Genomic DNA, 112,880 nt, shown 5'->3' with positions numbered 1-112,880 from the left:
CGTCCAGAAGATCAAGGATTTCGATCTCATCATCTTCGACCGCTACGCCAACCAGAGCGTGCTGCCCTCGGCCTATTTCGACAACATCGTCCGCTACGTCCGCGATGGCGGTGCGCTGCTCATCGCGGCGGGACCGGAATTCGCCTCGTCGGCGAGCCTCGCCCGCACGCGGCTCGCGCAGATCCTGCCGGGCGAGCCCAACGGGCGGGTGGTCGAGCAGCCTTACAAGGCGACGCTGACCGGCACCGGAACGCGCCATCCCGTCACCCGCGCGCTGCCGGGTTCGGACGCATCGCCCCCCGCCTGGGGCGACTGGCTGCGGATCGTCTCGGCGCAGACCAAGGCCGGAATCCAGCCGATCCTCCAGGGGCCGAACGCGCTGCCGCTCCTCGCTTTGTCGCGGGAGGAGAAGGGCCGCGTCGCCCTGCTTCTGTCGGACCATGCCTGGCTCTGGGCGCGCGGCTATCAAGAAGGCGGCCCGTATCTCGACCTGCTCCGTCGCCTCGGTCATTGGCTGATGAAGGAGCCGGCTCTCGAAGAGGAGGCCCTGCGGGCACAGACGACGGGGCATGGCCGCGAGGTCCGCGTCGAGCGCCAGACCATGGCCGAGACCGCCGAGCCCGTCACCGTGAAGGGGCCGACCGGACCGGAGCGGACGCTGACTCTCACTCAGGGCGAGCCCGGCCTGTTCTCCACCACCTTCGAGGCGACCGAACTGGGGCTGCACACCCTGCGCTCCGGCTCGCTCATCGCCTTCGTCAGCGTGGGGCCGCCCAATCCGCGCGAGCTGACCGACGTCTTCAGCGATACCGAGCGCCTGAAGGCCCTGGCCGAAGGCACGGGCGGGTCGATCCGCCGGATCGCCGATGCGGGCGGAAGCAATGTGGTGCCGCGCCTGCAATCCGTGCGCAGCGGGCGCCTCGCCGGTGCCGACTGGATCGGCTTCCGCCCTAGCGACAGCGCCGTCATCCGTGGCGTCGAGGTCTATCCCCTGGCCCTCGGCCTGTGGGCTCTGGTGGCCCTGGCCGGAGCGGTTCTGGCGATGTGGCTGGTCGAGGGACGGAGCGGGCGGGCGGCGTAGATCCTCGACCCTCCCCCCTCTGCGGGGGAGGGTGGTCGCGGAGCGACCGGGAGAGGGGCAGCGCGACATTCGGCACCGTGGCTTCCCTCATCCGACTTGGCTGCGAGCCACCTTCTTCCGCAGATGGGAAACGGATCGCGTCGCAGAAACGGCACTGGGTTCGGTCATGCCACCAACCGACCGCAGACCGCCTGCCTCTCCTCCTCGCAGAGAGAGGTCTGGAGGGCGTAGCTCCGATGCCCTCTCTCTCTGAGGATCATCCAACCGCCTTCGGCTCTTCCGCACGAGGGAGAAGGGTCAGCCTCGCGCCTCGCCGCCAAGGGTGGCGAGCGAACGGTCGGCGCTCACGATCCCCGACACCGTCCCGATGGCCCCCGGATGGAGTTCGAGCCAGAGGAAGCGCGACGGGTCCACCGGTCCGGGCGGGATCAGCCGGCCGGGCGGCACCGGGGTGAAGCCGAAACGGCGGTAATACGGCGCGTCGCCCACCAGCACGACGAGGCCATGGCCGCCGGCCCGCGCCGCATCGAGGCTCGCCCGCATCAGCGATCCGCCGATGCCGCGCTTCTCGAAGCTCGGATCGACGGTGAGCGGTCCCAGCACGAGAAGCGGACCGCCGGCTTGCGCCGGGCCGATCCGGAGGGATCCGACGAGGTAGGTGCCGACGAGCGCGGTGAAACAGAGATCGACCAGCGGCAGGGTGCCCTCGCGCAGGCGATAGGCGGTGCGGGCGAAGCGCCCCGGCCCGAAGGCGCGGGCATGCAGCCGATCGATGGCGTCGACATCTCCCGGCCGTTCGGGCCGGATGACCAGGGGAAGGCTGGTCATGTCGCGCGAGCGGAGAAATCGATGCGCGGATCGATCCAGGTGTAGATCAGGTCGGAGAGCAGGTTCATCGCCAGTCCCATCAGCGAGAAGATGTAGAGCGTGGCGAACACGATCGGGTAGTCGCGCCCGACGATGGAGGTGAAGGACAGGAGCCCCAGACCGTCGAGGGAGAAGATCGTCTCGATCAGCAGCGAGCCCGCGAAGAAGGCCGAGATGAAGGCGCCGGGAAAGCCCGCCACCACGATCAGCATGGCGTTGCGGAAGACGTGCCCGTAGAGGACGCGTCGCTCGGTGAGGCCCTTCATCCGCGCAGTCAGCACGTATTGCTTGCGGATCTCGTCGAGGAACGAGTTCTTGGTGAGCAGCGTCGAGGTGGCGAAGGCACCGAGCACCAGGGCGGTGAGCGGCAACGTCATGTGCCAGGCGTAATCGACGATCTTGCCCCAGAGGGTGAAGCTGTCGAAGCCTTCGCTGGTGAGCCCCCGGATCGGGAAGATCTGCAGGAACGAGCCGCCCGCGAACAGGATGATGAGGGCGATGCCGAACAGGAAGCTCGGGATGGCGTAGCCGATGATGACGATGCTCGAGGTCCACAGGTCGAAGCGCGATCCGTCCTTCACCGCCTTGCGGATGCCGAGCGGAATCGAGATCGCATAGGACAGGAGCGTCATCCACAGGCCGAGCGAGATCGAGACCGGCAGCCGCTCGCGGATCAGCTGCAGCACCGAGACATCGCGGAAGTAGCTCTTGCCGAAATCGAAGGTCGCGTAATCCCAGAGCATCTTGGCGAAGCGCTCGGGCGCCGGCTTGTCGAAGCCGAATTGCTGTTCCAGCTTCTTGATGAAGGCCGGGTCGAGCCCCTGCGCGCCACGATAGCGGGAACTCGCCTCCGAACCGCCGCCGGCGCTGCGCCCGCCTCCGCCGAGATCGCCGGCACCTCCCGTGACCCGCGACAGGCTGCCCTCGCCCTGTCCCTGCAGCTGCGCCAGCACGCGCTCCACCGGGCCGCCGGGCGCGAATTGCACGATCACGAAGGTGATGAGCATGATCCCGAAGATCGTCGGGACCATGAGGGCGATGCGGCGCAGGATGTAGGCGAGCACGTCTGGTCCTCAATTCCTGCCGATGCGCCGGGCCTTGTCGGCATCGTGCCACCAGATCGACGGCGCGCCGAGATCGTAGGCCGGCCCCGGCACGGGATGGTCGTAGACGTCCCACAGGGCGAGCCGGTGATCCGCCTTGTACCACATCGGAATCCAGTAGCGGCCCGACCGTAGCACACGGTCGAGGGCACGCGCGGCGGTGGTGAGATCGGTCCGCGAGGTCGCGTCGAGCACTTTGCCGATCAGCGCGTCCACCGTCGCGTTCGACACCCCGGCGAGATTGTCCGAGCCCGGCGTCGCGGCACTTGCCGATCCGTAGACCTGCCGCAGTTCCGGGCCGGGGGTCGGCCCGCTGCCGTAGCGGCGCGAGGTGACGTCGAAATCGAAATCCTTGAGCCGCGCCTGATACTGGGACGCGTCGACGCGACGGATGCCGGCCTTGATCCCGATCAGGCCGAGATTGCGGATGAAGGACTGGGTGTGTGGCTCAAGGCCGGGGTCCGCATCGAGGAACTCGATCTCCAGCGGCTTGCCGTTCGGCAGCTTGATGGTGCCGCCGTCGCGGGTGCAGCCCGCCTCGCGCAGGAGCGCCACGGCCCGGCTGAGCAGCGCCCGGTCCTGGCCGGACCCGTCGGAATGGGCCGGCTGCCACGCCTCCGCGAAGACCTCGTCGGGGAGGTCGGCGCGCATCGGGTCGAGGAGGGCGAGCTCGTCCGGCGAGGGTTTGCCGGTGGCCTTGAGGTCGGAATTCTCGAAGAACGAGGCGGTGCGGATATAGGCGCCGAACATCAGGTTCTTGTTCGCCCAGGGAAAATCGAAACACAGGCCGATCGCCTCGCGCACGCGGCGGTCGGCGAAGGCCTCGCGCCTCGTATTGATCCACCAGCCCTGCGTGCCCGAGGGGCGCGCATCCGGCACCACCTCCTTGCGCACCCGGCCCTCGCGGAAGGCTGGGAAGTCGTAGCCCGTCGCCCAGACGCGGGCGGTGAACTCCTCGCGGAAGGTGAAGATGCCGCTCTTGAACGCCTCGAAGGCCACCTGACGATCGCGGAAATACTCGTAACGGATCTGATCGAAATTGTTGTGGCCGATCATCACCGGCAAGTCGGCGGCCCAGTAATCCGCGACCCGTTCGAGCTCGATGAAACGGCCGGCCTCCAGGCGCCCGACCTTGTAGGGACCGGACCCCATCGGCGGCTCCAGGGTGGAGGCCTCGAAGTCGCGGCCGGCCTGATAGGCCTTCGAGAAGATCGGCAGCGTCGCGACGAACAGGGGCAGGTCGCGGCTGCGGCCCTTGTCGAAGCGCACGACCACGGTCTCGTCACCCTCGGCGACGGCCTCCGCCATGTCCCGGATGACCTGCGAGATCTCGGGATGCCCCTTCTCCTTCAGGAGCATCAGCGAGAAGGCGACATCGGCGGCGGTGAGGCGCGAGCCGTCGTGGAACCGCGCCTGGGGTCGAAGCGCAAAGCGGTAGGTGAGGCCGTCCTCGCTCGCTTCCACGTTGCGGGCGACGAGGCCGTAGAGCGCATCCGGCTCGTCCAGCGCCCGCACCATCAGCGAATCGAAAGTGAGGTTCATGCCGGCGGCGCCGTCGCCACGCAGGACGTAGATGTTGAGGGTGTTGAACGTGTCGTTGGCCTGGTTGCCGAGCGTCGATGAGAGCTGCGCGGTAAACCGGCCGCCGCGTGGGGCCGCCGGATCGACATAGTCGAAATGCCGGAGATCGACCGGGTATTTCAGCTCGCCGAAACTCGACATGCCGTGGCTTGGCCCGGCCGGGGCTGCGCGTGCCGGCCCTGGCAGGACGGTGGCGACACCGAGAACGCCGGCACCGACGACGAAGTCCCGGCGCGTCGGCGCGCCACTCACCGCGGCGCCCCGGTCTTGGCCGCGAGCGCCTCATCGTACCACCACGTGGTCGGGAAGCCGGAACTGCCGTAGAGCGGCAGGGTCGCCGGATGCGAGAACCGGTTCCAGCGCAGCGTCCTCGACACGTTCGAGGCCCATTGCGGCACCACGAAATTGTGGGACAGCAACACCCGGTCGAGGGCATGGGTCGCGGCGAGTACGCCGGGGCGGTCACGCGCGTAGATCACCTTCTCGACCAGCGTGTCGATGGCCGGGTCCTTGATCCCGATCAGGTTGCGCGACCCGGGCTTGTCGGCGGAGGCCGAGCCCCAATATTCGCGCTGCTCGTTGCCGGGCGAGAGCGACTGGCCCCAGGAGCTCGTGGTCACGTCGAAATCGAAGGCACGCAGCCGGTTCTGGTACTGCGCCTGATCGATGACGCGCAAAGTAGTTTGAATTCCGATGAGCTTGAGCTGGGCCGAGAACGGCAGGATCACCCGCTCGAACACGCTCTGGAATTCGAGGAACTCGACGGTGAGCGGCTCGCCGGTCTTCACGTTGGTCATCCGGCCGTCGCGCAGCTCGTAGCCGGCCTCCTTGAGCAGGCGCACCGCCTCGCGCAGGTTGCCGCGCACCGCATCCGGCGTGCCGTTCACCGGGTTGGTGTAGGGCGTCGTGAAGACGGAGGGCGGGACCTTGTCCTTCACGCCCTCCAGGATCGCCAGCTCCTCCCCTTGCGGCAGGCCGGAGGAGGCGAGTTCCGAGCCGAAATAATAGGAATCGATGCGCTTGTAGAGGCCGAAGAACAGCGAGCGGTTCATCTCCTCGAAATTCATGGCGAGGTTGAACGCGCGCCTCACCCGCTCGTCGGCGAACTTCGCCTTGCGGGTGTTGAAGACGAAGGCCTGCATGTTGCCGTTGCCGCGATCGGGGAATTCCTCCTTGACGAGGCGGCCCTCCTTCACGGCGGGGAAGTCGTCGTAGGCGGTCGCCCAGTTGCGGGCGATGTTCTCCGCGCGGAAATCGAACAGGTCGCCCTTCAGGGCCTCGATCAGCACCGTGGAATCGCGAAAATACTCGTTCCGCATCGTGCCGAAATTGTTGCGGCCGACATTCACCGGGAGGTTGGCGCCCCAATAATCGGCGACGCGCTCGTAGGTTGCGCTGCGACCCGGCTCGAACTTGGCGAGGCGATAGGGGCCGGAGCCGAGGGGGATCTCGAGCGTGGTCTGGGTGACGTCGCGCGGGCGGCCCTCGGCATCCTTGGCCGTCCACCAATGCTTGGGCAGCACGCGGAGCTGACCGAGCACCTGCGGCAATTCCCGATTGCCCTTCTCGGCGAAGGTGAAGGTGACATCGCGCGGGCCGGAAATCTCGCCCTTCGTCACGGTCTGATAATAGGCCGAATAGAACGGGCTGTTGGCCTTCAGCGTCTCGAAGGACCAGACCACGTCCTCGGGCGTGATCGGCGTGCCGTCGTGCCAGCGGGCATTCTCACGCAGGCGGTAGGTGACGGAGGAGAGGTCGTCGGCGAGCTTCACCCCCTCGGCGAGGAGTCCGTAGGAGGTGAACGGCTCGTCGGAGGATTCCGTCATGAGCGTATCGTAGATCTGCGCGATCCCGCTCTCGAGATCGCCCTTCAGGCCCGACACGACGAGGTTGAAATTGTCGAAGCCGCCCTGGGCTCCGAGGCGGACGAGGCCGCCCTTCGGCGCCTTCGGGTCCGCGTAATCGAACTGCTTGAAATCGGCCGGATATTTCGGCTCGCCCATCAGGGTCAGGGCATGGGCCCAGCCTTCGTCTTTTGCGGCGGCCCGCGCGTCACCGACGAAGCTGGCCAATGCGAGGGAGGCGGCGAAAAGGCGTCCGATCAGGGCTGTTCGCATCACGAGGCGACGGTCTCCCGTATTCCGTGGCCCATGCCATCGAGGGCGCGGGCGGGAAGTCCTTCTAGGACGTCGGGACAGGCCACGCCAAGCGGGCAAGCCTCCGGCGCGTCGGTTCAACGCGCCGGAGGGATCGGTATCGCGAATGACCTCAGACGGTCTGGACGCACTTCCCGTCGATCTCGGAGATCTTGGTGGCCCCGACCTGACGCATGATGGTCTCGAACTCACGCTGCATCAGGGTGAGAACCATCTCGACGCCCGGCTGGCCGAAGGCGGCCAGACCCCAGATATAGGGACGGCCGACGCAGACGGCGCTGGCGCCCAGCGCCAGGGCCTTCAGCACGTCGGTGCCACGGCGGAAGCCTCCGTCGATGAGGACCGGAATCTTGCCATTCACGGCGGCGACGACTTCCGGCAGGGCGCCGATCGTCGATTGCAGGCTCTCCTCGGCGCGGCCGCCATGGTTGGAGACGATGAGTGCATCGACCCCGTGGGTCAGGGCGATCTTGGCGTCTTCCTGGGTCATGATGCCCTTGAGGACGAGCTTGCCCTTCACGATGCCGCGCAGGCGCTTCACGTAATCCCAGGTCATGCCGGTGCCGTAGAGGTTCGTCACCTTCGACACGTCGATCTCGTCGAACATCGGCTTGCGGCTGACTTCGTTCTTGAAGCCCGGCGTGTGGCAATCGGTGCAGGTGCGGGTGTCGGTGCGACGCTCGCGGAACAGTGTCTCGGTGTTGCGGCCGCCCTGGCGATCGACGGTGAGGACGATGGCCGGAGCCCCGGCGGCCTCGGCGCGCTTCACCAGCTTCTCGGTCACCGACCAATCGTCGGTCGGGTAGAGCATGTACCAGACGGGCGCGCCGCGCTCCTTGATGACGTCCTCGATCGAGGTGCTGCCCACCGTCGACAGGATCATCTGGTGACCCTTCACCTTGCAGGCCCGCGCGGCCGCAGCCTCGGCCTCCGGATGGAAGGCACCGACGCTGCTCACCGGGGCCAGCGCGATCGGGCTCGCCCAGGTCTCGCCGAGGATCTTCACCGTGGTGTCGATCTTGCGCACGTCGATCAGGCGGCGGGCGCGAACGTGGATCTTGTCGAAATCGTCGCGGTTGGCCTTGAGCGTCTTGTCGGCATCGACGCCGCTGGCGAGGTAGCCGTAATGCGCGGGCGGCAGTTCCTTCTTGGCCACCGGTTCGAAATCGAACACGTTCAGGGCCTGGGCGGGGGAGGCGATGAGATCGCCGTTCATGACGGGCGCCTGGCGCAGCACGTCGTAGCTCTGGGCGACCGCCTCGGTCGTGCCGAGAGCCGCGATGCCCGCAAGTGCGCGGGCCGCGCTCGGGGCGAGCAACGGGCTGGCGGAAAAGAACTCCAATAGCTTCCGCCGGTGGATCGAGGTTTGTTCGTCCACTACATGCTTTCCAGCAACGCCGTTCGACATTCGCCCTGCTCTAATTTGCTTTGAAATGACACGACTACCTGCACCATTTCGATTGTGCAGCGCAACAACTGTTATAATTCTAATTCCAGAATCGATATTTGCAAGCGTGAGCATCGCCTCTCGGGAATCTGCAGTATTTCGTTCAAAATGCGACCTCCAGACGCTGCTCAGTCGGTAGAGTTGGTAGCATCAGGTCGCATCCAAGCGTTCACGATGGCGCGATCCGCACCGCTCGTTGCATCGCCGGATGAGGCGAATCGGGCCCTGTGTGGCACCGCAACATCGCCGATGCTGGGTCAATCCGCCCGCCAAAACGCAACAGGCCGGGACATGCCCGGCCTGTTCGACGATTCTGAAAAGAGAATTTCCGGCCGTCTTGGCCGCTACTGCGCGGGCTTCTCCGGCGGTGCGTCAGCCGGCTTCTCGTCGGACGCCTTCTGGTCCGCTGGCTTCTCGTCAGTCGGCTTTGCTTCGGCGGGCTTGGCTTCGGCGGGCTTGGCTTCGGCGGGCTTGGCTTCGGCGGGCTTGGCTTCCGCGGGCTTGGTATCCGCGGGCTTGGTATCCGCGGGCTTGGCTTCGGCAGGCTTGGCGTCCGTAGGCTTGGCTTCCGCGGGCTTGCCATCGGCAGATTTGGCGTCCGCAGGCTTCTCCTCGGCCGCAGCCTTCTCCACTGCCGGGAGGGCAGCGGGCGTGTCCGCGAGCGAGCGCAGATAGGTGATCACGTCGGCGCGCTCCTGCGGCGCCTGAATCCCCGCGAAGGCCATCTTCGTGCCGGGCACGTAGGCTTTCGGATTGGCGAGGAAGTGGTCGAGTTCGTCGTAAGTCCAGGTGCCGCCCTTTTCCTTCAGGGCAGCGGAATACTCGAAGCCGCTCTCATGCGCGCGCTGACGGTCGACGACGCCCCAGAGATGCGGGCCGACCTTGTTCGGTCCGCCCTTCTCGAAGCTGTGGCAGGCGGCGCATTTCTTGGCGGCACTCGTGCCCTTCTCGACGCTGGCACTGGCGAGGCGAACCGGAAGCGGCTCCGCCTTGGCCGCCGCGGGACCCGCGCCGCCGGCCGCCTCGGGCTGAGGCTCGGGCAGCGCGTAGCCGGCACTACCCGCCGGCTTCGGACTGTAGATCAACTCGGCGACGAATCCCGAACCCAGGGCGAGAAGGAGGGTGCCGAGTACGGCGCCCGCGACCTTGTTCAGCTCGAAAGAGTCCATTCTCGACAACTCCGGGGGCGTCCGCCGGTTGCGGCGTCAGGCGAGGCCCGGCGAGCGGATGCCCCGGACTCTGGAAATGTTCGAGGGTGAATAGCGGTACTGGGCCGACCTTGACAATGGCGGAGTGACGAGCCGCGTAGTCGCAGCGCCAAAGCTGTCATCGATCGCGGCATCCGGGTGACGATGACAACCGGGATCGGCCCTGCTAATCCGCCCCCTCGCTGGAGAAATCCGCCGGTCGATGTCAGATCCCCTCGTCCTGATCCCCGCACGCATGGCGGCCACGCGGCTGCCCGACAAGCCGATGGCCGACATCGCCGGCGAGCCGATGATCGTGCATGTCTGGCGCCGCGCCGTGGAGGCCGGCATCGGCCCCGTCATCGTGGCCACCGATTCCTCCGAGATCGTCGATGCGGTGGAGCGGGTCGGCGGCCTCGCCGTCCTCACCCGGGCCGACCACCCCTCGGGATCCGACCGCCTGGCCGAGGCCCTCGAGATCATCGATCCGCAGGGCAATCACGACGTCGTGGTCAACCTGCAGGGCGACCTGCCCACGATCGATCCGGCCGTCATCGGCGCAGCGATCCTGCCGCTCGCCGATCGCGCCGTGGATATCGCCACCCTCTGCGCCGTCATCACCCGCGACGAGGAGCGGCGCGACCCCAACGTGGTGAAACTCGTCGGCCATCATGTCGGGCCGAACCGCCTGCGCGCGCTCTATTTCACCCGGGCTGAGGCGCCCTGGGGCGAGGGGCCGCTGTTCCATCATATCGGGCTCTACGCCTATCGCCGCCGCGCGCTCACGCGCTTCATGGCCATGAAGCCGGGTGAACTCGAGACCCGTGAGAAACTCGAACAGCTCCGGGCGCTGGAAGCCGGTATGCGCATCGACGCCATGATCGTCGACGACCTGCCGCTCGGCGTCGACACCCCCGCCGACCTGGAGCGGGCGCGGGCCGTGCTCCAGGCCCGGCGCCTCAACTGACGAACCGAGTCATCGCGACCATGTCCATCACGCCTGATCCCAGCACCACGATCTCCTACCAGGGTGAGCCCGGCGCGAACTCGCACATCATCTGTGCCCAGGCCTATCCGGACTGGACACCGCTGCCCTGCGCCTCGTTCGAGGAGGCCTTCGCGGCGGTGAATGACGGCCGCGCCGCCCTGGCGATGATCCCGATCGAGAATTCCATCGCCGGCCGTGTCGCCGACATCCATCATCTCATCCCGACATCCGGCCTGCACATCGTGGCCGAGCACTTCCTGCCGATCCATTTTCAGCTGATGGCGCTTCCCGGCACGCCGATCGAAGCGATCAGGACGGTGCACAGCCACGTCCATGCCCTCGGCCAGTGCCGCAAGATCATCCGGCGGCTCGGGCTCAAGGCCGTGGTGGCAGGCGATACGGCGGGCGCGGCGCGCGAGGTCGCGGAGGTGGGCGATCCGAGCCGCGGCGCCCTGGCTCCGGCCATGGCCGCCGGTGTCTACGGGCTCGACATCCTCGCCCGCGACGTCGAGGACGAGAGCCACAACACCACCCGCTTCGTGGTGTTCTCCGAGAAGGAAGCGGTCGTCCCGCAGGATTCCGGCCCCACGGTGACGAGCTTCATCTTCCGCGTCCGCAACATCCCTGCGGCGCTCTACAAGGCGCTCGGGGGCTTTGCCACCAACGGCGTCAACATGTCGAAGCTCGAGAGCTACATGGTCGAGGGCCAGTTCTCGGCGACGCAGTTCTATGCCGAGGTCGACGGCCACCCCGAGGATCCGGGCCTCGCCCGCGCGCTCGAGGAACTCGCTTATTTCTCGCGCGAGCTGCGCATCATCGGCACCTATCCCGCCCATCCCTTCCGCGAGACGACGCGGCTGGCGGCGGAGTAGGGGGCTATTCCCGCTTGATCACCCGATCGACCAAGAGGTCCGACCAGAAACCCGGCCGGAAGTCGCGCTTCAGGGCTTCAGGTTCGTAGACCGTCTCGACCCAGGTCAGGAAATCCATCCCCCTGGCCTCGCCCTCCCGCAGGTAGAGGTCGAAGAACGCGTCGAGGATCCCGGTCTTGGCGAAGCGGAAATGGCCGTAGCGGGCCGAGAGCTGCCCCATCGCCTCGGAGACCGGCACGCGCTCGTGCAGGATGAGGTAGAGCGCGGCGCCCAGGCCGGCGCGGTCGGCCCCCGACTTGCAATGCATCATCGCGGGATACTGGACGCTGTCGAAGAAGGCCTTGGCGCCGAGGATCGTCTCCTTCGACGGTGCCTCGCGTGAGCGCAGCACGAATTCCACCAGTTCCAGCCCCTGCTGCGCGCAGGCTTCGCGCTGGAGCGGCCAGGAACCGTGCTCTCGGCCGCCGCGGAGGGAGATCACCGTACGCACGCCCTGGCGCCGGAACCAGGCCAGCTGGTGCGGCGTCGGCTGGGCCGAGCGCCAGATCTTGCCGGTGCCGATCTTGTGCCGGTTGAGATAGGCGAGACGGAAAACGCCGTGATCCACCAGCAGCATGTTGGCCCAGGCCCGCATGCGCGCGCCCCGGCCGGCGATCGGCTGCTCGAAGCGGGCGATCCGCGCCATGCGCCGGGCATAGCGGATCTCGGGCTTGATGAATCTGTTGAACACGGGTGGCGGCAAGGACCGGTCGAGGGGAGGGAGTTGCGGCTCTAACAGCCGGAGCGGCGTCGGGCAAACCTATGATGCCAAATGGACCCATACCGAGCTTTCGAAACTCCCGTGGCGAAACTCGGCATCCGGCTTGCCTTCATCATGCCTGCATCGTGCATTTCGATGCGAGATCGTTCCCGTTTCCAACGAGCGTAGGGACAGTCATGAGAACGAGCACCACCAGCATCCGCCGCGCCCGTTCGGGAGACGCCGATCGGTTGAGTGACGTCTTCGACGAATCGTGGAGGGAAGCGTATCGCGGCATCATCCCCGGCCTCTCGCTGGAGCGGATGATCTCCCAACGCTCCTCGCAATGGTGGCTCGGCGCGGCCCAGCGCAATCGTCCCCTGGTCGTCGTCGAGACCGGCGAGGAAGTGGTGGGATACGCGATCTACGGGCAGGCTCGGGGAAGCGCGCTCAAGGCCTCCGGCGAGGTCGACGAGCTCTACATCCTTCCCGCCTATCAGGGGCTCGGTCTCGGGCGACGGCTGTTCCGGGCGATCCGCAACGATCTCGCCGATCACGGCCTGACGCGGATCGGTGTCTGGACCCTGGCGGGAAACGAGCGGGCCTGCGACTTCTATGCCGGTCTCGGCGGCAAGCGGGTGGCGGAGGCCGTCGACCGCATGGCCGGCGCTGTCCTTCCCAAGGTGGCCTACCGCTTCGAGTGAGTCATCGCGGGCGAGCGGACCGACATCCGCGCGTCCGGGCTCTCGCTCTTCATGGAACCCCGGCAGCGGGGCAGTTCGTTGATCCGATGGTCGGAGCCGGCCGTTCCCATATGGTGGGACCGCGCCGCCGCTCCCTCCTTCCGGATCAAGGAACACAATGACCGCCAGCCAGCAGGACGCGTCTCGCCAGGATTGCACGGCGCAGGACTGGGACGATCGCGTCACGCGCCTCACCGAGAAGCTCCCCGATAAGTTGCGCCATGCGATCGACTGGTTGCGGGTGCCCTCCCGCCGCTGGGTCCGGATCGGCGCGGCGATCCTGTTCATTCTCGGAGGGATCTTCTCGATCCTGCCGGTGCTCGGTTTGTGGATGCTGCCGGTCGGTCTGGCACTACTCAGCCAGGACGTGCCGGCGCTCAAGATTCCGCTCGAACGATCCGCTCGCTGGTGCGAGGGCGTCTGGAACCGCTGGTTCGGCGCGCGCGACGGGAAATCCTGATGCGGCCCACGGGCCCCCGATCGACCGAACGGTGCGACGGATTCCATGCTTTGCAACCGGGACCATGGCTTTGCAACCGGGACCATGTCGCCCCGGTTACGGTTCCCGCAAAAGCTCGGCGCATCGTACTAAGGTCGATTTCCTTTATGTCGGAAGGGATTTAAGAGACGCCGAAACAGCGCTCAGAGTTGTTGCAGGCCCGGAGAGGACCCCATGATCATCGATTCCGTCTCGATTGGAAAAAACCCGCCGGAAGACGTCAACGTCATCATCGAGGTGCCGATCGGCGGCGATCCGATCAAGTACGAGATGGACAAGGAATCCGGCGCCCTCGTCGTCGACCGCTTCCTCTATACCGCGATGCATTATCCGGGGAATTACGGATTCATCCCCCACACCCTGTCGGGTGACGGCGATCCCTGCGACGTTCTCGTGGCCAATACGCGCGCCATCGCTCCGGGTGCGATCATCAGCGTGCGCCCGGTCGGCGTCCTGGTGATGGAGGACAATGCCGGCGAGGACGAGAAGATCATCGCGGTGCCGTCCCGTCACCTCACCATGCGCTACGACCGGATCGAGAATTACACCGACCTGCCGGACATCACGGTCCAGCAGATCCAACACTTCTTCGAGCACTACAAGGATCTGGAGCCCGGCAAGTGGGTGAAGATCAAGCGCTGGGGCGACAAGGCCGAGGCGCACCGCCTGATCCACGAAGGCATCGAGCGCGCCAAGGCCGAGAAGGCCTGAGACTAAGTTCCGTCACAAGGCCTCGCCCCGCATCAGTCTGGGCGAGGCCCCTCGCGAGGCGGAGGCCTCGCCGATGAAGAGCGACTTCAAGCCGGGCAGCTTGTCGACGAGCCCGAGACCGAGATCGCGCACGAGCCGCACCGGCAGCAGATCGTTCGAGAACAGACGGTTCAATCCGTCGGTCGCGGCCGCCATGGCGAGCGTATCAAAGCGGCGGCTTCGCTCGTAGCGCCGGAGCACATCCTTCGATCCAGGATCGAGACCGAGACGCAGGGCCTCGGTGATCTCTTCCGCCAAAGCGGCGGCATCGGCGAGTCCGAGGTTGAGACCCTGGCCGGCGATGGGATGGATGACGTGCGCCGCATCGCCGAGCAGGGCGAGACGCTCGCCCCGGAAGCTTCGCGCGATGCCGAGGGAGAGCGGATGGGCGCTCGGCCCGTCCTCGATGACGAGGCGGCCGAGATTGAGCCCGAACCGACGCTCGATCTCGCTCAGCGTGTCCTCCCGGCTTCCGCCGATCAGCGCCTCGACATCCGCCTCCCTCTCCGTCCAGACGATGGAGGAGCGGTGCCCCAGGGTGCCGCCATCGACGAGAGGCAGGATCGCGAAGGGGCCGCTCGGCAGGAAGTGCTCATAGGCCCGGCCGCCATGCGGACGTTCATGCCCGATCGTGGCGACGATACCCCTCTGGGGATAGGAGCGACCGACCCATCCGATCCCGGCGGCCTCGCGCAGGCGCGACCGCGCACCATCCGCGGCCACGAGGAGGCTCGCGCTCGTCTCGCGTCCGTCGGAAAGGGACATGGCGATGCTGCCCCCGCTCGCCTGCGCGTGGCGGATGCCGACCGGTTCGAGGGCGACGCCGCAGGCCGTCGATGCCGAAAGCAGGGCGCCCACCAGGAATTCGGCCTCGACCATATGTGCGAAGGGCTCGCCCGACAGAGGCCCGTCGCCTTCGGCCGCCCCATCCTGCCCGAACGTCAGGAAGACGGGACGGACCGGGTCCTTCACCCGGCTGTCGCTGATCGCCATGTCGAGGATCGGCTCCGCCGCATGGGCCACCTCGCTCCAGATCCCGAGGCACGCCAGCATCCGCCGGCCCCCGGCGGCCACGGCGAAGGCTCGCCCGCGATGGCGCATGGCGGCCGTATCGAGTCCCGGATCACAGACGGTCACGTCCAGGGCATCGCCATGGGTCCGGCGCAGAGCCAGCGCCAGGCTGAGACCGGGAATGCCGCCGCCGGCGACGACCACCTTGCGGCGCGCCAATCCTTGCGTCGATCGGCCCATGCTCTTCACCTCGTACCCATCTGCGTCGGCTTCGGTCGCTCGGGAATCGGAGTGGCACCCCGCGCCGCCTGAGGCAACGCATGAGTGGGAAAGTCGGCGTGCGATCGTGACTGCGGATCGTCCGGATTCGGCGCACGAGCCTTGCCTTCCCGAGCGAGCTATGGCGATGCCATTCTCCGTGACTGCATGATGCAGGTTCGCAGCGCCATCCTTGCCCGGCGAAAGGCCCGCATGACCGGATCCGTCGACGAACTCCTCGCCTGCCTCGACCTCGCCCCCCTCGACGACGATCTGTTCCGGGGGCAGAGCATCCAGACCGGCTGGTTCCGGGTCTTCGGCGGCCAGGTTCTCGGGCAGGCCCTGGTCGCCGCGTCGCGGACGGTGGAGGGGAGCCGTCCGCCACACTCCCTCCATGCCTATTTCATCCTCGGCGGCGACCCGGCCGCATCGATCGACTATGCGGTGGAGCGTATCCGCGACGGGCGCAGCTTCGCGACGCGCCGGGTCGTGGCTCATCAGCACGGACGCGCGATCTTCGCCATGTCGGCCTCCTTCCACAGCGAGGAGGAGGGAGTTTCTCATCAGATCGCCATGCCGGACGTCCCGGAGCCGGAGGCGCTGCTGGACGCGCCCGCTCTCGCCGCCCGGGCGGGACCGTCGATCCCGAAGACGATGCGCGCCTATCTCAGTCGCGCCACGCCGATCGAGCTACGGCCGGTCGAGGTGCAGCGGTACATGTCGCGCGCGCCGCGCGAGCCGCGCTTCCATGTCTGGTTCCGGGCCGGGGAGCGCCTGCCGGACGATCCCGCCATCCATCGCGCCGTCCTCGCCTACGCGTCCGACCTCATGCTTCTCGACGCCACGCTGATCCCGCACGGAAGGACCGTGTTCGACCCGACGATCCAATCCGCCAGCCTGGATCACGCCCTCTGGTTCCACCGCCCCTTCCGCGCCGACGACTGGCTTCTCTACGTACAGGAGAGCCCGGTCGCCTCCGGAGCGCGCGGATTCGCGAGGGGATCGATCTTCACGCGGGACGGGAAGCTCGTGGCCTCGGTCGCGCAGGAGGGGCTGATCCGCCCGATCGGCGATGAAACGGCGGGCTCGCCCTGAGCTATGCTTTATGCACCGTCACTTTGATTAGAATATCATCTGAATGATTTATTTTGAGGCAACATTGGCCGGATCTTCGCTCGATCACGCGTCAGTGATCGATCACTTTGTGTGCAGAACGGCAAACCCGGAAAAGTTCCCGTTGGCATAGTCCTTGAATGAGGGGCGCCGATCGCTTGGCCATTCCGGCCGGTGCGAATTGACCGGAATACCGGGCCGCGACGCAGATCGGGCCGGCGACCGGGGCATCCAGAACAAGGGGGCGCCGCCCATGAAAATCGTGATGGCTATCATCAAGCCGTTCAAGCTCGAGGAGGTCAGGGATGCCCTGACCGGCATCGGCGTCCACGGCCTCACGGTCACCGAGGTCAAGGGCTATGGCCGCCAGAAGGGCCACACCGAAATCTACCGCGGCGCCGAATACGCCGTGAGCTTCCTCCCGAAGCTGAAGATCGAAGTCGCGGTCGCGTCCGATCTCACCAGCAGCGTCATCGACGCCATCGCCGCCGCCGCCCGCACCGGCCAGATCGGCGACGGCAAGATCTTCGTCGTGCCCCTCGAGAAGGCCGTCCGCATCCGCACCGGCGAGACCGACATCGACGCGCTCTGACCGCTCCGCCGGGCCGGGCATCCTCGTTCCGGCCAGTCCCTCTGTCCCTCCTTCACGTCACCATCGCACCGCGACCGGGAGTTCCGTTTCCATGAAACTTCGCAATGCCCTTGCGCTCGGGATGGGAGGCGCCGCGCTGGCCCTTCTGTTCATCGAGCCATCCCTCGCACAATCGCCGACCCCGGAAGCCGCGTCCGCACCGGCCGCGGTCGCTGCCGCCGCACCGGTTCCGAACAAGGGCGACACCGCCTGGATGCTGGTCTCCAGCGCCCTCGTGCTGCTGATGACCGTGCCGGGCCTGGCCCTCTTCTACGGTGGCCTCGTCCGCACGAAGAACATGCTCTCGGTGCTGACGCAGGTCTTCGCCATCGCCTCCATCGTCTGCCTGCTCTGGGTCCTGTTCGGCTACAGCATGGCCTTTACCAACGGCGGCGGTCTTAACGACTTCGTCGGCGGCTTCTCCAAGGTCTTCCTGAAGGGTGTCGACGCGAACTCTGTGGCGGCGACCTTCTCCAACGGCGTCGTCATCCCCGAATACGTCTACATCTGCTTCCAGATGACGTTCGCCATGATCACCCCGGCCCTCATCGTCGGCGCCTTCGCCGAGCGGATGAAGTTCTCGGCGCTGATCGTGTTCTCCGTCCTCTGGGTCACGCTCATCTACTTCCCGATGGCGCACATGGTCTGGTACTGGGGCGGACCCGACGTCGTCGGCAACGCGGCGAAGGCCCTGGCCGATGCCACGGACGACGCCTCCAAGGCTGCGGCCCAGGCGGCCCTCGACGCGGTCAATGCCGATGCCGGAATGATCTTCAAGTGGGGCGCCCTCGACTTCGCCGGCGGCACCGTGGTGCACATCAATGCGGGCATCGCCGGCTTCGTCGGCTGCCTGATGCTCGGCAAGCGTATCGGCTACGGCCGTGACCTGCTCGCCCCGCACTCCCTGACCATGACCGCCATCGGCGCCTCGCTGCTCTGGGTCGGCTGGTTCGGCTTCAACGCCGGTTCGAACCTCGAATCGAACGGCACCACCGCCCTCGCCATGATCAACACCTTCGTCGCCACCGCCGCTGCCGCCGTCTCCTGGCTGTTCGTGGAGTGGATGCTGAAGGGCAAGCCGTCGCTCCTCGGCATGCTCTCCGGCGCCGTCGCGGGCCTCGTGGCCGTCACCCCCGCCGCCGGCTTCGCCGGTCCCATGGGCTCCATCGTCCTCGGCCTCGTCGCCGGTGCGGCCTGCTTCATCATGTGCTCGACGGTGAAGAACGCGCTCGGCTACGACGACTCGCTCGACGTGTTCGGCGTGCACTGCATCGGCGGCATCCTCGGCGCCCTCGCGACCGGCATCCTGGTGAGCCCGGATCTCGGCGGCGTCGGCATCCCCGACTACACCACCAAGCCGGGCGAACTCGTCCTCGGCACCTACGACATGGCCACGCAGATGCTGGCCCAGGGCAAGGCCGTCGGCTTCACCCTGCTGTGGTCCGGCATCGGCTCCGCCATCCTGTACAAGCTCGTCGACCTGACCATCGGTCTGCGCGTGACCCAGGACGAAGAGCGCGAAGGCCTCGATATCGCCGATCACGGCGAGCGCGCCTACAACTACTAAGCTCGTCGCCCGTACCCTAATACTGAGATGAAGGCCCCAGTTGCTCGTCAACCGGGGCCTTTTCTCATGAATTAACGCGGGATTAACCATTCGCCGCGAACGAAACGGCGACGTCGATTCGCGTTCAAGACGGCCGACCTCGCCGGAGTGCGGCTAAAATGTGATCAAAAAACAACATCGCCTACCCAAGTCCCCGGCTAGGCTCGATTTGCCTGTTTAGTAGGCAATTGCATCAAAGTTGGTTTTGCGAAGATCAGATGGATTGGGCACGCTGCAACTCACAGAATAACTGGGGCTGCTTAGACATGACACTGAAGTTGACCGCGCTGGGGACCGCCGCTTCCCTCGCTGCTTTCCTGAGCGTCGGCACCGTCAACGCTGCCGACATGCCGGCTCCCAAGGTCATGCCGGTCGAGGCCAAGGCCCCCGATCCGCTCATCGGCTTCTCGTTCGGCTCGCGCTACCAGACGGATTATAACTTCCGCGGTGTGTCGCAGTCGAACCGCGACGGCAGCTACCAGTCCTTCTTCGAGGCTCAGTATTTCGGCGGCTTCGCCTATACCGGCTTTGCCACCTACCAGACCCGGCTGCCCACTAAGCCGGACATGGAATTCGATCTCACCGCCGGTATCCGCCCGACCTACGACAAGTTCGCCCTCGATCTCGGCGTGATCTACTACTTCTACCCCAACGAGCAGCGCCTGTTCGGACCCAACGGCTTCGGCCGGTTCAACGTGCCGCTGACCACCGCGAACACCGACTTCCTCGAATACGCCGCCAAGGGCACCTGGACCGCGACCGATTCGCTGACCCTCGGCCTCAACGTGTTCTACTCGCCGAACTATCTCGGCCAGCACGCCAACGGCACCTACACCTCCGGCACCGCCGCCTACACCCTGCCGGCGACGTGGTTCTCGTTCCTGCCCGAGGCGTATTCCGGCGGCTTCTCGATCTCGTCGGAGCTCGGCTACTACTTCCTCGGGGCCGCCAAGACCTCGGCCACTCTCCAGACCGCCTTCAACCTCCCGAGCTACCTCTACGGGAACGTCGGCCTGTCCTACACCTACAAGAACATCGTCCTCGACGTCCGCTACCACAACACCGACCTGAGCAAGCAGGAATGCTTCGCCCTCACCGGCGACTTCCGCGGCTTCGTCAACGGCGGAACCTCGCGGTGGTGCGGCGATGCCGTCATCGGCTCGATCACCTTCCAGACCTCCACTGCGGCTCCCGGCATCTACGCCGAGCCGGGCGGTCTCATGAACCTCTTCCGCTAAGCGAGAAGCTCGGCGATGGACGACGAAGGCCCCGGAGCGATCCGGGGCCTTTCTTCGTTGGCGCTCCGAATCGGGCTGCGGAGAGCCGAAGAGGAAATCCGCTCCACCATGGTCCTGACTGCCAAGACGCGAACATGTCTGTGGGCGGCGCTAACGATCTCTAAGCCTTAAACGGACGTTAACTCGGTCGACTTAGCGTTACCGGATCGTTTCTCCCTGCGTCTGGTCCCGTATGCGCTCGCTCCGCCGTTCCGCATCGCCTTACGACACCTTCGTCGACAGCTTCCGGCCATTCATGGCGAAGCGGATGACGGAGCTGGGCGGTCTCATCCTGTTCGCCAGCGCGACCGCGCTCACGGTCGCCCTGGCGACCTGGTCCATCGACGATCCGAGCATCAACCACGCCACCGACCACGCCGCACACAACGTGCTCGGCACCGGCGGTGCCGTGGTGTCCGATCTCGCGATGCAGCTCCTCGGGCTGGGGTCACTCGCCTTCGCGCTGCCGCCGGCCTTCTGGGGCGTTCAGCTCATGCGGTCGCGCGAGCTGCCCCGCGGCGGCCTGCGGCTCACCCTCTGGATCATCGGCTTCTTCGCCGCGAGCGCGGTGGCGAGCGCACTTCCGCCCACCGCACGCTGGCCCTTGCCCACGGGGCTCGGCGGCGTCGCCGGCGATGCCCTGATCCATACCGCTCGGCTCATCGTCGGCGCCATCGCGTCGCCGGCCGCGGCCCTCGTCGGTTTCGCCTTCGCGGCGATCGCGATCCTCTGCCTCACCGGCGCCTGCCGCGCGGGGGCGACTTTGGAGGACGAGGCCTATGACCAGCCGGCCCCGTCCGCGTCGCATCAGCGCTCGCCGTCCCCGGCACGGCACGACGGCCGCTACGAGGAGGACGAGCCGAGCCTGGGCATCGTCTCGCTCGGGACCCTGGCCCATCTGCTGATGGGTGGACGCAGCGCGATCGCGGCGAGACTGGCCGAGTGGCGCGCCGGCCGCGCGGCCGCCGCCACCGATCTCGCCTATGCCGGCGCATCGCCGGCATTGGCCGCGCGCCGCGCCTTCTCCGATGGCGACGACATCCCGTGGTCGACCCATGCGCCCCAGGATAGCGGGAGCCATGGCCGCAGCGGAGCCGGTCAAGGGGGCCAGGACGCGCCCTCAACCCGTCGCGAGCCCGTCTTCGACGCGCCGACCGTCGCCGAGCCCCGTCAGACCCCGCGCCGCGCGGCTCCCGAACCGATCCTGCACGACGACGAGCCGGATGACGGGGACGAGGCGTTCCACATGCCCGGCGAGCCGGCCGCCTCGGTGCCTTCGCCGCGCTCCCGCGTCACGCCTCCGGCACCGTCTCCCGCACCGGCGCCGATCCGGCGCGCGCCTCCGGCTCCGGCCTATGGCGCCGAGGGCTATGCCCATCCCGCCCTGGAACTGCTCGCGGACGCGCCGGGACTGTCGCCGGCCAGCCAGGTCTCGACCGAAGCGCTGGAACAGAACGCGACCCTGCTCGAAGCGACGCTCAGCGATTTCGGCGTGCGCGGCGACATCCTCGCCGTGCGCCCCGGCCCGGTGGTGACGCTCTATGAGCTGGAGCCGGCGCCCGGCACCAAGTCGAGCCGTGTGATCTCGCTCTCGGACGATATCGCGCGCTCGATGTCAGCGGTCTCAGCCCGCGTCGCGGTCGTTCCCGGCCGCAACGCCATCGGCATCGAACTACCCAACGCCCGGCGTGAGACGGTCTATCTGCGCGAACTCCTCGCATCGACCGATTTCGCCGAGACGAAGCAGAGCCTCGCCCTCTGCCTCGGCAAGAATATCGGCGGCGAGCCGATCATCGCCGACCTCGCCAAGATGCCCCACCTGCTGGTCGCCGGCACCACCGGCTCGGGCAAGTCGGTGGCCATCAACACCATGATCCTGTCACTGCTCTACCGGATGAAGCCGGAAGAGTGCCGCCTGATCATGGTCGATCCGAAGATGCTGGAACTGTCCGTCTACGACGGCATCCCGCATCTCCTGTCTCCGGTCGTCACCGATCCGAAGAAGGCGGTCATCGCCCTCAAATGGGCGGTGCGCGAGATGGAGGAGCGCTACAAGAAGATGTCGAAGGTCGGTGTGCGCAACATCGACGGCTTCAACGCGCGCCTCGCCGAAGCGAGGGGGCGCGGCGAGATCCTGACCCGCACGGTCCAGACCGGGTTCGACCGCGAGACCGGCGAGGCGGTCTACGAGACCGAGGAGATGGACCTCAATCCGCTGCCCTACATCGTCATCGTGGTCGACGAGATGGCCGACCTGATGATGGTGGCCGGCAAGGACATCGAGGGCGCGATCCAGCGCCTCGCGCAGATGGCGCGCGCCGCCGGCATCCACCTGATCATGGCGACGCAGCGCCCCTCGGTCGACGTCATCACCGGCACGATCAAGGCGAACTTCCCGACCCGGATCTCCTTCCAGGTCACGAGCAAGATCGACAGCCGCACGATCCTCGGCGAGATGGGTGCGGAGCAGCTGCTCGGCCAGGGCGACATGCTGTTCATGGCCGGCGGCGGGCGCACGACCCGCGTCCACGGCCCGTTCTGCTCGGATTCGGAAGTCGAGAGCGTGGTCGCCCATCTCAAGCGCCAGGGCCGCCCGTCCTATCTCGAAGCCGTCACCGCCGATGACGGCGAGGAGGACGACAAGGGTGGCAAGGGCGGCGGAAAGCCCGGCAAGGGCTCGATCGACGAGATCGAAGTGGACGGTGCGGTGTTCGACCAGGGCAGCTTCGGCGAGAGCGGCGGAGACCTCTACGCCCAGGCGGTGCAGGTCGTCCTGCGCGACAAGAAGGCCTCGACCAGCTACATCCAGCGCCGGCTGCAGATCGGCTACAACCGCGCCGCCTCGCTGATGGAGCGGATGGAGGTCGAGGGCATCGTCGGACAGGCCAATCATGCCGGCAAGCGCGACATCCTCGTGGAGCCCGACCCGCACGAGCTATGATCCGGCGGGGTCACGGGCACGGCCCCCGGCGGCTCCCTAATCCGACACGCCCGAGGCGAAAGCGGGCGCCGTGAGACCGGGGCGGGTCTATTCCGCCGTGAACCGATAGGCCGTCGTTGCCGCGAACCGCTCGCCGGGGCGCAGCACGACCGAGGGAAAGTTCGGGCGGTTCGGCGCATCGGGAAATCCCTGCGCCTCGAAACAGACGGCATCGCCGGACCGGTACAGCCGCCCACCCGACCCGATCACCGCGCCGTCGAGCATGTTGGCGGTGTAGAGCTGCAATCCCGGCTGGGTCGTCGCGATGTCGAGGCGTCGTCCGCTCGACGGATCGAGGGCGGAGGCCGCGTGCCGCAAGGCTCCGGGGTGGCGCAGCACGAAAGTGTGGTCGTAGCCATGCGCCAGGGCGAGCTGCGGATCCGCGTCGCGGATGCCGGCCTCCAGCGCCTTCGGCTCGCGGAAATCGAAGGCGCTCCCCGCCACGGGCCGTATCTCGCCGGTCGGAATCTGCTCGGAATCGGTGGGAAGGTAATGGTCGGCCGCGATGGCGACCCGATGCGCCAGCACCTCGCCGGAGCCCTCGCCGGCAAGGTTGAAATAGCTGTGGTTGGTCAGGTTGAGGATGGTCGGCCGGTCGGTCGAGGCCGCGTAGTCGATCCGCAGGGTCTCGTCGTCGCTCAAGGAATAGGCGACCTCAACGTCGAGAGTGCCGGGAAAGCCCTCCTCGCCGTCGCTCGAGCGATAGGCCAGGACGAGAGCGGTGTCGTCCGCGCGGATCACGCGCCAGATGCGTCGGTCGAACCCGACCGGGCCGCCATGCATGGTGTTGCCGCCGGCATTGTGCGGCAGGCGATACTCGTGCCCGTCGAGGCTGAATCGCCCCTTGGCGATGCGGTTGGCGTAGCGGCCGATGATGGCGCCGAAATGCGCGTCGCTCGCCTCGTATCCGGCGAGATCCCGCGCTCCGAGGGCGACGTTGGCCCAGGTCCCGTTCCGGTCCGGCACCTCGATCCGGCTGACCACGCCGCCGTAATCGAGGATGTGCACGCGCAGGCGCGACCGCGAGAGGGCGTAACGGGCGACGTCCCGCCCGTCCTTCGTCCGTCCGAACGAATCCGCTGCCATGCTCTCATCCGCTCCGCGATCGGGATTGCGATCGGCCTCAACGCGCGGGGCGCGGTTCAGGGTGCGGGAGCCGGCTCTTCCACGTCGCCCGAGAGCTGCATGCGGTGCAGCCTCGCGTAACCGCCCTGCGATCCGATCAGGACCTCGTGCGTTCCGGTCTCGACGATGCGGCCGGCCTCCATCACCACGATCATGTCGGCATCGCGCACGGTGGAGAGGCGGTGCGCGATGACGAGGGTGGTCCGGCCCTGCATGAGGCGCAGGAGCGCACCCTGGACCAGCCGCTCGGATTCGGAATCGAGGGCGCTCGTCGCCTCGTCGAGGAGCAGGATCGGCGCGTCCTTCAGGAAGGCGCGGGCGAGGGAGATGCGCTGGCGCTCGCCCCCCGACAGGCGTCCGCCGGAGGGACCGACGCGGAATTCATAGCCCTCGGCCAACCGGCTGATGAAGCCGTGCGCGGCGGCCGCCTCGGCGGCGGCCTCGATTTCCGCGCGGGTGGCACCGGGGCGACCGAAGCCGATATTGGCGGCGATCGTGTCGTCGAACAGCACCACGTCCTGGGAGACGACCGCCACGGCGGCGCGCAAAGACGGGATCGTGACCTCGCGCAGATCCGCGCCGTCGATGAGCACCCGGCCGGCGGTCACGTCGTACAGACGGGGGACGAGGTTGAGCAGCGACGACTTGCCCGAGCCCGAGCGTCCGACCAGGGCGACGGTGGCGCCGGCGGGGACGACGAGATCGATGCCCTCCAGGGCCGGCGCGTCCTCGCGATAGCGGAAGCGCACGGATTCGAAGCGGATCTCGCCGCCGGTGACGATCAGTGGCACGGCCTCGGACGACTCGCGAATGCGCGGCGCCTCGTCCATCAGGGCGAAGTAGCGCTGGAGCGCCGCGCCGGCTTCCTGAAGGATGGCATTGAGAGTGCCGAGCGCCCGGGCGGGCTGTGCGGCCAGGAGGAGCGCCGCCACGTAACCGGTGAAATCGCCCACGGTCCGGTCACCCGACATCACGCGCTGGCCGACCAGGACCAGCACGGCGGCCACGGCGAAGCCGCCGCCGACCTCCATCAGCGGGTCGAGGCGTCCGCGAGCATTGGCCGCCTTCATCTTCAGGCGGCGGACATTGTCGAACGCGCCCGCCGCGCGGTCCTTGAGGTAGGATTCGAGGGCGTAGGTCTTGGCGATGCGTGCGCCCTGGAGGCTCTCGGTGATGAGGCTCGCGGTCAGGCCCATCTGCTCCTGCGTCGTCGTGGAAACCCGGCGCAGCTTCTTGCCGATGCGGCCGATCGGGCCGGCGACGAAAGGCACGACCACGCCCGCCACCAGGGTCAGCACCGGGTCCATCCAGATCAGGGCGATGACGAGGGCGATCAGCATGGCGAGATCGCGCAGCAGCACGGTGGATATGCGTGTCAGCGCCTCCTTGATGAAGGCGAAATCCGTGGTGAAGCGCTGGGTGAACGCCGCCGGGCTCTCGCGCCCGAGCTGAGCCAGATCGGAATCGATGAGGTGTCCGTAGAGCGCCGCCTGCATGTCGGCCTCGACGCGGGTGACGACCCGGTTGGTCAGCACCGTCTGGCCGAACAGGGCAAAGCCGCGGATCGACGTGATGGCGATGACGATGAGCGGGCCGTAGGTGAGGGCGGACGGGTCCTTGTGGTCGAACGCGTCGAACGCGCCCTTGATCAGGGCAGGGTACAGCCCCGTCGCGGCGCCGACGATGGCGATCAGCACCAGCACCACGGCCAGCGTGGCCCGATGCGGTCGCAGCCATTCGCGCCAGACTCGGCCGAGGAGGGGAAGGGTCTCACCCCGCAGTAGCGGCCGACGGGCCATGATCATCCAGTGTCTGTCGCACGGGGTGGCTCCCGGCGTTCGATCCGGGGGTTTGCCGGTCGATCGCGGGAAGATCAAGCGAACCCGCCAGGCTTGGCAATGTGATAGTGTTACATTAGACGTCCAGCCAGAGCATCAGGCCGCCCCGTTGCCGGGGGAGGCGGCTGCAAGGGCGACAGCAATGCGATCCAGACGTCACGTCATGAAGTCGGGTGCTGCGGCGTGCCTCGGCATCGCACTCGCCCTCTCCGCGTTCGGCAGGATTGCGGAGGCCGAGGAGCCGCTGAAGGCGGTGGCGACCTTCTCCATTCTCGGCGATCTGGTGAAGCAGGTGGGTGGCGACCGGGTCGAGGTCTCGGCCCTCGTCGGTCCCGACGCCGACGCGCATGGCTATAACCCGGCACCGGGAGATGCGCGTAAGCTCGCCGCCGCCCGTCTCGTCGTCGTCAACGGGCTCGGTCTGGAAGGCTGGCTCGACAGGCTGATCAAGGCTTCCGGCACGAAGGCCCCGGTCATCGTCGCCACGAAGGGCGTGAAGCCGATCGAGGGCGACGACGATCACGGGGGAGGGCATGCGGGCCACGTCCACCACGACGATCCCCATGCCTGGCAGAGCATCGCCAACGTGCGGACATATGTCGCCAACATCCGGGACGGATTGGCGACGATCGACCCCGATCATGCCGCCGATTACGCCGCCAACACGAAAGCCTATCTCACCACGCTCGACAGGCTGGAGACCGACATCCGCAGCGCCATCGCGGCGATCCCGCCCGATCATCGCAGGATCATCACCACGCACGATGCGTTCGGCTATTTCACCGCCGCCTATGGCCTCGATTTCATCGCGCCGCAGGGCGTCTCCACCGATAGCGAGGCGAGCCCGAAGGACGTGGCCCGGATCATCCGGCAGATCCGCCGCGACAAGATCCCGGCGGTGTTCCTCGAGAACGTGGCCGACCCGCGCCTGATGCAGCAGATCTCGCGGGAGAGCGGCGCCACGATCGGCGGAAAGGTCTATTCCGACGCCCTCTCCGCCCCGAGCGGTCCGGCGGCGACCTATGTGGCGATGATGCGCAGCAACCTCGCCGCCTTCAGCGCCGCGCTGGGGAAGAAGTAGCCCAGTGATGCACGGGGGAGAGTGACCGCCGAGGTCGCGCGCATGCGCCGCCCCGAACGTGTGGAACGAAGCGGGACCCGATCGGAGGTCCCGCGCGAAAAGCCGGCGCGGGATTCAGCCGGCAGCGTCCCCGATGAGCTTCTGCAGGCAGATCGTCCGGGTGTCGCGATAGCCGAGGTGTTCGTAGAAGTCCCGAACCGCGACGTTCTCCTCACGCACGAGAAGCTGCATCTTCCAGACGCCACGGGCGACCAGCCATCGCTCGGCCGCGTCCATGATGAGCCGGCCGAGACCGCGATCGCGGTGCTGCGGATCGACGGCGACGTAGTAGACCCAGCCGCGGTGCCCGTCCTCGCCGACCATGGCCGTGGCGACGATCCGCCTGCCCGTCTCGGCGACGAGCACGATCGCGTGCGAGTCTCGGCGAGCGAAGGCGATGTCCTTGGCCGGATCGTTCCAGGGCCGCGCGATGCCCGCGGCGTTCCACAGGGCCACGACCTGTCCGAGATCGCCGTCACGGTACGCGCGGGTTGCGGTGTCCATCGGCATCCGCGTCCTCGAGACATGCCGAGCCGATGGCTCAGCCACCGGTCATCGGCGGGAAGAACGCGATCTCCGCCGCCCCGGCAATCGCGGCATCCGGCTTGGCGTGGACCCGGTCGATGGCCGCGCGCACGATGCCGGCATTCTCGAACGCGTATGCATATTCTTCGCCGCGCGCGCTGAGCCAGCCGACGAGATCGGCCACGGTGTCGATCCCGGCGGGCGGGCTCACGATTTCCTCGGCCTTGCCGATGCGTTCGCGCACCCAGGCGAAATACACGAGCTTCATCGTCTGCCTTTCCGGATACGGCGTCAGCGGATCAGCGCGGGTCGTCGATCACGTGCCGGATGCCGGCCCTCATATAGTCGTAGCCGGTGTAGAGCGTCAGGGCCGCCGCGATCCAGAGCAGGGTGGTCCCGGTCCAGATCGTGTTCGGCAGGATCGATTCGCCCGCCTTGCCGGCCACGAGGAAGCCGATCGCCACGAGTTGAAGCGTGGTCTTCCACTTGGCGACGCGGCTTACCGGAACGCCGACCTTCAGCTCCGCCAGATATTCGCGCAGGCCGGAGACGAGGATCTCCCGGCACAGGATCACGATGGCGGCCCAGAGGCTCCAGCCATGGATCGTCTGGTCGGCCACCAGCATCAGCAGGCAGGCGGCGACGAGGAGCTTGTCGGCGATCGGATCGAGCATCCGGCCCAGCGCCGAGCTCTGGTCGTAGGTCCGCGCGACGTAGCCGTCGAGATAATCGGTGATGGCGGCGGCGATGAACACGCCGAGCGCCGCGAACCGCGCGCCATATTCCTCGGGCCAGAACAGCAGCGCCACCACGACCGGCACGGCCACAAGACGCCCATAGGTCAGGCAGTTCGCCAGCGTCCAGGCCGGCGATCGGCGTCGGATGGGAAGGACAGTCATCGACGCGGTGAAACCATGGGCCGGGGGAGGGGTCAACCGCGATGATGCAAACTGTAATCCTGCCACGGTGCCCTACCGCCTTGGAACGGCGTCTGCGCAGCCAGGATGCGGCAGGTCGGATTTTATGCTACCGATCCTCGATACGCTGGGATTTCCGCATATGCAGCCCGCTGAAAAGATCAGCATCACCATGACACCCGACCTCCTTCGGGTGGTGCGCGACAGTGTCGAAGCCGGTGAGTATGCATCGACCAGCGAAGTCATGCGGGATGCGGTTCGGGTCTGGCAGCGTCAGCGGTTGGAAGATGCAGAGCGGCTCGCCGCGATCCGGGCTCGTGTTCGACGGTCCCTCGACGATTCGAGACAGGACCTGACGGCGTCGGACGTGGACCAGCAACTCACGCGCTTGTTCACGGACCACGAGAACGAGACATCGAGTGCGTAGACGTCCGGTCACGTATCGACCGGAAGCACTCGACGATCTCCGAGATATTTTTCGCCTCGTCCGTCAATGGAGCGAAAATACCGCAGTTGCGGCCTCGTTCGTCCGTAGAATCAAGGCACGCTGCGATCGGATCGGAGATGCTCCACACGCCGGACGCCCGCGCGATGACCTCGCAGCCGGACTTCGTACGGTGCCCTTCGAGCATTCCGCCGTGATCGCCTACCAAGTCGAGGATGACAGGGTCCGCATCACCAACATCTTCTACGGCGGGAAGGATTACGAGGCCTTGTATCGCGGGTCGCAGGACGAACCCGTCCCGGACCAGGGCTGATCTCCGAACCCTCCTCGTTCAGCCCCCGGCCTGGAAGAAATCATACACCGCCCGCGCGGTGGCCGCGTTGACGCCGGGCGTCGTCGCCAGGTCCTGCAGGGACGCGCGCTGGATCGCCTTCACCGTCCCGAAATGATGGAGCAGCGCGCGCTTGCGCGTCGGGCCGATGCCGGCGATCTCGTCGAGGGGGTTCCTGATCATCTCGCGCTTGCGCTTCGCCCGGTGCGTGCCGATGGCGAAGCGATGGGCCTCGTCGCGCAGGCGCTGGACGAAGTAGAGGGTGGGATCGCGCGGCGGCAGCTTGAACGGCGGCTTTCCGGGCACGAAGAAGGTCTCGCGCCCGGCATCGCGATCGCGCCCCTTGGCGATGCCGACCAGGGCGACGTCGGTGACGCCGATCTCTTCGAGCGCCGTTCGCGCGGCATCGAGCTGCCCTTTGCCGCCATCGACGAGGACGAGATCCGGCCAGGCTGGCATGGTCTCGCCATCCGGCTCGGGCGCCAATTCGGGCGCCCCGCCTTCAGGGGCCGCCCCGGTCGGCACGCGCGGGTTCTCCTTAACGAGGCGCTTGAAGCGGCGCTGCAGCACCTCCTTCATCATCCCGAAATCGTCGCCCGGTGTCAGCTCCTCGGATTTGATGTTGAAGGTGCGGTAATGCGTCTTCGCGAAACCCGCCGGGCCGGCGACGATCATTCCGCCCACCGCATTGGTGCCCATGATGTGCGAGTTGTCGTAGACCTCGATCCGGCGCGGCGCGGACGGCAGCCCGAAGGATTGTCCCAGGGCGACGAGGAGCTTGCCCTGCGACGCGGTGTCGGCGAGCCGGCGCGCCAGGGCCTCTTTGGCGTTGCGCCGGGCATAATCGACCAGGGCCTTGCGCTCGCCGCGCTGGGGCTGGTGGACCTCGACCCGGTTCTCGGCCCGGCTCGACAGGGCGGCCGCCACCAGTTCCGCATCCTCGATGGCGTGCGAGACGAGGACGACCCGAGGGGCCGGCTTGTCGTCGTAGAACTGGCCAATGAAGGAGCCCAGCACCTCGTCCGGCGTCATGGAGCGGTCGGCCTTGGGGAAGTAGGCGCGGTTGCCCCAGTTCTGGAAGTTGCGGAAGAAGAACACCTCGATGCAGAACTGGCCGGCCTGCTCGTCGAGGGCGAACACATCCGCCTCCTCGATCCCCTGGGTGTTGACGCCTTGCGTCCCCTGGATCGCGGAAAGTGCGCTGATCCGATCGCGGAAACGCGCGGCGCGCTCGAATTCGAGCTTCTCCGACGCGTCCTGCATCTCCTCGCGCATGCGGTCCTTCACGGCGTTGGACTTGCCGGCGAGGAAGCCCTTCGCGTTCTCGGCGAGGGCCTGATATTCGGGCAGGCCGATCTCGCCGGTGCAGGGGCCGGCGCAGCGCTTGATCTGAAAGAGCAGGCAGGGCCGGGTGCGGTTCTCGTAATAGCTGTCGGTGCAGGTGCGCAGCAGGAAGGCGCGCTGAAGCGCGTTGACGGTGCGATTCACCGCCCAGACGGTGGCGAAGGGGCCGTAATAGCTGCCTTTGCGTCGCCTCGCGCCGCGATGCTTGACGATCTGCGGCGCTTCGGAATCCCCGGTGACCAGGATGTAGGGAAACGACTTGTCGTCCCGCATCAGCACGTTGAAGCGCGGCTTCAGCTGCTTGATGAGGTTGGCCTCCAGCAGCAGGGCCTCGGTCTCGGTGGCGGTGGTGACGAATTCCATCGCCGCCGTCTGCGAGATCATCCGGGCGATGCGGTTGGAATGCGCCTGCCCGCGGGCGTAGGAGCCGACCCTGGCTTTGAGGTTCTTGGCCTTGCCGACGTAGAGGACATCGCCCTTCTCGTCGAACATCCGGTAGACGCCCGGTCCCGACGGCAGCGTGGACCAGAAGCGCCGGATGATCTCGGTGCCGGCCTTGACCGCACCGTCCTCGAAATCGAAATCGATCTCCGGCCCGTCGTCGCTATGCTCGAGGGCCTCCTCCGCATCCTCGCGCTCGTCGAACGTATCGGGCGGCATGTCGCCCCTCGAAGGCGAATCCGCCTTGGACGACGAGTCTCGCTGGGAAGGCGTGTCTTTCGCGGGCTGGCGGCTCATGCGCGAGACTTAAGCGCCGCGCATTTGCGAGGGAAGGGGCCGCCCGAACTCCTTCACCGTTCCGGATAGAGCGAAACGTTGTCGCGGCAGCGTCCGCCCGGCCGATCTCTCGTGTCCGGACGATCGGTCGAGACGGGATCGGATGCTAGTCGAACAGCGCGTCGATATCGCCCTGGTCAACATGGCCCGGGTCGTTATCGAGCTTCGGTCCGTTGAGGAGCGAGCTCTCGTCGTCGATATTCGGCCCCTGCGGCACGACACCGAGGATTTCGCTGAACGTATCGAGGCCGCCCCAGGCTTCGATCATCCGGTCCAGGTGCTCCTCGATGAATTTCAGCACCCCGACGATCTTGTTGATGCGCTGGCCGGTCAGATCCTGAAAGTTGCAGGCTTCGTAAGCGACGATGACGCGTTCGAGGATCGTGTCGATGTTGTCGCGACCGGCGGCGATCCGCATGGCACGCAGCGCGCCGGCATTCGTCTCGATCTCCTCGAGGGCGCCGAGGATCGCGCTGGTGGCCTGCTCGGTCGATTCCACCACCGCATCGAGTTCGCCGGCGACGCGCTTCATCCCCTTGCCGGTGTTTTCCGAGTGATAGAGCGTCGCGATCTCCTGCTTGGTACGGGTGATCGCGCCCTTCATCACGTCGAGCTCGGAGCGCATGGCGAAGGCCTCGTTGAGCTCCTTGCGGCAGGCGTCGATGGTTTCCACTGTGCTCGTCTGGGTGACGCGGCGGAGATCCTGGATCGCCGAGAGGATCTCGTCGAGTTTCACGGCATCGACGCCGGAGCGTTCGGCTCCCGGCGCGGCCTCCGCGACCGGCCGCACGCTTGCCAAACCGAGGCTGTCTTCGATGCGGTAGCGCTTCATGTTCATCGGGGATGATCAGCCGGCAGGAGTGACTTGGTCGAGGCGAGGACTTAATCGAGGTGGGACTTGGTAAAGGCAAAACTCGGTAGGCGGTCGCGAAGTCGGAGACGGGGCAAACCTGTCACGGGCACCGCCACCTCGAGGAGCGACGCATTTCCCGACACGAGACGCCTCGAACCACCATCCGACAAAGTGGTTGCCATTTCTTCAACAGATCAAAGGCCGGGCCCGCTTTTTACCGACGATTCATGCTGTTCTTCGAATGCCTCGGCAGGGCGGCGGCGAACTGAACGATTCACCACGTTTTTTCACGCGATTCTCGTCGTCCACGGCCAGCCTTTGGGCGAGATCGGCTGGGCCTGGAGTGTCGCGTGTTGAAGCGTATGGAGTGGTGCGTCGCCTTTGCCTGCCTGGCGGCGACGACGGCAGGAACCGCACAGGCCCAGACGGCCTCCGGCCGCTATGGCGGCGGTTTCATCGAGTTTCTGGTGACGGGCAACGGTACGCCACCGCGCGCGATGCGGTCCGGTCTGGCCGACGATGGCGTGTTGCCGCGCCACCCGGCCGCCACTGGTTACGGCGGCCAGCCGATGCCGCAGATGCTGTCCTCCGGCGACCGCGTTCCCGTCGCGGATCCCTATGCCCAGCCCGTGCGGACGCGGCTCGCCGCCCTGCCGTCGCAGCCCGCACCGGAAATGCAGGCCGCCGTGATCGAGCGCTCACCCGATCCGCGCTTCGCACGCCAGGTCGTCGCCTACGATGGCCGCCAGAGGCCGGGCTCCATCGTCATCGATACCCAGACGAAGTTCCTCTACCTCGTCCAGAGCGGGGGACAGGCGATCCGGTACGGGATCGGTGTCGGCCGTCCGGGTTTCGCCTGGTCGGGGATGAAGACGATTAGCCAGAAGCGCGAATGGCCGGACTGGACGCCTCCGGCGGAGATGCTGCAGCGCCGCCCCGACCTGCCGCGTCACATGGCCGGCGGGCCGGCAAACCCCCTCGGGGCGCGAGCGCTCTATCTCGGCTCGTCGCTGTATCGCATCCACGGCACCAACGAGCCGCATACGATCGGCCAATCGGTTTCGTCCGGCTGCATCCGGATGATGAACGAGGACGTGATCGACCTGTACGAGCGGACCCCGGTGGGGACGAAGGTCGAAGTCCTGTAGCTTCGGCCCATCCCGCATCGCTCTGCGGGAAGTCTGCGAGACATCCGCAAGAGTGAAATATCCGCAAGAGAAAGGCCCGGCGCGCAGGACGCGCGCCGGGCCTTCGATCGTCACCGAGGCTTCACGCGCACAGACGCGTGATGCCGAAACTCAGACCCAGTCGTCGTCGCCGCCACCGCCGAGATCGCCACCGAAATCACCGCCGGTATCGTTGTCGAACGACGCGTCCTGGAAGTCGTTGCCGCCGCCGAGGGCGGAGCCGAGATCCTCGTTACCCGACGCCGCGCTGTCGGCTCCCGGAAGCCCGGCCGCCGCCGCGCTGCCCAGGGCGGAATGACCACCCGCGAACGCGTTCGACAGGGCACTGCCGAGCAGCATGCCGCCCGCGGCACCGGCCGCCATCGGAAGCGCGGTGGCGAGGAACCCGCCGCCGCGCGCGGGGGCAGCCTGCTGACCGGCCCAGGGTCCACCCTGCTGCGGTCCGCCATAGCCCTGCTGCTGGCCGTAGCCCTGTTGCTGACCGTAGCCCTGCTGCGGACCGCCCTGGTTGCCCCAGGGCTGACCGGCCGGACGCTGCGGCTCCTGCGGGCGCGAACCGCCGCCGAAGATGCTCGACAGGAAGCCGCCGCCGCCCTGCGGCTGCTGGGACGCCTGGCGCGCCTGTTCGAGCTGATCGTTCAGGCTCTTGATCGCCTCTTCCTGCACGTAGATCAGCTGCGCCATCGCATAGGGCGCGTAGGGCTGGGCGCGGAGCCTGTCCGCGATGAAGCGCTCGGCATCGGCGTCGCGGGGCTGGCTCGCAGCCTGCTCCAGACGCTGGAAAATGCCGCCGATGACCTCGCGTTCTTCGCTGTTCATGGGGTCGTCCTCCTGAAAGAAGCCTGCGGGCCAATGCCGCTTCGGCGCCTTCGAGATGGGGTGGCGCCCTAGGCTTTGTCAGGGGGGCAACGCGAACTTCGCCGTTACGGATGCACGCCGGCTCGGCGCGGCGCATGAAATTTCGGACAGGTTGCAGGCCCGGGCGCGACAAGTGCTTCCGCCACAAGAAAAAAGAGCCCGGCCTTTCGGCCGGACTCTCTTTCGAAAACCGTGGTCTCCGCCCTTGAGCGAAGACCGGGTTGGATAAGGCCTAGTACGAGCCGAACTTGTAGTTCAGGCCGGCGCGGACGACGGCGAACTCGGTCTCGCGAGCCGAGGGGCTGAGCGCGATGACGTTGGTGGCGGGGTTGAACACCGAACGGGCGCCGCGGCCGTCCTGCTCGAGGTTCACGTACAGGCCTTCGACCTTCAGGGTGACGGCCGAGGACTTGAAGAAGTTGAAGAACGAGTCGGTGGGGAGAGCGTATTCGATACCACCGCCGGCAGCGTAGCCGGTGCGGAAATCGCTGCTGCCCGAACCGCCGTCGCCGTAGGCGAAGCCGCCGGTGCCGTACACGAGGGTGCGGTCGAAGGCGTAACCGATACGGCCGCGAACGGTGCCGAAGAAGTTCATCTCGTTGCCCGGCAGGAGAGCCGTGGCGGCGGGAGCCGAGAAGGCGGCGCCGGGGGTGCCGGTGAAGGTGTAGGTGCCAGCGCGGCTCTTGTTGCCGAAGTCGGTGTACTGGGCGTCAGCTTCGATACCGACGACCACACCCGAACCCGGGGTGAACTGGTAGTTGTAGCCGACCTGGCCACCGCCGGTGAAGCCTTCGAGGCTGTTGTTGTTGTTCGAGACGAGCACGCCGTTGGTGCCGCCCGAGTTCAGCACGGAGCCGGTGGGCAGGTTGTAGCGGTCGCTGTTGCTGCCGGCATCGAAGCCGTAGCCGGCGTTGATACCGAAGTAAGCGCCCGTCCAGGTGAACACCGGCACCGGCACGAAGATCGGCGGGGCAGCGCGGCGCGGAAGATCGGCAGCGAAAGCGGAGCCGGCGATCAGGATGCCGGCGAGGGCGGTGGTGCCCCGAAGGAAGGATGTCATGGTCTGGTCCTCTACTCGTTAGCGCGGCCGGTTTTTTTGGACCGGTCCTGCGCAGTTCCCCGTCTATATAACAGCAACCGTTAGGAAGCTGTTGCATCGCAACCACGCCGCTTGTGTCGAACACGGCCCCTTTGTGGCAGCGATCACCTCGCTAGAGGTAACGCGAGTCGAAAACACCGCAGAACGGCTAAGGTTCACCTAAGGCCCCGCGATTTACGCCCGCCCGGCGATGGCAGATTGACGCACCCACTGGTCGAGTCGAAACTCTCCTAGTCAGCGAGGGCGATGGCGGAGATCAGTCGTCCGTAATCGGCCTCCCCGCGATGGGTGGTGCGTCTGAAGCTGTAGAAGCGCTCGGCATCGGAATAGGTGCACAGGCCGAGGGCCGAAGCGTTGGCGATCCCGGCGTCTCGCAATCTCCGCGCGATGAAGGCCGGCAGATCGAACTGAGCGTGGCCGTCGCGCTCGCCCGTGGCGAAATAGATGTCCGAGCCCGGTACGTCCGCGGAAAAACGTGCCCGGAAATCGTCGCCGACCTCGTAGGCGGCCTGCGAGATCGTCGGTCCCAACACGGCGACGATGTTCTCGCGTGCCGAACCGAGGCTCACCATCGCCTCGACCGTGGCGGCCACCACGCCGGTGAGGGCGCCTTTCCATCCGGCATGGGCGGCGCCGATCACGCGGGCGACCGGGTCGGCGAACAGGATCGGGCCGCAATCGGCCGTGGCGATGCCCAGCGCGAGGTTCGGCACGCGCGTCACCATGGCGTCGGCACGCGGGCGATCGGCGAGGGCCATGGGGCCATCGATGATGGCGACCTCGGCCGAATGGACCTGATACAGGCTCACGAGACGGTCCGGGGCGACGCCGAGATGCTCGGTCATGCGACGCCGGTTCTCGGCCACGTTGCCGGCTTCGTCATTCGAGCCCAACCCGCCGTTCAGGCTGTCATAGAGCCCGTCCGAGACGCCGCCGAGACGGGTGAAGAAGGCGTGCCGGATGCCCGGCTGATCCGCGAGGCTGGACGCTTCGATATGCATGTGCGGTGTCCGTCTGAAAGGGATTGGCGAACGATCGATGACGTCGGTCCGGGGGAGGAGGTCAATTCTCGAACGACTTCCGATGCCGAGCAAAGGCTGGAAGGGTCGAACCGGACGCGGAGCCCATGCCGGTGCGGAAGGCCCTCCGCGCCTTCCGTTCCGACGCGGCCTCGATAGCGCGTTCCGGCCCGGAGCACGACCGGGGACAGCCCCCTCATGTGACCGGACCGCAGCCGATGCCCACGGTTTGGGACAGCGAAAGTTTCTTAACGTTTACGCTTCGTTAAGCATGGTTTGATCGAATGCCTCTGCACACGAGGACGCGAGCGATGTCGGAACCAGCCCGTCACTACCAGCCACAGGATTCAAGTGGACGTCCGACACCCGGACCGCTGCGCGATTGGCTCGCGGCCATGAAGGCGGCCACCATGCCTCAGGAGACGGCCCCGGCTGTGCTCCAACGCGCGGAAGCGCACCGTCCGGCCTCCGAGAAAGTGGCGCCGTTCGAGCGGCCCGTCCAGGCCGAGAAGCCGGAGTCGCAGGCCGCTTCATGGTCGCCCCGCGTGGTTCCGCCGCCTGCAAGGGCCGAGGCTACCGAGGAGGACGACGTCTCGGAATTGATGGCCGAGAACCTAATGCTCAAGGCAAAGCTCAAGATCGAAATCGACCGCTATGACCAGCTCCAGGGCCTTCTCGCCCAGGAACTGCGCCGCCTGCGTTCGCATGTGGAGCAGGAGATGGCCGAACTCCAGGAGGTGCGCGCCGAGCGGGACCGCCTCGCCGAGCTGCAGACACTCTTCATCGCTGAACTCGACGATGCGCGCGCACGCTCGGAAAACGATGCCGTCGAGCTCGACCGCGCGTCCTCGGATCGCGACCTGTGGATGGCACGGGCCGAAGCCCTCGCCCAGCCGCTGTTCCAGAAGCGCTGATCCGCTACACAGTCCCGACGTCACACAAGCCGAAGGGCCGCCCCATGAGGGCGGCCCTTCCATTGCCGAACCGCTTGTCCGTTCGGCCGAACCCGATCAAGGGTCGCCTGACGCGCTAGGCGTGCGCGCCGGAGGCGAAGGTCCAGGTCCGGTAAGCCGAGGTAAGCGGCTGATTTAGGCAATGAGACACTGGATCACCTCCTTTCGTTCGTTGCGAGAACCCCAAGTTAGGCAGCGTTCGCCGGCTTGAAAACCCCCTCGGCGGGGGCGCGGCGCCGCGCCGCGGGCATCGTTCATCGCCTTGCGCCGCCGCGCCATCGAGCGAGGCCATCTCATGAGCGCGCGGCATGACCTTGGCTGGGTATCGGGGTCGCGACGCCTCGCAAACGGGCGTCCGGCAACGCCATTAACAATAACGGCGCGAATACCGCACGGCTAAAGACAATCGAGATACAATGGGGATCTCAAGCCGGACACTGTTCGGCGGTGAGGCCCGTATCGCCGTTGCTTTGGTATTCCCGAAAATGCCATCTCTTAACATAAAAATGGTAAATGCAGCCGGCAATTCGGCGGGCTTCGACTACCTGCGGATAGGATTGTCGGTCTCCGTCGTGATCTGGCACTCCTATTCCGTCGCGAATTTCGACGAGTCGGTCAGGCTGTTCTGGGGTGGTCCCTATCGGGCGCTGTCCGCCGCCATCCTGCCGATGTTCTTCGCCCTGTCCGGATTTCTCGTGGCGGGGAGTCTCGGCCGCACGCGCCTGCACCAGTTCGCCCTGTTGAGGCTGCTGCGCATCGTCCCGGCGCTCGCCTTCGAGACGGTGCTGGTAGCGCTGGTCCTAGGGCCACTCTTCACGGTCCTGCCGCTCTCCGTCTACTTCTCGTCGCCAGAATTATATTCCTATTTCTTCAACATCGTCGGCTATATCCACTATACCCTGCCGGGTGTCATCGGAGGCCAGATGCTCAATGCGCAGCTCTGGACCATCCCGACCGAACTCGAATGCTACCTCGCGCTGATCGGCCTGGCATTCGTGGGCGCGACGCGCAGGCGAGCCCTGTTCGGCGGCGGCCTCGTCCTCGTCGTCCTCGGGCTGACGGCGTTCTCCATCGGAGCCGGAGATCAGAGTCCCTATGCGCAACTCGGCGGACGGGTGCTGATCTTTTCCTTCCTCGCGGGCGTCCTCGCCTATCTCTACCGGGACCTCATTCCGCATGACGGACGTCTCTTCGTCGCGAGCCTCCTGCTCTCCGCTTTGCTGCTGACCTATCGCGAGACCTCCTATCTCGCCGCCTTTCCGATCGCCTACGTCACGGTGTGGCTGGGCGTGACCAACCTGCGCAGGATCCCGTTCGGCGACCTGTCCTACGGCGTGTTCCTGTTTCACTTCCCCATCATCAAGCTGTCCTACGAGATCTTCGGCGACCGGCTGACCAGTCCGGGCTATTTCGCGATCGCCCTGCCGCTGTCCCTCGCCTGTGCATGGGTGTCGTGGACCTTCATCGAGAAGCCTGTTCTCGACCACAAGAAGCAGATCATCGCGTGGATCGAGAAATCCGCCGCGTCGCTGCGGGGCGCGGTGCCGACCCCCAAATCCTCCGACGCAGCGACCTGATGGTCCCTGCGCGAACAAGCGTGGCCAGCGACCTGCCTTATGGCCACCGCCGTCGCTGAGGCGTATGACGAGCCACGTCCCGTCGTGGACGGCGCCGCGGCGCGAAAGCTCGGAGAGCCGACCGGGATCGACGGCCGGACGATCGCTCCAGGCCCCCGTCATTCAGGATCATCGCAGTCCGTCATGCTCTCATCCCTGCCGACCGAGGCAAAGGCCGATACGGCGAGAACCGCCGCCACCGACGAAGCGGTGCTCGACCCCGACGCCATGCGCCAGCCTTTGCCGGACGCCTTCTATTGCGTCGGCCGCTCGGACACGTTGAAGGCTGGTGCGCTGCGCGCGGTGGAGCTCAACGGAGAGCAGATCGTCCTCGGGCGTGACAAGGCCGGTGCCCTCTTCGCCATGCGCGACCGCTGCCCGCACAGGGGCATGGCTCTGTCGCGGGGGCGTTTCGACGGCGAGGCCGTGACCTGTCCCTTCCACGGCTGGCGCTTCGGCACCGACGGGCAGTGCCGCGACGTTCCGACCCTGTCCTCGGCGGATGCGGCCGATTTCTCCCGGATCGTGGTGCAGCGCTTTCCCATCCGCGAGAGCGCGGGCTTCGTCTGGGTGAACCCGTATCTCGGCGGTCCGAGCGGCGATGTGCCGGCCCTGCCCGAACTCGGCTTCGCGCCGGCAGGATCCCTGGTGGTCGAGCTGGTGGTGGAGGCCTCCTTCGACCTCACGACCCTGAGCCTCGTCGATCCCGGCCACGTGGCCTTCGTCCATGATTCCTGGTGGTTCCGGCCATCGAAGGACTTGCGTGAGAAGGTGAAGACCTTCACGCCGACGCCGCACGGCTTCACCATGTCGAGCCATGCCACGACGACGAGTTCGCCGGTCTACAAGCTGCTCGGCGGCGTGCCGGAGGTCGAGATCGAGTTCCGCCTGCCCGGCGTTCGCCTGGAGCGGATCGAGGCGGGGGCGAAGCGGGTGGCGAACTACACGTTCGCGACACCGCTGACCCATAACCGGACCATGCTCACCAATGCGCTGTACTGGAACATGCCGGTCCTCAACCTGCTGACGCCGCTGGCACGCCCGCTCATGCGGCAGTTCCTGACCCAGGACCAGCAGGTGCTCCAGCACGCCCAGGCCGGGCTCGACCGCAAGCCGACCATGGTGCTGTTCGGCCAGAGCGACCTGCCGTCGCAATGGTATTTCCGGCTCAAGCGCGAAGCCCTTCAGGCCGCCCGCGAGACGAGGTCGTTCCGCAATCCATTGATCCGGCAAGAACTGCGCTGGCGCTCCTGATTTCGATCACGATCGCGCGAAACTTTTCCCGCGCGCGATCCGTAGCCGCTCCTTTCAGATCGACGATCTTTGAAAGGAGCGAGACCGTTGCCGCAGCCGCATTACGTCGTTCGCAGAAGCCGGATGGGCCGGTTCAACTTCACGCTCATCGGTGCCCACGGACGGATGACCGGCGTCGTCGTCATCTCCACCGAGAACAAGACGCGCGAGGAGATCGAGGACCAGGCGCACCTGAAAATCCGTGCTCTCGCCGCCGAACTCGTGGCTGTGATGGAGAAGGGCGCCCCGGCCTGAGGGGGGCGTCTTGATTGCACGGCCGACGCCGCCATCTCCGGTGGATGAAACGGCAAAGCCTGCTCGCGACCCTCTCTGCGGTCACCGTCATGACGCTCGGTGGGGTCGGTTATGCCGCCCATCGGCGCAGCAGGGGCCGAAACCCGTATTACAGCGGCCCCGTCACCGATCATTTCGATGGGTTGCAGTTCCACGGCGTCGACCAGCCACCGGATAAGGTGCTGGGCGACATCCTGCGCTGGAAGCGGGAGAGGGCCGGAATCGACTGGCCCGCCTCGTTCCCGAGCCCCTTCAACGATAAGCCGCCCGAACGGGTGGACGGGTTGCGGGTCTCGTTCATCGGCCATGCGAGCTACCTGTTCCAGACCGCCCGCCGCAACATCCTGGTCGATCCGGTCTTCGCGCCGCGTGCCAGCCCGCTGTCCATGGCCGGCCCGAAGCGGGTCAATCCTCCCGGCATCGCCTTCGACGACCTGCCGCCCATCGATGTGGTGCTGATCACCCACAACCATTACGACCATCTCGACGGTCCGACCGTGGCGAGGCTCTGGCAGAGCCATCAGCCCCTGATCGTGGCCCCCCTCGGCAACGACGCCATCCTGCGCTCCTTCGACGAGACGATGCACGTGGAGACGCGCGACTGGGGCCAGTCGATCGACCTCGGAGGCGGGCTCACCATCCACATGACGCCCGCCAACCACTGGTCGGCGCGGGGCCTGAACGACAAGCGCATGGCGTTGTGGTGCTCCTACGTCCTGACCAGCCCGTCGGGCGTCCACTATCATTCCGGCGATACCGGTCTCGCCGATGGCGCGATCTTCAGAGAGGCCCGCGACCGCTTCGGCCCGCCGCGTCTCGCGACCCTTCCGATCGGTGCCTACGAGCCGCGCTGGTTCATGAAGGCCCAGCACATGAACCCGGCCGACGCGGTCATCGCGGCCAAACTGCTCGGAGCCGATCAGGCGCTCGGCCACCATTGGGGCACGTTCCGCCTCACCGACGAGGGGATCGAGCAACCGGCGGAGGCGCTGCTGGCCGCCTGCGAGGCGGAAGGGATCGACCCCGCCCGCTTCGTTCCCCTCCGACCGGGGCAGGTCTGGTCGGCCTGAGCGAAGGGCCGCCGAACCTCATCGAAACTTGCTCTTACAGGATGAACCGGCTGAGATCGGCATTGGCCGCGAGGCTCTCGACCCGCTCGCGGACATAGGCCGCATCGATCGGCACGGTCTCGCCGGACCGGTCGGTGGCGGTGAAGGAGATCTCGTCGATCACCCGCTCGAGCACGGTCTGCAGCCGGCGCGCGCCGATATTCTCCACCGAGTTGTTCACGTCGACGGCCACCCTCGCCAGGGCGTCCACGGCGTCGTCGGTGAAGGCGAGGGTCACGCCCTCCGTCGCCAGCAGCGCCACCGTCTGTTTCAGCAGGCTCGCCTCGGTGGTGGTGAGGATCTGCTTGAAATCCTGCACGGTGAGCGGCTGCAGCTCGACGCGGATCGGCAGGCGGCCCTGCAATTCCGGCAGGAGATCGGACGGTTTCGAGACGTGGAAGGCGCCGCTCGCGATGAACAGCACGTGGTCGGTCTTCACCGGCCCGTGCTTCGTCGCCACCGTCGTTCCCTCGATCAGCGGCAGGAGATCGCGCTGCACGCCCTCCCGTGAGACGTCCGCCGAGGAGCGGCCTTCCTTGGCGCAGATCTTGTCGATCTCGTCGAGGAAGACGATGCCGTTGTTCTCGACGTCGCGGATCGCCTCCTGTGTGAGGGATTCGGTGTCCACGAGCTTGTCGGATTCCTCCGCCAGCAGGGGCGCATAGGCTTCGCGCACGGTCATCCGCTTCGGCTTGCCCTTCTGGCCGCCGAGCGCTTTGCCGAGCATGTCGCCGAGATTGACCGCGCCCATGGAGGCTCCCGGCATCCCGGGGATCTCGAACATCGGCAGCCCGCCGGGCGAGCCGCCCGACAGCTCGATCTCGACCTCCTTGTCGTCGAGTTCGCTGTTCCTCAGCTTCTTGCGGAAGCTCTCGCGGGTGGCCTGACCCGATGTCGGTCCGACGAGGGCGTCGAGGATGCGCGATTCCGCCGCCGCCTCGGCCTTCGCCTGGACCGAGCGGCGCTTCTCCTCGCGTTTCAGGCCGATGCCCACCTCCACGAGGTCGCGGATGATCTGCTCCACGTCACGGCCGACATAGCCGACCTCGGTGAACTTGGTCGCCTCGATCTTGAGGAACGGTGCGCCCGCGAGCTTGGCGAGCCGCCGCGCGATCTCGGTCTTCCCGCACCCCGTCGGGCCGATCATCAGGATGTTCTTCGGCGCCACCTCCTCGCGCAGGGGACCGACGAGCTGTTGCCGGCGCCAGCGATTGCGCAGGGCAATGGCCACGGCGCGCTTGGCGTCACGCTGGCCGACGATGAACCGGTCGAGTTCGGAGACGATTTCGCGGGGAGAGAAGGTTGTCATCACGCTCCGGTCGGATGCGGCAGCTGCGCTGCCCGGGAGGAGGGGAGGGCGCAGACCCGGTCCGTGCGGGAACGATGCCAGCCGGCCCGTGACCGAGGCAAGGGTCCTGAAGGAAGCAAGGGCTTAGAGCGAGGCGAGGGCCCTGAACGAGGCGAGTGCCAAGCGGCGGTGTGGCCTCCAATGCGGATCGCCGCCGGTTCGGCCTGGTGAGGCGAACCGGCGGCGATCGCGTCCGGATGGCTGGGAAAGGGTACGGGATCCTGCACGAACCCGATCTAAGCGTCGGCCTCCGCCCTTTCCAGAGCCTCGTGCCGAAGCGTCAGGCGGCGCGGATGCCGCCGACGAAGCCCTCGACCTCGTGTCCGAGACTGGTCGATTGGCGGGTCAGCTGTTCGGCCGCGGCCAGAACCTGCGAGGCGCCGGCGCCGGTCTGGACGGCGGCGCTCTGCACGTCCGCGATGGTTTCGGTCACGGCCTGGGTTCCGCGCGCCGCATCGCTGACGCTGCGGGCGATCTCCTGGGTCGCCACCTGCTGCTCCTCGACGGCCGCGGCGACGCCCATGGCGATCGTGTGCACGGTGCCGATGGTGGCGCCGATCTCCTCGATGGCGCCGACCGTGTCGCGGGTGGCGTCCTGGATCGTCGCGATCTGGGCGGTGATCTCGTCGGTCGCCTTCGCGGTCTGGGCAGCCAGCCCCTTCACCTCGGCGGCGACGACGGCGAAGCCGCGGCCCGCCTCACCGGCGCGCGCCGCTTCGATCGTCGCATTCAGGGCCAGCAAGTTGGTCTGGCTGGCGATGCTGGAGATCAGCGCGACCACGTCGCCGATGCGGGATGCGCTGTCGGCGAGCACCTTCACGCGCTCCGAGGTCCGACGGGCGCTCTCCACCGCACCGGCCGCCGCGGCCGAGGTCTGGGATACCTGCGCGCCGATCTCATTGGCGGTGGCGGCGAGTTCCTCCGTCGCCGCGGCGACGGCCTGGACGTTCATGGCGGTCTCGTTGGCCGCGTTCATCACCGCCGTCGATTGCCGGTTGGTCTGGTCCGCGGTGGCGGCCATGGACCGTGCGGTGAGCTCCATCTCGGCGGCCGAACCGGACAGGGTATCGACGAGGTTGCCGACGCTTCCCTGGAAGCGGTCCGCCAAGGCACCCATCTCGGCGCGGCGGCGCTGGGACGCGATGCCGGCGGCCTGATCCTGGTTCACGCGGAGTTCGCCCGCTTCCTTCATCGTTGCCGAGAAGACCTGCATGCTCGTCCAGATCTCACCGATCTCGTCGCGCCGCGCCTTCATCACCGGCAAGGTGAGATCACCCTCGGAGAGACGGCGGATCGCCAGGGACACGCCGGCCAAAGGACGCGCGATCTCGCGCGTTCCGACATAGCCCCCGATCAGAAGGCAACCGAGCGTTCCGCCGATGGCGAGGGCCAGCAGCAGGTTCAGGCGCTGCGCATAGAGCTCGTCGGTCCACCGATCGATCGCCTCGACCTCGGCCTCGCTACCGGAGACGAGCTTCTCGATGCTGTCCTGGAAGGCCTGGCGGTTGGCGCGATTGTCCTCGTTGAACCCCTGATCGGCAGCCGTTTTGGGCGAAATCTCGGTGCCGAGACGCGCGGTTTCGTTGCGCAGGGTGGTGAAGCTCGCCGCGTCGGCGGCGATCTTGTCGAAGAGCGGACGCTCGTTCGCGGGCACCTTCGGTGCCCAATCAATGAGGAGCACGTTCATCGTCTCCAGGTTCTTCCGGAGGCGGACGGCGTATTTCACGGCGTCCTGCGTGTCTTTCGCCGCATAGATGCCGCGCGACTCGACGACGACGCTGGTCACGATCTGTTTCAGGTTGGCCGCATTCAGAGCGCGCTGGGAGGCGAGCTTCGCATCCGTCAACGCGCTGTTGAAGGTCTGGAGCGACAGGATGCTGATCGCGGCGACGACGAGCGTCACCATTGAGCATACGCCCACGAAACTGAGGATCTTCGCCCTGATACGCATCGCCACCGACCTGTTTCCACCGAGGTTGGCAGCAGTACTAGGTAGGAAACTGCAAATTTGCGTTAACCGCGCATCTACGGCGGCACTAAGATTCTGAGCTGTCCAATTGCTCGATGACGAGATTCCCGTTCGTGTAGACGCAAATTTCGGCTGCGATGCCGAGCGCGCGGCGCACGATTGCTTCCGCGTCATGCTCGCTGTCTTCCAGGGCGCGGGCCGCGGCCAGCGCGTAATTGCCGCCCGACCCGATCGCCATGACGCCGCCTTCCGGCTCCAGCACGTCGCCGGCGCCGGAGAGGAGCAGGCTGACATCCTTGTCCGCCACCAGCATCATCGCTTCCAGACGCCGCAGGTAGCGGTCGGTGCGCCAATCCTTGGTGAGTTCGACGCAGGCGCGGGTGAGCTGCCCCGGATACTGTTCGAGCTTGGCTTCGAGCCGTTCGAACAGGGTGAACGCGTCGGCGGTGGCGCCGGCGAAACCGCCGATGACCGACCCCTTGGCGAGGCGGCGCACCTTGCGGGCATTGCCCTTGACGATGGTCTGGCCGAGGCTGACCTGCCCGTCGCCGCCGATCACCACGCGGCCGCCCTTGCGGACCATGAGGATCGTGGTGGCATGCATGCGGGGCGGTCCGGACTCTTCGTGGGACAAGGGTGTTTCTCCAAGGAGGGTCTGTTTTGTCACTTAGGTGGTGACTTGGCCTCATGCCACTCTTTGCGCAGGCGCTCGCGTGGGCGCCCCTACATCACCACCGTGATCGCACGGGCAGCGCGGGTGAGGCCGGTATAGAGCCAGCGGGCGCGGTGCTCGCGGAAGGCGAAGGATTCGTCGAACAGCACGACGTTGTCCCATTGCGAACCCTGCGCCTTGTGCACGGTCAGGGCGTAGCCGTAGGTGAACTCGTCGGTTTCGCGCTTGAGAAAGGCCGGGATCTCCTCCTCCGAGCCCGACATCACCGCGCGCAACACCTTGATGTCGATGGGCCGCCGACGCAGGGCGGGGTCGTCCTCGGGCACCACGTCGAGGCGGATCGTATCGGCGCGCGGCGCCGCCCGGAGGGCATGGACCGTCCAGGTCGAGCCGTTGAGCAGGCCCTTGGTGCGGTCGTTGCGCAGACAGACCAGTTTCTCGCCCACCGCCGGCATCGGGTCGCCATGGCCGGCAAGCTCGCGCAGGCGATTGTTGTAGAGGCGCCGCGTCTTGTTCATGCCCACCAGCACCTGATCGCAGTCGAGCACGCTCGACGGGTCGAGGGAGCGGCGCGAGACGACCCGGCTCTCGCCGTACTCGCCGATGCTGAGCCGGCCGCCCTCGCGGATCGTCATCGCCATGCGCACGATCGGGTCGTCGGCGGCCTGGCGGTGCACGTCGGTGAGCATCACGTCGGGCTCGGCCTCGGTGAAGAACCCGCCGCCGCGCACCGGCGGCAACTGGGCGGGGTCGCCGAGGACGAGGACCGGCTTGTCGAAGGAGAGGAGGTCGTTGCCGAGATCTGAATCGACCATCGAGCATTCGTCGATGATGACGAGTTCCGCCTTCGAGACCGGGCCCGTCCGGTTGAGGGTGAAGGCCGGCCCTCCCTCCTCGGTCTCCTTGCTGCGGTAGATCAGGCTGTGGATCGTCGCGGCGTCGTGGCAGCCCTTGGACCGCATGACCGAGGCCGCCTTCCCGGTGAAGGCGCCGAAGACCACGTTGCCCTCGACATCGTCGGCGATCCGGCGCGCCAGGGTGGTCTTGCCGGTGCCGGCATAGCCGAACAGGCGGAACACCTGGGGACCGCCGGCCTTGCGCCACTCCGCGATGGCTTTGAGCGCCGCGTCCTGCTGCGGCGCGAACCGGGTCGGTAGGTCTTCGCTCACGGCCAGCGCACGGTGGGCGGCAGCGAGGACAGGATCGAGGCGACGTTGCCGCCGGTCTTGAGGCCGAAGATGGTGCCGCGGTCGTAGAGCAGGTTGAACTCCACGTAGCGCCCGCGCCGCACCTGCTGCTCCAGCCGGTCGGCCTCGGTCCAGGGCGTCGAGAGGTTGGCCCGCACGATGGCCGGATAGGCGTCGAGGAAGGCGAGGCCGACATCCTTGGTGAAGGCGAGATCGGCCTTCGGATCGCCGGTCCAGTGATAGTCGTAGAAGATGCCGCCGATGCCGCGCGGCTCGTTGCGGTGCTTCAGGAAGAAGTATTCCTCACACCACGCCTTGTAGCGGTCGTAGTCGGCGGCCGGCGCATGGGCGTCGCAGGCGGCCTTCAAGGCCGCGTGGAATCGAAGCGTGTCGGGATCGGTTTGCGTCCGGCGCCGGTCGAGCACGGGCGTCAGGTCGGCGCCGCCGCCGAACCACGTCTTCGTCGTGGAGACGAAGCGCGTGTTCATGTGAACCGTCGGCACGTTCGGATTCCAGGGATGGACGATGAGCGAGATGCCAGTGGCGTAGAAGCGCGGGTCTTCCGACGCGCCGGGCATCTGGGCGCGGAATTCCGGGGCGAACTCACCGAAGACCTGCGAGACGTGGACGCCGGCCTTCTCGAACACGCGGCCATGCAGCATCGCCATGGTGCCGCCGCCGCCGGGCGTGCCGCTGTGATCCGTCCGCTGCCAGGGCGTCTTCACGAATCGGCCGGCCTCGGCCGAGGCATCGGGGTGGAACGGCCCTACGGCCTCCGCCTCGATCGCCTCCAGCTCCGCCACGATACGGTCGCGAAGGCTCGCGAACCACGTGGTCACCTCGTCCTTGAGGGCGGCGAGCTCGGCGGCGGGAGGCGGTGGCGGAGTCGTATCGGACATCGTCATGGGAGGGATGTCCCATCCCTCCCGAGCCTCGTCAATCGAGACCGCGTCAATCTTTGCCCACCGACATGAGCAGGCGCTCAGTCTTGGCATCCTCGATCCGGTTGACCATGCGGCGGCCCTCATGGACGTCGCGAAGGGTCTTCGTGGCAGTGATGCAGGACTGGACCAGCATGACCGTGCCCATTGCGAGGTAGCCCTTGACCCAGATGTCCATGGGCATGAACAGGATGCCGAGGGCCACCATCGCCGCCGAGCCGATGAAGGATGCGTAGGTGAAGGTGACCCAGGCGCCGGAATGCTGTGTGGTCTCGTTGGTCATGGTCGTCGTCCTGATACGTGAGGAATGAGGGGAGTTCGGGAATTGGAGTTCGTCGCGTCGTCACGCCGCGGCGTCGGTCCGGAGCTTGCTCCGAAGCCGTTCGAGCACGGCGCCGCCGCTCGGCCGGGTGCTGGAGCCGAAACCCTCGCGTTCCAGCCGCTCCGCGACCGAGAGACCCGGTTCCATTTCCGCCAAGGCCGCTTCCGTATCGGCGGCCTCGGCCTGGAGCGCGCGTAGTCGGCTCAAGGTCGCCTCCGCTTCCTTCAGCGTCGCACGGTCGTTGGCGTGAGCCTGGATTCCGAGGCGCCGTGCCGCTTCCGCCGCAGCGGCGATGCGGCGGCCGCGCTCCAGCTCGTTCTGCCGGCGAGTCGCATCGGCGACGACGGCGCGGATGCGGGCGACCTCGCGGGCAAAGCGCAGACGTGCCTCGCCGATCGCATCGCGCTCGGCCTCGAGTTCGGCGATGGCGTCGGCCGCCTCGGCGGCGAGTTCATCGCGCCCGGCTGCGAGGGCGGCCAGGGCACGCTCTTCGAGGTCGGCCGAGCGCGCCTCGACCTGGGAGAGCCGGCGCTCCTCCGCCTTGTCGCCGGCCACGGCGGAGGCGAGGGCAAGGCGGCTGCGCTCCAGCGAGACACGGGTCTCCCTGATCTGCTGGTCGAGGATGAGCAGGGCGTGCCGATCGATCACCTCCTCTTCGGCCCGGGCGGCGGCCCCACGGGCGAGGAGTCGAAACAACTTGAGCATGGTGTGCCTCCGGTGTTTGAACGCTGTTCACACCGAAGGCATCGCCTGAATTTGCACGGCGTTCAAGTGCCCAACTGCACACCGTTCAAAAATCGTCCGCGAGACGTGACGCGGAGTGACGGGAATCTACCGCGTCGTGCCGCCGTGGCCGCTGAACATCATCTCCGAATCGTCGGAGAACGGCGTCAGCGACTTCACCTTATCGGGCGACATCAGGATCATCATCTTCCCGTTGGCGAGCTTGACGACGTTGAACGACTTGCCGGTCTGCTTGTCGGTGGCGATGGCAACGTTGGCCGGCACCGTCTCGAAAGCCGAGAGGGTGTAATTGTCGGACCACGGCATCGGCGTCGCGGTCTGTGCGGTCGCGGTCTGGATACCCGCGCCTCCGGCGACGGCGAGAAGGGCGAGGGCTGCGAGGGCTGGCTTGATCATGGCGACGGCTCCTTGGGCTGAGAGGAGGATGCGCGTCGGATCGAGACCGCATCCGCAACAGGTTTCGCCAAAGGGGACGGGCCCGTTACGCGCCCGCCGCCGCCAGGGTGCCGAACGGCACGAAATCAGCCCGTCTGACGGATGGCCTCGCCGAGGATCATCGCGGCGGCCACGGCGATGTTGAGCGAGCGCAGGCCCTCTCGGATGGGAATGACGATTCTGGCATCGGCCGCCTCATGCACCGAGGCCGGGACGCCGGCGGATTCTCGGCCGAGGAGGATGCAATCGCCGGGGGCGAAGCCGAAGCTCGTATAGGCCACGGCGCCGGCGGTGGTGGCGAGGACGAGCCTCGTCCCGGTCTCTTCCCGCCACTGCGAGAACGCGGCCCAGGAGCGGTGCCTCGCGATCGCCACATGGTCGAGGTAATCGAGCCCGGATCGGCGCAGGTGCCGGTCCGAGACGTCGAATCCCGCCGGCTCGATGATATCGATGGCGACGGCGAGGCAGGCCGCCATCCGCAGGATCGTCCCCGTATTCTGGGGAATGTCGGGCTGATAGAGGGCGAGACGGAGCATCGGACCGGGCGGCTGCATTGCGTCTGCGGCATCGCCTCCGGGTTGGCTGCGCGTCAAGGCCTCCTACCTCAGGCAGACCTCCAACACCGGACCAGATTATGTTTCTCGATTGGCTCGAGCGCCGCATCGATCCGTTCGCGCCCTTCGAAGACGGGCGGATGCCGCCCAAATCCGTCACGGGCTTCGCCGCGTTCTACCTCACGCCGATGCGCACCGCGCTGGTGCTGCTGTTTCTGGTGGCCGTCGCCGCCGGAACGGTGGAAGCGTCGCTCTACCTGCTCATGGGCTGGTTCATCGACCTCCTGAACACGGCCGACCGCGCCACGGTGCTGCAGGAGCACGGAGTCAAGCTCGGCCTCGCGGCGGCCCTGCTCCTGGTGGTGCGCCCCTTCACGATCTGGCTGCACGAGGTGATGTCGAACCAGCTCCTCGTGCCTCAAGCCACCAATCAGGTCCGCTGGCGGACGCATCTCTACACGCTCGGCCACTCGCTCTCGTATTTCCAGGCGGATTTCGCCGGGCGGCTCGCCAACCGCGTGGTGCAGGTCGGCCCGGCCGTGCGCGAACTCGCCGTCGTCTTCATCGACACGCTGCTCTACGTGGCGATCTACGCGGTCACGGCGGTCGGCCTGTTCGGCTCGATCTCCCTGTGGATGGCCCTTCCCGTCATCGTCTGGGTGGCGGCCTATGCGGTCCTGACCTGGTGGTTCGTGCCCCGTGCCCGCGCACGCTCCCTGGTGACGGCCGACACGCGCTCCTTCCTGATCGGACGGATCGTCGACAGCTACACCAACATCCTCACCGTGAAGCTCTTCGCCCGCGACCGCGAGGAGCGCGCCGCCGTGCGCGACGCCATCGACGTCCACACCGTCGCCCATCTCCATCAGTTCCGGCTGGTGACGACGACCACGACGCTTCTCGGCCTCCTCAACAGCGCGCTGATCGTCGCCACCGCCACCGCCTGCTTGGTCCTGTGGCAGCGCGGCGGCATGACAACCGGCGAGGCGGCGGCGGGCCTCGCCCTCGTCCTCAGACTGATGGCGATGTCCGGCTGGGTGATGCAGACGGTGCGGGGCATCTTCGAGAATGTCGGCGTGATCCAGGAGAGCATGCAGACGATTTCGCGCCCCCACGGCATCGTCGACGTGCCGGATGCCCGGACCCTCGCGGTCGACGGAGGCGACATCCGCTTCGACAGGGTCGGCTTCCGCTACGGCGAGGGTACGCCTGCCGTCATCGAGGATTTCAATCTCCGAATCCGTCCGGGTGAGAAGGTCGGCCTCGTCGGAATCAGCGGCGCCGGCAAGACCACCCTGACGGCACTTCTGCTGCGCCTGCACGACATTCAGAGCGGCAGGATCCTCATCGACGGCCAGGACATCGCCTCCGTCACGCAAGAATCCTTGCGCGGTGCGATCGCCATGGTCACGCAGGACACGTCGCTCTTGCACCGCTCGATCCGCGACAACATCGCCTATGGCCGGCCGGACGCGTCGCTGGAGGAGATCCAGCGGGCGGCGCATCTGGCGGAGGCGGACACGTTCATCGCCGGCCTCGTCGATAACAGGGGTCGCAAGGGCTACGACGCCCAGGTGGGTGAGCGCGGCGTCAAGCTCTCCGGCGGCCAGCGCCAGCGCATCGCCATCGCCCGCGTCATCCTGAAGAACGCGCCGATCCTGATCCTCGACGAGGCGACGTCGGCGCTCGACAGCCAGGTCGAGGCAGCGATCCAGGACAGTCTCGATACGCTGATGCAGGGCAAGACCGTGCTCGCCATCGCCCACCGGCTCTCGACCATCGCGGCCCTCGACCGGCTGATCGTGATCGATGCCGGCCGCATCGTGGAGGAGGGGACCCATGCGGACCTGATCCGCACGGGCGGGCTCTATGCGCGGCTCTGGGAGCGCCAGTCCGGCGGCTTCCTCGGCGACGCCTCGCCGGCGCGCTATGAGGATGCGGCGGAATGATCGCCCTGGATGTCGCGGCCGGCCCGAGCGAGAGGCGGCAGCCCTCGCGCGGTCCCTGGATGACGGAGTTGCGGGCGACGCTCGTCCTCGCAGCGCCCTTGATCCTGACCAACCTCGCGCAGCACGGGCTCGTCACCGCCGACGTGGTGCTGCTCGGTCGCCTCGGCGCCGAGCCGCTCGCGGCCGGCGCATTGGCCACCAGCCTCTATTTCATCCTGTTCATCTGCGGGATCGGCCTCGCCTCGGTAGTCTCGCCCCTGATCGCCGGCGCCGTCGGCCGCGGCGATTCCGCCGATCACGACGTGCGCCGCATCGTGGCCGCCGGGCTCTGGGCCGTCACCATCGCGATCGTCCCGGTGATGCTGGCGCTCTGGCACACCGAGGACATGCTCCTCGCCATGGGCCAGCAGCCGAAGCTCGCCGAGGATGCGGGGCTCTACATGCGGGCGCTGCAATGGTCGATGTGGCCGGCGCTCGCCTTCATGGCGTTGCGCGCCAGCCTGTCCGCGCTCGAGCGGCCGGGCTGGCCCCTCGCCATCAGCCTCGCCGCCCTGCCGGTGAATGTCGGGCTCGCGATCTGGCTCGCCTTCGAGGGGCCGGGGCTGCTCGGCCTCGGAATGGTCGGCGTCGGGCTCGCCACCACGCTGGCCGCGTTCCTCTCTCTCGCGGCCCTCGCGGCGGTGATGATGCTGGCGCCCGGCCTGCGCCAGCGCCGGCTCTTCCTCGGCCTCTGGCGGCCCAATGCCGCGCGCCTCGCGACCACGTTCCGGCTCGGCCTGCCGATGGCGGCGACGGGTCTGGCCGAGGCGAGCCTGTTCGAGGCCGCCGTGCTCGGCATGGGCCTGTTCGGCACGGCGCCGCTGGCGGCCCATGCCGTGACGATCCAGATCGCGGCGATCTGCTTCATGGTGCCCAACGGCATCGGCCAGGCCGCGACCGTGAGGGTCGGCCGCGCCTTCGGGGCGGAGGATCGCACGGCGATGCGCCGGGCCGGCACCATCGCGATCCTGCTCGGCTTCGGCTTCATGAGCGCCTGCGCGCTGGTTCAGGTGACGCTGCCGCGCGCGCTGATCGGGTTGTTCCTCGACCTCGACGCACCCGGCAATGCCGAGGTCATCCCCTACGCCGTGACGTTCATCGGCTTCGCCGCGCTCTTTGCCATGGCCGATGGCGTCCAGTCGGTGGCGCTCGGCGCGCTGCGGGGCATGCAGGACACACGCGTGCCCATGGCCATCGCTCTGTTCGGCTATTGGGTGATCGGAATTCCGGCGGGCATCCTCGCTGCCTGGGGCCTCGGATTCGGCGGCGCGGGGATCTGGATGGGCTTCTGCGCCGGGTTGGCGGTGGTCGCCGTCATGCTGGTGCGGCGCTGGCGATCCCTCAGCGGGACCGCGGTTTTGCGTCCGTGACGAAACCCGTGTCGCGTTACGGGCCTACTCTGGACAGGTTCGCATCTGGCGTGCCAGAGAACGCTGCCTCCGAAGGCTCGTCTCGGGTGACGCCCGGTCGCATTGCACGACCCGGTGCAATCGTGTCTGCGTCTGCCCTGCGTGCTTCTTTCGAGCGCCTCTAATTGTCGGCGAACGGAAGCGGCGCGTCCTGAACCTGCGCGTCGCCCATCCGGCGCCATCCTGTCCGGAGTGTCCATCTTGGCGAACACCCCTCCCGTACCGGGTCCCGACGGATCCCGCCGCGACTTCCTGTTCCTGGCGACCGGGGCGGGCCTCGCCGTCGGTGCCGGCGCGCTGGTCTGGCCCTTCGTGGCCTCGATGGCGCCCGACGCAGAGGTGATCGCGGCCGGTGCCCCTCTCGAGGTGGACCTCACGCCGATCCAGGACGGCCAGATCGTCAACGTGTTCTGGCGCGGCAAGCTGATCTTCGTCCGGAGCCGTTCCGAGAAGGAGATCAAGGAGGCCGAGGCCGTGAAGATGAGCGAGCTCATCGACCCGCAGGCCGATTCCGCCCGCGTCAAGGAGGGCCATGCCAAGTGGCTCGTGGTCTACGGCAACTGCACCCATCTCGGCTGCGTCCCGATCGGTCACCAGGGTCAGTACGAAGGCTGGTCCTGCCCCTGCCACGGTTCGCTCTACGACACGTCCGGCCGCGTTCGCCGCGGGCCGGCGCCGACCAATCTTCCGATCCCCCCCTATGCCTTCCTGACGGACGCCAAGATCCGGATCGGCGAAGAAGCCGGCAAGGCCGTCGCCTGACGTGAGACCGTCGCCCGAGGGCGGCGAGGGAGGACGTCCGGCGCGCCACGACAGGCGACGGATGCAGCGAAACAGACTTTGAAGCGGGTAGCCTCATGAGCGGTCACGCCACCTACGTCCCCAAGAGTCGGATCGCCAAGTGGTTCGAATCGCGGCTGCCCATCGTCGGGCTGGTCCATTCGTCGTTCATCGCCTTCCCGGTCCCGCGAAACCTGAACTATTTCTGGACCTTCGGCGCCATCCTCATGGCCATGCTGGTGTCGCAGATCGTCACCGGCATCTGGCTGGCGATGCATTACGACCCCTCCGCCGGCAACGCCTTCAACTCCGTCGAGCACATCATGCGCGACGTGAATTACGGCTGGCTGCTGCGCTACATGCACGCCAACGGCGCCTCGATGTTCTTCGTGGCGGTCTACGTGCACATCTTCCGCGCGCTCTATTACGGGTCGTACAAAGCCCCGCGCGAAGTGCTCTATATCCTCGGCGTGATCATCTACCTGCTGATGATGGCCACCGCCTTCCTCGGCTACACCCTGCCGTGGGGCCAGATGAGCTTCTGGGGCGCCACCGTCATCACCAACATCCTCGCCGCGATCCCGATCGTCGGCGACACCATCCAGAGCCTGCTCTGGGGCGGCTATTCCGTCGGCAACCCGACGATCAACCGCTTCTTCTCGCTCCACTACCTGCTGCCCTTCATGATCCTCGGCGTCGTCGTGCTCCACGTCTGGGCCCTTCACGTGACCGGGCAGAACAACCCGACCGGCATCCCGATCAAGACCGGCAAGGACGCGGTGCCGTTCACGCCCTACGCGACGGTCAAGGACGTGTTCGCCGTCGTCGTGTTCTTCGTCTTCTTCGCCTACTGGATCTTCTACCAGCCGAACTACCTCGGCCACGCGGACAACTACGTTCCCGCCAACGCCTCGGTGACACCCGCGCATATCGTGCCGGAATGGTACTTCCTGCCGTTCTACGCGATCCTCCGCGCGGTTCCGGACAAGCTCGGCGGCGTCATCCTGATGTTCAGCGCCGTGATCATCCTCGCCTTCGCGCCCTGGCTCGACACCTCGCGGGTGCGCTCGGCGAATTACCGCCCGATCTACCGCCAGTTCTTCTGGCTGTTCGTGGCCGTGTGCGTCGTGCTCGGCTGGCTCGGCGCCAAGCCGCCGGAGGGCGGCTACGTCCTCGCCTCGCGGATCTGCACCGCCTACTACTTCGCGCATTTCCTCATCGTGATGCCGCTGGTGGGCCTGTTCGAGACACCGAAGGCGTTGCCGGGATCGATCCTGGAGAGCGTGACAGGGCCTCATCCGCAATATGGCGGCTCGGGCATGCCAGCCGGCGCGGCCGCCGCGCCATCGTCGAAGGGTTGAGGTGCGGATCGTGAACAGCATGAACACATCGCGCATCATCGCCTCCACTCTGCTCGCGACGCTTCTCGGCTCGGCTTCGGTCAGCGCCGAGGATGGGCACTCGACGCCGAACCCGCCCCGCGAAAAGTGGAGCTTCGCCGGAATCTTCGGCAAGTTCGACGAGGCCCAGCTCCAGCGCGGCTTCCAGATCTATCGCGAGGTCTGCTCGAACTGCCACAGCATGAACCTGGTGAAGTTCCGCAACCTCGCCGAGAAGGGCGGGCCGGGCTTCTCGGCACCTCAGGTCAAGGCCCTGGCCGCCGAGTACAAGGTCAAGGACGGCCCGAACGATTCCGGCGACATGTTCGAGCGGCCCGGTCGCCCGGCCGACGCCTTCCCGGCGCCCTTCCCGAACGAGAAGGCCGCCGCCGCCGCCAATGGCGGCAAGGCTCCGCCCGATTTCTCGGTGCTGGCCAAGGCCCGCACCTATGAGCGCGGCTTCCCGAACTTCGTCTTCGATGCGATGCCCTTCATCGGCTATTCTGAGCAGGGCGTGGACTACATCCACGCGGTGCTCAACGGCTACGAGGACGCCCCGAAGGGAATGGATGTCCCGGCGGGCACCAACTACAACAAGTACTATCCCGGCCACCTCATCGCCATGGCCAAGCCCCTGAGCGACGGTCAGGTGAGCTACGCCAAGGGCGCCGACGGCAACCCCGTCGTGCCCGAGACGGTGGAGCAATATTCCCACGACGTGGCGGCGTTCATGTTCTGGGCGGCCGAGCCGCATATGGAGGCGCGCAAGGCCCTGGGCTTCCGGGTGATCCTGTTCCTCATCATCCTGTCCGGCCTGCTCTACTACGTGAAGAAGAAGGTCTGGGCGGATGTGGGCGGCGAGGCTCACGGCCTGCAGCCGGAGCTTCACAAGACCAGTTGAGCCCATTAAAGGCGGTTCACGACGAACGGGCTCGCTGTGCGGGCCCGTTTTCGTTTCCATGGACGCGGCCCGTCAGGTGCGGCCGCGAGAATGCGACAGGAGATTCGGCATGACCGCAGCAGTGCTCGGCGTGATGGGCGGATCCGGTGTCTACGATCTGCCGGGCCTGGAAGACATCCGCGAAGAGGCGGTCGAATCCCCCTGGGGCGAGCCGTCGGATTCCCTGCGCATCGGCCGGATCGGCGAGACCAAGGTGGTGTTCCTGGCGCGCCACGGACGCGGTCACCGGCTGTCCCCCTCCGGCATCAACTACCGCGCCAATATCGACGCGATGAAGCGGGCCGGCGTCACCGACATCGTCTCGATCTCGGCCTGCGGTTCGTTCAGGAGCGAGCTCCATCCGGGCCTGTTCGTCCTCGTGGACCAGTTCGTCGACCGCACGCACGGCCGGGAATCCTCGTTCTTCGGCAATGGCTGCGTGGCGCATGTGCCGTTCGCCCACCCGGTCGGTCCCGCCCTGCAGGCCCGGATCGTCGCCGCCGCCGCGGCCGAGGATCTGCCGATCCATCGCGGCGGGACCTATGTCTGCATGGAAGGCCCGCAATTCTCGTCCTTTGCCGAGTCGCGCACCTATAAGGGCCTCGGCTATGACGTCATCGGCATGACCAACATGCCGGAGGCCAAGCTCGCCCGCGAGGCGGAAATCACCTTCGCCACCATCGCGATGGTGACGGATTTCGATTGCTGGCACCCCGGCCATGCCGATGTCGACGTGGCTTCCGTCGTCGCCGTCGCGCGCGCGAATGCCGATAAGGCGGCTCGCCTCGTTTCGCGCATCGCCCGCGACTTCCCGGCCGAGCGCGAGGAATGCCCGGCGGGCTCGCATCGCGCCCTCGATGGGGCGATCATGACGGCACCGTCGCACCGCGACCCCGCGCTGCTGGCGAAGCTCGATGCCGTGGCGGGCCGCGTCCTCGGCGCCTGATTGCGGGCGCGCATTCGCGAGCGGGGCCTTTCCAGCGAAAGGCTTTTGCCTCTAGAGCATCATTCTCGCTATCCGAACTCGGTCCTCGTGCCGGGTTTCAGTGGCATCGGCTCGAAAAGTGGCGTTCACCTGATCGAGCCGGCGCGCGAGGCAACGGCTTTCCACGGGTCCTTCGAACCATGAGCGAACCATCAGCGATGCGCTCCGCGAGCATCAGCCGCCGCACGGCGGAGACCGACGTCACCGTGTCCCTCGGCCTCGACGGGACCGGCAAGGCCACGATCTCCACAGGAGTCGGCTTCTTCGATCACATGCTGGAGCTCTTCGCCCGGCACGGTCTGTTCGACGTGGAGGCCGACGTGACCGGCGATCTCCATGTCGATCATCACCACACCGTCGAGGATACCGGCATCGCCCTCGGCCAGGCTTTCGCCAAGGCGCTCGGCGACAAGCGCGGGATCGCCCGCTACGCCGATATCCACATGCCGATGGACGAGGCGCTGACGCGGGTCTCGATCGACATTTCCGGTCGTCCGTTCCTGGTCTTCCGCACCACGTTCAAGGCGGAGAAGATCGGCCAGTTCGACACCGAACTGGTACGTGAGTGGTTTCAGGCCTTCGCGATGAATGCCGGCATTACGTTGCACGTCGAGACGTTGTACGGCGACAACGCACACCATATTGCAGAGAGCTGCTTCAAGGGCTTGGCCCGTGCCTTGCGGAAAGCCGTTGCGGTCGATCCGCGTGAAGACGGACGCATCCCCTCGACGAAGGGTTCGCTGTAGGGCTGTCGAGGGCGGTAAGAGGCGGAGAACGCATGCGGACCTACACGTTTCATCTGCCTTCGGACGCCATCGCGGGCGAATCGCACGGACTCGACCGGGCGATCCTGGTCCCGGACGGGTTCTCGCTGCGGGCCTTCGTCTTCGGCCCGGTCTGGTTCCTGTTCCATCGGCTCTGGCTCGCGGGACTCGGCGTGCTCGCCCTGCTCGCGGGCGCGGCTTTTGCCGGGCGCGTCCTCGGCTTGAGCACGTTCGCGGGCTTTCTCATCACCGTGCTCCTCCTCCTTCTGGTGGGAATGGAGGCGTCGAGCCTGCGCCGCTGGACCTATGCGAGGCGTGACAGGCCGGCCCGAGACGCCGTCGTCGCCCATTCCATCGAGGAGGCCGAGGTCAAGGCGGTGAACCGCTGGCTCGCCGCGCCCTCCGCGATCCGTCCCGGTCCGAGCGCCTATTCCGCCGCCGCGACGCGTCCGGCCGAATCCGCCATCGGCATGTTCCCCTTCGCCGAGCCCCGTCGTTCGTGATGTCCGAAACCGTTGCGATCATCGATTACGGGTCGGGCAACCTTCATTCGGCGGCCAAGGCTTTCGAGCGCGCCGGCAAGGAAGCCGGCTTGAGCACCACCCGCATCGTCGTCACCAGCGATCCGGACGTGGTCGCGAGCGCCGACCGCGTCGTGCTGCCCGGCGTTGGTGCCTATGCCGATTGCCGCCAGGGCCTCGATTCCGTCGCCGGCATGGTCGAGGCGATGACCCACGCGGCGCATGGGCGAGGCCGTCCCTTCCTCGGCATCTGCGTCGGCATGCAGCTCCTGGCCAGCCGCGGCCTCGAATACGAGACCACGCCCGGTCTCGGCTGGATCGCCGGCGATGTCGGTCCGATCCGGCCATCGGACCCGCACCTCAAAGTCCCGCATATGGGATGGAACACCCTGCGGCCGGAGCGTGAGCATGCCCTTCTCGACGGCATTCCCACCGGCGAGACTGGGCTTCACGCCTATTTCGTGCACAGTTTTGCCCTCGCCCCGGTGAACCGGGAGGATGTCGTCGCCGAGAGCGACTATGGCGGCCCGGTCACGGCCTTCGTGGCTCGGGACAATGTCGCCGGCACCCAGTTCCACCCCGAGAAGAGTCAGCATCTCGGTCTGGCGCTGATCGCGAACTTCCTGCGTTGGCGCCCGTAGCGCGACCGACCCGCTCATCGATATTCAGAAGGCGACACCCACCGTGATCCTGTTTCCGGCGATCGATCTGAAGGAAGGGCGTTGCGTTCGCCTCGTCCAGGGCGACATGGCCCAGGCCATCGTGTTCAGCGACGACCCGGCCGCTCAGGCCGGCGTCTTCGAGGAGCAGGGCTTCTCCTGGCTTCACGTGGTCGATCTCGACGGTGCCTTCGCCGGCGCGCCGATGAACGCCTCCGCCGTCGACGCCATCCTCGATCGCACCAACCTTCCGGTTCAGCTCGGTGGCGGCATCCGCGAGATGCGGACGGTCGAGGGCTGGATCGAGAAGGGCGTCAGCCGGGTCATCATCGGCACGGCCGCCGTGCGCGACCCCGCTTTCGTGCGCGAAGCAGCGCGGCTATTCCCCGGCAAGATCGCCGTCGGGATCGATGCCAAGGACGGCCGGGTGGCGGTGGAAGGCTGGGCGAAGACGTCGAGCACGACGGCCGAGGAACTCGGGCGCCGGTTCGAGGATGCCGGCGTCGCGGCGATCATCTACACCGACATCGCCCGCGACGGCATTCTCAAGGGCCTCAACATCGAGATGACCCTCGGCCTCGCCGAGGCTGTCACCATCCCGGTGATCGCCTCGGGCGGTCTGGCCTCGATCGAGGACGTTCATCGCCTGCTCGAGCCCGATTGCGCGATGCTGGCCGGCGCCATTACCGGCCGCGCGCTCTATGACGGACGCATCGACCCGCGCGAGGCGCTCGCCGCCATCGCCCGCAAGGCGGCAGCCTAGGAATTTCCCTTCGACGCCGTTGGGCGAGATAAAAAAAGCCGCGCGCCCCATGGGCAGCGCGGCTTTTTTTCATGGCCCGCGTGGAGCGGGTCGTACCGGACTTCCATGAGCCTGATCTTTGAACCAGGCTCATGGAGTCTTGGTGTTACAGGCCGTTCCGGGCTCCCGGCACGACGCTGGTGCCGGAGCCGCTGCCGAAGGGCTCGTACTTGGTCAGGCCGCGGAAGAGCTGGCCGAGGAAGGCGCGGTCGGCGCCGCTGGTCGGCGTCGTGCGCTCGATGAAGTCGAACACCTTGCCGTCCTGCAGCCCGTAGAGAGCCACGCGCTCGACCTTGAAACCGCCGTTGAAATAGATCGTGGTGACCTTCTGGTCTTCCACCCGCTCACCGAGGAACAGCACCGTGCGGCGCGAATTCTGGGTGATGTAATACCAGGTCTTGTTGCCGACCGTGGACACGGTGGAGGGCGTGCCGAGGATCTGAAGGACCTGCTCGGCACTCATGCCCGGCTTCACCGTGGCGAGTGCGGCCTGGTCGATCTGGTATCCGTGGCGGAGGTCCTCACCGATACAGCCGGAGATTCCCACGCCGACGAGGCCGATGACGGCAAGACGGCTGATCGACGAGACGAAACGGCGCGACATCAGCCACCCTTGATCCGTTGAGACAACACGACGCTTGAACTTGATACCCTGGCGCCGATCCCCACCTTGACGTTCCGGTGGAGCTTGCGCCGTGGCCGCCGGTTGCCGTACCGCGGGGTTATGGTTTTGACAAGGCAAGCTCGGCCACACCTCTCACGCACCCGGTGGACGGCATGATCGGGCGTTTCTTTCGGCGCAGCTCCGCCCGCGCCAGCATCGTCGAGGCTTTGCACCTGCGGATCAACGAGGCTTCGCGGGCGCCCGGCCTCTATACGCATCTCAACGTCCCCGACACCGTCGAGGGCCGTTTCGAGTGTTTGAGCCTGCACGTGATCCTGGTCCTGCGCCGGATGAACCAGCTTCCGCCGCCGGCGGCGGACATCGCCCAGGATCTGATCAATGCGGTCTTCCTCCAGCTCGATGCCTCGCTTCGCGAACTCGGCGTCGGCGATTTCGGCGTGCCCAAACGCATGAAGAAATTGGGAGCGGCCTTCTATGGGCGGGCTGCCGGCTATGACGGAGCCCTCGATGCGAGGGACGAGGATGGCTTGAAGGCGGCCCTGGCGCGCAACGTCATCGGGACGGAAACGCCGGAGACGGGCGCCGGCCTCGCGCGCTACGTCCTCGCGAGCGTCGAGATGCTCAACGCCTGCGACCTCGACACCCTCGTCTCGCGCGGGCCGGGCTTTCCCTCCCCCCTGAATGACATTCGATCGGAAGGCATCTGACATGACGGCAAAGTCGACGGCCGGGCCCTTGTCGCGGCCATTCCGGGTCGACCGGCTGCCCAGGGACAGGGCGGGAATCGTCATCGACGCAACGCCGGAGGAAGAGACGGCGCTCGCGGCGGACTTCCGCATCCCCGCCATCCGCGACCTCGTCGGCAGGCTGCAATGGAGCGGAACGCCCGCGCGGCTCGTCATCACCGGAACGGTCACGGCCGTCGTCACCCAGGTCTGCACGATCAGCCTCGAGCCGTTCGAGGCGGAGGTGTCCGAGCCCGTCGAGATCGTATTCAGCGATCGCGAACCGAAGAAGGACGTCGTCGACGAGGAAGCCGATACCCCGGATTCGATCGTCAACGGCACGATCGATCTCGGACAGGTTACCGCGGAATTCCTGGCGCTCGGCCTGGACCCCTATCCGCGCAAGCCCGGCATCGACTTCGAGCCGGTCACGCAAGAGCAGGAATCTCCGCTCGCCATCCTCAAGACCCTGAAGCGCGACGGCGACTGAGCCTCGGCCCGATCCCCGGCCAATGCCCTCGATGTCGCGGGGCCGAGGGCCGGGGTCGCGACACCGATTCCGGAAAAGCTGAGATTTCGTTTGCCCGTTGGGCGCGAACCGCTATTTTCCGCCGCGCCGAGGAAGGGCCCCGTCGATATGGGCCCATCCCTCTCGTCCTTCCCTTCGCGCCTCCATTCGCGCCGAAGGGTGTCCCATCGGCTCTTCGGAAAGAAGAGTCTGTCCGTCCTGAAAGAGGCCTCCGGCCGAACCGCATGTCCCAAAGAGTGTGCATCTCGCTCGACGCCATGGGCGGCGATCACGGTCCCTCGACCGTGGTGCCCGGCGCCGCCATCGCACGCGAGCGCCATCCCGAAATGACGTTCCTCATGTTCGGGGACGAGGCGATCCTCACGCCCCTGGTCGCGGCCGAGCCGCGCCTGAAGGGCGCCGTCGAGATCCGTCACACGACCGTGGCGATCTCCATGGACGAGAAGCCGAGCCAGGCCGTCCGCTCGGGCCGTGGCAAATCCTCGATGTGGCGGGCGATCCAGGCGGTGAAGGACGGCGAGGCCGATGCGGCCGTCTCGGCCGGCAATACCGGCGCGCTCATGGCGATGTCGAAGATCTGTCTGAAGACGCTGGCCGGCATCGAGCGCCCGGCCATCGCGTGCCTGTGGCCGACCGTGCGCGGCGAGAGCGTCGTGCTCGATGTCGGTGCCACGATCGGCACCGATGCGGAGCATCTCGTCGAGATGGCCCTGATGGGCGCCGCCATGGCCCGGATCGTGTTCGACCTCGACAAGCCGACGGTGGGCCTGCTCAATGTCGGCACCGAGGAGATGAAGGGCAACGAGGCGGTGAAGGAAGCCGCGCGGCGCCTGCGCGAGACCGAATTGCCGAACCTCACCTATCACGGCTTCGTCGAGGGCAACGACCTCGGCAAGGGCACCGTCGACGTGGTGGTCACCGAAGGCTTCACCGGCAACATCGCCCTGAAGACCGCGGAAGGCACCGCCAAGCAGATCGGCAGCTACCTGCGCGCGGCCATGAGCCGGACCCTGTCGGCGAAGATCGGCTATTTCTTCGCCCGTCAGGCCTTCAAGGCCCTGCGCGACAAGATGAACCCCAGCCGGGCCAATGGCGGCGTCTTCCTCGGTCTCGAGGGCATCGTTATCAAGAGCCATGGCTCCGAAGACGCCCATGGCTTTGCAGCGGCCGTCGATCTCGCGCACGATATGGCGCGGCACGACCTGATGCGGACCATTCGCGACATGCTCGAACTCACGCCCATGGCCGCCTCCGCATGAGGTGGTCGATGCGGGATCGGATCTGACATGGCGGTTACACGCTCCGTAGTGGTGGGGACGGGCTCGGCCCTGCCCGCCCGCCTCGTGACCAACGAAGAGCTGGCGAAGACCGTCGACACCTCCGACGAGTGGATCGTTCAGCGCACGGGCATCCGCCAGCGCTACCTCGCGGATGCCGGCGAGACCACGTCGACGCTGGGGATCAAGGCGGCCGCGGCGGCCCTGGAGGATGCGGGGCTCGGCCCGGACGACATCGACCTCGTCATCTGCGCGACTTCCACGCCGGACCACACCTTCCCCTCGGTGGCGACCCAGATCCAAGCCGGACTCGGCATCCGGTCGGGCTTCGCCTTCGATATCCAGGCGGTCTGCGCCGGCTTCGTCTACGGTGTCGCCACCGCCGACAAATTCCTGACGAGCGGTAGCGTGCGCCGCGCCCTCGTGGTCGGCGCCGAGACGTTCTCGCGCATCCTCGACTGGGAAGACCGCACGACTTGCGTCCTGTTCGGCGACGGCGCCGGCGCGATCGTGCTCGAAGCCCAGGACGGCGAGGGGACGAGCGACGATCGCGGCGTCCTCACCAGCCATCTGCGCTCGGACGGAAAACACCGCGACAAGCTCTATGTCGATGGCGGCCCCGGCTCCACAGGGACGACGGGCTACCTGCGCATGGAGGGCAAGGAGGTCTTCCGTTTCGCGGTAGGCTCGGTGACGGATGTCATCGCCGACGCTTTCGCGGCTACGGGGACCAGCGCAGGCGACCTCACCTGGTTCGTGCCGCACCAGGCGAACCGGCGCATCATCGAGGCCTCGGCGGACAAGCTCGGCATCGACCGGAGCAAGGTCGTCCTCACCGTCGACCGGCACGGCAACACCTCCGCGGCCTCCATCCCGCTCGCCCTCGACACCGCCCGCAAGGACGGTCGAATCAAGCGCCGCGACCTCGTCATGATCGAGGCCATCGGCGGCGGCTTCACCTGGGGCGCCGCGCTCATCCGCTGGTGAGCCTGCGACGTCACCGTCGCGGCGCGGCCAAGGTTCGCGGCCAACGTCGGTTGACCGCGGAGCAAACGCAGATTAGCGTGCGCAATCATACAGATACGCCAGAAAATACGAATCGCTTGGGGAATGACGCATGGCAGGGAAGACGGTGACGCGCGCCGATCTGAGCGAGGCCGTGTATCAGCAGGTCGGGTTGTCGCGGACCGAATCCGCGGCGCTGGTCGAGACCGTGTTGTCGGAAATCTGCACCTGCCTCGCCTCGGGTGAAACGGTGAAGCTCTCGTCGTTCGGGTCCTTCGTCGTGCGCGGCAAGGGCCGTCGCGTCGGTCGCAACCCCAAGACCGGTGTCGAAGTGGCCATCGAGCCGCGTCAGGTCATGGTGTTCAAGCCGTCGAACGTGCTCAAGTCCCGGATCAACGGCGTGAACGGCGTCGCGGAACAAGACGACGATTGAGGCTATCGATGTCGCTGGCAGCGAAGGTTCCGACCGACACGGCCCCCGGCGGGGATGGCCTCTTCGCGCGGAGCGTCCCGGGTCTGATGGAAAGTCGCGACACTGGCGAGAAGCGACCCGGCGCCTTCCGGACGATCAGCGAAGTGGCCGACGAGATCGACGTGCCGCAGCACGTCCTTCGCTTCTGGGAGACCAAGTTCGTCCAGATCAGGCCCGTGAAACGCGCGGGTGGGCGACGCTATTACCGCCCCGAGGATGTCGACCTGATCAAGGGCATCCGGCGCCTGCTCCACGACCAGGGCTACACCATCCGGGGCGCGCAGCGCGTCCTCAAGGAGAACGGCATCCGATTCGTCCAGTCGGTGGGACGCGGCGAGGCCGAGGTGGCGGCGCCGACCTCGCGGGATCTCGAGGCCGGGGAGGCGGAATCCGACGACGAGGCCGCGCCCGTCTTTGCCGGCGATGAGCGTCGAGACGCGGACCGGCAGGTGCTGCTGGCCGTCCTGGACGATCTCCATGCCTGCCGCGATGCCCTGAACCTGCTGCGTGATCCGCCGGACGTGGCTTAAGGGTCCTACCCCGCAAAGCCTCGGCGATCGAACGAAAGCCGTTGCCGCCCTCGACGGCGGGCTCCGCCCTTCCCACATGCATCGGGCCAAGGCAGCCACGAGCACGTCAGCCCACAAGGTCGCCAGGCATCACCGGAGACCTCCCGATGTACGCCGTCAAATCGAACGCCCTTCTCGCAGCCGGCCTGATTCTCGGCCTCGCTGGCGTCCCGGCCCTGGCCCAGGAGACGGCGAACCGCTCCGAAACCGCCGCCCCCGGCAAGAGCGTCCGCATCCTCATCGCCTCGAACCTGAAGGACGATTGCAAGCCGGGCTCCATGCCGGAGATCCGCATCAGCACGTCGCCCAAGAACGGATCGCTCATCACCAAGACCGGCAGCGTCACCACCCCGGCGAGCCACAAATGTCCGAACAAGAAGACCGCCGCGACGGGCGTCTTTTACCAGAGCAAGGACGGCTACACCGGATCCGACGAGGTCGTGATCGAGGTCAAGAAGGCCGACGGCAAGACCAGCACCCAGACGATCAACATCACCGTCGGCGGTGCGGCGACGAAGGGTGGCGACAGCACGAAGAAGGGCGGCACCGACCTGTGATCGGCCGCTGAATTCACCCCCACACGGAGGAGCCCGGCGGTCGCATGTCCCTCCGCCGGGCGCCTGACTGTGGCACGCTTCCCACGCCCGTTTGTTGTCGCGACCGCACTGCGACAAAACTGGGCCTGTCAGTTGCATCAAACCCGAGACAGGATGAAGCTACGTCAGTCGTGAAGGGATCGGGATGCCAATGCCATCGACGAACGACCTGTTTCAGAGCTTTGCCCGTGGTTACGAGGCGCGCCGCGACACGGAGATGAGCCTCTCCGAATTCCTTGAGGCCTGCCGCGACGAACCCCTGATGTACGCCACCGCGGCCGAGCGCATCCTCGATGCGATCGGCAAGCCGGAATTCGTCGACACCGCCAGGGACGCTCGTCTCGGCCGGGTGTTCATGAACCGGACGATCCGGGTCTACCCCGCCTTCTCCGAATTCTACGGCATGGAGGAGACGATCGAGCGGATCGTCTCGTTCTTCCGGCACGCGGCGCAGGGGTTGGAGGAGCGCAAGCAGATCCTCTACCTTCTCGGCCCCGTCGGCGGCGGCAAGTCCTCCCTGGCCGAGCGCCTCAAGGCGCTGATGGAAGTGCATCCGATCTACGTGCTGAAGGCCGGCAACGAGGTGTCTCCGGTCTTCGAGAGCCCCCTCGGATTGTTCGACCCGGAGGTGATGGGCGCGGAGATCCAGGAGCGCTACGGCATCCCCCGCCGCCGTCTCACCGGCCTGATGAGCCCCTGGGCCCTGAAGCGCCTCGACGAGTTCAACGGCGACATCTCGCAGTTCAAGGTCATCAAGGTTCGTCCCTCGCGCCTGCGCCAGATCGGCATCGCCAAGACCGAGCCGGGCGACGAGAACAACCAGGACATCTCCAGCCTCGTCGGCAAGGTCGATATCCGCAGGCTCGAGACATTGTCCCAGGCCGACCCCGATGCCTATTCCTATTCGGGCGGCCTCAACCGGGCGAACCAGGGCGTTCTCGAATTCGTCGAGATGTTCAAGGCGCCGATCAAGATGCTGCATCCCCTGCTCACCGCGACGCAGGAGGGCAATTACGTCGGCACAGAGAATATCGGCGCGATTCCCTTCACCGGGATCATTCTCGCCCACTCGAACGAATCCGAGTGGCAGACCTTCAAGACCAACAAGAACAACGAAGCCTTCATCGACCGTATCTACGTGATCAAGGTGCCGTACTGCCTGCGGGTCACCGAAGAGCAGCGGATCTACGAGAAGCTCGTCTCCGGCTCCGAACTAGCCGAGGCCGCCTGCGCGCCCGGCACGTTGGAGATGCTGGCCCGCTTCTCGGTGCTCTCGCGCCTGCGCGAGCATGCCAATTCCAACGCCTTCTCGAAGATGCGGGTGTATGACGGCGAGTCCTTGCGCGAGGTCGACCCCCGCGCCCGCTCGATGCAGGAATACAAGGATTCCGCCGGCGTCGACGAAGGCATGGACGGCATCTCGACCCGTTTCGCCTTCAAGGTCATGGCGGCGACGTTCAACCACGACACCACGGAAGTCTCTGCCGATCCCGTGCATCTCATGTACGTGCTGGAACAGGCCCTGCGCCGGGAGCAGCTGCCGCCGGAGACCGAGAAGCGCTACCTCGAATTCATCAAGACCGAACTCGCGCCGCGCTACGCCGAATTCATCGGGCACGAGATCCAGAAGGCCTATCTCGAATCCTACCACGATTACGGCCAGAACCTGTTCGACCGTTACATCGACTATGCCGATGCCTGGATCGAGGACCAGGACTTTAAGGATTCCGAGACCGGACAGCTCCTCAACCGCGAGCTCCTCAACCAGGAACTCACCAAGATCGAGAAGCCGGCCGGCATCGCCAATCCGAAGGATTTCCGCAACGAAGTGGTGAAGTTCGCCCTGCGTTCGCGGGCCCAGCACGGCGGCCGCAACCCCTCATGGACGTCCTACGAGAAGCTGCGCGAGGTGATCGAGCGGCGGATGTTCAGCCAGGTGGAGGAACTGCTGCCCGTCATCTCGTTTGGTTCGAAGAAGGATGGCGACACGGAGAAGAAGCACGGCGAGTTCGTCGATCGCATGGTGGCGCGCGGCTACACCGAGCGGCAGGTCCGCCGCCTGGTCGAGTGGTACATGAGGGTGAAGCAGGCGGGCTAGGGCATCGTCCCGGGACGTGGGAACCGGTTTTGGGACACGATGATGCCTCATCGAGGGGCTGCAGTGGCGAACCGGCCGGCGGACGCTTCCTCCCGCCGGCCCTGTTCACCGACCGGGTCTCTCGAGTGAACCTGCCGAACGAACCTGTAAGGTCTTGAGGGCGAGGACGAAGACACCGGATGCACATCGTCGACCGTCGGTTGAATCCAGGAGGCAAGAGCCTTCCGAACCGCCAGCGCTTCCTGCGCCGCGTGAAGGACATGGCTCAGCGCGCGGTGCGAGAATCCGCCCGCGAGAAAGATATCAAGGATCTCGGCAAGGATGGCCGCGTCACCGTCCCCGGCGACGGCGTCCGCGAGCCGCGCTTCAGCCGCCAATCCGGCACCGGCCTTCACGATTACATCCTGCCCGGCAACAAGACCTATGTGGAGGGCGACCGCATCGAGCGTCCACCGGGCGGCGGAGGCGGCAAAGGCTCGGGGGAGGGCGGAGAAGGCTCGGAGAACAGCGAGGACGCGTTCCACTTCGTGCTGACGCGCGACGAGTTCCTCGAACTCTTCCTCGAAGACCTCGAATTGCCCGACCTCGCCAAGCGCCGCCTCTCGATCGTCGAGACGGAAGGCCTGCGCCGCGCCGGCTACACCGTCTCCGGCTCGCCCGCCAACCTCGCGCTGACGCGCACCCTGCGCAATTCGATGTCGCGCCGCATCGCCCTGAAGCGGCCGAAGCCCGACGAGATCGCCGACCTCGAAGCCCGCATCGCCAGGTCGGACGAGGCCGATCCGCTGCTCCCGGACATGATGCTCGCCCTGGAGGCCCTGCGCGAGCGCACCCGGCGCATTCCCTATGTCGATCCGATCGACCTGCGCTACCGGCGCTTCGAGCCCTATCCGCGCCCCATCGCGCAGGCGGTGATGTTCTGCCTCATGGACGTCTCGGGTTCGATGACCGAGCACATGAAGGACCTCGCCAAGCGCTTCTACATCCTGCTGCACATCTTCCTGACCCGGCGCTACCGCCACGTGGAGATCGTCTTCATCCGCCACACCGACAAGGCGACGGAGGTGGACGAGGAAACCTTCTTCGGCTCCCGCGAGACCGGCGGGACGCTGGTCTCCTCGGCCCTCGTGGAGATGAAGCGCGTCATCACCGAGCGCTACAGCCCGGACGACTGGAACATCTACGCCGCGCAGGCCTCGGACGGGGACAACGTCTCGAGCGACGGCCCGACCTCGACCGAGCTTCTGCGGGCTCACATCCTGCCCGCCTGCCAGCACTTCGCCTATCTCGAAGTCGGCGACGAGAACGGCCCGCGCGCCGGCTTCGTCGAGCACCGCACCACCCTGTGGCGCACCTATGAAGGCCTCGCCAAATCGGGCGGCGCCATCGCCATGCGCAAGGTCAATCATCGGCGCGACATCTATCCGGTGTTCCGCGAATTGTTCGGCCGCAAGGACGCCAGGGCGGAAGCCGAAGCGTAGACCGCAGCGGCGCGCGGCTCCCTCGTCGGGGGACGTGGACCGGAGAGCTGGGAGAGACGACGATCATGGTCGGCAGCATCATCCGCCCGAATCCGCAGGTCGTGTCCGGCGGCCAGCAGCCGCTCTTCACCGGCAACGACTGGGATTTCGAAACGGTCCGCCGCATCCACGATGCCTGCGAGAAGATCGCCGGCGAGGAACTGGGCCTGTCCTGGTACCCGAACCAGATCGAGATCATCACCGCGGAGCAGATGCTCGACGCCTATGCCTCGATCGGCATGCCGCTCTTCTACAAGCACTGGTCGTTCGGCAAGCACTTCGCCCAGCACGAGGCCAGCTATCGCCGCGGCATGATGGGGCTCGCCTACGAGATCGTCATCAATTCCGATCCGTGCATCTCCTACATCATGGAGGAGAACACGGCGACGATGCAGACTCTGGTGATCGCGCACGCCGCCTTCGGTCACAACCACTTCTTCAAGAACAACTACCTGTTCAAGCAATGGACCGATGCCGAGGGCATCCTCGATTACCTCGATTTCGCCAAGGGCTTCATCTCCCGCTGCGAGGAGCGCTACGGCCATCATGCGGTCGAGCAGGTGCTCGATGCCGCGCATGCGCTGATGAGCCAGGGCGTCCATCGCTATCCGCGCAAGAAGCGGCCCGACCTCGCCTCGGAGCAGCGCCGCGAGCGCGAGCGGGCCGAGCACGGCGAACAGATCTACAACGACCTCTGGCGCACCCTGCCGCAGAAATCCGCCGGCGCGCGGCCCGACGTCGCCCTTGAGCGCCGGAAGGCGCTGCTGGAACTGCCGCAGGAGAACCTGCTCTATTTCCTCGAGAAGGCGGCGCCGCGGCTGCGGCCGTGGCAGCGCGAGATCCTGCGGATCGTCCGCCTCGTGGCGCAGTATTTCTATCCCCAGCGTCAGACCAAGGTGATGAACGAGGGCTGCGCCACCTATTGCCACTACCGGATCATGAACTCGCTCTCCGAGAAGGGCCTGATCGGCGAAGCCGCCTATCTCGAATTCCTGACCTCGCACACCAACGTCATTCGCCAGCCGAACTACAACGAGCGCGGCTATGGCGGGCACAATCCCTATGCCATCGGCTTTGCCATGATGCAGGACATCGCCCGCATCGTGGAACAGCCGACGGAGGAGGATCGGCAATGGTTCCCCGAGATCGCCGGCACCGGCGACGCGATGGCGACCCTGCGTGACATCTGGGCGAATTACCGCGACGAGAGCTTCATCGCGCAGTTCCTGTCGCCCAAGCTCATGCGCGACATGCGCCTGTTCCACGTGGTCGACGATCCCGACGAGTCGGAAATGCGCGTGGAGGCGATCCACGACGAGCGCGGCTACCGCAAGATGCGCCGGTCCTTCGCCCGCCAATACGACGTCGCCTGGCTCGATCCCGATATCGAGGTGGTCGACGTGGACCTCGAAGGCGATCGCCGCCTCATCGTCCATCACAAGGCGCTGAACCGCATCACGCTCCAGGCCGACGATGCCCGCAAGGTGTTGCAGCATCTCGCCGATCTCTGGGGCTACGATGCGGTGCTGAAGGAGATCGACCCGGCAACGGGGGCGACCCTGGCCGAACACAACGCGACCGCGCGGCCGATCTTTTTCTAGCGCCGCATCCCGAAACCGGGAGCCCGGTTTCGAACCGGACGATCGACCCTCGAAAGGCCATCGCATCGTCCGGAAAATCGTCTCCGCGACGATGCGTTAAGTCTCCGACGTGCCGGTATAAAAGCGCGATCCATCGCATTTGATGCATCGTGCTCGTGGTTCCTTGGTAGGCTTTAGACCAAGCTCGGGACTTCGGAAGCTACGAGGTCCCCATGAGCGAGCGTCGGATTGATGAGAGGCGGCGCAAGGACGAGGCCGGTCTCATTGCCATCGATGAACACACGACGCTTCCGTGCATCGTCTATGACATCTCGGCGTCGGGTGTTCGGGTCACCCTTCCGGAAACGGCCTTGGTCCCCGACACCTTCATCCTGCATTCGGCCTGCATGGCGGGGATGGAAGTCTGCCGCGTGGTCTGGCGCGGTGACGAAACCATCGGCGCGACGTTCAGCATGGCGGCAACGGCCTGAGGCCGCGCCGCCTGCCGGGCTCGCGCCAGCCACGGCGGCGCGACGGCTCCGACCGGAACAGAGGCGCTTCCCAGTCACATGATGGCCGAACGCCGATCCTCATGGAGCCGGCGGCAAACCACCTTATCGACCGGACACGAAAAAGGCCGGGGTGGCACACCCCGGCCTTGAACGTCAGAGCGGTGGATACCGGCCCTCGAGCCGACGTCACTGCGTTTTATTGGTCGGAGTAGCAGGACTTGAACCTGCGACCCCCTGTCCCCCAGACAGGTGCGCTACCGGGCTGCGCTATACTCCGTCGAAACCCGCTCCGAATTTCACCGAAACCGTAGGGATCAGACCCGACACCCGGTCCGAGGACCAGTGCGCCGACGGGGCTGCGCTACGTTCCGACGCCCCGTGAAGGGCTGAGGGGTCTTAGCTTCACGGTCCCCCATGCGCAACCCCTTTTGCGTGGCTCCGGCACGCCGTCGCGCGTGCCGGAGCCCGTTGTCTCACGCATGTGTCGGCGTGGCGTGGGGATCGTGCGTGTCGGGTGTCGTATCGTGCGGATCCTTGCCGCGCTTGCGCGCGACCCAGATCAGGATCCTGCGGATCGCCACGTAGAAGACCGGCGTCAGGAACAGACCGAAGAAGGTCGCGCCGATCATCCCGAAACACACCGCCGTGCCGAGGGCCTGACGCATCTCGGCGCCGGGGCCGGTGGCGATGACGAGGGGCACGGTACCGAGGATGAAGGCGAAGGCCGTCATCAGGATCGGGCGCAGACGCAGGCGGCAGGCTTCCACCGCGGCGGCGACCGGCCCCTTCTTCTCCGTCTCTTCGAGTTGGTGGGCGAATTCCACGATCAGGATCGCGTTCTTGGCGGCGAGGCCGATGAGCACGATCAACCCGATCTGGGTCAGGATGTTGTTGTCCTGTCCCCGGAACTGGACCGCGCCGAGGGCCGAGAGCACCCCCGTCGGAACCACGAGGATGATCGCCAGGGGCAGCGCCCAGGACTCGTACTGAGCCGCCAGCACCAGGAAGACGAGGAGCACGCCGAGACCGAAAACGTAGATCGCGGTATTGCCCGTCGCCTTCTGCTGGAAGGCGATCTCGGTCCAGTCGTAGGCGTAGCCCTCGGGCAGCGACTGGGCGATCTTCTCCATGGCTTCGAGGGCCTGGCCGGTCGACACGCCGGGCTTGGCATCGCCCTGGATCGGGACCGAGTAGAACAGGTTGAACCGCTGCACGATCTGCGGGCCGGTGATCTCGCGGATCGAGGCCAGCGTTCCCATCGGCACCAGGGCACCGGTAGAGGAGCGGACCTTGAGCTGCTCGATGTCACGCTTCTCCAGACGGAAGGCGGCATCGGCCTGCGCACGGACCTGGTAGATGCGGCCGAAGGTGTTGAAGTCGTTGACGTAGGCGCCGCCGAGATTGGTCTGCAGCGTCGCGAAGACCGAGGCCAGCGGCACGTTCAGCATCCGCGCCATCGTGCGGTCGATGTCGATGAAGAGCTGAGGCGTGTCGTTGCCGAAGGTGGTGAAGACGCGCTGGACGTCCTTGCTCTGATTGGCCTGTCCGAGAACCTCGTTGGCGGCCGCGAGCAGCGGGCCGATGGCCGAGTTCTGACGGCTCTCGATCTGCATCTTGAAGCCGCCGCCCGTGCCGAGGCCGCGGACCGGAGGCGGCGGGATGAACAGGACACGCGCTTCCTGGATCGAGGCGGTGGCCTTGAACACGTCGCCGGTGATCGCCGCCGCCGTCCGGCCGGTGGTCGCGCGCTCCTTGGCTCCCTTCAGGACCAGGAACATCACGGCGCCATTGGTGGTGTTGGTGAAGGTCGCGCCGTCGAAGCCCGAGATGATGACGGCATCGGCGACGCCATCGACCTTGAGGGCCATGTCGGCGGCACGCCGCACCACGGCGGTGGTCCGCTCCAGCGCCGAGCCGGCCGGCAGCTGGACGACGCCGATTAGGTAGCCCTGGTCCTGCTGCGGGATGAAGCCCGTCGGCGTCGTCGTCGCCACGTGCAGCGTTCCGGCGATGATCGCCGCATAGACGACCATCATGCCGAGCAGGCCGATCATGCGGCCGGTCAGGAAGCCGATCGTCGCCGCATAGCCGTTCGAGAGCTTCTCGAAGCCGCGATTGAACAGATGGGCGCACCAGGCGATGAACCGGGTCAGGAAGAATTTCGGCTTGGCATGCTCGTGATGCGGCCTGAGCAGCAGCTTGCAGAGGGCGGGCGACAGCGTCAGCGAATTGAACATCGAGATGATGGTCGAGGCCGCGATGGTCAGCGCGAACTGCTTGTAGAACTGCCCCGAAATGCCGGGAATGAAGGCGGTCGGAATGAACACCGCCGACAGGACGAGCGCGATGGCGAGCACCGCGCCGCCGACCTCGTCCATGGTCTTGTGCGCGGCGTCTCCGGGCGAGAGCCCTTCGGCCATGTTGCGCTCGACATTCTCCACCACGACGATCGCGTCGTCGACGACGATGCCGATGGCGAGCACCAGCCCGAACAGGGTGAGGTTGTTGATCGAGAAGCCGAAGGCCTCCATCGCCGCGAAGGTGCCGATCAGCGAGACCGGGATCGCGATCACCGGGATCAGCGCGGTCCGCCAGCTCTGCAGGAAGACAAGCACCACGATGACCACGAGGCCCACGGCCTCGAACAGGGTCTTGTAGACCTCGTGGACAGATTCCTCGATGAACTCGGTCGGATTGTAGGCGATCCGGTACTGGACCCCCGGCGGGAAGTTCTTCTTGATCGTCTCCATGGTCGCCCGCACCTGCGTGGCGGCCTCGAGCGCATTGGTGCCGGGGCGCTGGAACACGCCGACGCCGACGGCGGGGGTGGAGTTGAGGAACGACTGGGTGGTGTAGTCCTTCTGCCCCATCTCGACGCGGGCGATGTCCTTCACCCGCACCAGTCGGCCGTCGCTGGCCTTGACGATGACCTCGGTGAATTCCTCGGGCGTCTGGAAGCGGCCCTGGGACTGGACCACGAGTTGGAACGCGTTGTCCTTGGGCGCCGGGGGCGCGCCGAGGGCGCCGGAGGCGACCTGGACGTTCTGCTCCTGCAGAGCCGAGATCACGTCGGTGGTCGAGAGCCCGTAGGCGGCGAGCTTGTTCGGATCGAGCCAGATGCGCAGGGCGTACTCGCTGCCGCCGAACACGGTGATGTCGCCGACGCCGTCGAGGCGCAGCAGCTCGTCACGGATGCGCAGGTAGATGTAGTTGGAGAGGTAGTTCTGGTCGTAGGTGTTGTCGGGCGACAGCAGGTGCACGACCATCATCAGATCGGGCGAGGATTTCCGCACGGTCACGCCGAGGTTGCGCACGTCGGGCGGCAGGCGCGGCTGCGCCACCGACAGCCGATTCTGCACCAGCACGTTGGCGATATCGAGGTTGGTGCCGACCTTGAAGGTGACGGTCAGCTGCATGTTGCCGTCGTTGGTCGACAACGACGTCATGTAGAGCATGTTGTCGACGCCGTTCACCTCCTGCTCGATCGGGGTCGCGATCGTCGCCGCCACGGTCTCGGCATTGGCGCCCGGATAGGAGGCGCGCACGACCACGGTCGGCGGCACGATCTCTGGATATTGCGCCACGGGCAGCGACTCGTAGGAGACGTAGCCGAGGATCAGGAAGATGATCGACGTCACCGATGCGAAGATCGGCCGATCGACGAAGAAGTGGGCAAAGCGCATCGGTCAAACCTCTCGCCGCTGAGGAGCCCGTGGCCACCTCTGCGGGAATGTTTCTTCGTTCGCCGTCACGGACCCGCCGGAAGCCCCCCTCGACGGGGAGCGGCGCTGGCGGGGCCGGTCTTGAAATGCGTCGCGCGTCAGGTGCGGCTCGGCGGAAGCGTGGTCGCCTCGGCCGTCACCTTGGCGCCGGGGCGGACGCGCGAGAGGCCGTTGACGACCACGTTCTCGTCGCCCTTCAGGCCTTCGCGGATCACGCGGTAGCCATCGACCTTAGGGCCGAGCTTCACGTCGCGGGTGCTCACCGAGCCGTCGTCGGCGACGACGTAGACGATGCGCTTGTCCTGATTGGCCGAGATGGCGTCGTCGGGAAGGAGGATGCCCTGGAAGGGCTTCGTCGCCGGAAGCGAGACGATGCCGAACAGGCCCGGCTTGATGAAGCCGTCCGGGTTCTCGACGGTGGCGCGCAGCAGCACCGTGCCGGTGGCGTTGTCGACTCGGTTATCGACGAAGTCGAGGACGCCCTTGCGGGTCGGCTTGGCCTCATTGGTGAGCGCGATCAGGATCGGAACGCCCTTGCCCTTCTGGGTCTGGCCCATGCCGATCCCGAGCGAGCCCTGATATTTCAGGAACGACCGCTCATCGACGGTGAAGCCGAAATAGATCGGGTCGAGGGAGACGATGGTCGTCAGCTGGGTCTGGTCGGTGATGACGATGTTGCCCTCGGTGACGAGGCGCTGGCTGATGCGGCCCGAGATCGGGGCCCGGACTTCGGTGAAGTCGTAGTTGAGCTGGGCCTGGCGCAACTGCGCGTCGGCGCTGTCGACATTGGCCTGGGCGGTCTGCGACGCCTGCCGGCGCTGATCGGTCACCTGTTCCGAGATGTTGCCCGAACGGCTCAGGGTCTGCGCGCGCTCGAGATCGGTCTGCGAGAAGTTCAGGCCGGCCTGCGCGGAGGTGAGTGCGGCCTTGGCCTGGTCGAGAGAGGCCTTGTAGGGCCGGCGATCGATGACGAAGAGCAGGTCGCCCTTCTTCACCGTGGCGCCGTCGACGAAATTGACCTTCTCGAGATAGCCGGTGACGCGCGCGCGGACGTCGACGATCTCCACGGGGTCGAACCGGCCCGTATAGACGTCGGTCTCGACGATTTCCCGCACCACCGGCTTGGCCGTGGTCACCTTGGGGGGCGGCCCGCCGGGCGCCTGGGCGGAAACCGGAGATGCGACGGCCAGAAACACGGCAGACAGGACGATCGCGGACGACCATCCGGTGAGCGGACGCTTGATCATGATGCTTTTCCCTGCGCCCTGCGAGCTAAAGGCACCGTTCCCGTGATGTCGTGCGTTGCCGCACATCGCCCGAGGATCGATGGGATTGAGGGGTGGAATACAGGCGAGCCCCTCGGATCGGGCACGCTCCGGACGGCCGGGGTTCAGGATTCGACGGTTTCCCCGGCGGAATACCAGTCCTTGAATCCGCCGACGTAATGCTCCTCGACGGAAAGCCCGGCGGATTGCGCGGCGGCCAGAGCGTGGACCGAGCGCACGCCGGCGGCGCAGGAGAAGACCGGACGGCGCCCGTCCTCCGAGATCAAGGCCGACAGAGCGCGGGTGTCGAAGGTCGATAGCGGGTGGGTGACGGAGCCGGGAATGTGACCGGCCGCGAATTCATGCGGCTCACGCACGTCGATGAGCAGGATCGAGCCGGCATCGAGACCCTGTTTGATCGTCTCCCTGTCGAGATCGACAACGTTCATGCCCGTACCCTCGCTCGGTCGCCAATCGGTGGTTGCTGGCGAATGTTCTTATGCGTCAGGCATCATCACGGCAAATCCCGCGACGGCACCGCCCAGGGGCGCGATGACTACGCAGAGCCGGACGGAACGAAGCCGGCGAGGAGCGGAAGTCTCGGATCGGCGATCCCGACCGCCTTGAACAGGCTGCCCATCCCACGCCGTCCGGACGCCGTGAGGCGGGCGAGAGCCACGTCGACCGCCTCCGCCTGTTCCGGCGTGGCGGCGCGCTTGAGCCGGTCGGCGCGCTGATTCAGGCCGAGATTGACCAGGAACGCGGCCTGTTCGAGCGGACCGTCGACGCGGGCGCCCTCGGCCGAGGCGGCGCGCGCGAGGGCGGCGAAATCGACATGGGTCGTGAGATCCGCCTCGCCGGGCGCGAGCAGCGGATCGGTGAAGCGATGCGCCGACACCGCCTGGAGCGTATCGCCGAAGCCGGGACGGACATGGCCGTAATCCACGGCGAGCAGGGCGCCGCCCTGGGCGACGATCCGGCGGCTCAGGGCCCGCACGAGATCGAGGGCCGGTCCCGGCACCGTCATGACGACGCCGACCGGTGCCTCGGCCGCGATCTCCCTGTCGGGTTCGGCGGCGAGACCGAAGGCGAGGCGGCCACCATCCGGTGATAGGCCGATGAGGCGCTCGCACCAGCCGCGCTCCGTCCGCTGGAACTGGCGCACCGGGAGGGCGTCGAAGAACTCGTTGGCGATGACGATCATCGGCCCGTCGGGCAGCGTCTCGATCCCGTCGTGCCAAGTCACGGAAACCGTCGCCGAGCCATTCGGGGTCGTTGCCGCGAGGCGGGATGCCTGCTCGGCCCGCAGGACGGGACTGGTCTCGACGAGGTGGAGGCTCGGCCTCAGGTCCGGCGCAGCCCGCGCCAGGGCACGCAGGGCATCCGCCATCAGCGTGCCGCGGCCGGGGCCGAGTTCCGCCAGGACGAGAGGTCCGGGGGCGGCCGTCGAGGCCCGATCCGACGAAGCCCAATCCGACGAAGCCCAAGTGGCGGCGATCCAGATCCCGATCAGCTCCCCGAACATCTGGCTGATCTCGGGCGCGGTGATGAAATCGCCGCGCGCGCCGAGGGGATCGCGGGTGCGGTAATAGCCATGGAAAGGATGGCCGAGGCAGAGCGCCATGTAGCGGGCGATGCCGATCGGGCCCGATTCGACGATCTCGTCGCGGATCTCGGCGAAGAGCGGCGTGGTCATGCCGCGTCGGCCCGCGCCACCTCCTCCACGGGATGGCGCGGCCGTGTCGCGCCGCGAGCGGCGAGGACGATATAGGCGATGCCGATCAGGGCCATGGGCACGCAGAGCAGCATCCCCATGGTGATGCCGCCATAGCGCCAGTCCCCGGTGCCGAACAGGTATCCGAGTTGCCGGTCGGGCTCGCGGAAGAATTCGCAGAATGTGCGCGCCAGGGCGTAGCCGAGGACGAAGATGCCGCCGAGCAGGCCCGGCTTGCGGAACCCGAACCTCCGCACCGCGATCGCCATGACGACGAACAGCAGAGCGCCTTCCGTCAGCGCCTCGTAGAGCTGGCTCGGATGCCGCGGCAGCGGGCCGCCGGTGGGGAACACGATGGCATAGGCGAAATCGGGCGCGATGCGGCCCCAGAGCTCGCCATTCACGAAATTGGCGATGCGGCCGAAGAACAGGCCGATCGGCACCACCACGGCGGCGAGGTCGAGCAGGGTGTAGGGCGAGAGTTTCCGCGAGCGGGCGAACAGCACCATCGCCAGCACGGCGCCGAGAAAGCCGCCGTGGAAGGACATGCCGCCGTTGCGGATCGCCAGGATCTCGAGCGGGTCGTCGAGATAGAGCGGCAGGTTGTAGAACAGAACGTAGCCGATGCGGCCACCGAGGACGACGCCGAGGGCGACCCAGACGATCAGGTCATCGATGTCGTTGAGGCTGGGGCGGCGCACGACGCCCCAGTACCGGTCGGCCGCCACCAGCCGGCGGGCATAGAACCATCCGCCGACGAGGCCGACGATGTAGGACAGGGCGTACCATTTGATGGTGATCGGCCCGAGCGCCACCGCCACGGGATCGATGGCGGGGAAGGGCAGGGCGAGCAACGGCGGCATCGGCTGGCCTCCAGGGATGAGGCCGCGTTTGGACGCGCCGGACCTCCCGCGTCAACCCTCGGTCGACGCGGGAGGCGTATGCCGGCTCAGGCGGCGCGCACGGTCGCGAGAAATTGTCCGACTTCCGAACGCAGGCTGTCGGACTGGGTCGAAAGGTCTTCGGAAGCCCGCAGAACCTTCCCGGCGGAGGTGCCTGCCTCGGCGGCCGAGCGGGCGACCTCCTCGATATCCGTGGTCATGGCGCCGGTCCCGGCCGAAGCCTGCCCCATGTTGCGGACGATCTCCTGGGTGGTGAGGCTCTGCTCCTCCACCGCCGCGGCGATGCTGCCGGTGACCATGCTCATGCTCTCGATCCGCGAGACGATGCCCTGGATCGCGCCCGAGGCGCCGTTGGTCGCACCCTGGATCGCCGCCACCTGCTGGTGGATGTCGGCCGTGGCACGGGAGGTCTGCTCGGCGAGGTTCTTCACCTCGGCGGCCACGACGGCGAAGCCGCGACCGGCCTCGCCGGCACGCGCGGCCTCGATGGTCGCGTTGAGGGCGAGAAGGTTGGTCTGCGAGGCGATCTGCGAGACCATGCCGACCACGTCGCCGATCCGCGTGGCGGCGTCGGACAGCGTCCGCATCGTCTCGGCGGTGCGGCTCGCCTCGTCCACGGCGGAGCGCGACATCTCGGCGGCCTGCTCGACCTGACGGCCGATCTCCTGCACCGTGGCGCCGAGCTCCTCCGCCGCGGCGGCGACGGCGTTGACGTTGCCGGCGGTCTGGTGGGCGGTGACCGCGACGGAGGTCGAGCGGCGGACCGTGCCGTCCACCGTATTGGTCATGCTGTTCGACGCGTCGTGGAGGCTCGACGAGGCGGCCGACACGCCATCGACGATGCTGCCGACGGAACGCTCGAAATTATCGGCGAGTTCGCGGAGCAGGGCGCGGCGCTCGGTCTCCTCGCGCATGCGGGCGGCCTCGGTGGTGCGAAGCTGCTGCGCCGCCTCTTCCAGCGAGATGTCGCGGATGGTGACGACGGCGCGGGCGATCTCGCCGATCTCATCCGCACGGCGGCTGCCGGGAACCTCGTCGAGGGTTTCGCGCCGGGCCAGGGCCTGGAGGGCGCGGGCGAGGGCCCCGAGCGGCCGAACGATGCTGCGGGCGAAGAGGAGCCCGAGGATAGCGGTGGCCGCGAGTACGGCGAGGGCGGAGAGAGTCAAGGACTTCGTCAGGCTTCCGACGGAATGCAGCGCCTCATCCTGGGATTGTTCGGCGACGATGGTCCAGGGCGCGCCGAGCACCGAGATCGAGGAGGTCGCGGCCAGACGCGCGGTCTCGCCGCTGCCGTAGACGAAGGGTCTGCCGGTCTTGAGGCTCTCGGCGTCGAGGCCGGTCTTCGTGGCGGGCATGCCCGCCTTGAGGCCCGCATACAGCGGCGGGTTGCTGCGCAGCAGGCCGTCGGCGCCGACGGCCATCACCTGGCCCGTGGCGCCCAGGCCGTTTCGCTCCGACAAGGACGCGTCGAACAGGGCGGGCGTGACGCGCAGGACGACGAAGCCGATCCGCGAGGCGGCCTGACCCGTCCCCATGGCGACGTTGGCGCGTCGGGCGACGGCGCGTCCGAAGAAGGCGGACGGACCGGCCTCGGCCGGGTAGGCCGCGAAATCCTGGGACAGCGTCGTCTCGGGCTCGGCGGTCTTCAGACGCTCGACGAGCCGGGCGAGGCCCGACGCCTGGAGCGCCGGTTCAGACAGGCTATGCGCGAAATCGGCGCCCTTGGTGGTGGTGTAGACGATGCGGCCGTCCTCATCGACGAAGAGCAGGTCAGCATAGCCGGGACGTTCCAAGAGCTTGCGGCCGACCTCCTGAACCTTGGCATGGCGCCGGCCATACATCGTGCCCGCGCCCTCCACCGCCATCCGCTCCTGAGCCGTCGCCGGGCCGGTGAAGGCCTGGACGAGGCCGGCATACTCGGCCTTCGCCGGATCGAGCGCCTCGATCAGATCACCGACATTGCTGGCGACCTGGTTGTTGTTGGCGGTGGCGAGAAGGTCGCCGCCGGCACGGTCGGCGATCAGTTCCAGACCGGTCTTCCGGGCGGAGGCGGCGAATTCGAGCCGCTCCTGGACCGCCTCGGTGAGGCCCGATCGCGCGGAGTACCAGCTCAGGCCGCCCATCAGCGCCGTGCTGGCCATCGCCAGTCCGACGATGATGACCGGAAGGCGGACATTGAGGCTGGTGGCGACCGACATATGAGAAACTGCCTTTGCGAATAAGGCCGGCAGTAAACCCATGGCGCGTTGAGGAAGTGTTCCCGCGGCGCAGCGTTCTCCAAAAAATCTCGCGGCGTAATGCCATTCCGGCAATCGTTGTCACGCGGCAGGCAAAAGAAACCAGGCGTTGTCGTCTTCGGTCCCGCACCTGCCGGGTACTTGCGTAGACATCATACCAAGCGACGCCCACGCTCACTCAGCGCTTTGGCTCACTCCGCATACTGGCCGTTATCCAGGAACAACCGGTAGGCGAGGTTGTCGGTCTCGTCCACGCAGGGGTAACCCAGGGCGTCCAGCGCGGCGTCGAAGCGCTGCCGCTCCTCGGCGGGGACGCTGATCCCGGCCAGCACCCGGCCGTAATCGGCCCCGTGATTGCGATAGTGGAACAGGGTGATGTTGAACCCGTCCGCCAGGCCGTCGAGGAACCGCAGGAGTGCACCCGGACGCTCCGGAAACTGGAAGCGGTAGATGCGCTCGTCGGTGAGGCCGGTGGAGCGGCCGCCGACCATGTAACGGATATGGACCTTGGCCATCTCGTTGTCGCTGAGATCGACCACGCTGTAGCCCTCGGCGCGGAGGTCGGCGACGAGTGCGCGCTTCTCCAGGATGCCGCCGGGCAGGTTGATGCCGACGAAGATCTGCGCCTCGGCCGAGCGGGCGTAGCGATAGTTGAACTCGGTGATCGCGCGCGGTCCGAGATGGCGGATGAAGTCGCGATAGGCGCCCGCCGTCTCGGGGATGGTCACGCCGAGCAGGGCCTCGCGCTGCTCGCCGATCTCAGCGCGTTCGGCGATGTGGCGCAGGCGATCGAAATTGAGGTTGGCCCCCGACGAGATCGCCACCAGCGTCCCGGCCGAGCCGCCTTCGCGCGCGGCGTAGGCCTTCGCGCCGGCCAGAGCCAGGGCGCCGGACGGTTCGGAGACCGCGCGCGTATCGTCGAAGATATCCTTGACCGCCGCGCACATGGCGTCGGTATCCACCGTGATGACCTCGTCGAGATGCTCGCGGCAGAGGCGGAAGGTCTCCTCGCCGGCCTGACGCACGGCGACCCCATCGGCGAAGAGGCCGACGGTCGGCAGGATCACGCGCTCGTCGGCGGCCAGGGCCGCAGCCATGCAGGCGGCGTCGTCCGGCTCGACGCCGATGACCTTGGTCTCGGGCCGCAGGTATTTCACGAAGGTGGCGATGCCGGCGGCCAGGCCACCGCCGCCGATCGGCACGAAGATCGCCTCGATCGGTCCGGAGTGCTGGGTCAGGATCTCCATGCCGATGGTGCCCTGTCCGGCGATCACGTCGGGATCGTCGAACGGGTGCAGGAACGTCAGCCCCTGCTCGGCTTCCAATTCGCGGGCACGGCCGAGCGCCTCGTCGAACGTGTCGCCGAACAGAACCACTTCGGCCCCGCGCGCGCGGCAGGCATCGACCTTGATGGCGGGCGTGGTGCGCGGCATCACGATGACGGCGCGCACGGTGAGACGGGCGGCGGCCAGCGCCACGCCCTGGGCATGGTTTCCCGCCGATGCGCAGACGACCCCACGGGCCAGCACCTCCGGCGAGAGGCCCGACATCTTGTTGTAGGCGCCGCGCAGCTTGAACGAGAAGACCGGCTGCAGATCCTCGCGCTTGAGCAGGACCGGGCGCCCCAGCCGCGCGGACATGCGCGGCATCGGATCGAGCGGGCTCTCGATCGCGACGTCGTAGACGCGGGCGGTGAGGATCTTGCGGATATAGTCGGTCAAGGAGACACGGGCTCCGGATGGTGCATCGCGACGGGAAGACACCCGCACATAGACCTTCGGGGCAGCAGAAGCGAGCGAGGGGGCTTCACACTCAGTGGTCGAGATCCGACGGTTGGTACCCGCCATGACCGTCCGAGATGGGTGGGGTTCTGCCTGTCTGCTTCCGAACGGCAGTTGTATCGAAGCAGACATCGCAGCGAGGACCGTGTCACGCTGGACGGAAAGATCCAGGGGTAGGCTGGTACCGGTCGCTTTAGGCCAACAATCCGCGTTGGCTTTCTTCCTATCGCATCGGATGTGAGCAGCATGATCAAGCGCTACAGTATCTTCGCCGACTACCATCAGTTCTACTTGCGGGATCATGGGGCAAGTCCGGATGCCCCGACGGAGTACAGCGAGGAGGATACGGCCCGCCGCATCAAGACAGGACCGTTCGTGGTCGTCGTTCAGCCCGAACGTAACATGGACGTGCCGGTCGAGGTCGAGATCAGGGACGAACCGCCGGACCTCGACCTTGACGCATGGGATCACGTCGCTGAGGCCAGCCTCGACCTACCGTCAGGCAAGCTTGAAATCCACGAATGCACCGGAGGATCGGTGGACGTCCTGACGGTCTCGACGGGCACATACCGGATCCGGACCTATCATGGCGGACTGGGTACCCTGAGCGAAGACAACCTCGACGGCGACGATCACTACCGGATCGTGCTGTGGCCTGCTCCCTTCGCTAACCTCGCCGTGCTGAAGCAGTACGTCGATCCGCGCGGTGTATCGTAAGCGCCATCTGGAGCGACGAACGACCGCTTTCGGGCATCGCCTCGGGGGCCCAGAACGACTGGAGTTGAGTCGAAAGCAGCCCCAGGGGGCAAGTTCCATCCGTCAGATTTTGACGGCTAGGTCCCCGCGTAGGCGTTGACGATGGCGGCGATCAGGCCGGGGAAGCGGGCCTCGACCTCGTCCCAGCGCGTATGGTTGCGCATCTCGACGCCGTGGCGCTCGCTGCGGATCAGGCCGGCCTCGCGCAGCACCTTGATGTGGCTCGACAGCGAGGATTTCGGGATGACCCGGTCGCCGAGCTTCGACACCGACGCGCAGGCCTCGACGCAGCCGGCCCGCATGATGCTGGCGAAGATGGCGGCGCGCGCGGGGTCGGACAGGGCGTGCAGGATCGCCTCCGGGCGAACGTCCTCGATGGCGGGGTGGAACAGCGGCCTCATCTTTTATCCATCTGGGGTCTTGAACCGTGCTCCGCTAGTTCCGAATTCCTGAACTATGGGATCAACGGCGCCGCTTCCGGGCCGCCCCAGGGTGAAGGTTAGCACAGATGTCGAAGCTTGCAGGCAAGGTGGCCGTGGTGACCGGCGCATCGAAGGGGATCGGCGCAGGGATCGCCAAAGCACTAGCGAAAAACGGCGCGGCGGTGGTGGTGAACTACGCGTCGAGCCGGGAGGGGGCGGAGGCCGTCGTCGCCGCCATCGTGGCGGCCGGGGGCCGGGCGGTCGCGGTACGGGGCGACGTCACCAAGGCAACGGAGGCGCAAGCGGTGATCGAGGCGGCGGTGACGCAGTTCGGCCGCCTCGACGTGCTGGTCAACAATTCCGGCGTCTACGCCTTCGCCACCATCGAGGAGGTGACCGAGGCGCATTACCGCCAGCTCTTCGACGTCAACGTGCTCGGCGTCCTCCTGGCCTCCCAGGCGGCGGCCAAGCACCTCGGCGAGGGCGGCAGCATCGTCAACATCTCGTCCGCGATCACCGACATCGAGATGCCTGCCTCGGCGGTCTACACCGCCACCAAGAGCGCGGTGAACGCGATCACCGGCGTGCTCGCCAACGAGCTGGCCCCGCGCAGGATCCGCGTCAACGCCGTCAGCCCCGGCTACGTCGTCACCGAGGGGACGCAGAGCGCCGGCATCGCCGGCTCGGAGATGGAAGCGGGGCTCGTCGCGCAGACGCCGCTGGGTCGCGCCGGGCAGCCCGACGACGTCGCCGACGTGGTCGCGTTCCTCGCCTCCGACGAGGCCCGCTGGGTGACCGGCGCGGTGATCAACGCGGCCGGCGGCGTGCGCTGACCATCGTGGACGCGGGGCTGACGACGGCTCAGCCCTGGCGGCGCTCGAAGCGGATGGGCCGGTGTCCGTCCGCTTCGGCCCGCATGTCGACGGTCCAGAGGCCGCCATCGTCGCCCTCCAGGGTGAAGCGGAGCGCGTAGCAGACGGGATCGAAGCTGGCGGGATCGCGGAACTCGACCTCGTCCAGCCACCAGGGCTCATCGCCACGGCCACAGGCCTTCGCCCGGTCCACGAACAGGTCGAGATAGGACGCGGCTTGGTTTCGCAGGGGGCCGAGCGACGCGGTGACGAGATCCGCTACCGCGACCTGTGCGGCATTCGGCGCGCCGTTCTCGTCGCTCAGATGGAGGCGGATCGGGCCGACCTGCCGGACCCATCCGGCCGGCCCCGCCCGCGTAAAGTCCGCCACCATTCCGTGCTCCCTACTTGTCGAACAGGGCCTGGAGCGCCGCCCGGTCCTTGGTCTTCGGCAGCGCGATCAGGGTGAGGATGCGGGCCTTGTCCGGGGTCAGGTCGTCGGCGAAGACGGCCCCGGCCTTGAGCAACGTGTTGCCGCCGCCCTTGAAGCCGTAAACCGGCAGGGCGCGGCCATTATAGACCTTCGTCGCCACGATCACCGGCACGCCCTTGGCGATGACGTCAACGATGGCGTCGTGCATCTCGGCGTTCATGTTGCCCCAGCCATAGGCCTCGACCACGATGGCCTCGGCGCCCGTCTCGGCCGCATGGCGCACCTGGCTCCCGTCGGCCCCCGCATACATCGCCACGAGATCGACCCGCGGCATGCGGTCGGGCAGTGGCAGAGTCTGGCGCCGCAGGGACTTGCGGCTGAAGATCACGCGGTCCTCGTCCACGTAGCCGAGGAAGCCGGCATCGCCCGAATTGAAGGTCTCGACATTGCTGGTGTGGGTCTTGCGGACCTCGCGGGCGGCATTGATGTGATGGTTGAGCGTCACCGTCACGCCCATGCCCGTCGATCCCTCGGCGAGGATCTGGCGGGCGGCGTTGAGGAGGTTGCGGGAGCCGTCCGAATCCCAGTCGGAGGCGTTGCGCTGGGCGCCGACGAGCACCACCGGCTTCTCGCTCTTCAGGGTGAGATCGAGGAAATAGGCGGTCTGGTCGAGCGTATCGGTGCCGTGCAGGATGATGGCGCCCTTGATCGCCGGATCGGCCAGAACCTCATCCACCTTGCGCGAGAGGCCGGGCCAGCGGTCAGGCCCCATGTAATCGCTCGGGACGTTGCTGAACTCCGTCACGGCAATCGATGCGATGTCCTTCAGCTTCGGCACCGCCGCGACGAGATCCTCGCCCGAGAGCGCGGGGACGGGGGCATGCGTCACCGGATCGAGCTTCATCGCGATCGTGCCGCCGGTGGCGATCACGGCGATCTTGGGCAGGTCGGCCGCATCCGCCGGATGCAAGAGGAACAGCAGACCGGTGAGGCCCAACAGTGTTTGTCTGAAGATCGTCGACGCCGTCATGAACGCACCTCGTCTCACGCGACCGGTCCCGGCGGGATCGGCCCTGTCACGACGGTTGGATGACTGGCCCATCTCTGTCCAGGGCGGCGGACGTCGTCGGGACGACATCGCGCACCGAATGAATCCGGTTCGTCGACTTGGTGTCGCGTCAGGGTTGAACGAACAGACGCTCGATCAGGGCCGCGATCCAGATCAATGCGGCGATGGCCTGCGCCATGAACGTCCCGGCCGAAGCGAGATCCTTGACGATGCCGATCTTGCGGTGCTGCGCTGGATGGAGATGGTCGCAGAGCTTCTCGATGGCCGTGTTCAGGAACTCGGCCGCCAGCATCAGCAACAGGCTCGCCAGCAGCGCCACCCGGACCCAGAGCGTTCCGCCGACGAGCAACGCCGCCGGCAGGCCAATCACCAGCAGGACGAGTTCGAGGCGCAGGGCCCGCTCGGTCCGGGCACCGTGGACGATCCCGCGCCAGGAATTGAGGAAGGCGAGATAGAGCGCGTGCATGACCTCAGCGATCCGCGGGCGCGCCGCGCGCGATCCACTTGGCGAGAAGCGGACCGGTGAGGAGGACGACGAACAGCCGGAGCGTCTGCACCGCCAGGACGAAGGACACGTCCGCCTTCGAGCCGACCGCGATGATCGCCACGGAATCGAGCCCGCCGGGACTGGTGGCGAGGAAGGCGGTGAGGAAATCCACCGGAAGCAGGAAGGTCAGGCCGAAAGCCCATCCGCCGCACAGGGCGATGACGGCGAAGGTGGCGACGAGGATGCCGGGCAGGGCGGCGACCGTCTCGCGCAAGGTCTGCGCCGTGAAGCGCAGTCCGACATACCAGCCGATGCAGGCATAGGCGAGGTCGAGCAGCGGCTCCGGCAGCGCCATCGACACCACGCCCGTGGCATGGAGCACCGCGCCCAGGATCATCGGCCCGACGAGGGCGCTCGCCGGCAGGCGCAGCAGACGCGCCAGGAAGAAGCCCGCCCCGGCGACCGCCAGGGTCGCCAGCACGGACAGGCTGCCGACCTCCGACAAGGCCGCCGCCTTGGCCGGACCGGACGCATCGGTGAGGATACGGGCGACGATCGAGGCGGACAGGACCACGGCGGCGACGCGGACATACTGCATGAAGGCAACGAGGCGCGGGTCCGCGCCGTATTCCTCGGCCATGGCCGTCATGGCGGCGGCCCCTCCCGGGGACGAGCCCCAGGCGGCGGTGCTGCCGGGCAGGATACGCAGGCGGGTGAGGGCCCAGCCGACGAGGGCACCGGCCATCACGGTGACGAGGACGACGGCGAGGATCAGGACGCCGTCATCGAGCAGGGTTCCGACGATATCGGCGGTGACCGATTTGGCGACGAGACAGCCGATGATGGTCTGGGCTGCCTGGAACGCCGATCTCGGCAGCGACAGGCTCGCGCCGCCGACCCCGAAGGCGATGGCGACCAGCATCGGGCCGAGCAGGAGCGCTGCCGGGAACCGCGCCAGCGTGAGGCTATAGGCGAGGGCGGCCGACGCGGCGACGAGGGCCGTCCAGAGGCCGAGGGAGCGCAGACTGGGCACGGGGAACCGGTGTTCGGAGGGCAGCCGGCGCTACACCGGATCGATGACGCTGTCACGGCGGCTGCCGGCATCGTCGCGAAACGCCGCGGTCCCGGCCGGCGCATGCGCCCTGAAGAAACTCGCCAGATGCGAGAGGCCGGCCGCGCGCGGATCGCTGGAGCGCCATGCCAGCGCGATGGTCCGGCCGGGCCCGTCGACGTCGAAGCTGCGTGTCACGGTCAGGCCGCTGGCATCGGCACCGGCCGGGACGGCAAGGGCGGGGAGCAGGGTGTATCCCGCCCCCGCCGCCACCATCGATCGCAGCGTCTCCAGGCTGGTGGCGTGGCGGCCCACCGCAGAGCCGGCGCCGCACGCCGCCACGGCCTGGTCGCGCAGGCAATTGCCCTCGTCGAGGAGAAGCAGGTCCGGCCCGGAAATGTCCGTCGCTCGCAACGCCCCGCCCTGGGCGAGGGGATGGTCCGAAGGGCAGGCGAGCAGGAACGGCTCGACGAAGAGCGACGACACGGTGAGACCGGAGATCGGTATCGGCAGGGAGATCAGTGCCGCATCGACGCGACCGTCGCGCAGTCCCTCCAGGATCTCGGCGGTCTTCGCCTCGCTCAGGGCGAGGGAGAGCAGCGGGAATTCCTGGCGCAGCGTCCGCAGCACCAGGGGAAACAGGTACGGCCCGAGGGTCTGGATCGCGGCGAGGACGAGGCGCCCGGTGAGCGGCGCGCCGCGCCCCTCGCTCGCCAGAGCCAGCAGGCGCTGCGCCTCGGCCAGGACCGCGCGCGCCTGGCGGATGATGTTCTGCCCCGCCGGCGTCAGCATCACGCGCCGGTTGCCGCGCTCGAACAGGACGAGGCCGAGGGCTTCTTCGAGCTTACGCACCTGCACGCTCAGCGTCGGCTGGGTGACGTTGCAGCGCTCGGCGGCGCGGCCGAAATGGTTCTCGTCGGCGACGGCGACCGCGTATTCCAGATCCCTTAGGGACAATCCCGAGACATTCATAGGCTCCATCTATCGCAACCTTTGCGACGATGCATTAGCCAAACGGATGAGCGCGGTTCATAAGGGTGTCTCAGAACGATTCCAGGATTGCTTCCGCGTCGCCGCGAGCCACATCCGTATCGTCCAGATATTTCAGGAGAGAACGACGCATGAGCGATCAACGCCCGATTTTGACGACGCGCCAGGGCCACCCGGTTCGCGACAACCAGAGCACCCGCACCGTTGGCGAGCGTGGTCCCGCGACCCTCGAGAACTACCAGTTCATCGAGAAGATCACGCATTTCGATCGTGAGCGGATCCCCGAGCGCGTCGTGCATGCCCGCGGCGCCGGCGCGCACGGCTTCTTCGAGGCCTATGGCAAGATCGGCGACGAGCCGGCCTCCAAATATACCCGCGCCCGCGTGCTCAACGAGACCGGCGTGAAGACGCCGATGTTCGTGCGTTTCTCCACCGTGGCCGGTGCCAAGGAGAGCCCCGAGACCGAGCGCGATCCGCGCGGCTTCGCGGTCAAGTTCAAGACCGTCGACGGCAACTGGGATCTGGTCGGCAACAACCTCAAGGTCTTCTTCATCCGCGACGCGATCAAGTTCCCCGACATGATCCACGCGTTCAAGCCTGACCCGGTGACCAACCGACAGGAGGCTTGGCGCTTCTTCGACTTCGTGGCCCAGCACCCCGAGGCGATCCACATGGTGACGCATCTGAAGTCGCCTTGGGGCATCCCCGCGAATTACCGCGAGATGGAGGGCTCGGGCGTCAACACCTACAAGCTCGTCAACGACGCGGGCGAGGCGGTTCTGTGCAAGTTCCACTGGGAGCCGAAGCAGGGCGTCCGCAACCTGACCTCGGCGCAGGCCTCCGAGATCCAGGCCAAGGATGTCGGCCACTCGACGCGCGACCTCTACGACAACATCACCGCCGGCAACTTCCCCGAATGGGAATTCTGCGTGCAGATCATGCCGGACGGCCCGAACGACCACCTGTCGTTCGATCCCCTCGACGACACCAAGTTGTGGCCGGTCGAGGATTTCCCGCTCCTGCCGGTCGGCCGCATGGTGCTGGACCGCGTGCCGGACAACTTCTTCGCGGAAGTCGAGCAATCGGCCTTCGGCACGGGCGTGCTCGTGGACGGCATCGAGTTCTCCGACGACAAGATGCTCCAGGGGCGCACGCTGTCCTACTCGGACACCCAGCGCTACCGCGTCGGCGCGAACTACCTGCAACTGCCGATCAACGCGCCGCAGCCGGGCGTAAAGGTCTACTCGAACCAGCGCGACGGCCAGATGACCTACGGCGTCGACGGGACGGGGAAGAACCGGCACATCAACTACGAGCCCTCGACCATCGGTGAGGGCCTCGCCGAGGCGCCGAAGCCGGCGAAGGACTATCACCAGCCGGTCCAGGGCCAGCTCGGCCGCTACCAGACCTCGCGCACCGAGGACGATTACACCCAGGCGGGCGTCCGCTACCGTTCGTTCCAGGATTGGGAGCGTGACGACCTGATCGCCAACCTCGTCGGCGACATGAAGCAGTGCCCCGAGGCGATCCAGCTGCGGATGGTCTGGCACTTCTGGCATGCGGACGAGGATTACGGCCGTCGCGTCGCCGAAGGCGCTGGCATCGATCTGGAGAAGGCCAAGGCCCTGCCGCCGCTTCCGGGCCGCGCAGCCCCGGGCAAGCGCCTCCAGGCCGAGACCTATACCGACGGAAGCCACGCACACCGCGTCGCCGCCGAGTAAGCATCGGTAGTCACCGTAGACGCAGAAACCCTCCGCGATCCCAAAGGATCGCGGAGGGTTTTTTATGCGTTCATTCGGCCGCAAGGGCCGCGCCGACCTTTCGGTCCCGGCCCGCACCGAGAGCGAAGGCGGCCGCCGTCACGGCGATGGCGCAGAACAGGCCGGCCGAGACGCCCCAGCCGCCAAAGAGGTCGTGCGCGAAGCCGAACCCGAGGGGGCCGAGCGCGGCGATGGAATAGCCCACCGCCTGGGACATGGCGGAGAGGCCGGCCGCGCTGGCGACATCGCGCGCCCTCAGCACGACGATGGTCAGCGCCAGCCCGAACAACCCGCCGAGCCCCAATCCGAGGCCGATGCCCAGCGGCAGAACGAGGCCGACCGGGCCGTGGACGAGGCCGAGGAAGCTCAAGGACGACAGCGCCAGCAGGGCGACCGCGATGCCGCGCTGATCGGAGAGCCGGGCGGCGAAGGCGGGGACGAGGAGGGCGCTCGGCGCCTGTCCGATGCTCATCACCGAGGCGACGAACCCCGCCTCCACCGCCGACAGGCCGCGACTCTGCAGGACCACCGGAAGCCAGCCGAAGGTGATGTAGGCGAGGGACGATTGCAGGCCCATGAAACCGGTCACCTGCCAGGCGAGGGGATCGCGCCAGAGCGGGGCGCGGCGGGGGGGCGGTGCCCCTTTCTCCCGCTTGGGCACGAGGGCGACCCATGCCAGGGCCGCCACCACGGCCGGTAGGGCCCATGCCGCAAGCGCCGTGGTCCATCCGCCGAGGAGATCGGCGAGCGGCACCGCCGATCCGGCGCCCATGGCTGCGCCGAGGCAGAGCACCATCGTGTAGAGGCCGGTCATCAACCCGGCCTTGTTGGCGAAATCCCGCTTCACCAGCCCCGGCAGCAGGACCCCGGCGAGGCCGATCCCGGTCGCGGCGATACAGGCCCCGGCAAAGAGGGGAGGCAGACCACCGAGCCCGCGAAGGGCCGAGCCGAGGGCGATCACCAGGATGGCGATCAGCACGCCGCGCTCGGCCCCGGTGCGGCGGACCATCACCGGGCCGAGGATACAGGCGAGGCCGAGGCATAGGACCGGCAGCGTCGTCAGGAACGCGGCCCCCGAGGCGGTGAGGCCGGTCTCGGCGCGGATAGCCTCGAGCAGCGGGCCGACGGAGGTGAGGGCCGGGCGCATGTTGAACGCGACCAGCATCATCCCGAGCCCGACCAGGGCGGGGCGAGCGATCCGGGGAGGGGTGTCGGTCACGCGGTTCGATGCCTTCACGAGTTACGTCGTCGTCATGTGCCGCGGCGACTTCTACGTGCCGCGGCATCTTTATGTGCCGCGGCGCTTCGCCAGGAGCGCCATGAGGCCGAGGCCGGCGAACATCCCGGCGAAGGGCCAGTCACCCAGGCCGGCATAGAGGGTGCGGCCGGGCAGCCGGACGGGAAGGTCGGCATCGAGGATGCCCTCGACCCCGACGGGAAGGCTGGCGGTGATGCGCCCATACGGATCGACCACCGCCGAGATGCCGGTATTGGCGTCGCGCACCAGGGGCAACCCCTCCTCGACGGCCCGCAACCGGGCCTGCGCGAAATGCTGGCGCGGCCCCGGCGTGTCGCCGAACCAGGCATCGTTGGTGAGGTTCAGGATCAGCCCCGGCACGGGAGGGGGACCGCCGGGCGCCCGCGTGGGCAGGATCTCGCCGGGAAAGATCGCCTCGTAGCAGATCGTGGCGGCGACGGGAGGCAGGCCCGGCACGTCGAGGAGGCGCTGGCCGGAGCGGGCGCCGGGGGTGAACCCGCCCGGAATCGAGACGAACTGGCGCACACCCACCGCCCTCAGGACGGCGTCGAGCGGTCCCGGCAGATACTCGCCGAACGGCACGAGATGGACCTTGTCGTAGAGGTCGCCGAGCTTCGGGCCGGCCGAAATCGTCAGGATGGAGTTGAAGAAGCGCGGACGCTCGTTCGGGAGCGGCTCCTCGGCCCGCGCGGCGCCGGTGATGAGCTGGCGCCCGGCCGGGAAAGCCGCGGCGATGCGGGCGAGGGAGGCCGGATCGCGCTGAATCAGGAACGGAAACGCCGATTCCGGCCAGATCACGTGGGTGACGTCGGCGATGCCGGTCCGGTTCGGAGCGGCGGCACGGTCGCTGAGCTCGATGTACCGGTCGATGATGTCGGCCCGGTTCTCAGGCCGGAACTTGGCGTCCTGGTTCAGGTTCGGCTGAACCAGCCGCAGGCGCACCCCGGCCACGGTCGCGCTCGGCGACGCGGGCAGCCGAACCGTGCCGAACAGCGCCAGAGCCGCCAGCGCGAGACAGGCCGCGAGTGCCGGCGCGTAGCGGCCGCGTACCGTCTCGCCGGTGGCGAGGGTGGCGGGCGCCGAAGCGATCAGGACGGCGAGAAGCGTCAGGCCGTAGAGGCCGATCACCGAGGCCGATTGCATCAGCCAGAGATTCTGGCCGAGCGCCATGCCGAGCGTGTTCCAGGGAAAGCCGGTGAACAGGTGCCCGCGCAGCCATTCGCAGGCGGAGAGACCGAGGGCGAATGCCGCGAGGCGCGCAGGCCCCCGCGACCACAGCAGGCGCGCGAGCGCGAAGCCCGCCGCGTAGAAGAGCGCCAGCACGGCCGGCAGGCCGATGACGCCGAGGGGTAATGCCCAGAGGAACTCGTCGGCCTCCACCAGGAAAGCCGAGCCGAGCCACCACAGACCGGCGGTCAGATAGCCGAAGCCCCAGGCCCAGCCGATGAGCGCGCAGGCGAGAACGGCCCCACGGTTGCCGCGCCGCCCCGTCGCCGCGCCGTCGATCAGCCAGACGGCGACGCTCAGCGACAGGACGAGGGCGGGCAGGGCTCCGAAAGGCGGCATCGCCAGGGCCCCGGCCGCCCCGGCCAGGACGGCGATGAGAAGGCGGCGCCAGCCCGAGGTGAGCATGACCCATTGCGCGAGGTGAGCGAGCGGCCCCGTCGCGCTTGCCCGCACGGGCGCGGAGCGCGCGTCGGCGCCCTCGATGGCGTGGCTCATCTTCGGGTCATCCCGGCTGGACCAACAGCCCGAGACGCGGATGCCCCGTCTCGGGAAAAGCTGATGTGAGATAAAAGCCTGGCGCATCGTCCCGGACCGGGGGTCCGGCACGATCTCCAGCACGCGGTGCTACGATGCTTCGGCGATCGGGCTGCTGCTCGGCGGCGGCAGGGCCAGGGGAATCAGCGGGGCGATCTTCAGCGGGCCGCGATGCAGCCGCAACCGCTTGACCCGGCGCGGATCGGCGTCGAGCACCTCGAATTCGAGGTCGCCCGGCCCGGTGATGAGTTCACCGCGCGAGGGCACGCGCCCGGCGAGCGTGACGATGAGGCCGCCGATCGTGTCGATCTCCTCGGCCATCTCGCCCACCGCCGCCACGAGGTCGACGCCGCTCGCCTCGGAGACTTCGGCGAGGCCTGCGCGGGCATCGGCGACGAACACGTCGGCATCGCCCTCGACGCGGTGGACGAGGCGCCCTTCGGCCACGTCGTGCTCGTCCTCGATGTCGCCGACCACCATTTCGATCAGGTCCTCGATGGAGATCAGTCCATCGGTCCCGCCATATTCGTCGATGACGAGGGCCATGTGGGTCCGCGTCGCCTGCATCCGCACCAGCAGATCGATGGCGGGCATGGAGGGCGGCACGAACAGGACCGGCCGCTGGATACGGGTCGAGGCCAGGGTCGCCGACAGATCGACATTGCCGAGGTTGAGCGCCTTGAGGGCGCGGGTGCCGCGGCGCGGGCGCGGCGGGACGACGGCGACGACATCGCCGGCGGTGTCGGGGAGGGCGCTGACGGTGGCGGCGCTCGGACGGCGCGTGGTCGCCTCGGCCCTGGCGGCGATATGGTCGACGAAGTCGCGGATGTGGACCATGCCGCGCGGGTCGTCGAGGGTTTCGCCATAGACCGGCAGCCGGGAATGGCCGGCGGTGCGGAACAGCTTGAGGAGATCGCCGAGACTCGTCTCCATGGAGACAGCGACGATGTCGGCCCGCGGGATCATCACGTCGTCGACCCGCACCTTGTGCAGGCCGAGGACGTTCTTGAGCATCGCCCGCTCCAGGGGCGAGAACGCGTTCTCACCCGAATCGGGCTCGGCCAGGGCATCCTCGATATCGTCGCGCAACGAATCGCGCGGCCGGAGATGGAAGGCGTGCAGCAGGCGGTCGTACCAGGGCTCGCGCGCCTGCGCCTCACCGTCACTGCTACTGGGCGCAGCCTGAGCCGCGCCGCGACTTCGATCGTTCGTCATGTCTCTCTGATCTGGGAATGGGGGCGGAATCGCCCTTCAGTCGGCATAGGGATCGGGAATACCGAGACCGTGCAGGGCTTCGGTCTCCAGGGCTTCCATGGCGCTCGCCTCCGCGTCGCCGGTCTCATGGTCATGGCCGAGAAGATGAAGGGTGCCATGGATGAGAAGGTGCGCAAGGTGGTCGTGAAGCGGCGTCGACTGCTCCGCACTCTCGCGCAGCATCGTGTCATACGCAAGAACGACGTCGCCGAGGGGCACCGCGACGCCCGCATGGGCGGGTTGCGGGGGAGCGGGAAAGGACAGAACGTTGGTGGGTTTGTCCTTGCCGCGCCAGGTCCGGTTGAGTTCCTGCACCACGTCGTCGGCGGTGAGCAGGACGCTCACCTCGATCGGATGGTCCGGCAGTTGCGGAGCGACGGAGAGTCCCGCCTCCACTGCCCGGATGACGAAGGCTTCGAGATCGTCCGCCACGGAATCCCAGCGCGGATCCTCAATGGCGATGTCGATCTCCGATTCGATCTTCCGCCCCGGCATCACGACAGCGGCCTGCGGCGGGACATCGGCGAACGGTCCGCGTCGCCCTGGCCATGGGCCGCCGCCTCGTAGGCGGTGACGATGCGGCGAACGAGGTCGTGGCGCACCACGTCGACGTCGCGGAAGGTGACGCGGCCGACCCCCTCGACGCCGTCGAGGATGTTCACCGCCTCCACCAGACCGGATTTCTGGCCGGGCGGCAGATCGACCTGGCTCGGATCGCCGGTGATGATCATCCGCGAATTCTCGCCGAGGCGGGTCAGGAACATCTTCATCTGCATCGAGGTCGTGTTCTGCGCCTCGTCGAGGAGCACGACGGCATTGGTGAGCGTGCGCCCGCGCATGAAGGCCAGCGGCGCGATCTCGATGACGCCGGTCTGGAGGCTGCGGTCGACGTGCCGCGCCTCCATGAAATCGTAGAGCGCGTCGTAGATCGGGCGCAGATATGGATCGACCTTGTCGCGCATGTCGCCGGGCAGGAAGCCGAGGCGCTCGCCGGCCTCGACGGCGGGGCGCGACAGGATCAGCCGCTCGACATGGCCCTGTTCCAGCAGGGAAACGGCGTAGCCGACCGCGAGCCAGGTCTTGCCGGTGCCGGCCGGACCTTCGGCGAAGACGAGTTCGTGGTTGCGCAGAAGCTTGATGTAGGTGTCCTGCGCGGCGTTGCGGGCGCGCACGGCGCCGCGTTTGCGCGTGGCGATCTGGTCGAAATGCGGACGGTCCGGCTCGGCGCTCACCTCGGCGGACGGGAAGAGGTTGCCCTGGAGCGTCGTCTCCTGGATCGCGCCGTCGACGTCGCCGAGGGTGAGGGCGGTGCCGCTCGCCTTCACGCGGGCATAGAGCCGTTCGAAGACCTTGCGCGCCTTCTCGGCCGCATCCGGCGGCCCCTTGACCACGAGGTGGTTGCCGAGAGCCGTGGCGGTGACGGCGAGGCGCCGCTCAATATGGGCGACGTTCTGGTCGTACTGGCCGAAGACGAGGCTCGCGAGCCGGTTGTCGTCGAAGGTCAGCGACACATCCACCGTCTCCACGATCTCTCCCATTCGCGCAGCAGGCCCACGCCCGCGCAACGGCGCGCCTCGTCCACTCAGACCGTCAGATGCCGGCACGCCGAGGCTCCATGATGTGGGGATGGCTCGCAGAAGGGGAAGGTGGGAGGCGGCTGGGCACGCCCGTCCCATCGGCGGAAACGAGGGGGCAGCCTCCGGCGAAGCGCTCGCTCAAGCGGCAGCCGCCGCATTGGTGGCGATCTCGCCGAACAGGCTGTTCGAACCGGCCCGGATCACGCGCACCGACACCACTGTGCCGATGGTGGAGGGCGCGGCGTCGAACTGGACGGGCAGCAGATGCGGCGTCTTGCCGGCGACCTGTCCGGGATGACGACCGGCCTTCTCCACCAGGACCTCGACGACATGGCCCACGGCGGAGGCGTTGAAGGCGTGGCGCTGCGCGTCGAGCAGAGCCTGGAGCGCGGCGAGGCGCTCGGCCTTCGCGGTCTCCGGCACCGCATCGGCGCGTTCGGCCGCCGGCGTGCCGGGGCGGGGGCTGTACTTGAACGAATAGGCCGAGGCGAAGCCGATCTCGGCGACGAGCCGCATGGTCTCCTCGAACTCCGCGTCGGTCTCGCCGGGGAAGCCGACGATGAAATCGGAAGAGAGAGCGATATCGGGCCGGACCCGGCGCACGCGCTCGATCAGCCGGCGGTAGGCGTCGCCCGTATGCTTGCGGTTCATCGCCTGGAGCACGCGGGTGGACCCGGACTGAACCGGCAGGTGCAGGTAGGGCATCAGCGCGGCGATCTCGCCATGCGCCCGGATCAGGTCGTCGGCCATGTCGTTGGGATGGCTCGTGGTGTAGCGCAGGCGCAGCAGGCCGGGGATCGCCTCGAGGGCGCGCATCAGTGCGGGCAGCGTCACCGACGCCCCGTCGGCGCTGGCGCCGTGATACGCGTTGACGTTCTGCCCGATCAGCGTGATCTCGCGGGCTCCGCCACGGACGAGTTTGCGCGCCTCGTCCAGGATCGCCTCGACCGAGCGGGAGACTTCGGCGCCGCGCGTGTAGGGCACCACGCAGAAGGCGCAGAACTTGTCGCAGCCTTCCTGCACGGTCAGGAACGACGACACCGCCGCCGTCCGGCGGACGGGCAGGTGGTCAAACTTGTCCTCGACGGGAAATTCCGTGTCGACCACGCGGCTCGCCTTCGAGCGGGCGAGGAGATCGGGCAGGCGATGATAGTTCTGCGGGCCGACGACCACGTCGACCGCGGGCGCCCGCGCCAGGATTTCCTTGCCCTCGGCCTGAGCGACGCAGCCGGCCACCACGATCCGCGTGTCGAGGCCGGCTTCCGCCCGGGCCGTCTTCAGGACGCGCAGGCGGCCGAGTTCGGAATAGACCTTGTCGGCGGCCTTCTCGCGGATGTGGCAGGTGTTGAGGATGACGACATCCGCCTCCTCGACGGTCTCCGTGGCGGCGTAGCCCTGGCTGCCCAGCAGGTCCGCCATGCGGCCCGCATCGTAGGCGTTCATCTGGCAGCCGTAGGATTTGACGAAGGCTTTCTTCAACGAACCTGTTCCGACATCGTGGGGCCCGCGGGCGCCCTGCAAAATACCTCTGTCCGGCCCCGTGCTAGCACGTTTCGCCCGGCCCGTCGCTTCCTCGGATCGGTCGGCGAAAGACGGCCGGGCAGACTGGTCACGTCGCGAATGCCTGAGCTTTCACTGCAACGCTCGCAACAATGTCTGAAATAAAAACCACTGCGGCCGCGCTTTCATCAAGGTAAAGCTTTTCAACAAATAGGAAGGCGACTAGTTTTTTCATCCCGACACCGGTGACGGATTCGTCACGTTTTTCCCCATGCGGAGCAGGGTTTACGTGACACCGGATCGCAGCCTCGAAACCCTCGCCTCCGCACCCGCGACAACGCTTCAGCGCATGCTCGCCGTCTGCGTCGCCAGTGCCTTCGCCGCGATGACGGTGGCGCTCCTGCCCATCGCCGCGTCGCCGACCGCGCCCATGCCGGGCTTCGTTCCGAGCTATCAATCGGCGCTCATCGCGGTCTACGCGGTGACGACCTTCCTGCTGTTCACGCAATATCGCCGGACACGCTCCGTGCCGCTGCTGCTGCTCGCCGCCGGCAGCCTCTACACCACCCTCATCGTCCTGGTTCAGCTGCTCTCGTTTCCCAACGTGTTCGCGGCGGGCCGGCTGCTCGGCACCGGGCCCGACACGACGACCTGGCTCTGGACGTTCTGGCATATCGGGCCACCGCTCTTCGCCCTGCCTTACGCCCTGGCCGAGCGAGGCGACCGCGACCGCCGGGTCCCGTCCGCCCGCACCGATGCGGCGGCATGGTGGACCGTGGTCGGCACTGTTCTCCTCGTCGGGCTCATCGCCCTCCTGGTGCACCGCTACGTGGCGTGGCTGCCCAAAAGCGTGGAGGGCGACGATTACTCGCTGCTCGCGACTAGCGGCATCGGCCCCGGCGTGGTCGCCCTGACCCTCGTGGCGCTGGTCACCCTGTGCTGGACCACCCGGTTGCGGACGGTGCTGCAGCTCTGGCTCGCCGTCTCGCTGCTGCTGCTCGTGCTCGATAGCGTCATCACCATGGCGGGCGCAGCCCGTGGCACGGTCGGCTGGTTCTCCGGCCGGATGGAGGCGCTGGCCGCCGGGATCATCGTCCTCGGCGTCTATCTGCGCGAGGTCGACTTCCTCTACGGACGCGCCGAGGGGACGGCCGCCGAGCGCGAGCGCCAGCGCGCCGAACTCCAGCTCGCGCGCGACAACCTCGCCATCGCCCTCGACGCCGCCGATATGGGTGACTGGTCCCTCGACCTGTCGGCCGACACCTCACGCCGGAGCCTGCGCCACGACAGCATCTTCGGCTACGACACTCTGCAGCCGCGCTGGGGCCTGGCGGAGCTGCGCGGGCATGTCCTGCCCGACGATGCGGCCATTCTCGACGACGCCATCGCGTCGGCTGCGCGGCAGGGCGGTTTCGAGACGGAATTCCGCATCCGCCGCGCCGGAGACGGGGCGATCCGCTGGGTGGCCCTTCGCGGCAAGGCCTATCTCGACGAGGCGGGAGACACCCGGTCGCTGGCCGGCATCGTCATGGACACGACCGACCGGCGCGAGGCGCAGGAACGCATCGTCCAGGGACAGAAGATGGAGGCGATCGGGCAGCTCACTGGCGGCGTGGCGCATGATTTCAACAACCTCCTCACCATCATCGTCGGCAATCTCGACATGATGCTGCGACGCTCCGGCGACGCGCAGAGGGTCGAGAAACTCGCCCATTCGGCGATGGTCGCGGCGCGGCGCGGCGCCGAGGTCACCGAGAAGCTGCTCGCCTATTCGCGACGCCAGGTCCTGCGGCCCGAGACGGTGAACCCCAACCGCCTGCTGATGGATTTCCGCACGCTCCTGCACCGCGCGGTCGGCGAGACGATCGGCGTCAGCTTCGAACTCGACGCGTCCCTCGATCCCGTCCGCCTCGATCCCGGCCAGTTCGAGAGCGCGGTCCTCAACCTCGCCGTCAACGCGCGCGACGCGATGCCGGCGGGGGGAACGCTGGTCGTCAGGACGGCCAATGCCGAGATCGGCGTCGACCGCCATGCCGGCCTGCGCTCCCTCTCGCCGGGTGCCTATGTCCGCATCACGGTGACGGATAGCGGCACCGGCATGGATGCGGCGACGGTGGCGCGGGCGTTCGAGCCCTTCTTCACGACGAAGGAGGTCGGCAAGGGCACCGGTCTCGGCCTCAGTCAGGTCTACGGCTTCGCCCAGCAGGCCGGCGGAACGGTGCATCTGTCGAGCGAGCCCGGTCGGGGCAGCGCCATCGACATCTACCTGCCGCGCTCGTCCGAGCGGGCGGTAGAGCGGCAGGCCGACCAGATCATGCCGCTGCGCCGGGCGGTGGAGGGCGAAGTCGTCCTGGTGGTCGAGGACGAGCCGGCCGTGCTCGACATGGCAGTCGATAGCCTGACCGATCTCGGCTACCGCACCGTGACGGCCTCCCACGCCGCCGCCGCGCTGGACCGGCTCGGGAGCGAGGATCGGATCGACATCCTGTTCTCGGACGTGGTCATGCCGGGCGGCATGAACGGGGTCCAGCTCGCCGTCGAGGCGCGGCGCCGACGCCCGGCCCTGCGCATCCTGCTGACCTCGGGCTACACCGGCAACGCTCTCGGAGACCAGGGCGTGCCGGCGGACCAGCCGCTCCTCAGCAAGCCCTACCTGCGCCAGGATCTGGCGGAGAAGCTGCGCTTGGTGATGGGCCGGGCCTGACCGGCCTCAGGCGGCGATATCCGCGGAAGTGAGAGTCTCCGGCTCGGGATCGGCCACCGGGCGGTTCACGAGCCCGTCCTCCCCCCGTCCCGTCACCGATTTCTGCATCGCCCGGCGCACCGAGGTCTCGGCCATGGCCGTGGCGCGCTTGCGGTCGGTGCCGGCCTCGAAGGCGATGGGATCGCCCCAGACCACGTGGACGTCGATCGGGCCCTCCTTCAGGAACAGCGCGAGATGCGGCGCGAGTTCCATGTCGCCATACCAGGCGACGCCCGGCCGCTCTGACCGGATCAGGGGCAGGCCGTTGCGGCGCGGATAGGTGATCGCCAGCGGCTGGAGCCGGACCCGGTCGCGCGTGCCGCCTTCGGCATCGATGGCGGCGCGGGCGGCGCCCACGAGCGAGGAGCGGAACGGCAGCAGCCTCGTCCCGTCGCCGGTGGTGCCCTCGGCGAAGAGGACGATGAGGTCGCCATCGGTGAGCCGGTTCGCCACCGTGGCGTTGACGCTGGCGGTGGCGGCGCGACGCGCCCGGTCGATGAAGACGGTGCGCTGGAGCCGGGCCAGGGTTCCCACCACCGGCCATCCGGAAATCTCGGACTTCGCCACGAAGGAGAGCGGCCGCAACGACCCGAGCACGAGGATATCGAGCCAGGAAATGTGGTTGGACAGGACCAAAGCCGGCTCGCCCAGGGCGGGCGGCGTGCCGCTCTGCGTCACCTTCACCGAGAACAAAGCCAGGAAGACCCGGTGGAAATAGGTCGGCGCGTGGGCGGCGATCCGCCCACGTCCGAATCTCAGGCTGAGCAGGTGCGGCCCGACCAGCACCCCGAAGGCGAGGACACAGATCAGGAGCCGGATGGCGGTGCCGAGTCGCGTCATCATCGGCCGTCGATCAGGAGCCGCGGATCACGACAGGGTCGCCGTCATGGTGAAGGCGGTGGCGCGACTGCCGTCGGCACGGGCGTAATACCCGGTCCGCTCGCCGACCTGCTTGAATCCGTGCCGGGCATAGAGCTTCAGCGCCGCCGCGTTGCCCTCGTCAACCTCGAGATGGACCTTGCTCACGCCATTCAGCGCCAGGTGCCCCAGATGCTCGCGCACGAGCTTGTGGCTCAGTCCCCCTCCGCGCGCCGAGGGCGCCAGGACGACGGTGAGGATCTCGGCCTCGTCGGCCGCGCGGCGCGACAGGACGAATCCCTGGATCGTCCCGGCGCGCCAGAGGGCATGGGCCTCGGTCGAGCGCTCGCACAGCATCCGCTCGAATTCATGCGCATCCCACGGCCGGGCGAAGGCGGTGGCGTGAAGGCGAGCCAGAGCGGGGGCGGCAGAGGAATCGCGCAGCGGCGCCACGTAGGGCTCTCCGCCCCAGGCGTCCCACCAGGCGAGCCACCAATCGAGGGCCCAGAGCGGCGAAATCGGGCGAATCATCGGCGGGCCAGCCTCGCATGATCCTGGGGAACGGCGTCGGGTCCGCGCAGGTAGAGCGGTCGCGCCAGGGCTTGGGCGGGATCGGCGAGCATGCCGAGGGAGGCGATCCAGGCGATCTGCGGCGGACCGGCATCGCTGATCGTCGCGGTGAGGCCACGGGATTTCAGCAGCTGGGACAGAGCGGGCGCGCCGGAACCGACGAGGGTGATGGCGCCGCGCCCGACGAGGTCCGCCGCCTCTTCGAGGCGAACGAGGCTGGGGGGCACGACGATGCCCTCGGCCATGTCCATGGCCTGGAAATAGACGGAGCCGTGCCGGGCATCGATCGCCGCGGCGATCAGGCCCTCGCCGCTAGTGGCGAGCAACGGCGCCAGAAGGGCGGAGAGGGTGGTGACGCCGATCACCGGGATGCCAGCGGCGAGCCCGACCGCGCGGGCGGCCGAAAGGCCGACCCGCAGGCCGGTATAGCTGCCGGGGCCGACGGTGACGGCGACGCGGTCGAGGCTCTCGAACCCGCCATCCACCCGCGCCATCACGCGTTCGAGCATGGGAAGCAGAGCCTCGGCATGACCCCGTGCCAGCGTCATGGATTCTTCGGCGAGAAGATCGTCGGAGAGGTCCGTCGCGATGCAGACGGAGCAGGCGTCGAGCGCCGTGTCGATAGCCAGGATACGCAACGTCACTCCAGATCGGGATGCCCGCCGGGCTTATGAGTTTACGACGAAAAAGGCCGCCCCGTCAGCGCGGGGCGGCCTCGAAGGCGACGAAGGACGCGGAGTGTTGCGCGCTTGCGACGACGTTCAGACCGCCTGGACCTCGCGCACCTCGGGAAGGAAGTGCTTGAACAGGTTCTGCACCCCGTGCCGCAGGGTGGCGGTGGAGGACGGGCAGCCGGAACAGGCGCCCTTCATCTCCAGATAGACCACACCCTCCTTGTAGCCGCGGAAGGTGATGTCGCCGCCATCGCTGGCGACCGCCGGGCGGACGCGGGTCTCGAGCAGGTCCTTGATCGTGACGACGGTGTCGTGGTCCGCCTCGTCGTAGAACTCCTCCGCGTCGTCACCGCCGAGCACGACGCCTTCGGCGAGGACCGGGGCGCCGGACTGGAAATGCTCCATGATCGCGCCGAGGATCGCCGGCTTCACCTGCGGCCAGCCATGCTCGTTCTCGATCTTGGTCACCGAGATGAAGTCGTGGCCGAAATAGACCCCGGCGACGCCGGGCACGTCGAACAGGCGCTGGGCCAGGGGCGAGCGCGCGGCGGATTCGGCATCGCGCGCCTCGAAGGTCGATTCGGTCAGCACCACGCGCCCCGGCAGGAACTTCAGGGTCGCGGGATTGGGAGTGGCTTCGGTCTGGATGAACATGGCTCTGATAAATCCTCATCCGCTGCGCCGGTTCAAGGCCGGCCGGGAAGGGCGCAGGCAATGGCCCGCACCCACCTTCTCATGTGGACCGTGCGCGGGATTTTCTCAACCGGCGCAGGATGACGCCGTCCTGACCCCGGCGCTTTCGAGAGCCGGCATGTCGACAATCGCCGATGCTTCCTGTATGGCCCGCGACAACTCAAAACAGGATGCCGAAATCCTGACGCACGCTGTCCCCTCCTGGGATCGTGGGCGCGCACCGGCAGGAACTTGACCATGAACATCATCCAGCAGCTCGAGCAGGAGCAGATCGCTTCGCTCGGCAAGACCATTCCCGACTTCCAGCCCGGCGACACGGTGACCGTGAACGTCAAGGTGAAGGAAGGCGAGCGGACCCGCGTGCAGGCCTATGAAGGCGTGTGCATCGCGCGCTCCGGCGGCGGCCTCAACGAGAGCTTCACCGTCCGCAAGATTTCCTACGGCGAGGGCGTCGAGCGCGTCTTCCCGGTCTACTCGCCGATGATCGATTCGATCGCCGTCGTGCGTCGCGGCAAGGTCCGCCGCGCCAAGCTGTACTACCTGCGCGACCGTCGCGGTAAGTCGGCCCGTATCGTCGAGCGCGCCGATCGCCCCGCCGAGAAGGCCGCCAAGGCCGATGCCTCGAAGGCCAACAAGGACGCCCGCAAGGCCGAGAAGGCCGCCAAGTCCGCCGCGAAGACCGCTGCCGAGTAAGATTTCGGCGCGACCCGCCAGAGAATGCGGAAGGCCGGGCGTTTGCCCGGCCTTTTTCGTTTGCGGCGAGAGGCGTCGGCGCCTCATCCGGGCTCCGGTCGCAATCACACCGTGGGATCGGCCGGGACCAGGATCATCTCGAGCCGCCCGCCACGGGGGAAGGGGACCATCTTCATCTCCCGCTTCGGCGCCCGGTCGATGAGACCCGCCGGATCGGCACGCCGGTCGATGGAATAGGTCGCATCGATGTCCCGCTGACGCTGCTGCGCTCCGCGCTTTCCCGACATGTCGGCGAAACTCACCGTCGACGACGCTACAATCACCACGACAGCGAGTGCCACTTTTTTATACAACATGATCTACCTTAGTGCATGTTTCAGCTACATAAGGGTCAACGACAGGCCAGCGCTGCCTAATCCGACGTCGTTATGATCAGCCATTGAACAACGTGCGGCGTCACACGCCGTGATCCACGTCGTCCTGCCGCTCGGTCGAGGATGGAATGAAGCGCTCGGGCTCTCCGGCGATCGTCGGATCGAGACCATCGGATTCAGCTCCGCGATGGTCTTCCAAATAGCAGCCACACAGGACCGGTGCGCGCGGCGGACGAACCGCCGGTCTCACGTCTCGCGAGATCGTATCGCCCTTCCCGGCCTCGTTCTGAGACGGCGCGGAGCCGCGGGAGGAGGGCACGGCGTCGCGCAATAGGCGGCGGGGATCGACCCCACCGCCAGAATCTCATCCCCGACGCAGGGCTTCCAGCACCTTCGCGCCCGGACGCCCGGTCGGCGGCATGCCGAGCTTGCGCTCGACATCCTTGATCGCGTCGCGCGTCTTGGAGCCGACCTTGCCGTCCGGCTCGCCGACATCGTAGCCCTGGGCGGTCAGTCGGGTCTGGAGGTCGCGGCGCTCGGCGCGCGACAGCGGCGGATCGTCTGTGGGCCACTCGGCCTGGATGCCGGAGCGGCCGCGCAGGCGGTCGGACAGCACCGCGATGGCAAGGCCGTAGGATTCGGCCGCGTTGTAGGAATAGAGCGCGTCGAAATTCCGGGTCACCAGGAAAGCCGGGCCGTTGATTCCGGCGGGGAGCAGGATGCCGGCGGGGCCGTCGGCGGAGAGCGGGCGGCCATCGACCCGGGTGACGCCCATGGACGCCCAATGCGCCACGGCGTGCTTGTTCTTGCGGCCCGCCGCCCCGGCATTGAAGCCCTTCGGCACGCGCACCTCGTAGCCCCAGGGTTGGCCGTTCGACCATTTGGCCACGCGCAGGAAGTTGGCGGTGGAGGCGACTGCATCCGGCACCGAATCGACGAGGTCGCGGCGCCCGTCGCCGTCGCCGTCGACGGCGAGGCGCTGGTAGGTGGTGGGCATGAACTGGGTCTGGCCGAAGGCGCCGGCCCAGGACCCCATCAGGCGCTCGGGCGCGATGTCGCCGCGCTCGATGATCTTCAGGGTCGCCATCAGCTCGCCCTTGAAGAAGCCGGCACGGCGGTGGCCCGAGCAGATCAGGGTCGCGAAGGACTGGACCAGGGGCATCTTGCCGAGGTTCTTGCCGAAATTCGATTCGACGCCCCAGACCGCGGCGATGGTGTAGCGGTCGACGCCGTAGCGCGCCTCGGCACTGGCGAGCGCCTGGGCGTGCTGCTTCATCGCCGCCTTGCCGTCGTCCACGCGCTCGTCATCGACGAGGGCCGCCATGTAGTCCCAGATCGGCGTCTTGAACTCGGGCTGGGCCTGGGACAGCTCGATCACCTTGTCGTCGAAGGCGATGCCGTCGGTGGCGGCGCGGAAGGTCTGGGCCGAGACGCCCTGCGACGCCGCCTCGGCCTGGAGGCCGGCGAGGCAGGAGCGGAAGTCGGCCTGCGCCGGCCCCGAAGCGGCGGCTCCCGCGAGGCAGAGAAGGGCGGTCAGCTTCGCGCGCGACGTCATGGGCGGTCTCCCGGGCGGTTTTTGGCGAGTCCCCATCTTTAAGGCGCGCTCATGGTAAACGAACCGTGATGATGCCCGAGCTCAAGCGAATCCGCGCGCGGCCAGCTTCTCCTCGTAGGCGTCGATCTTGGGTGCGCGCATCAGCGTCAGGCCGATCTCGTCGAGGCCGTTGAGCAGGCTCTCCTTGCGGCCGGCATCGATGTCGAAATGCAGGGTGCCGCCATCCGGCCCCTTGATGGTTTGGCTCTCGAGGTCGATCGTCACGGTCGCGTTGGCGCCGCGCTCGGCATCGTCGAACAGCTTCTCGAGGTCGTCCGCAGAGACGACGATGGCGAGGATGCCGTTCTTCGCGCAATTGTTGAAGAAGATGTCGGCAAAGCTCGTGGAGATGACGCAACGGATGCCGAAATCGGCCAGCGCCCAGGGGGCATGCTCGCGCGAGGAGCCGCAGCCGAAATTGTCTCCGGCCACCAGCACTTTGGCGCTGCGATAAGCCGGCCGGTTGAGGATGAAGTCCGGGTTCTCGGAGCCGTCGTCGTTGTAGCGCATCTCGGCGAACAGGCCCTTGCCGAGCCCGGTGCGCTTGATCGTCTTGAGATACTGCTTCGGGATGATCCGGTCGGTATCGACGTTGGTGATGCGCATCGGCGCGGCAACGCCGGTCAGGGTGGTGAACTTGTCCATGGTACTTCGCCGTTCGTCCGTTCGCGGTTCGCTCGCGCGCCTATCACAGGAGGACGGGCGCGATCGCCGGGTGATCCGTGTCGCCCGCTACATATCAGCGGCGTCGGCATGCCGAAAGCAGGAGCCGCCATCTCGTAGGCGTCACGCAACTTGCGTATGCTCGCGCCGGACGAGAGATCGGGGCGACGCGATGAACGACACGACCAACCAGTTCAAGAAAGCGCCCAAGCGCAAAAAGGAAAAGGCCCGGAGCGTTTCCGTGTCACCGGAGATGCGCCAGGCCTATGATGACTTGATCAAGCAGCGCGAGGAGCGCGAGGCCTACGCCCAGCACCTGCCCGCGGAGGGCAAGCGCTGAGACGCACCGTCGTTTTCAGCGCTTCGGACCGGCTTCGATCACGTCTTCCAGCGTGCGGAGGCCGGCGCGGGGGGCGTTGACGAGGCAGGCCATGTTGCCGGGCGGGTGCTGGTTCTTCCACATCTTGGTGTGGGCCGCCGGGATCTTGTCCCAGGGGAAGACCTCGCTCATGCAGGGGTCGACGCGCTGGTCCAGCACGAACTGGTTGGCGGCCGAGGCCTGCTTCAGATGGGCGAAGTGCGAGCCCTGAATGCGTTTCTGGCGCATCCAGACGTAGCGGGCGTCGAAGGTGATGTTGAAGCCGGTGGTGCCGGCGCAGAACACGATCATGCCGCCGCGCTTGGACACCAGGGTCGAGACCGGGAAGGTCGCCTCACCGGGATGCTCGAACACGATATCGACGTCGTTGCCCTTGCCGGTGATGTCCCAGATCGCCTTGCCGAACTTCCGGGCTTCCTTGAGCCAGGTGTTGTATTCGGGGCTGTTGACCTTGGGCAGCTGGCCCCAGCAATCGAAATCCTTGCGGTTGATGACGCCCTTGGCGCCGAGGCTCATGACGTAGTCGCGCTTCGACTCGTCCGAGATCACCGCGATGGCATTGGCGCCGGACGCCGCGCAGAGCTGCACGCCGAACACGCCGAGACCGCCGGAGGCGCCCCAGATCAGCACGTTCTGGCCGGGACGCACGGTGTGCGGCGCGTGGCCGAACAGCATGCGGTAGGCGGTGGCGAGGGTCAGGGTGTAGCAGGCGCCTTCTTCCCAGGTCAGGTGCTTGGGGCGCGGCATCAGCTGGCGCGACTGCACCCGGCAGAACTGCGCGAACGAGCCGTCCGGGGTCTCGTAGCCCCAGATCCGCTGCGAGGGCGAGAACATCGGATCGCCGCCGTTGCACTCCTCGTCGTCGCCGTCATCCTGGTTACAATGGACGATGACCTCGTCGCCGATCTTCCAGCGCTTCACCTTGGCGCCGACAGCCCAGACGATGCCCGAAGCATCGGAGCCGGCGATGTGGAGGTCGGCCTTATGCACGTCGAAGGGGGAGATCGGCTCGCCGAGCCCGGCCCAGACGCCGTTGTAGTTCACGCCGGCGGCCATGACGTAGACGAGCACTTCGTCGTCACCGATCGACCAGGTCGGAACCACCTCGAGCTGGAAAGACTCTTCCGGCGGCCCATGGCGCTCGCGCCGGATCGCCCAGGCATACATCTTCGCCGGCACGTGACCGAGGGGCGGAATCTCGCCCATCTCGTACAGGTCCTTGGCTTCCGTCGTGTTCAAGGCCGCGCTCGCCGACATCCTGGCTCTCCCATTATTCTTCTGAGCGACCCTATATCGACGAACCCGAACCGCTCCAAGGCCCCCAAAAAGGCCATGAGGCCGGCTTCCGCCACAAGTGACGGGACATGATCCGCCCAGATTTCGTGAATACATTATTTAATTGGCTGCGCGGCGCATCCGGACGAGCATATTCTGCATCGGCATCAATACTTTACAAGCAACTCGCTCCGTCCATGCCAACGAGCCTCGTTCAATTCGCTTGATCCTGTCGTCTAGAATTTTTCGAAACATTCTCAACCGGACGCTTCGATGTCGGACCTTCGGCCAGATGACGTGTGCCCGTCGCTTGGTTAGGGTGCTGCGCAATATGCGCGGGTGAGCGCGCCCTTGGAATCGAGTGGAGTCAGTGGAATGAGCGCGAGTGCGACCGTCGCCGAGGTCAAGCGCGACAAGCCCTGGATCATCCGGACCTATGCCGGCCATTCCAATGCCAAGGAATCGAACGAACTCTATCGGGGCAATCTCGCCAAGGGCCAGACCGGCCTCTCCGTGGCCTTCGACCTGCCGACCCAGACCGGCTACGACCCGGACCACGAACTGGCGCGCGGCGAAGTCGGCAAGGTCGGCGTGTCGATCGCCCATCTCGGCGACATGCGGGCGCTGTTCGACCAGATTCCGCTCTCGCAGATGAACACCTCGATGACGATCAACGCCACGGCGCCGTGGCTGTTGTCGCTCTATCTCGCCGTCGCCGAGGAGCAGGGCGTTCCGTTCGCCGGCCTTCAGGGCACGACGCAGAACGACATCATCAAGGAATACCTGTCGCGCGGCACCTACGTGTTCCCGCCCGCCCCATCGCTTCGCCTGACCAAGGACGTGATCCTGTTCACGACCAAGGAAGTGCCGAAGTGGAACCCGATGAACGTCTGCTCCTACCATCTGCAGGAAGCGGGCGCGACGCCGGTCCAGGAACTGTCCTACGCGCTCGCCATCGCCATCGCGGTGCTCGACACGGTGCGCGACGACCCGAATTTCGACGAGGCGAGCTTCGCCGACGTGTTCAGCCGCATCTCGTTCTTCGTGAATGCCGGCATGCGGTTCGTCACCGAGATCTGCAAGATGCGGGCGTTCTCGGAACTCTGGGACGAGATCGCCCAGGAGCGCTACGGCATCACCGACCCGAAGAAGCGGATCTTCCGCTACGGCGTCCAGGTCAATTCCCTCGGCCTGACCGAGCAGCAGCCCGAGAACAACGTCCACCGCATCCTCATCGAGATGCTGGCCGTCACCCTGTCGAAGCGCGCCCGCGCCCGCGCCGTGCAGTTGCCGGCCTGGAACGAGGCGCTCGGCCTGCCGCGCCCCTGGGACCAGCAATGGTCGATGCGGATGCAGCAGATCCTGGCCTTCGAGACCGACCTACTGGAATACGACGACATCTTCGACGGCTCCAAGGTCATCGACGCCAAGGTCGAGGCGCTGAAGGAAGAGACCCGTGCGGCGCTGAAGGATATCGGCGGCATCGGCGGCGCGGTGGCGGCGGTGGAAACCGGGGCCCTCAAGCGCGCGCTGGTGGAATCTAACGCCAAGCGCATCTCCGCCATCGAGGCCGGCGATCAGGTCGTCGTCGGCGTCAACAAGTTCCAGGCCGGCGAGCCCTCGCCCCTCACGGCGGGCGACGGCGCCATCTTCACGGTCTCCGAGACGGTGGAGATGGAGGCCGAGCAGCGCATCCGCGACTGGCGCTCGAAGCGCGACGGCAAGGCCGTGGAGAAGGCCCTCGACGACCTAGAGGCCGCCGCGCGCTCGGGCGCCAACATCATGCCGGTCTCGATCGCGGCGGCGAAGGCCGGCGTCACCACCGGTGAATGGGGCACCCGCCTGCGCGAGGTCTTCGGCGAGTACCGGGCGCCGACCGGTGTCAGCCTGGAGACGATCTCGTCGGGCGCCGCCGAGGACGCCAAGCTCCTCATCGCCGATCTCGGCGAGCGCCTGGGCGAGACGCCGAAGCTCGTCGTCGGCAAGCCGGGCCTCGACGGACATTCGAACGGCGCCGAGCAGATCGCGCTCCGCGCCCGCGACGTCGGGTTCGACGTGACCTATGACGGCATCCGCCAGACCCCGGCCGAGATCGTGGCCAAGGCGAAGGCGACGGGCGCCCACGTGGTCGGCCTGTCGATCCTGTCCGGCAGCCACGTGCCCCTGGTGCGCGACGTCAAGGCGAAGATGCGGGAAGCCGGCCTCGACCACGTCCCCCTCGTCGTCGGCGGCATCATCTCGCCGGACGATGAACTCGTGCTCAAGAACATGGGCGTGACGGCGGTCTACACCCCGAAGGACTACATCCTCGACACGATCATGGTCGGCATTGCCAAGGTCGTGGGCCGCGCCCTCGACAAGCGCGCCGCGGAGAAGGCGGATGCCGCGGCCGGCGTCGCGGGTTCCGCCGTGCGCGAGGGCGGCGAGAAGGTGTTCTGACCGGGCGCGCCCTCCCTCGCCCACGGGGGAGGGTGCCTGTGGCACGCTCTCAGAGAGGCGGCTTCTCCGAGACGTGACCTCTCCTCGTCGGCGTCGAAAAGAGCTAGGGACGCCGCACGACCTCGCGACCTCAGCGGATTCCCACACGACAATGCCCTTCGCGCCGCTCGTCGCCGTCCCGCTGGCCGCCTGCCTCAGCGCGGTCCTGATCGTGCTCCTCAAACCGATCCTGCAGCGCTACGCGCTCGCCCGCCCGAATGCGCGGTCGAGCCACAGCGTGCCGACGCCCCAGGGCGCGGGCATCGCCATCGTCCTCGCCATCCTGGCGACCGGCGCGCTCGCGGCGGCGGTCGCGGCGAGGCCGATGCCGGATGCGATGGAGGCGCTCGTCCTCGCCCATGCGACGCTGATCCTCGCCGTCGTCGGTGCGGTGGACGACATCAGGCCGCTCCCGGCCTCCCTCCGCCTCGGCCTCCAGACCCTCGCCGTGGCCGGCCTCGTCCTGTCGGTGGATGGCCGGCTGCTGCCGGACATTCCTCTCGTCGCGGAGCGCGCCTTCGCGGTGCTGGCCGGTGTCTGGTTCGTGAACCTGACGAACTTCATGGACGGGCTCGACTGGATGACGGTCTCGGCCATGGTGCCGGTCTCGGCCGCCCTGGCGCTCCTCGGCCTCGCCGGCGGCCTGCCGCCGCTCCCGACCCTGGTGGCGGCGTCCCTCCTCGGTGCGCTGATCGGCTTCGCGCCGTTCAACCGGCCGGTGGCCCGGCTCTTCCTCGGCGATGTCGGCTCCCTGCCGATCGGCCTGCTGGTGGCCTGGCTGCTGTATCGCTTGAGCCTGCAGGGCGGGCTGGCGGCAGCGATCCTCCTGCCGCTCTACTCCCTCGCCGATGCCACGCTGACGCTGCTGCGCCGCGCCGCCGGGGGCGAGCCGGTCTGGAAGGCGCATCGCAGCCATTATTATCAGCGCGCCACCACCAACGGCTTCTCGGTGATGGAGGTCGTCGGCCGGATCTTCATCGTCAACATCGCCCTGGCGGTCCTTGCGGGGGCGACCTTGCTTTGGCCGTCCACGCTCGTCACCGTCGCGGCCCTGGCGGCGGGGATAGTCCTCGTCGTCGCCACGCTGCGTCGGTTCTCGACCGTGCGGGCAGGAACCGTGCAAAGAGGAACTGCCCCTTGAGCGGAGAGCTGATCGCGCTCACCGGCGCCACGGGCTTCATCGGCCGCCACCTGCTGCGCTCGCTCTCGGCGCAGGGATACCGGGTCCGCGTGCTCCTGCGGCGCCCGGTCGAGGTGCCGGAGGGCGCCAGCGGCGCCGTCGTCGGCGATCTGAGCCGGCCTATGAACATGTCGGCAGCCCTCGCCGGCGTCGACGCCATCGTCCATTCCGCCGGCCTCGCCCATGCCATGTCGGGCACGCCGGAGGACGATTACCGGTCCTCGAACATCGAGGCGACGCGACGCCTCGCCGAGGCCGCCGCCAAGGCGCGGATCGGGCGCTTCGTGTTCCTGTCCTCGATCAGGGCCCAGACCGGAATCAGCGCACCCGGGATTGTCACGGAAGCGGATCAGGCCCACCCCACCGACCCCTATGGCCGCTCCAAGCTCGCCGCCGAGAACGCCCTGGCCGAGATC

Annotated in this window: 105 protein-coding genes and 1 tRNA gene (2 of these 106 running past the window's edge); 50 read left to right on the top strand and 56 right to left on the bottom strand. The window is 67.3% G+C overall.

Annotated features, from left to right (window positions below):
• Positions 1-1,081: the 3' portion of a membrane protein gene (locus A3OK_RS0111545; protein ID WP_019905024.1), read on the top strand. The gene continues 1,004 nt to the left of window position 1, outside the view; 1,081 of the gene's 2,085 nt are visible here — the last part of the coding sequence; the start codon falls outside the window, past its left edge; the stop codon is at positions 1,079-1,081.
• 297 nt (positions 1,082-1,378) lie between these two features.
• On the opposite strand, the gene A3OK_RS22710 is transcribed toward A3OK_RS0111545, so the two are convergent.
• The 6 genes from A3OK_RS22710 to A3OK_RS24725 all read right to left on the bottom strand — a co-directional run bounded on the left by A3OK_RS22710 (position 1,379) and on the right by A3OK_RS24725 (position 9,404).
• Positions 1,379-1,909, bottom strand: a complete 531-nt coding sequence (locus A3OK_RS22710) for an N-acetyltransferase (RefSeq protein ID WP_019905023.1) — start codon at positions 1,907-1,909, stop codon at positions 1,379-1,381.
• Positions 1,906-3,012 carry a microcin C ABC transporter permease YejB gene (locus tag A3OK_RS0111535; protein WP_019905022.1) on the bottom strand — a complete coding sequence of 369 codons (1,107 nt, stop codon included), beginning with the start codon at positions 3,010-3,012 and terminating at the stop codon, positions 1,906-1,908. Before A3OK_RS0111535 ends, A3OK_RS22710 begins: the two co-directional genes overlap by 4 nt.
• Positions 3,013-3,021: 9 nt before the next feature.
• Positions 3,022-4,884: an extracellular solute-binding protein gene (locus tag A3OK_RS0111530; RefSeq protein WP_019905021.1), complete on the bottom strand. Its 1,863-nt coding sequence runs from the start codon at positions 4,882-4,884 to the stop codon at positions 3,022-3,024.
• On the bottom strand, positions 4,881-6,749 hold the full coding sequence (locus A3OK_RS0111525; RefSeq protein ID WP_019905020.1) for an extracellular solute-binding protein: 1,869 nt from the start codon (positions 6,747-6,749) through the stop codon (positions 4,881-4,883). Before A3OK_RS0111525 ends, A3OK_RS0111530 begins: the two co-directional genes overlap by 4 nt.
• Before the next feature lie 151 nt (positions 6,750-6,900).
• Complete coding sequence (locus A3OK_RS0111520) at positions 6,901-8,166, bottom strand: alpha-hydroxy acid oxidase (RefSeq protein WP_026597173.1); 1,266 nt, start codon at positions 8,164-8,166, stop codon at positions 6,901-6,903.
• Positions 8,167-8,579: 413 nt separating this feature from the next.
• The gene (locus A3OK_RS24725) at positions 8,580-9,404 is read right to left on the bottom strand and encodes a c-type cytochrome (RefSeq protein WP_019905018.1); all 825 of its coding nucleotides are present in this window, start codon (positions 9,402-9,404) and stop codon (positions 8,580-8,582) included.
• A 241-nt stretch (positions 9,405-9,645) separates the two neighbouring features.
• Here A3OK_RS24725 and A3OK_RS0111510 point away from each other — a divergent pair, with 241 nt between their 5' ends.
• A complete protein-coding gene (locus A3OK_RS0111510; RefSeq protein ID WP_019905017.1) occupies positions 9,646-10,389 on the top strand; it encodes a 3-deoxy-manno-octulosonate cytidylyltransferase in 744 nt (247 codons plus the stop codon).
• Positions 10,390-10,409: 20 nt separating this feature from the next.
• Complete coding sequence (locus A3OK_RS0111505; RefSeq protein WP_019905016.1) at positions 10,410-11,282, top strand: prephenate dehydratase; 873 nt, start codon at positions 10,410-10,412, stop codon at positions 11,280-11,282.
• A 4-nt stretch (positions 11,283-11,286) separates the two neighbouring features.
• Here A3OK_RS0111505 and A3OK_RS0111500 read toward each other — a convergent pair whose 3' ends face one another.
• Positions 11,287-12,012 (bottom strand): tyrosine-protein phosphatase, encoded by a 726-nt coding sequence (locus tag A3OK_RS0111500; RefSeq protein WP_019905015.1) that lies wholly within the window; start codon positions 12,010-12,012, stop codon positions 11,287-11,289.
• A 206-nt stretch (positions 12,013-12,218) separates the two neighbouring features.
• Between A3OK_RS0111500 and A3OK_RS0111495 the strand changes: the two genes are divergently transcribed.
• The 3 genes from A3OK_RS0111495 to ppa all read left to right on the top strand — a co-directional run bounded on the left by A3OK_RS0111495 (position 12,219) and on the right by ppa (position 13,974).
• Positions 12,219-12,725 (top strand): GNAT family N-acetyltransferase, encoded by a 507-nt coding sequence (locus tag A3OK_RS0111495; RefSeq protein ID WP_019905014.1) that lies wholly within the window; start codon positions 12,219-12,221, stop codon positions 12,723-12,725.
• A 157-nt stretch (positions 12,726-12,882) separates the two neighbouring features.
• A complete protein-coding gene (locus tag A3OK_RS0111490; RefSeq protein ID WP_019905013.1) occupies positions 12,883-13,224 on the top strand; it encodes a hypothetical protein in 342 nt (113 codons plus the stop codon).
• A 213-nt stretch (positions 13,225-13,437) separates the two neighbouring features.
• On the top strand, positions 13,438-13,974 hold the full coding sequence (ppa, locus tag A3OK_RS0111485) for an inorganic diphosphatase (RefSeq protein WP_019905012.1): 537 nt from the start codon (positions 13,438-13,440) through the stop codon (positions 13,972-13,974).
• 12 nt (positions 13,975-13,986) lie between these two features.
• Here ppa and A3OK_RS0111480 read toward each other — a convergent pair whose 3' ends face one another.
• Positions 13,987-15,264, bottom strand: a complete 1,278-nt coding sequence (locus tag A3OK_RS0111480) for an FAD-dependent monooxygenase (protein ID WP_026597172.1) — start codon at positions 15,262-15,264, stop codon at positions 13,987-13,989.
• A 231-nt stretch (positions 15,265-15,495) separates the two neighbouring features.
• Here A3OK_RS0111480 and tesB point away from each other — a divergent pair, with 231 nt between their 5' ends.
• From tesB to A3OK_RS0111455, 5 genes are all read left to right on the top strand, one after another.
• Positions 15,496-16,377 carry an acyl-CoA thioesterase II gene (gene tesB, locus A3OK_RS0111475; protein ID WP_026597171.1) on the top strand — a complete coding sequence of 294 codons (882 nt, stop codon included), beginning with the start codon at positions 15,496-15,498 and terminating at the stop codon, positions 16,375-16,377.
• Positions 16,378-16,648: 271 nt separating this feature from the next.
• On the top strand, positions 16,649-16,987 hold the full coding sequence (locus A3OK_RS0111470; protein WP_026597170.1) for a P-II family nitrogen regulator: 339 nt from the start codon (positions 16,649-16,651) through the stop codon (positions 16,985-16,987).
• A gap of 91 nt (positions 16,988-17,078) precedes the next feature.
• Positions 17,079-18,593 carry an ammonium transporter gene (locus A3OK_RS0111465; RefSeq protein ID WP_026597169.1) on the top strand — a complete coding sequence of 505 codons (1,515 nt, stop codon included), beginning with the start codon at positions 17,079-17,081 and terminating at the stop codon, positions 18,591-18,593.
• Positions 18,594-18,898: 305 nt separating this feature from the next.
• Positions 18,899-19,870: a TorF family putative porin gene (locus tag A3OK_RS0111460; protein WP_245259344.1), complete on the top strand. Its 972-nt coding sequence runs from the start codon at positions 18,899-18,901 to the stop codon at positions 19,868-19,870.
• Between the two features lie 232 nt (positions 19,871-20,102).
• Positions 20,103-22,850: a DNA translocase FtsK gene (locus A3OK_RS0111455; protein WP_019905006.1), complete on the top strand. Its 2,748-nt coding sequence runs from the start codon at positions 20,103-20,105 to the stop codon at positions 22,848-22,850.
• A gap of 87 nt (positions 22,851-22,937) precedes the next feature.
• On the opposite strand, the gene A3OK_RS0111450 is transcribed toward A3OK_RS0111455, so the two are convergent.
• Positions 22,938-23,975, bottom strand: coding sequence for an aldose epimerase family protein (locus tag A3OK_RS0111450; protein ID WP_019905005.1), 1,038 nt, complete (start codon positions 23,973-23,975; stop codon positions 22,938-22,940).
• 56 nt (positions 23,976-24,031) lie between these two features.
• Positions 24,032-25,813: an ABC transporter transmembrane domain-containing protein gene (locus A3OK_RS0111445; RefSeq protein WP_026597167.1), complete on the bottom strand. Its 1,782-nt coding sequence runs from the start codon at positions 25,811-25,813 to the stop codon at positions 24,032-24,034.
• Positions 25,814-26,015: 202 nt separating this feature from the next.
• Here A3OK_RS0111445 and A3OK_RS0111440 point away from each other — a divergent pair, with 202 nt between their 5' ends.
• Positions 26,016-26,933, top strand: coding sequence for a metal ABC transporter substrate-binding protein (locus A3OK_RS0111440; RefSeq protein ID WP_019905003.1), 918 nt, complete (start codon positions 26,016-26,018; stop codon positions 26,931-26,933).
• Between the two features lie 114 nt (positions 26,934-27,047).
• Here A3OK_RS0111440 and A3OK_RS0111435 read toward each other — a convergent pair whose 3' ends face one another.
• The 3 genes from A3OK_RS0111435 to pgsA are packed head-to-tail and all read right to left on the bottom strand — an operon-like array spanning position 27,048 to position 28,396.
• Positions 27,048-27,476, bottom strand: a complete 429-nt coding sequence (locus A3OK_RS0111435) for a GNAT family acetyltransferase (protein WP_155912007.1) — start codon at positions 27,474-27,476, stop codon at positions 27,048-27,050.
• Positions 27,477-27,513: 37 nt separating this feature from the next.
• A complete protein-coding gene (gene moaD / locus A3OK_RS0111430; RefSeq protein ID WP_019905001.1) occupies positions 27,514-27,765 on the bottom strand; it encodes a molybdopterin converting factor subunit 1 in 252 nt (83 codons plus the stop codon).
• 31 nt (positions 27,766-27,796) lie between these two features.
• Positions 27,797-28,396: a CDP-diacylglycerol--glycerol-3-phosphate 3-phosphatidyltransferase gene (gene pgsA / locus A3OK_RS0111425; protein ID WP_026597165.1), complete on the bottom strand. Its 600-nt coding sequence runs from the start codon at positions 28,394-28,396 to the stop codon at positions 27,797-27,799.
• Between the two features lie 160 nt (positions 28,397-28,556).
• Here pgsA and A3OK_RS0111420 point away from each other — a divergent pair, with 160 nt between their 5' ends.
• Both A3OK_RS0111420 and A3OK_RS0111415 read left to right on the top strand, forming a co-directional pair.
• The gene (locus A3OK_RS0111420) at positions 28,557-28,841 is read left to right on the top strand and encodes a CopG family transcriptional regulator (RefSeq protein WP_036302787.1); all 285 of its coding nucleotides are present in this window, start codon (positions 28,557-28,559) and stop codon (positions 28,839-28,841) included.
• Positions 28,834-29,172, top strand: coding sequence for a type II toxin-antitoxin system RelE/ParE family toxin (locus tag A3OK_RS0111415; RefSeq protein WP_026597163.1), 339 nt, complete (start codon positions 28,834-28,836; stop codon positions 29,170-29,172). Before A3OK_RS0111420 ends, A3OK_RS0111415 begins: the two co-directional genes overlap by 8 nt.
• Positions 29,173-29,190: 18 nt before the next feature.
• Here A3OK_RS0111415 and uvrC read toward each other — a convergent pair whose 3' ends face one another.
• Both uvrC and A3OK_RS0111400 read right to left on the bottom strand, forming a co-directional pair.
• Complete coding sequence (gene uvrC / locus A3OK_RS0111410; RefSeq protein WP_019904997.1) at positions 29,191-31,194, bottom strand: excinuclease ABC subunit UvrC; 2,004 nt, start codon at positions 31,192-31,194, stop codon at positions 29,191-29,193.
• A gap of 223 nt (positions 31,195-31,417) precedes the next feature.
• Positions 31,418-32,149 (bottom strand): hypothetical protein, encoded by a 732-nt coding sequence (locus A3OK_RS0111400; protein WP_019904995.1) that lies wholly within the window; start codon positions 32,147-32,149, stop codon positions 31,418-31,420.
• Between the two features lie 377 nt (positions 32,150-32,526).
• Here A3OK_RS0111400 and A3OK_RS0111395 point away from each other — a divergent pair, with 377 nt between their 5' ends.
• A complete protein-coding gene (locus A3OK_RS0111395) occupies positions 32,527-33,312 on the top strand; it encodes a L,D-transpeptidase (protein ID WP_019904994.1) in 786 nt (261 codons plus the stop codon).
• A 150-nt stretch (positions 33,313-33,462) separates the two neighbouring features.
• Here A3OK_RS0111395 and A3OK_RS0111390 read toward each other — a convergent pair whose 3' ends face one another.
• The 3 genes from A3OK_RS0111390 to pgeF form a co-directional block, all read right to left on the bottom strand.
• Positions 33,463-34,170, bottom strand: a complete 708-nt coding sequence (locus A3OK_RS0111390; RefSeq protein ID WP_019904993.1) for a DUF2076 domain-containing protein — start codon at positions 34,168-34,170, stop codon at positions 33,463-33,465.
• 271 nt (positions 34,171-34,441) lie between these two features.
• On the bottom strand, positions 34,442-35,269 hold the full coding sequence (locus A3OK_RS0111385; RefSeq protein WP_019904992.1) for a hypothetical protein: 828 nt from the start codon (positions 35,267-35,269) through the stop codon (positions 34,442-34,444).
• Positions 35,270-35,538: 269 nt separating this feature from the next.
• A complete protein-coding gene (gene pgeF, locus A3OK_RS0111380; protein WP_019904991.1) occupies positions 35,539-36,309 on the bottom strand; it encodes a peptidoglycan editing factor PgeF in 771 nt (256 codons plus the stop codon).
• Positions 36,310-36,638: 329 nt separating this feature from the next.
• Between pgeF and A3OK_RS0111375 the strand changes: the two genes are divergently transcribed.
• The 5 genes from A3OK_RS0111375 to A3OK_RS0111355 all read left to right on the top strand — a co-directional run bounded on the left by A3OK_RS0111375 (position 36,639) and on the right by A3OK_RS0111355 (position 41,553).
• Complete coding sequence (locus tag A3OK_RS0111375; protein ID WP_026597161.1) at positions 36,639-37,241, top strand: hypothetical protein; 603 nt, start codon at positions 36,639-36,641, stop codon at positions 37,239-37,241.
• Between the two features lie 545 nt (positions 37,242-37,786).
• A complete protein-coding gene (locus tag A3OK_RS0111370) occupies positions 37,787-38,857 on the top strand; it encodes an acyltransferase (protein ID WP_019904989.1) in 1,071 nt (356 codons plus the stop codon).
• A gap of 183 nt (positions 38,858-39,040) precedes the next feature.
• Entirely contained in the window at positions 39,041-40,150 is a 1,110-nt protein-coding gene (locus A3OK_RS0111365; RefSeq protein ID WP_026597159.1) for an aromatic ring-hydroxylating dioxygenase subunit alpha, read from the top strand.
• Between the two features lie 87 nt (positions 40,151-40,237).
• Positions 40,238-40,444 carry a hypothetical protein gene (locus A3OK_RS24000; protein WP_155912006.1) on the top strand — a complete coding sequence of 69 codons (207 nt, stop codon included), beginning with the start codon at positions 40,238-40,240 and terminating at the stop codon, positions 40,442-40,444.
• A 44-nt stretch (positions 40,445-40,488) separates the two neighbouring features.
• Positions 40,489-41,553 (top strand): MBL fold metallo-hydrolase, encoded by a 1,065-nt coding sequence (locus A3OK_RS0111355; RefSeq protein WP_019904986.1) that lies wholly within the window; start codon positions 40,489-40,491, stop codon positions 41,551-41,553.
• 34 nt (positions 41,554-41,587) lie between these two features.
• Here A3OK_RS0111355 and hslU read toward each other — a convergent pair whose 3' ends face one another.
• From hslU to A3OK_RS0111310, 9 genes are all read right to left on the bottom strand, one after another.
• The gene (gene hslU, locus A3OK_RS0111350; protein WP_019904985.1) at positions 41,588-42,901 is read right to left on the bottom strand and encodes an ATP-dependent protease ATPase subunit HslU; all 1,314 of its coding nucleotides are present in this window, start codon (positions 42,899-42,901) and stop codon (positions 41,588-41,590) included.
• Between the two features lie 319 nt (positions 42,902-43,220).
• Complete coding sequence (locus A3OK_RS0111345) at positions 43,221-44,891, bottom strand: HAMP domain-containing methyl-accepting chemotaxis protein (RefSeq protein ID WP_019904984.1); 1,671 nt, start codon at positions 44,889-44,891, stop codon at positions 43,221-43,223.
• Positions 44,892-44,976: 85 nt separating this feature from the next.
• Positions 44,977-45,513, bottom strand: a complete 537-nt coding sequence (gene hslV, locus A3OK_RS0111340; protein WP_019904983.1) for an ATP-dependent protease subunit HslV — start codon at positions 45,511-45,513, stop codon at positions 44,977-44,979.
• A gap of 119 nt (positions 45,514-45,632) precedes the next feature.
• Positions 45,633-46,751 (bottom strand): AAA family ATPase, encoded by a 1,119-nt coding sequence (locus A3OK_RS0111335; RefSeq protein ID WP_019904982.1) that lies wholly within the window; start codon positions 46,749-46,751, stop codon positions 45,633-45,635.
• The gene (gene hemF / locus A3OK_RS0111330) at positions 46,748-47,668 is read right to left on the bottom strand and encodes an oxygen-dependent coproporphyrinogen oxidase (RefSeq protein ID WP_026597158.1); all 921 of its coding nucleotides are present in this window, start codon (positions 47,666-47,668) and stop codon (positions 46,748-46,750) included. Before hemF ends, A3OK_RS0111335 begins: the two co-directional genes overlap by 4 nt.
• A gap of 52 nt (positions 47,669-47,720) precedes the next feature.
• A complete protein-coding gene (locus tag A3OK_RS0111325) occupies positions 47,721-47,993 on the bottom strand; it encodes a YiaA/YiaB family inner membrane protein (protein ID WP_019904980.1) in 273 nt (90 codons plus the stop codon).
• 60 nt (positions 47,994-48,053) lie between these two features.
• Positions 48,054-48,737, bottom strand: coding sequence for a PspA/IM30 family protein (locus tag A3OK_RS0111320; protein WP_019904979.1), 684 nt, complete (start codon positions 48,735-48,737; stop codon positions 48,054-48,056).
• Between the two features lie 126 nt (positions 48,738-48,863).
• Positions 48,864-49,172 (bottom strand): hypothetical protein, encoded by a 309-nt coding sequence (locus tag A3OK_RS22700; protein ID WP_019904978.1) that lies wholly within the window; start codon positions 49,170-49,172, stop codon positions 48,864-48,866.
• Between the two features lie 125 nt (positions 49,173-49,297).
• Positions 49,298-49,747 (bottom strand): tRNA (cytidine(34)-2'-O)-methyltransferase, encoded by a 450-nt coding sequence (locus tag A3OK_RS0111310; RefSeq protein ID WP_026597157.1) that lies wholly within the window; start codon positions 49,745-49,747, stop codon positions 49,298-49,300.
• A 98-nt stretch (positions 49,748-49,845) separates the two neighbouring features.
• On the opposite strand from A3OK_RS0111310, the gene A3OK_RS0111305 reads away from it, so the two are divergent.
• The 10 genes from A3OK_RS0111305 (at position 49,846) to hisA (ending at position 59,953) form a co-directional block, all read left to right on the top strand.
• Positions 49,846-51,714 (top strand): ABC transporter ATP-binding protein, encoded by a 1,869-nt coding sequence (locus A3OK_RS0111305; protein WP_019904976.1) that lies wholly within the window; start codon positions 49,846-49,848, stop codon positions 51,712-51,714.
• Positions 51,711-53,123, top strand: coding sequence for an MATE family efflux transporter (locus A3OK_RS0111300; protein ID WP_019904975.1), 1,413 nt, complete (start codon positions 51,711-51,713; stop codon positions 53,121-53,123). Before A3OK_RS0111305 ends, A3OK_RS0111300 begins: the two co-directional genes overlap by 4 nt.
• A gap of 240 nt (positions 53,124-53,363) precedes the next feature.
• A complete protein-coding gene (gene petA, locus A3OK_RS0111295; RefSeq protein WP_019904974.1) occupies positions 53,364-53,924 on the top strand; it encodes a ubiquinol-cytochrome c reductase iron-sulfur subunit in 561 nt (186 codons plus the stop codon).
• A gap of 95 nt (positions 53,925-54,019) precedes the next feature.
• Positions 54,020-55,303: a cytochrome b N-terminal domain-containing protein gene (locus A3OK_RS0111290; protein WP_019904973.1), complete on the top strand. Its 1,284-nt coding sequence runs from the start codon at positions 54,020-54,022 to the stop codon at positions 55,301-55,303.
• Between the two features lie 19 nt (positions 55,304-55,322).
• Positions 55,323-56,222, top strand: coding sequence for a cytochrome c1 (locus A3OK_RS0111285; protein WP_026597155.1), 900 nt, complete (start codon positions 55,323-55,325; stop codon positions 56,220-56,222).
• Between the two features lie 109 nt (positions 56,223-56,331).
• On the top strand, positions 56,332-57,207 hold the full coding sequence (locus A3OK_RS0111280; protein WP_019904971.1) for an S-methyl-5'-thioadenosine phosphorylase: 876 nt from the start codon (positions 56,332-56,334) through the stop codon (positions 57,205-57,207).
• A 197-nt stretch (positions 57,208-57,404) separates the two neighbouring features.
• Entirely contained in the window at positions 57,405-57,992 is a 588-nt protein-coding gene (gene hisB, locus A3OK_RS0111275) for an imidazoleglycerol-phosphate dehydratase HisB (protein WP_019904970.1), read from the top strand.
• A gap of 32 nt (positions 57,993-58,024) precedes the next feature.
• Complete coding sequence (locus A3OK_RS0111270; protein ID WP_019904969.1) at positions 58,025-58,513, top strand: DUF2628 domain-containing protein; 489 nt, start codon at positions 58,025-58,027, stop codon at positions 58,511-58,513.
• Entirely contained in the window at positions 58,513-59,172 is a 660-nt protein-coding gene (hisH, locus tag A3OK_RS0111265) for an imidazole glycerol phosphate synthase subunit HisH (protein WP_019904968.1), read from the top strand. Before A3OK_RS0111270 ends, hisH begins: the two co-directional genes overlap by 1 nt.
• Before the next feature lie 43 nt (positions 59,173-59,215).
• Positions 59,216-59,953: a 1-(5-phosphoribosyl)-5-[(5-phosphoribosylamino)methylideneamino]imidazole-4-carboxamide isomerase gene (gene hisA / locus A3OK_RS0111260; RefSeq protein ID WP_019904967.1), complete on the top strand. Its 738-nt coding sequence runs from the start codon at positions 59,216-59,218 to the stop codon at positions 59,951-59,953.
• Between the two features lie 145 nt (positions 59,954-60,098).
• Here hisA and A3OK_RS0111255 read toward each other — a convergent pair whose 3' ends face one another.
• A complete protein-coding gene (locus A3OK_RS0111255; RefSeq protein ID WP_019904966.1) occupies positions 60,099-60,596 on the bottom strand; it encodes an outer membrane protein assembly factor BamE in 498 nt (165 codons plus the stop codon).
• 173 nt (positions 60,597-60,769) lie between these two features.
• Here A3OK_RS0111255 and A3OK_RS0111250 point away from each other — a divergent pair, with 173 nt between their 5' ends.
• The 11 genes from A3OK_RS0111250 to A3OK_RS0111200 all read left to right on the top strand — a co-directional run bounded on the left by A3OK_RS0111250 (position 60,770) and on the right by A3OK_RS0111200 (position 71,479).
• Positions 60,770-61,324: a ubiquinol-cytochrome C chaperone family protein gene (locus A3OK_RS0111250; RefSeq protein ID WP_026597153.1), complete on the top strand. Its 555-nt coding sequence runs from the start codon at positions 60,770-60,772 to the stop codon at positions 61,322-61,324.
• Position 61,325: 1 nt separating this feature from the next.
• Entirely contained in the window at positions 61,326-61,832 is a 507-nt protein-coding gene (locus tag A3OK_RS0111245; RefSeq protein ID WP_019904964.1) for a DUF177 domain-containing protein, read from the top strand.
• 263 nt (positions 61,833-62,095) lie between these two features.
• A complete protein-coding gene (gene plsX / locus A3OK_RS0111240; protein WP_026597152.1) occupies positions 62,096-63,130 on the top strand; it encodes a phosphate acyltransferase PlsX in 1,035 nt (344 codons plus the stop codon).
• A gap of 27 nt (positions 63,131-63,157) precedes the next feature.
• The gene (locus A3OK_RS0111235) at positions 63,158-64,135 is read left to right on the top strand and encodes a beta-ketoacyl-ACP synthase III (RefSeq protein ID WP_026597151.1); all 978 of its coding nucleotides are present in this window, start codon (positions 63,158-63,160) and stop codon (positions 64,133-64,135) included.
• A 130-nt stretch (positions 64,136-64,265) separates the two neighbouring features.
• Positions 64,266-64,586 (top strand): integration host factor subunit alpha, encoded by a 321-nt coding sequence (locus tag A3OK_RS0111230; protein ID WP_018042326.1) that lies wholly within the window; start codon positions 64,266-64,268, stop codon positions 64,584-64,586.
• A gap of 86 nt (positions 64,587-64,672) precedes the next feature.
• Positions 64,673-65,155, top strand: coding sequence for a MerR family transcriptional regulator (locus tag A3OK_RS0111225; protein ID WP_036302784.1), 483 nt, complete (start codon positions 64,673-64,675; stop codon positions 65,153-65,155).
• A 146-nt stretch (positions 65,156-65,301) separates the two neighbouring features.
• Positions 65,302-65,751 carry a hypothetical protein gene (locus A3OK_RS0111220; RefSeq protein WP_019904960.1) on the top strand — a complete coding sequence of 150 codons (450 nt, stop codon included), beginning with the start codon at positions 65,302-65,304 and terminating at the stop codon, positions 65,749-65,751.
• A 184-nt stretch (positions 65,752-65,935) separates the two neighbouring features.
• The gene (locus A3OK_RS0111215) at positions 65,936-67,888 is read left to right on the top strand and encodes a PrkA family serine protein kinase (protein WP_026597149.1); all 1,953 of its coding nucleotides are present in this window, start codon (positions 65,936-65,938) and stop codon (positions 67,886-67,888) included.
• A gap of 179 nt (positions 67,889-68,067) precedes the next feature.
• Positions 68,068-69,369 (top strand): YeaH/YhbH family protein, encoded by a 1,302-nt coding sequence (locus A3OK_RS0111210; protein WP_019904958.1) that lies wholly within the window; start codon positions 68,068-68,070, stop codon positions 69,367-69,369.
• A gap of 65 nt (positions 69,370-69,434) precedes the next feature.
• Complete coding sequence (locus tag A3OK_RS0111205) at positions 69,435-71,009, top strand: SpoVR family protein (protein WP_019904957.1); 1,575 nt, start codon at positions 69,435-69,437, stop codon at positions 71,007-71,009.
• Between the two features lie 212 nt (positions 71,010-71,221).
• Positions 71,222-71,479 carry a PilZ domain-containing protein gene (locus A3OK_RS0111200; RefSeq protein WP_019904956.1) on the top strand — a complete coding sequence of 86 codons (258 nt, stop codon included), beginning with the start codon at positions 71,222-71,224 and terminating at the stop codon, positions 71,477-71,479.
• Positions 71,480-71,700: 221 nt separating this feature from the next.
• Here the strand turns inward: A3OK_RS0111200 and A3OK_RS0111195 are convergent.
• The 8 genes from A3OK_RS0111195 to ilvA form a co-directional block, all read right to left on the bottom strand.
• Positions 71,701-71,777: transfer RNA gene (locus tag A3OK_RS0111195), tRNA-Pro, on the bottom strand.
• A gap of 196 nt (positions 71,778-71,973) precedes the next feature.
• Positions 71,974-75,183, bottom strand: a complete 3,210-nt coding sequence (locus A3OK_RS0111190; RefSeq protein ID WP_019904955.1) for a multidrug efflux RND transporter permease subunit — start codon at positions 75,181-75,183, stop codon at positions 71,974-71,976.
• 137 nt (positions 75,184-75,320) lie between these two features.
• Positions 75,321-76,469 carry an efflux RND transporter periplasmic adaptor subunit gene (locus A3OK_RS0111185; protein ID WP_019904954.1) on the bottom strand — a complete coding sequence of 383 codons (1,149 nt, stop codon included), beginning with the start codon at positions 76,467-76,469 and terminating at the stop codon, positions 75,321-75,323.
• A 143-nt stretch (positions 76,470-76,612) separates the two neighbouring features.
• The gene (locus tag A3OK_RS0111180; protein WP_019904953.1) at positions 76,613-76,936 is read right to left on the bottom strand and encodes a rhodanese-like domain-containing protein; all 324 of its coding nucleotides are present in this window, start codon (positions 76,934-76,936) and stop codon (positions 76,613-76,615) included.
• Between the two features lie 107 nt (positions 76,937-77,043).
• The gene (locus tag A3OK_RS0111175; RefSeq protein ID WP_019904952.1) at positions 77,044-78,183 is read right to left on the bottom strand and encodes an SAM-dependent methyltransferase; all 1,140 of its coding nucleotides are present in this window, start codon (positions 78,181-78,183) and stop codon (positions 77,044-77,046) included.
• Entirely contained in the window at positions 78,180-79,064 is an 885-nt protein-coding gene (gene lgt / locus A3OK_RS0111170; protein WP_019904951.1) for a prolipoprotein diacylglyceryl transferase, read from the bottom strand. Before lgt ends, A3OK_RS0111175 begins: the two co-directional genes overlap by 4 nt.
• A gap of 86 nt (positions 79,065-79,150) precedes the next feature.
• A complete protein-coding gene (locus A3OK_RS0111165) occupies positions 79,151-81,301 on the bottom strand; it encodes a methyl-accepting chemotaxis protein (RefSeq protein ID WP_019904950.1) in 2,151 nt (716 codons plus the stop codon).
• 230 nt (positions 81,302-81,531) lie between these two features.
• On the bottom strand, positions 81,532-83,187 hold the full coding sequence (ilvA, locus tag A3OK_RS0111160; protein ID WP_081631187.1) for a threonine ammonia-lyase, biosynthetic: 1,656 nt from the start codon (positions 83,185-83,187) through the stop codon (positions 81,532-81,534).
• Positions 83,188-83,367: 180 nt separating this feature from the next.
• Between ilvA and A3OK_RS0111155 the strand changes: the two genes are divergently transcribed.
• Positions 83,368-83,838 carry a hypothetical protein gene (locus A3OK_RS0111155; protein WP_019904948.1) on the top strand — a complete coding sequence of 157 codons (471 nt, stop codon included), beginning with the start codon at positions 83,368-83,370 and terminating at the stop codon, positions 83,836-83,838.
• Positions 83,839-83,954: 116 nt separating this feature from the next.
• Here A3OK_RS0111155 and A3OK_RS0111150 read toward each other — a convergent pair whose 3' ends face one another.
• Positions 83,955-84,278 (bottom strand): helix-turn-helix domain-containing protein, encoded by a 324-nt coding sequence (locus tag A3OK_RS0111150; protein ID WP_019904947.1) that lies wholly within the window; start codon positions 84,276-84,278, stop codon positions 83,955-83,957.
• Positions 84,279-84,385: 107 nt separating this feature from the next.
• On the opposite strand from A3OK_RS0111150, the gene A3OK_RS0111145 reads away from it, so the two are divergent.
• Positions 84,386-85,132 (top strand): glucose 1-dehydrogenase, encoded by a 747-nt coding sequence (locus tag A3OK_RS0111145; RefSeq protein WP_019904946.1) that lies wholly within the window; start codon positions 84,386-84,388, stop codon positions 85,130-85,132.
• Positions 85,133-85,160: 28 nt separating this feature from the next.
• On the opposite strand, the gene A3OK_RS0111140 is transcribed toward A3OK_RS0111145, so the two are convergent.
• The 5 genes from A3OK_RS0111140 to A3OK_RS22695 all read right to left on the bottom strand — a co-directional run bounded on the left by A3OK_RS0111140 (position 85,161) and on the right by A3OK_RS22695 (position 89,162).
• Entirely contained in the window at positions 85,161-85,544 is a 384-nt protein-coding gene (locus A3OK_RS0111140; RefSeq protein ID WP_019904945.1) for a hypothetical protein, read from the bottom strand.
• A 10-nt stretch (positions 85,545-85,554) separates the two neighbouring features.
• A complete protein-coding gene (locus tag A3OK_RS0111135) occupies positions 85,555-86,613 on the bottom strand; it encodes an asparaginase (RefSeq protein WP_026597148.1) in 1,059 nt (352 codons plus the stop codon).
• Between the two features lie 148 nt (positions 86,614-86,761).
• Complete coding sequence (locus A3OK_RS0111130; RefSeq protein ID WP_019904943.1) at positions 86,762-87,118, bottom strand: diacylglycerol kinase; 357 nt, start codon at positions 87,116-87,118, stop codon at positions 86,762-86,764.
• Positions 87,119-87,122: 4 nt separating this feature from the next.
• Positions 87,123-88,172, bottom strand: a complete 1,050-nt coding sequence (locus A3OK_RS0111125) for an AbrB family transcriptional regulator (protein WP_019904942.1) — start codon at positions 88,170-88,172, stop codon at positions 87,123-87,125.
• 30 nt (positions 88,173-88,202) lie between these two features.
• On the bottom strand, positions 88,203-89,162 hold the full coding sequence (locus A3OK_RS22695; protein WP_019904941.1) for a LysR substrate-binding domain-containing protein: 960 nt from the start codon (positions 89,160-89,162) through the stop codon (positions 88,203-88,205).
• Positions 89,163-89,311: 149 nt separating this feature from the next.
• On the opposite strand from A3OK_RS22695, the gene A3OK_RS0111110 reads away from it, so the two are divergent.
• Entirely contained in the window at positions 89,312-90,901 is a 1,590-nt protein-coding gene (locus A3OK_RS0111110; protein ID WP_019904940.1) for a catalase, read from the top strand.
• Positions 90,902-90,971: 70 nt separating this feature from the next.
• On the opposite strand, the gene A3OK_RS0111105 is transcribed toward A3OK_RS0111110, so the two are convergent.
• From A3OK_RS0111105 to miaB, 6 genes are all read right to left on the bottom strand, one after another.
• Complete coding sequence (locus A3OK_RS0111105; RefSeq protein WP_019904939.1) at positions 90,972-92,177, bottom strand: MFS transporter; 1,206 nt, start codon at positions 92,175-92,177, stop codon at positions 90,972-90,974.
• Positions 92,178-92,228: 51 nt separating this feature from the next.
• A complete protein-coding gene (gene lnt / locus A3OK_RS0111100) occupies positions 92,229-93,920 on the bottom strand; it encodes an apolipoprotein N-acyltransferase (RefSeq protein ID WP_019904938.1) in 1,692 nt (563 codons plus the stop codon).
• A 129-nt stretch (positions 93,921-94,049) separates the two neighbouring features.
• Positions 94,050-95,174 carry a hemolysin family protein gene (locus A3OK_RS0111095; RefSeq protein WP_019904937.1) on the bottom strand — a complete coding sequence of 375 codons (1,125 nt, stop codon included), beginning with the start codon at positions 95,172-95,174 and terminating at the stop codon, positions 94,050-94,052.
• Positions 95,175-95,210: 36 nt separating this feature from the next.
• Positions 95,211-95,708 carry an rRNA maturation RNase YbeY gene (ybeY, locus tag A3OK_RS0111090; RefSeq protein ID WP_019904936.1) on the bottom strand — a complete coding sequence of 166 codons (498 nt, stop codon included), beginning with the start codon at positions 95,706-95,708 and terminating at the stop codon, positions 95,211-95,213.
• Positions 95,708-96,751: a PhoH family protein gene (locus tag A3OK_RS0111085; protein WP_019904935.1), complete on the bottom strand. Its 1,044-nt coding sequence runs from the start codon at positions 96,749-96,751 to the stop codon at positions 95,708-95,710. Before A3OK_RS0111085 ends, ybeY begins: the two co-directional genes overlap by 1 nt.
• Positions 96,752-96,928: 177 nt before the next feature.
• On the bottom strand, positions 96,929-98,269 hold the full coding sequence (gene miaB / locus A3OK_RS0111080; protein WP_019904934.1) for a tRNA (N6-isopentenyl adenosine(37)-C2)-methylthiotransferase MiaB: 1,341 nt from the start codon (positions 98,267-98,269) through the stop codon (positions 96,929-96,931).
• Positions 98,270-98,579: 310 nt separating this feature from the next.
• Between miaB and A3OK_RS0111075 the strand changes: the two genes are divergently transcribed.
• The gene (locus tag A3OK_RS0111075) at positions 98,580-100,994 is read left to right on the top strand and encodes an MASE4 domain-containing protein (RefSeq protein WP_245259343.1); all 2,415 of its coding nucleotides are present in this window, start codon (positions 98,580-98,582) and stop codon (positions 100,992-100,994) included.
• Between the two features lie 6 nt (positions 100,995-101,000).
• Here A3OK_RS0111075 and A3OK_RS0111070 read toward each other — a convergent pair whose 3' ends face one another.
• The 4 genes from A3OK_RS0111070 to A3OK_RS0111055 form a co-directional block, all read right to left on the bottom strand.
• Positions 101,001-101,873 (bottom strand): lysophospholipid acyltransferase family protein, encoded by an 873-nt coding sequence (locus A3OK_RS0111070; protein ID WP_026597143.1) that lies wholly within the window; start codon positions 101,871-101,873, stop codon positions 101,001-101,003.
• A 27-nt stretch (positions 101,874-101,900) separates the two neighbouring features.
• Positions 101,901-102,422: a GNAT family N-acetyltransferase gene (locus tag A3OK_RS0111065; protein WP_019904932.1), complete on the bottom strand. Its 522-nt coding sequence runs from the start codon at positions 102,420-102,422 to the stop codon at positions 101,901-101,903.
• Positions 102,419-103,099 carry a tRNA (adenosine(37)-N6)-threonylcarbamoyltransferase complex dimerization subunit type 1 TsaB gene (gene tsaB / locus A3OK_RS0111060; protein WP_026597142.1) on the bottom strand — a complete coding sequence of 227 codons (681 nt, stop codon included), beginning with the start codon at positions 103,097-103,099 and terminating at the stop codon, positions 102,419-102,421. The genes A3OK_RS0111065 and tsaB overlap by 4 nt, the downstream gene beginning before the upstream one ends.
• A 123-nt stretch (positions 103,100-103,222) precedes the next feature.
• The gene (locus A3OK_RS0111055; protein WP_019904930.1) at positions 103,223-103,789 is read right to left on the bottom strand and encodes a NifU family protein; all 567 of its coding nucleotides are present in this window, start codon (positions 103,787-103,789) and stop codon (positions 103,223-103,225) included.
• Positions 103,790-104,065: 276 nt separating this feature from the next.
• Between A3OK_RS0111055 and rplS the strand changes: the two genes are divergently transcribed.
• A complete protein-coding gene (gene rplS / locus A3OK_RS0111050; protein ID WP_019904929.1) occupies positions 104,066-104,521 on the top strand; it encodes a 50S ribosomal protein L19 in 456 nt (151 codons plus the stop codon).
• Positions 104,522-104,625: 104 nt separating this feature from the next.
• Here the strand turns inward: rplS and A3OK_RS0111045 are convergent, their stop codons facing one another.
• The 3 genes from A3OK_RS0111045 to leuD form a co-directional block, all read right to left on the bottom strand.
• Positions 104,626-104,808, bottom strand: coding sequence for a hypothetical protein (locus tag A3OK_RS0111045; protein ID WP_019904928.1), 183 nt, complete (start codon positions 104,806-104,808; stop codon positions 104,626-104,628).
• Positions 104,809-105,259: 451 nt separating this feature from the next.
• Complete coding sequence (locus A3OK_RS0111035) at positions 105,260-106,450, bottom strand: lytic murein transglycosylase (protein WP_019904926.1); 1,191 nt, start codon at positions 106,448-106,450, stop codon at positions 105,260-105,262.
• 81 nt (positions 106,451-106,531) lie between these two features.
• The gene (gene leuD / locus A3OK_RS0111030; protein ID WP_019904925.1) at positions 106,532-107,134 is read right to left on the bottom strand and encodes a 3-isopropylmalate dehydratase small subunit; all 603 of its coding nucleotides are present in this window, start codon (positions 107,132-107,134) and stop codon (positions 106,532-106,534) included.
• Between the two features lie 190 nt (positions 107,135-107,324).
• Here leuD and A3OK_RS24310 point away from each other — a divergent pair, with 190 nt between their 5' ends.
• Complete coding sequence (locus A3OK_RS24310; RefSeq protein ID WP_019904924.1) at positions 107,325-107,492, top strand: hypothetical protein; 168 nt, start codon at positions 107,325-107,327, stop codon at positions 107,490-107,492.
• A 15-nt stretch (positions 107,493-107,507) separates the two neighbouring features.
• On the opposite strand, the gene ccrA is transcribed toward A3OK_RS24310, so the two are convergent.
• Positions 107,508-108,788, bottom strand: coding sequence for a crotonyl-CoA carboxylase/reductase (gene ccrA, locus A3OK_RS0111020; protein WP_019904923.1), 1,281 nt, complete (start codon positions 108,786-108,788; stop codon positions 107,508-107,510).
• Between the two features lie 393 nt (positions 108,789-109,181).
• Here ccrA and A3OK_RS0111015 point away from each other — a divergent pair, with 393 nt between their 5' ends.
• The 3 genes from A3OK_RS0111015 to A3OK_RS0111005 form a co-directional block, all read left to right on the top strand.
• The gene (locus A3OK_RS0111015) at positions 109,182-111,245 is read left to right on the top strand and encodes a protein meaA (RefSeq protein ID WP_019904922.1); all 2,064 of its coding nucleotides are present in this window, start codon (positions 109,182-109,184) and stop codon (positions 111,243-111,245) included.
• Between the two features lie 151 nt (positions 111,246-111,396).
• Positions 111,397-112,425: a glycosyltransferase family 4 protein gene (locus tag A3OK_RS0111010; RefSeq protein WP_019904921.1), complete on the top strand. Its 1,029-nt coding sequence runs from the start codon at positions 111,397-111,399 to the stop codon at positions 112,423-112,425.
• Positions 112,422-112,880: the 5' end (the start) of an NAD-dependent epimerase/dehydratase family protein gene (locus tag A3OK_RS0111005; RefSeq protein ID WP_019904920.1), read on the top strand. Its footprint extends 471 nt past the window's final position; only the first 459 of its 930 coding nucleotides appear in the window; it begins with the start codon at positions 112,422-112,424; the stop codon falls past the right edge of the window. The genes A3OK_RS0111010 and A3OK_RS0111005 overlap by 4 nt, the downstream gene beginning before the upstream one ends.

The sequence above is a fragment of the Methylobacterium sp. 77 genome, from assembly GCF_000372825.1.
In the GTDB taxonomy this organism is placed as follows: domain Bacteria; phylum Pseudomonadota; class Alphaproteobacteria; order Rhizobiales; family Beijerinckiaceae; genus Methylobacterium.
This window is presented reverse-complemented; position numbering and strand designations above follow the sequence as displayed.

Excerpts from the sequence above, each read along its gene's own strand:
- A3OK_RS22710 (WP_019905023.1), bottom strand. The coding sequence starts at position 1,909 with ATGACCAGCCTTCCCCTGGTCATCCGGCCCGAACGGCCGGGAGATGTC.
- A3OK_RS0111525 (WP_019905020.1), bottom strand. The coding sequence starts at position 6,749 with ATGCGAACAGCCCTGATCGGACGCCTTTTCGCCGCCTCCCTCGCATTG.
- A3OK_RS24725 (WP_019905018.1), bottom strand. The coding sequence starts at position 9,404 with ATGGACTCTTTCGAGCTGAACAAGGTCGCGGGCGCCGTACTCGGCACC.
- A3OK_RS0111510 (WP_019905017.1), top strand. The coding sequence starts at position 9,646 with ATGTCAGATCCCCTCGTCCTGATCCCCGCACGCATGGCGGCCACGCGG.
- A3OK_RS0111505 (WP_019905016.1), top strand. The coding sequence starts at position 10,410 with ATGTCCATCACGCCTGATCCCAGCACCACGATCTCCTACCAGGGTGAG.
- A3OK_RS0111495 (WP_019905014.1), top strand. The coding sequence starts at position 12,219 with ATGAGAACGAGCACCACCAGCATCCGCCGCGCCCGTTCGGGAGACGCC.
- A3OK_RS0111490 (WP_019905013.1), top strand. The coding sequence starts at position 12,883 with ATGACCGCCAGCCAGCAGGACGCGTCTCGCCAGGATTGCACGGCGCAG.
- ppa (WP_019905012.1), top strand. The coding sequence starts at position 13,438 with ATGATCATCGATTCCGTCTCGATTGGAAAAAACCCGCCGGAAGACGTC.
- A3OK_RS0111480 (WP_026597172.1), bottom strand. The coding sequence starts at position 15,264 with ATGGGCCGATCGACGCAAGGATTGGCGCGCCGCAAGGTGGTCGTCGCC.
- tesB (WP_026597171.1), top strand. The coding sequence starts at position 15,496 with ATGACCGGATCCGTCGACGAACTCCTCGCCTGCCTCGACCTCGCCCCC.
- A3OK_RS0111470 (WP_026597170.1), top strand. The coding sequence starts at position 16,649 with ATGAAAATCGTGATGGCTATCATCAAGCCGTTCAAGCTCGAGGAGGTC.
- A3OK_RS0111465 (WP_026597169.1), top strand. The coding sequence starts at position 17,079 with ATGAAACTTCGCAATGCCCTTGCGCTCGGGATGGGAGGCGCCGCGCTG.
- A3OK_RS0111460 (WP_245259344.1), top strand. The coding sequence starts at position 18,899 with ATGACACTGAAGTTGACCGCGCTGGGGACCGCCGCTTCCCTCGCTGCT.
- A3OK_RS0111455 (WP_019905006.1), top strand. The coding sequence starts at position 20,103 with ATGCGCTCGCTCCGCCGTTCCGCATCGCCTTACGACACCTTCGTCGAC.
- A3OK_RS0111450 (WP_019905005.1), bottom strand. The coding sequence starts at position 23,975 with ATGGCAGCGGATTCGTTCGGACGGACGAAGGACGGGCGGGACGTCGCC.
- A3OK_RS0111445 (WP_026597167.1), bottom strand. The coding sequence starts at position 25,813 with ATGGCCCGTCGGCCGCTACTGCGGGGTGAGACCCTTCCCCTCCTCGGC.
- A3OK_RS0111440 (WP_019905003.1), top strand. The coding sequence starts at position 26,016 with ATGAAGTCGGGTGCTGCGGCGTGCCTCGGCATCGCACTCGCCCTCTCC.
- A3OK_RS0111435 (WP_155912007.1), bottom strand. The coding sequence starts at position 27,476 with ATGGACACCGCAACCCGCGCGTACCGTGACGGCGATCTCGGACAGGTC.
- moaD (WP_019905001.1), bottom strand. The coding sequence starts at position 27,765 with ATGAAGCTCGTGTATTTCGCCTGGGTGCGCGAACGCATCGGCAAGGCC.
- pgsA (WP_026597165.1), bottom strand. The coding sequence starts at position 28,396 with ATGACTGTCCTTCCCATCCGACGCCGATCGCCGGCCTGGACGCTGGCG.
- A3OK_RS0111420 (WP_036302787.1), top strand. The coding sequence starts at position 28,557 with ATGCAGCCCGCTGAAAAGATCAGCATCACCATGACACCCGACCTCCTT.
- uvrC (WP_019904997.1), bottom strand. The coding sequence starts at position 31,194 with ATGCCGCCCGATACGTTCGACGAGCGCGAGGATGCGGAGGAGGCCCTC.
- A3OK_RS0111400 (WP_019904995.1), bottom strand. The coding sequence starts at position 32,149 with ATGAACATGAAGCGCTACCGCATCGAAGACAGCCTCGGTTTGGCAAGC.
- A3OK_RS0111395 (WP_019904994.1), top strand. The coding sequence starts at position 32,527 with ATGGAGTGGTGCGTCGCCTTTGCCTGCCTGGCGGCGACGACGGCAGGA.
- A3OK_RS0111390 (WP_019904993.1), bottom strand. The coding sequence starts at position 34,170 with ATGAACAGCGAAGAACGCGAGGTCATCGGCGGCATTTTCCAGCGTCTG.
- A3OK_RS0111385 (WP_019904992.1), bottom strand. The coding sequence starts at position 35,269 with ATGACATCCTTCCTTCGGGGCACCACCGCCCTCGCCGGCATCCTGATC.
- pgeF (WP_019904991.1), bottom strand. The coding sequence starts at position 36,309 with ATGCATATCGAAGCGTCCAGCCTCGCGGATCAGCCGGGCATCCGGCAC.
- A3OK_RS0111375 (WP_026597161.1), top strand. The coding sequence starts at position 36,639 with ATGTCGGAACCAGCCCGTCACTACCAGCCACAGGATTCAAGTGGACGT.
- A3OK_RS0111370 (WP_019904989.1), top strand. The coding sequence starts at position 37,787 with ATGGTAAATGCAGCCGGCAATTCGGCGGGCTTCGACTACCTGCGGATA.
- A3OK_RS0111365 (WP_026597159.1), top strand. The coding sequence starts at position 39,041 with ATGCTCTCATCCCTGCCGACCGAGGCAAAGGCCGATACGGCGAGAACC.
- A3OK_RS0111355 (WP_019904986.1), top strand. The coding sequence starts at position 40,489 with ATGAAACGGCAAAGCCTGCTCGCGACCCTCTCTGCGGTCACCGTCATG.
- hslU (WP_019904985.1), bottom strand. The coding sequence starts at position 42,901 with ATGACAACCTTCTCTCCCCGCGAAATCGTCTCCGAACTCGACCGGTTC.
- A3OK_RS0111345 (WP_019904984.1), bottom strand. The coding sequence starts at position 44,891 with ATGCGTATCAGGGCGAAGATCCTCAGTTTCGTGGGCGTATGCTCAATG.
- hslV (WP_019904983.1), bottom strand. The coding sequence starts at position 45,513 with ATGCATGCCACCACGATCCTCATGGTCCGCAAGGGCGGCCGCGTGGTG.
- hemF (WP_026597158.1), bottom strand. The coding sequence starts at position 47,668 with ATGTCCGATACGACTCCGCCACCGCCTCCCGCCGCCGAGCTCGCCGCC.
- A3OK_RS0111325 (WP_019904980.1), bottom strand. The coding sequence starts at position 47,993 with ATGACCAACGAGACCACACAGCATTCCGGCGCCTGGGTCACCTTCACC.
- A3OK_RS0111320 (WP_019904979.1), bottom strand. The coding sequence starts at position 48,737 with ATGCTCAAGTTGTTTCGACTCCTCGCCCGTGGGGCCGCCGCCCGGGCC.
- A3OK_RS22700 (WP_019904978.1), bottom strand. The coding sequence starts at position 49,172 with ATGATCAAGCCAGCCCTCGCAGCCCTCGCCCTTCTCGCCGTCGCCGGA.
- A3OK_RS0111310 (WP_026597157.1), bottom strand. The coding sequence starts at position 49,747 with ATGCTCCGTCTCGCCCTCTATCAGCCCGACATTCCCCAGAATACGGGG.
- A3OK_RS0111305 (WP_019904976.1), top strand. The coding sequence starts at position 49,846 with ATGTTTCTCGATTGGCTCGAGCGCCGCATCGATCCGTTCGCGCCCTTC.
- A3OK_RS0111300 (WP_019904975.1), top strand. The coding sequence starts at position 51,711 with ATGATCGCCCTGGATGTCGCGGCCGGCCCGAGCGAGAGGCGGCAGCCC.
- A3OK_RS0111290 (WP_019904973.1), top strand. The coding sequence starts at position 54,020 with ATGAGCGGTCACGCCACCTACGTCCCCAAGAGTCGGATCGCCAAGTGG.
- A3OK_RS0111285 (WP_026597155.1), top strand. The coding sequence starts at position 55,323 with ATGAACACATCGCGCATCATCGCCTCCACTCTGCTCGCGACGCTTCTC.
- A3OK_RS0111280 (WP_019904971.1), top strand. The coding sequence starts at position 56,332 with ATGACCGCAGCAGTGCTCGGCGTGATGGGCGGATCCGGTGTCTACGAT.
- hisB (WP_019904970.1), top strand. The coding sequence starts at position 57,405 with ATGCGCTCCGCGAGCATCAGCCGCCGCACGGCGGAGACCGACGTCACC.
- A3OK_RS0111270 (WP_019904969.1), top strand. The coding sequence starts at position 58,025 with ATGCGGACCTACACGTTTCATCTGCCTTCGGACGCCATCGCGGGCGAA.
- hisH (WP_019904968.1), top strand. The coding sequence starts at position 58,513 with ATGTCCGAAACCGTTGCGATCATCGATTACGGGTCGGGCAACCTTCAT.
- A3OK_RS0111255 (WP_019904966.1), bottom strand. The coding sequence starts at position 60,596 with ATGTCGCGCCGTTTCGTCTCGTCGATCAGCCGTCTTGCCGTCATCGGC.
- A3OK_RS0111250 (WP_026597153.1), top strand. The coding sequence starts at position 60,770 with ATGATCGGGCGTTTCTTTCGGCGCAGCTCCGCCCGCGCCAGCATCGTC.
- A3OK_RS0111245 (WP_019904964.1), top strand. The coding sequence starts at position 61,326 with ATGACGGCAAAGTCGACGGCCGGGCCCTTGTCGCGGCCATTCCGGGTC.
- plsX (WP_026597152.1), top strand. The coding sequence starts at position 62,096 with ATGTCCCAAAGAGTGTGCATCTCGCTCGACGCCATGGGCGGCGATCAC.
- A3OK_RS0111235 (WP_026597151.1), top strand. The coding sequence starts at position 63,158 with ATGGCGGTTACACGCTCCGTAGTGGTGGGGACGGGCTCGGCCCTGCCC.
- A3OK_RS0111230 (WP_018042326.1), top strand. The coding sequence starts at position 64,266 with ATGGCAGGGAAGACGGTGACGCGCGCCGATCTGAGCGAGGCCGTGTAT.
- A3OK_RS0111225 (WP_036302784.1), top strand. The coding sequence starts at position 64,673 with ATGGAAAGTCGCGACACTGGCGAGAAGCGACCCGGCGCCTTCCGGACG.
- A3OK_RS0111220 (WP_019904960.1), top strand. The coding sequence starts at position 65,302 with ATGTACGCCGTCAAATCGAACGCCCTTCTCGCAGCCGGCCTGATTCTC.
- A3OK_RS0111215 (WP_026597149.1), top strand. The coding sequence starts at position 65,936 with ATGCCAATGCCATCGACGAACGACCTGTTTCAGAGCTTTGCCCGTGGT.
- A3OK_RS0111210 (WP_019904958.1), top strand. The coding sequence starts at position 68,068 with ATGCACATCGTCGACCGTCGGTTGAATCCAGGAGGCAAGAGCCTTCCG.
- A3OK_RS0111205 (WP_019904957.1), top strand. The coding sequence starts at position 69,435 with ATGGTCGGCAGCATCATCCGCCCGAATCCGCAGGTCGTGTCCGGCGGC.
- A3OK_RS0111200 (WP_019904956.1), top strand. The coding sequence starts at position 71,222 with ATGAGCGAGCGTCGGATTGATGAGAGGCGGCGCAAGGACGAGGCCGGT.
- A3OK_RS0111190 (WP_019904955.1), bottom strand. The coding sequence starts at position 75,183 with ATGCGCTTTGCCCACTTCTTCGTCGATCGGCCGATCTTCGCATCGGTG.
- A3OK_RS0111185 (WP_019904954.1), bottom strand. The coding sequence starts at position 76,469 with ATGATCAAGCGTCCGCTCACCGGATGGTCGTCCGCGATCGTCCTGTCT.
- A3OK_RS0111180 (WP_019904953.1), bottom strand. The coding sequence starts at position 76,936 with ATGAACGTTGTCGATCTCGACAGGGAGACGATCAAACAGGGTCTCGAT.
- A3OK_RS0111175 (WP_019904952.1), bottom strand. The coding sequence starts at position 78,183 with ATGACCACGCCGCTCTTCGCCGAGATCCGCGACGAGATCGTCGAATCG.
- lgt (WP_019904951.1), bottom strand. The coding sequence starts at position 79,064 with ATGCCGCCGTTGCTCGCCCTGCCCTTCCCCGCCATCGATCCCGTGGCG.
- A3OK_RS0111165 (WP_019904950.1), bottom strand. The coding sequence starts at position 81,301 with ATGTCGGTCGCCACCAGCCTCAATGTCCGCCTTCCGGTCATCATCGTC.
- ilvA (WP_081631187.1), bottom strand. The coding sequence starts at position 83,187 with ATGGCGGGTACCAACCGTCGGATCTCGACCACTGAGTGTGAAGCCCCC.
- A3OK_RS0111155 (WP_019904948.1), top strand. The coding sequence starts at position 83,368 with ATGATCAAGCGCTACAGTATCTTCGCCGACTACCATCAGTTCTACTTG.
- A3OK_RS0111150 (WP_019904947.1), bottom strand. The coding sequence starts at position 84,278 with ATGAGGCCGCTGTTCCACCCCGCCATCGAGGACGTTCGCCCGGAGGCG.
- A3OK_RS0111145 (WP_019904946.1), top strand. The coding sequence starts at position 84,386 with ATGTCGAAGCTTGCAGGCAAGGTGGCCGTGGTGACCGGCGCATCGAAG.
- A3OK_RS0111140 (WP_019904945.1), bottom strand. The coding sequence starts at position 85,544 with ATGGTGGCGGACTTTACGCGGGCGGGGCCGGCCGGATGGGTCCGGCAG.
- A3OK_RS0111135 (WP_026597148.1), bottom strand. The coding sequence starts at position 86,613 with ATGACGGCGTCGACGATCTTCAGACAAACACTGTTGGGCCTCACCGGT.
- A3OK_RS0111130 (WP_019904943.1), bottom strand. The coding sequence starts at position 87,118 with ATGCACGCGCTCTATCTCGCCTTCCTCAATTCCTGGCGCGGGATCGTC.
- A3OK_RS22695 (WP_019904941.1), bottom strand. The coding sequence starts at position 89,162 with ATGAATGTCTCGGGATTGTCCCTAAGGGATCTGGAATACGCGGTCGCC.
- A3OK_RS0111110 (WP_019904940.1), top strand. The coding sequence starts at position 89,312 with ATGAGCGATCAACGCCCGATTTTGACGACGCGCCAGGGCCACCCGGTT.
- lnt (WP_019904938.1), bottom strand. The coding sequence starts at position 93,920 with ATGAGCCACGCCATCGAGGGCGCCGACGCGCGCTCCGCGCCCGTGCGG.
- A3OK_RS0111095 (WP_019904937.1), bottom strand. The coding sequence starts at position 95,174 with ATGACGAACGATCGAAGTCGCGGCGCGGCTCAGGCTGCGCCCAGTAGC.
- ybeY (WP_019904936.1), bottom strand. The coding sequence starts at position 95,708 with ATGCCGGGGCGGAAGATCGAATCGGAGATCGACATCGCCATTGAGGAT.
- A3OK_RS0111085 (WP_019904935.1), bottom strand. The coding sequence starts at position 96,751 with ATGGGAGAGATCGTGGAGACGGTGGATGTGTCGCTGACCTTCGACGAC.
- A3OK_RS0111070 (WP_026597143.1), bottom strand. The coding sequence starts at position 101,873 with ATGACGCGACTCGGCACCGCCATCCGGCTCCTGATCTGTGTCCTCGCC.
- A3OK_RS0111065 (WP_019904932.1), bottom strand. The coding sequence starts at position 102,422 with ATGATTCGCCCGATTTCGCCGCTCTGGGCCCTCGATTGGTGGCTCGCC.
- A3OK_RS0111055 (WP_019904930.1), bottom strand. The coding sequence starts at position 103,789 with ATGTTCATCCAGACCGAAGCCACTCCCAATCCCGCGACCCTGAAGTTC.
- rplS (WP_019904929.1), top strand. The coding sequence starts at position 104,066 with ATGAACATCATCCAGCAGCTCGAGCAGGAGCAGATCGCTTCGCTCGGC.
- A3OK_RS0111045 (WP_019904928.1), bottom strand. The coding sequence starts at position 104,808 with ATGTCGGGAAAGCGCGGAGCGCAGCAGCGTCAGCGGGACATCGATGCG.
- A3OK_RS0111035 (WP_019904926.1), bottom strand. The coding sequence starts at position 106,450 with ATGACGTCGCGCGCGAAGCTGACCGCCCTTCTCTGCCTCGCGGGAGCC.
- leuD (WP_019904925.1), bottom strand. The coding sequence starts at position 107,134 with ATGGACAAGTTCACCACCCTGACCGGCGTTGCCGCGCCGATGCGCATC.
- A3OK_RS24310 (WP_019904924.1), top strand. The coding sequence starts at position 107,325 with ATGAACGACACGACCAACCAGTTCAAGAAAGCGCCCAAGCGCAAAAAG.
- ccrA (WP_019904923.1), bottom strand. The coding sequence starts at position 108,788 with ATGTCGGCGAGCGCGGCCTTGAACACGACGGAAGCCAAGGACCTGTAC.
- A3OK_RS0111015 (WP_019904922.1), top strand. The coding sequence starts at position 109,182 with ATGAGCGCGAGTGCGACCGTCGCCGAGGTCAAGCGCGACAAGCCCTGG.
- A3OK_RS0111010 (WP_019904921.1), top strand. The coding sequence starts at position 111,397 with ATGCCCTTCGCGCCGCTCGTCGCCGTCCCGCTGGCCGCCTGCCTCAGC.